The following is a 113,731-nucleotide window of genomic DNA, read 5'->3' as shown; positions in this document are numbered from 1 at the left end:
GACTGGCGGGTGATGTCGTGACCCTCGCCCGCGGTCAGCGTCCGCGACCGCGCAGCCAGGCGCTGATGGTCTGGCGCGGTGCCTCCCAGTAACGCGGTACCTCCCAGTAACTTCGCGGGAAACTCGCGTGGCGCGTTGGCGCGATCCACGGCACACTGGATACATGCCTGAAACAGATTTCGCCGACGCCGCTGAAAACCTCTTCGAAGGAATCCTCCAGCTTCTCCTGCTCGGCGGAGCTGTTCTCGGTATCCTTGCAATCGCCGCAGCTACCGGCACCTGGCTCCTCGTCAGGCGCGTCCGCCGCTCGGGAATCCTCCGCCGCCGCATGCAGAGCACCTCCAGCCGTGTGCGCTCCTTCTCCGTGGACGCCTCGTCGCGTGAACTCGCGAGGATGCGCCTGCAGCTGGAACGCTCAACGGATGCTACCCGCCGCTCGGTTCACGCAGCCCTCGCGCAGGGTTGCCCGGCAGGCGAGCTCGCGGCCACTGCCGAGGATCTAACCCGCGCGGAATCCGTGCTCGGAGAGAGGATTGCCCTCGCTGAGCGGGAGCCGAACAAGGTCCTCCGCGAAGAGCTTGCCCGCAGCATCGATGAGCAGGTTCAGTCCCTCTGCAACCTCTCCGCTGACCTCCGCCGGACCCTGCTCGAAGTGCACAACGCCTCCGGCACCGCCCATCTCAGCCGTGCGACGTCGCGCCTCACCATGGAGATCGGCGCCCTTCGCACGTGGAGCACAGCCTACGGTTCCGGCACCCGGCGGGCGTAAAACCAGTGTCCGTCCGACGCCGTATCACCCGGATCATCGCCGCCCGCCGCAACGCGCCTGAGCCGGTTGACCCGATCGCCGCGCTCGACAGTTCCCAGCGCCAGCAGGAGGAACAGCTCGACCGCGCCCGTCGGAGCGTTGCAGACCTCGCCGCCGTCCGCCACCGAGTGGACACCCTCGCGCGCCAGGCCGCTGCGGAACTAAACGAAACGAACCGGCAGGCGGAGCAGGCGGTACAAAATAACGACGACGACGCCGCGCGGCACGCGCTCAAACGCGGCATCGAAGTGCGCAAGAGGCTCGATTCACTCACCCACCAGCGCGACGACGTCGACCGCCAGGTGCGCTCGCTGGAAGCCGACCTGTACCGGCTCGAAACCGCACTGCAGGAGAACACGGTCCGCTACCAGTCATTGAAGGCGCAGCACGGTGCAACGCAGGCCGCGCAGACCATGCATGGTGCGGTATCGGCATCGGCTGGAAGCAGCATCGAAGCCGCCCGGGCAGCCCGGGAAGCAGAGGAGGAAGCCCGCCGTCTTCGCCATCGCCAGGCGGCGCAGGAGGAACTCGAGTGGTCGGACCCCAATTCCGCGAAACTCGACCGCGCATTCGAGGAGCTCGAGTCCCGGGCGGAAGCGGAGCGGGAGCTGCGCGAGCTGAAGGATCGGGCTAGAGACTCTCGTCCCGGGCAGCGTTGAGCGTGGCCAGCAGGGCGTCGTCGACGTCGTTCTCGCTCTTGAGCCGCACCCGGTAGCGGAACGGGTCATCGGCGCGCGGCGTGAGGGCCTCGAGTCGTGGTTCGGAGGCAATGGCGGTCCGGAAGAACAGGTCAACCGTTGTCTTGTTGGTTGGGGTGAGCTGCGCGAACTTGCGCCGGGGCGTCTGCAGCGATGCGTAGGTCTTGCGCAGCTGGATCTCGACGTTCTCAGCCGCCACCGCCCAGGCAAGCACCCTGTCCGCGGTGGGCCGCAGCGCAGGCCGGTCCGCGTACTGCCCGGCCAGCAGCTCCTCGGCTGAGCGCAGGAATGTCTCCGGGTAGCCGAGAAGCTCCCACTCCACCGCAATCGCGCTGTAGCCGGTGATGTCCTGTGAGGCCAGCCAGGCGAGGAGCGCTTCCCGGGAGTCGACGCCGGCAACGCGTGCACGCTCAACCCAGGTGCCGACGTCGTGGCCGGTGGTGCGCAGCAGCAGGGCCTTGTTTGACTCGACCATGGACTGCCAGCTCTTCATTTCCGCCATGTTTCCCAGCCTAAGCGCTACCGGAAACGGCGGCCCTGGTCGCGCCGGTTTGCCCACAGCGCCAGCACGCCGAGCAGCAGGGTCCATGCGGTGATGCAGAGGATCGTCGTCGCATGCAGCCCGTCACCGCTGAGCGTAAACACGGCAAGGTCACGTGCCGCCCGCGAGGGCAGGAACAGGGACAGCGTGTTCAACCAGTCGGGGAACAGGAACGGTGGGAGCATCATTCCACCTGCAAATGCCAGGGGGAAGAACACCACCTGCGTCACAGCGATAGCCACCTTCGACGTGCACATGTACCCAATAAACAGGCCGAGCATCAGGAACGGAAGCCCGCACAGCAGCCACACAACCACCGACACCGGAACCTGCCACCAGGGCAGGTCGCCGCTCGTGAAGGCCTCGGGGGCGGCAGTCAACAGCCAGCCGAGGATCAGTACGGGAATCAGCGACAGCAGCGCGAACAGCATCGCCGTCATTGCCCGTGCAAGTGTGCCCGGCAGAGGCCCCACAGGCAGCGTTCGCACATAGGAGCTCCACGGGTTCTGCCGTTCCTCGGCCACACCGATCCCGTAGTTGAACAGGAACGAGCTCATCACCCCGAACAGGGCAAGTTGGGCGACCGCCTGGAGAGACGCTGCTGGGTCCTCCACGACGCCCTGTTGAGGGACCACGAAGAACAACAGTGCGAGCGCGGGGAAAATGACCGAGGAGATCACCGCCACCGGGATCCGGAGCTGCTCAAGGATCTGCGCCGTCGCATGGGTCTTGATCAGCGATAGTCGGGTGGGTGCTGCTGCGGTGGTCATGATCGCTCCTTGGCGGTGAGTGCGAGGAAGGCCTCTTCGAGGCTCGCGCCCCGGACTTCGAGTTGGCTGAACGGCATTGCGCGTTGGACGAGCTCACGGACGGTTGCGTCGGCGTCGTGCGTGACGATGGTGACGCGGCCGCCGTCGTCGGCTGTGCAATCGGTCGAGTGGGGGAGAGCCGCGAACGACGACGGCGGCAGGTCCGTCCGGAACGACACCTTGCTCACTGCCACCCGGCTGCGGATCTCATCCACTGTGCCGTCGGCTATGACACTGCCGTGATCCATGACGACCACCCGGCCCGACAGCGCCTGGATTTCCTCCAGGTAGTGGCTGGTGATGAGGAGCGTTCCGCCGGTGCGCCGGTATTCCTTCAGGCTGCGCCAGAGGGTTTCCCGGGCGTCAACGTCAAGGCCGGTGGTCGGTTCGTCGAGGATGACGAGCTCCGGCCTGCCGACCATGGCCAACGCGACAAGGAGCCGGCGCTGCTGTCCGCCGGATAGACCGCCGCACTGCTGGCGGGCAGTCGATTCGAGACCGAAGTCCGCCAGTAACTCGTCGGTGGGGATGGGGTCCGCATAATGCGCGGCTACGAAGTTGACCGCTTCGCTCACCCGCAGCGTCTGCGGAACTGCTGTGGCCTGCGGCGTGATGCCGAGTTTGTGCCGGGACTGGGGTGCGGAAGGTGTCCCGCCGAACAGTGTGACGCTGCCGGAATCGGGCCGGCGCAGGCCGCAGAAGAGGCTGATCAGCGTCGACTTGCCGGCGCCGTTCGGGCCGAGGAGTCCCACTGATTCACCCGGGCGGATGTCGAGGGAGACCGAGTCGAGCGCGGTGACGCCGCCGAAAGCCTTGGAGACGGAGTCTGCGGAGGCGAGCGCCGTCGTCGTACTGGTGGTGGTGCCGGTCAGGGAAGGTGAGGTCATGATTTCTCCGTGAGTTGGGCTGAGAGGAGTTCGTGGAGCGCTGCGCGGTAGGCGGCGTAGGCCGCTGTGCCGGCGGGGGTGATGGCAACATAGGTGGCCGGTGTGCGGCCCTCGATGGTCTTGGAGACGGTCACATAACCGGCGTCCTCCAGTTTTCGGAGGTGGGTGGAGAGATTGCCGGCAGTCATCTCCAGGAGCTTCTGCAGTTTGGTGAAGGCGATCCGGTTGCGCTCGCCGACCTCGTTCAAGGTGGTGATGGCGCGAAGGCGGGATTCGGCGTGGATGACGGGGTCGAGGTCAGGCATGGCTGCTGCTCCGACGCTGCCGAAGGGTCACGATGGCGGCGCCCACGAGGAAGCCGCCTGAGCCGAAGACGAAGAAGACCGTCAGGAAGCGCTCGGGGCCGGTGATGATCGCGATGAAGTCGATGATCAGGAACCAGGCGCCCATGAAGATCTGGGTGCGGTCGTTGAACATGGCGCCGCCGGTGATGTACATCAGGCCGACCACCAGGACCGCAATGCTGTTGATCAGCATTCCCCGGACCCAGAAATCGTCCACGGCGACGCCGATAGTGCCACTGAGCACCGCCACTACAGCGAAGCCGAGCATCCATGCGATGCCGTAGACGGTACCGATGAAAGTCGAGTGCCCGCGGACGCCGCTGCTGTGCTTGGCCACCAGCAGGATAGTCGCAATGACGCCGACGGCCATGACAGCCGCGGCGAAGCTGAGCGCGACAACATACTCCAGCGGCAGCCAGTCGAAGCGGGAACCGTGCAAGGCGCCGAATCCGAGCAGCCACACGACTCCCCAGACCAGGTAGATCAGGGCGTCGTTTCCGTGCAGTTGTTTGCGAGCCTTGGTTTCCGCGTCGGAGACCAAGGCGAGCGCCCGCTGGAGGTCGAGGGGCTGCTCGCTGTCGGTGTCTACGTTCCTTGGCTGGTTCATACAAACTAGTTTTCAGTACAAAGTGGTTTGTGGCAAGACTCGGTTGGATTCTTTCGCCGCGCGGTACGCTTCGTGAATGCCGATTGAACCCGATTCGAAGGACTGGACCTGGGTGCTGGAGCGCCCCTGTGAGGGCTGCGGTTTGGACGCGGGAGCGTTTCCTCCCGCCGACATTCCGGACCGCATCCGAGCCGACCTGCCGCACTGGCGCACGGTACTCGAGCGATCCGACGTTGCGAACAGGCCCGACGCCGGCACCTGGTCGCCGCTGGAGTACGCAGCCCACGTGCGGGACGTCTTCGCACTGTTCATCGAGCGCACCGACCTGATGCTCCGCGAGGAGGACCCGTTGTTCGCGAACTGGGACCAGGACCGCACGGCGGCGGAGAAGAATTACGCGGCGGAAGATCCGGCGGCGGTGCAGGGTGAGCTGACCGCTGCAGGTGAGGCATACGCCGCACGGTTGGAAGGGATCAGCGACTGGGAGCGGGTGGGCCGGCGCAGCAACGGCTCACGGTTCACCATCGCGACGCTCGCGCAATACGGGCTGCACGACGTCGTCCATCACCTTTCGGATGTCCGCGGCTGACTCGGTAGGCGTTCTTGCGCGCCCGATTCCGTGCAGGTTTGCGCCCTCGAGGAGCGTGTCTCACCACGGCACGCCGCGTTTCGGGGACGCCGTTGGCTCAGACCTGCACGGAATCGTCAGCGAGAGCTGGAGCGCCGTAGCTAAAAACAGGACGACGACGGCGGTCAGCGCCGCCGGTACGCCAGGTCGAGGATCATCCGGCCGGCGTCGTGAGCTTTGTTCTCGAAGCTCGTGAGGATCCGGCCGTCGAAGCGCGGCGCCCAGCCACCCACCGCGTCCTCGCCTTCCTGCACTGATGCAGTGCCGACTTTGTCCTTGCCCTCACGGCGAGGGGCGCCACCCACAACGTGCTCAACGCCACTGGCCCACACCTGGGTGAGGGGGCTGTCGGAACCGGTGCGTTCGCCGTCGTGCAGGTTCTCGAACTCAGGCGAGGCGTTGGCAACCTCGCGCATCTGGAAGGCGTAATCGGACCAGTCGGTGGCCATACGCAGGACGCCGGCGGGCTCGAGCACCCGCGCGGACAGCTCAAGGAATGAGTCCTTCACCAGCCGCCGTTTATGGTGGCGGGTCTTGTGCCAGGGGTCCGGGAAGAATACCCATAGCTCAGCGACGGACGCGGGCCGAAGCATGGTGGCAAGCGCTTCGGCGGCGTTGACCTGGGCAACCCGGACGTTTGTCAGCCCCCGCTGGTCGATCCGCAGCAGCGTCTGTGCGAGTCCCGGCCGGTACACCTCGAGGGCGAGGAAGTTGCGCTCGGGCTGCTCGGCCGCTGCGTGCGCCACAGCCTCACCCAACCCCGACCCGATCTCCACCACCAGGGGCGCCTCGCGGCCGAAGGAGGTAGCGGCGTCGTACTCCCACGCCGGATCCACCGACGTGTCCGCCGCGGTGTGGCGTGGAACGTCCACCACGAGACCCTCGGACAGTTCGGCCCAGGCATCACGACGCCGGCCCTGCAGGCGGGAGCCGCGCCGCACGAAGGAGACGGGCTGGGCAGGGTGGGGCTGGGATTCGGGGTGAGTGCTCATCGGTACAAGAGTAACCAGCGCTAGAGGGCGAGGTCCTTCGAAGTGCTCCTAGGAGGCCGCGAGTTCCGCGATGCGTGCCACGGCCAGCTGGGTGTAGAGGGCGGTGCCGTCAGCCAGGATGTTGTCGTCGAACGTCGCGTAGGGCGAGTGGTTGAAGGCGGCCTGGGTGGGATCGGCGTCGGGTGCAACCGCGGAGAGGAACACAAAGCTTCCGGGCACGGCCGCCAGCACGCGGGAGAAGTCCTCGGAGCCGCTGAGGGGCTGGGCCATGCGGTGGTAGCGGTCTTCTCCGAACAGCTCTGCGATGTGCTTTTCCGCGTTGGCCGTCTCTGCATGATCGGTCACGGTCAGCGGGTACTCGGTCTGGTAGTCCACGGTTGCGGTCAGCCCGTGTGCCCCGGCGATCCCGTTGAGCAGCCGGGGAACGGCGGATTGCATCCGGGTGCGGTTCTCCGCCGAGAAGGATCGGATGGTCGCCTCGATCCGCGCCGATTCCGGGATGATGTTTCGCTTGGTGCCTGCGTGAAGCACACCGACGGTGAGAACCACTGGATCAAACATGTTGAACTGCCGCGTGATCATCGTCTGCAGCGCGGTGACCATCTCCGCCGCGACCGTCACTGGGTCCTGCGCCGTGTGCGGAGACGAACCGTGGCCGCCGGCACCGTGCACAGTGACATACAGGCTGTCCGAGGCGGACATCAGCGTGTCCGCCTTGCTCGCGAATGTGCCGCCCGGCAGCAGGGAGGACATGACGTGCAGCCCGTAGGCGGCGTCGGGGCGACGCCCGGCAGCTTCGAGGACACCTTCGCGGATCATCACTCCCGCACCGTCGAAACCTTCTTCGCCGGGCTGGAACATGAGTACGACGTCGCCCGCCAGTTGGTCGCGGCGCTCGGCAAGGAGCGTGGCGGCTCCGGCGAGCATGGAGGTGTGGAGGTCGTGGCCACAGGCGTGCATTGCGCCGTCGATGGTCGAGGAATACGGAACACCGGTCTGCTCCTGTACCGGAAGGGCGTCCATGTCTCCGCGCAGCAGAACCACGGGCTTGTGCGCGGAGGAATGCCGGGCGCCGCCGCGAAGCACGGCCGTGACCGACGTCGTGTCCGTACCCAGGGTGATTTCAAACGGCAGGCCGTCGAGGGCTTCCAGCACCTTTTCCTGGGTACGCGGAAGGTAAAGGCCAATCTCCGGTTCCTGGTGAAGCCGGTGCCGAAGGTGGGCAATGTCGTCCTTCATGTGGCGTGCGTCTGCGAGTATGCCGGCTGTGGTGGTCACAGTTGTCCTCCTGGGGTCTGATGGTTTCTTCCAGTGTGGGTGAGGAGGCTCACAAATCGCCAGACCCGCCGTGATTCCGAGCAGGTTTCGCTGACAAACCCGTCGGGAGACGGCGTGTCGGCACGGGACACGCCCCTCGTGGCCGCGAACCTGCACGGAATCGACGGATGGGGCGCTGGCCCGCGCCTGCTAGACTGGGTGTACTTGTTTGCGGCACGAGCATCCCTCGGCAGCTGCAACCTGCGTCGATGAACGCATTCTTTTGTCCCGCGCTATCTCCCAAGAACGTGAGAGCGGTTGACACTGTCTGACTTTCCTTCGGCGGACCCTGAGCGCCATCCGGTGCACAGGGAAGATGAGAAGAAAGTTCGTGTACCTTACATGACTACCTTTGCTGCGCTTGGCGTGCCCACAGCGCTGGTCCGTTCCCTTACGTCCCAGGGAATCACCGATCCGTTCCCCATTCAGGTCAAGACCCTCCCGGACACCCTTGCAGGCAGGGACGTACTTGGCCGCGGCCGCACCGGCTCCGGCAAGACCCTCGCCTTCGCGCTTCCGATGGTCGCCCGCCTCGCCGAACGCGAAGCTGCGTACCGCCGGAAGCCCGGGCGTCCCCTGGGCCTGGTGCTCGCGCCGACCCGTGAACTGGCAACCCAGATCAATGCGACGGTGGAGCCGCTCGCCCACGAGCTGGGGCTCAACACCACCGTCATCTACGGCGGCGTATCCCAGGCCCGTCAGGAGAAGGCGCTGCGCGCCGGCGTCGACATCATCATCGCCTGCCCCGGCCGGCTCGAAGACCTGATGCGCCAGAAGCTTGTCACCCTTGAATCCGTCGAGATCACAGTGCTGGACGAGGCGGATCATATGGCGGACCTCGGGTTCCTGCCGGTCGTGAAGAAGCTCCTTGACACCACTCCGACCGAGGGCCAGCGGATGCTTTTCTCCGCCACCCTGGACAACGGCGTGGACAAGATCGTCCATCGCTACCTGTCCAACCCGCTGACCCATTCCGTGGATACGCCGCAGGCCTCCGTCACCACGATGGAGCACCATGTGCTCCTGATCGGTGACCAGACGCAGAAGAAGCAGCTGATCGTTCAGCTGGCATCCGGGCAGGGCAAGCGCGTGCTGTTCATGCGTACCAAGCATCAGGCGCGGAAGCTCGCGAAGACCCTGACCGACGCCGGGATCCCCGCCGTGGACCTGCACGGGAACCTGTCCCAGAACGCGCGGGACCGGAACCTTGCTGAGTTCTCAACCGGTGGAGTCCGGGTGCTGGTGGCCACAGACGTCGCGGCGCGCGGAGTGCACGTTGACGACGTCGAGCTCGTGGTCCACGTGGATCCGCCCACGGAGCACAAGGCCTACCTGCACCGTTCGGGACGTACTGCCCGTGCGGGTTCGGACGGCACCGTTGTCACCGTCACGCTGCCCGAGCAGAAGAGTGAAGTGCAGAAACTCATGAAGGCCGCTGGGGTCACCGTGGGGTTCGAGAACGTATCAGCGACCTCGCCGCTTGTCGCCAAGCTCATCGGTGACGTAGCAGAGAAGGTTGATCCGCGCACCCGTGCAGCACTCCTCGCCAACCGGGAAGGCGCAGGCCGCGGCGCCGGCACCTCGACCGGGGCGAATGCCGAGCGCAAGCGTGCCCGCCGCGCGGCACCTTCAGCTGGTGGTCGTGGAGGACGCGGTGGCCGCGGACGCGTTGCTGCGGAACCGCAGGGAAACCGCGCCGAACGGCGTAAGGATCAGCCTCAGGCGCCCCGGTTCGGTACCGACGGGGACCGCCGTCGTACCAGTGAAGGCGCAACTACCGCTGGGGGCAATCGCAACCGCCGTTCGCGGGGAGCCCGTTCCGGTGACGTAGCAGCGCAGGGGACGGGCTCGCACAGCAACGGTGCGCGCAGCGGCCAGTCGGCAGCTCAGGCCGGCTCAGGGCAGCGTAGCGGCGGACAGCGTTCGGCGGCGTCGTCGTCGGGCCGTCCTGCAGGCGCCCGCCGGTCCGGACCGCGCCGGGCAACCGCGCCGGCATCGAACGAGCGTCGCGGCCGCTAGTTCCTCACAGTGTTATCCGGGAGCAACCTGGGCTTTGGTGAGCGAATTCCGCTCTGAAAGTCCAGGTTGCTCGCGTTACGGTCCGGGTTGCTCACCGACGGTCGATTGCGGCACGGGAGCTTGCGTGTTAGGTTCAGCCGGAATCGGCAGGGCTTCTGCCATCCGGACAAGGAGTACCCATGGCAGAGAACACCGACTACGCGGGCGCCATCAACGCCGTCATCTGGCCCGGATTCCTCGGCACCACTGTGCCGGAGTGGCTCGAGGCAGAGCTGCGCAGAGGCCTCGCCGGTGTGGTCCTCTTCGCCAACAACATCGACCCGGGTGATCCCGAACAGTTACCCGCGTTGTGCCGGCGCATCAGAAAACTGAACCCCCACGCGATCATCGGCGTCGACGAGGAAGGCGGAACCGTAACCCGCCTCGAAGCGGCAACCGGCTCCTCCGTTCCGGGCGCCGCAGAACTTGGCAGGATCGACCGCCAGGACATTACGACGGACGTCGGCGCAACCCTTGGCAGACGGGCACAGCAGGCCGGCATCAACCTCCTGCTCGCTCCCGTGGCTGATGTGAATACCAATCCCCGCAACCCGGTCATCGGGATCCGGTCTTTCGGCTCGGAGCCGGATCTGGTGGCCAGGCACACGGCTGCGATGACGCGCGGCATCCAGAGCGCCGGAGTGGGGGCCTGCGCAAAACACTTTCCCGGGCATGGGGATACGGTCACGGATTCCCATGTCGATCTGCCGCGGGTGGACCTTGGGCTCGTTGAGTTGCAAGCAGCACACATACCGCCCTTCGCCGCTGCGATTGAAGCGGGGACAACGGCCATCATGACTGCACACATCGTCGTCCCCGAACTCGGAGACCTTCCCGCCACGCTCAACCCGAAAGCAATCGGGATGCTGCGGGAGCTGGGCTTCGAGGGTCTCGTGATCACGGATGCCCTGGATATGGGTGCCGTCCGGCACACCTACGGTTCCGGGGAAGGTGCCGTTCTGGCGATGCTCGCCGGGACGGACCTGCTCTGTGTCGGAAGCCCGGCTAACGACGGCGGAACCGCCGACCACGAGGACTATCTCGAGGTTTTCAAAGCCCTTGAGACTGCGCTGCTCAGCGGGCGCCTTCCGCTGGAGCGGTTGCTGGAAGCGGGCCGGCGGAAGGCCGCTTTCGCGTCGTGGACGCAGGAAGCGCACGACGACGGCGGTCCGGTGGGCCTGGACGCCATCCCTTCAGCGCTCCAAACCAACGGCGACGTGCGCCTGCCTGACGGCGAGGTAACCGTGATCGACCTGCGCGATCACATCAACATGGCCGCCGGTGTGATGCCGGACGTCTTCTCAGCCGCACTGGCTGAGTACCGCACTGTCCAATACCGGAAGGCAGTTGACGCTGGGACCGGGATCCCGCCGTCGTCGTCGGTTGTGGCAATCGTGGACCGGGCCGAAGAGGGTTCTGCGCAGCGCGCCGCCCTCGCCGCCCTGATACAGGAAAGGCCTGATGCGGTGTGCATCAACGCGGGACTGCCCGTGAATCTGGACCTGCCGGTAGTCAACTGCTTCGGGGCCTCCCGACCGGCCGCTGCAGCCGCTGCAAGCGAGTTGCTGGGCGGCACGGGGACCACCTGATTGGCGCGGTTCTTCAGTGCCTTCCCGAGTGCTGAGCTTGGCGGGTCTGGGTGTAAATCAGGGTCACCCCTCATAGCCGTCGAGGCCATCCATGGGAACAATAGACCCATGAATGCACTTCTGAACATCATCTGGCTCATTTTCGGCGGGATTTGGCTGGCGATCGGCTACTTCGTGGCGGGGATCGTGTGTTGCCTGCTGATCGTGACGATCCCTTTCGGCATTGCGTCCTTTCGGATCGGCGCCTATGCACTGTGGCCGTTTGGACGTTCGGTGGTGGACCGCGGTGGGCGAACCTACTTCTTCTCCACCGTCGGCAACGTCATCTGGGTCATTGTTGCGGGCATCTGGATTGCGATCGGCCACGTCCTGACGTCGATACCGATGTTCCTGAGCATCATCGGCATTCCGCTCGGCATAGCGAACATCAAACTGATCCCGGTCTCCCTCATGCCGCTCGGCAAAGAGATTGTGCCCTCATACGGCACCAGGCTGCCGCAGGTGCGCTAATCGCCCCAGTTCGGAGCGCGGGCTTACTATCCGGCGCCTCGCAGGAACTCCTCCATCAGCGGGCCGCCGGAGATCGATCCGCGTTCGCCTTCCTCGACGAACACCGCGACGGCGAGGTCTCCCTGAAGCGCGACGACCCACGCATGCGTCCGGGGTGGGTCTTCCGTACCGAACTCCGCAGTGCCGGTTTTGGCCAGGACCGGTTCGCCGGGGATGTCCGCAAGCAGTTGTGCTCCACCGACCGTAACGACGGCGCCCATCATCTCGCGAAGTGCCCCAGCTTCCTCGGGGGTCAGGTTGCTCGGTGAGGGTTCCGACGAGGACTCTTCGGTTGCCTCGCTGCTCGGTGCAGGCGCATCTGTGGGTTCCGCCTCCCCAGCCAAGGTATCCGCCAACAGCGTGGGAGCCACCCGCTCACCCGCGGCGACCGACGCCGTCATAATGGCGAGCGATAGGGGAGAGACCAGCACCTGTCCCTGTCCGATCATTGAGGCCGCATGAGCGGTTCCGTCTGCTTCTGTGGGCACGGAGCCGAAATAGGCAGGCGTACCGATGGCCGTGTTGATGCCGATGCCCAGATCTGCTGCCGCCGTTGCGAGCGATTCCTGGGAAACGACATCGCGCTGGGAAATGAAGCCGGTGTTGCAGGACTGCGCCAAAGCCTGCAGGAGCGGAATTTCGCCGGTGAACTGGGCAGGGTAGCCGGGGACGTTGTTGAAGGTCCGGCCTTCGACCACCAGCTCCTCGGGGCAGCTCGTAGGCGTTTCAGGGGTGAACCCGTTGCGAAGCAGGGCGAGTGAGGTAGCTACCTTGAACGTAGATCCGGGCGGGTACTGTCCAAGTAAAGCGGTCTGCATCCCCTCGCTGCCGGGGCCGTTGGCAGCGGTGAGGATCTCACCGGTCGATGGCCGGATGGCAACGATCGAGGAAGCAGAGGGCTCTTCGGCGAGCACCTCTTCGGCCAACGTCTGCAGCTGGGCGTTGAGTGTGAGCTCCAGCGGCTCGCCGGGTACCGCCGGTTTTTCGAACAAGGGCTCGCGCGTCTGGGTTTCGCCTTCTCCGGACACGGCCTCGATGACCAGGCCGGGTGTACCGGCCAGTTGCTCGTCATACTGCAGCTGCAGTCCGGACAATCCGGCAATGTCTCCTGCAACCAGGCGGCCTTCGGACTGCTCGGTCAGCTCGGCTGTGGCCGGTCCGACGCTGCCGAGCAGCGCGCGGGCAAATTCGCGGGTGGGGGCGAGCGACATCGTGTCCGGGATGCCGACCGCTCCGGGGATGGCCTCGATCTCCTCATCAGTGACGGGGCGGTCCTGATCATCCCGGTACACGATCGCTTCGACGAACGCCTGTTCGCCGGCGTTCACCACCTGCTCGGTATAAGCGGCCGGGTCAAGACCGATGAGTTCCGCCAACGCGGCTGCGGAATCCTCCACTGCCGCTGCCTCGATCCGCGTCTTGTCGATCCCTACCCGAATAACCGGACGGTCCGTGACCAACACTTCGCCGCCGGCCCCAAGAATCCCCGCGCGCTCTGCAGGAGTTCTCGACACTGCAAGCGTGGCGCCTTCATCCAGGCCCTCCACCGCGACCGCTGGGTTCCAGCTGACCTGCCAGGCGTCCTCCACCAGAGTGAGTTCCGCCGTGGTTGTGTAGGTCCAGTCAGAATCGCTCTCGTCCAGATCCCAGACGTGGTTCAGCTGCGCAGTGGCGGTATCCTCGCCGGTACTTTCGACGCCGGCGACGGTGACCGTAGGGGCCAGGGGGTCAAGCGCGGCGGTGAGCTCGTCCAGCTGTGTGGTGACGTCCGCAGCTTCGACGGATGCGAAGCTGACACCGTTCAGGTCGCCGCTGGTGAGGCCTTCGGCGAGGTTGCTGGCGGCGTCCTCGGCGGTGGGCCCATCCTCGGTGCACGCCGTCAGCGAGAGCGCAAGGGCAGCAACGGTCAGGGCGGTAGTGAAGGTGTTTTTCCCCATGGCGTCCATTATTACCTACCTGTCCGACACTTCCGGACGCGCATACCATCGAGGTATGAGCCTTCCACGTATTGAACTTGCACATGGTTTCACGGTCAGCCGGCAGGGCTTCGGCGGCATGGCGCTTACTGAGGTGTACGGCGGGACCGACCCGGAGGATGCGCTGCGGACGCTGCACCATGCGGTCGACGCCGGTGTCAGTTTCCTGGACACTGCGGACGTTTACGGAGCAGGCAGCAATGAAGAACTGATTGGTCGCCTTCTTACTGACCGCCGCGGTGAGGTTGAGATCGCCACGAAGTTCGGGATTGAGGGCAGTCCTGCCGCCGGTTACACCGGTGTCCGCGGCGATGCTGCCTATGTCCGAAGCGCCCTGGAGGCAAGCCTGCAGCGGCTGGGGACCGACGTCGTCGACCTCTACTACATGCATCGGCGGGACACCACTGTGCCTATCGAGGAGACGGTCGGAGCGATGGCCGAGCTGGTCGCTCAAGGAAAGGTCCGGCATCTCGGTCTGTCCGAAGTTACGGCGGACGAGCTAGCAGCAGCCCACGCCGTGCATCCTATTGCCGCGGTGCAGAGCGAATGGTCGATCTGGAGCCGTGACGTTGAACGTCGGGTGGTGCCGGCGGCGGCCAAGCTCGGTGTCGGCTTCGTTCCGTATTCGCCTCTGGGACGGGGTTTCCTTACCGGGACAGTCCAGGCTCAGTCGCTTTCGGACGGGGATTTCCGGCATCGGGTGCCGCGGTTCAGCGGGGAGGCAATGGCGGCGAACGCGTCGATCGTCGAGGCTGTGCAGTCTGTGGCGGTGAATACGGGCGCGACGCCGGCGCAGGTCGCACTCGCGTGGCTTGCGGCGCAGGGTCAGCGCTTCGGGCTGGCTGTGGTGCCGATCCCCGGTACCCGGAAGCCGCAGCGGATCGACGAGAATCTCGGCGCCGTTGACGTCGAGCTCTCCGAAGCGGATCTGGACGCGCTCGACGCCGCTGCCGACCTCGTTGTGGGCGAGCGCAGTGCGGATGCCACCTGGGTTTCGAAGGGCCGTGAGAGCTGACTAAGGGTCGACGACGGCGACGTGGCCAACGAGCGGGCAGGAGCTTTCTACGAGCGGGAAGGCTTCACCGTGCAGCGTGTCGAACCAAGTCCCACGGAAGACCCCGCCCTCGGGGTGGTGTGGCGCTCCCGCAGCCTGGATTCATTCGACCGGACTGCGTGATATTCGGCAGCATATGTGCTCGCCACTGCCCTGTTCGCTTTAGCGCTGACTAGTGGATTTTCACGCGGTGCCCGGAGCTTTTTCATCCGCGACGTCAACGAGACCAGCGTGCGCAGCGGCATAACGCTTCACGCGACGTGACTGGCGAATGCTGAATGGCAGAAGGACCGCGAGCAGGACCGGGATCCCCACCGCCATTCCGATTGTGAAGGGAAGATACTCATCGGCGGGTCCGCTGCTCAGGTTCCAGACCTGCTGAAGCCAAAGCGCCGTGAAGAGCAGGGCGATCTGTGCGGTTTGGAATGGGAAGTACACGGACATGATGGCTGCCCACACCGCTGCCCTCCGCCGACCGTCGTCGGACAGTTCGTCCTTCTTGTTGCGCAGAACCACCCGCCCGATCGCCTTCTGAGCGGCGTAGTCCTTGCCGAGGGCGTGACGAAGATTCTTCATAAGCGGCCACACCACAACAATGCAGGCGACCGACGCCGCCAGAAATCCGAGCGAAAGACCAAAGACAGCAAAGCTCAAGGGCGAGGTGGTCTCGTCGCCGAACGCGAACCCAAGCCCAACAAACGCCCCGATCCCGATCACACTGGCGATCAGGAAAACGACGAGGACGCGCACGGCTTTATTTCTAACGACGGACGGCGACCATGGAGACCATGCCCCCTGCACCTCTGATTCGGCGACGATCCTACGTTGAAGGCGCGTCCCGAACCGAATGCTGCCCAGAAGAAACACGATCGAGAGAACAACAGCGCCTATGGGGAAAGCGATGCTCTCCGGGACGGCGACTGCGACGAACACCAGCCCGACTATGCCGAGCAGTTGGAATCCAACGACCACGGAGATGAATGGCCGCAGGATTCGCTGCCCATCTGAGCTCTCAAGGTCGAACGTAAGGTTCGTAATCATGATGCCGGCCACTGCTGGAACGAAGATGAGCAACATGGCACAGAGCCCCGCCAGGATTGGAATCCACGGGTTGCGGTCCTGGAACAGCGCAGCAGCTCCGAAACCTATTGCTCCGGCGACGAGGCAGAACCCCAGACCGATCAGAAAGACCCAGCGGAGTTTCATCAATAGCGCCCCCAGATCGATAAATAACAGTGCGAGGTCAGGCGAAATTACCTGAGCCGCCGCGTTGACTCTTAACCCAGCGTACCCACTCCGGTCCGGTCTCATAGCGGAACCGGAAGCACTCCTCTAGGGTTGCCGGATGACCAGCCGCCGATTCTTCCTCTACACCTCCACCGATGACTTGGCCGCATCACGCCGGTTCTACAAGGACCTCGTGCGGCTTGAACAGATCTGGGACGAGCCCGACGGCGTTGCTTACGGAATCGACGACGCCGTGCAGTTCTCCATCGATTACAACCCTGACGCGGAGCGGGCGACCGGGTGGTCCTTCCAACCCGGTTGGGTCTACGGGCTGGGAATCGAGCCGCGACCGACTTCCGCGCACAACTCCTGGAGCATTCCACTGGCTCCACGGCAGTTCAAGGAGGCCGTAGCCAGACTGCAGGCGGCGTGCACCGAGGCGCTGCGGCCGGAACCTTTCTGGGTTGGGTACTGGAGTTACGTGGTCAAGGACCCGATGGGGCGCACCGTCGAACTCTCGGATCCCGTAAGCAAAGCACCCGCCGATTGGCGGGTCTGAACGGGGTTTCGCCTGAGGTGAAAACTTACACAAGGGGTGTCAGATCAAAACTTGAGCGTAGTACACTCAACTTAGGTTTTATTGTGTTACTGCTCAGGAGGCCGCATGGACACCAAGTTCACCACCAAGAGTCAGGAGGCGCTGTCCGCCTCCGCGATGAATGCCTCCACCGCGGGCAACCCGCAGGTGGAGCCGGCGCACTTGCTCAAGGCGCTGATGGACCAGCGCGACGGCGTCGCTGTCGCGCTGCTCACCGCCGCCGGTGTGGGCGCTGACAGCGTCAGTGTGAAGGCGAGTTCGGCAATCAAGTCGCTGCCGGCGTCGTCGGGCTCGTCTGTGGCGCAAGCACAGTTCTCCCGCCCTATGCTGCAGGTCGTTACTGCGGCGCAACAGGAAGCGGAGTCGCTGGGGGACTCCTACGTATCCACCGAACACCTCCTGCTGGGCATAGCGGCCGACGCCGGTGCAGCCGGACGCATCCTCCGCGAGGAGGGTGCCTCCAAGGATGCGCTCGTCGCTGCCCTGCCGGGCGTACGGGGAGACCGGCGGGTTACCACCGCGGATCCCGAAAACACTTTCCAGGCGCTGGAGAAGTTCGGTGTGGACCTGACGGAGATCGCCCGCTCCGGCAAGCTGGACCCGGTCATCGGCCGGGACACCGAAATCCGCCGTGTGGTGCAGGTGCTGTCCAGGCGAACCAAGAACAACCCCGTGCTGATCGGTGAGCCAGGCGTCGGCAAGACCGCCGTCGTCGAAGGTCTTGCCCAGCGCATGGTCGCTGGTGATGTGCCGGAATCCCTTCGCGGCAAGACGCTGATCAGCCTGGACCTCGGGTCGATGATCGCCGGGGCCAAGTACCGCGGCGAGTTCGAGGAACGGCTCAAGGCTGTCCTCGAGGAGATCAGGGCCTCCAACGGGCAGATCGTGACCTTCATAGATGAGCTGCACACCGTCGTCGGCGCGGGCGCGTCCGAGGGCTCCATGGACGCAGGGAACATGCTCAAGCCCATGCTGGCCCGCGGGGAACTGCGGCTCATCGGCGCCACCACTCTGGATGAGTACCGCGAGAACATCGAGAAGGATGCTGCCTTGGAACGCCGCTTCCAGCAGGTCTACGTGGGAGAGCCGAGCGTCCAGGACACCATCGGCATCCTGCGCGGACTCAAGGAACGCTACGAAGCCCACCACAAGGTGTCCATCGCGGACTCAGCGCTGGTCGCTGCCGCGACGCTGTCCAACCGGTACATCACCGGACGTCAACTGCCGGACAAGGCGATCGATCTCGTGGATGAATCGGCTTCCAGGCTGCGCATGGAGATCGACTCCGCACCCGAGGAGATCGACCAGCTGCGTCGCGCCGTCGACCGCCTGACCATGGAGGAACTCGCACTGGAGGGTGAAACCGATGAGGCATCGGTGGAGCGGCTGGAGGCACTGCGCGCCGATATGGCGGACCGCAAGGAGAAGCTCGCGGCGTTGAACGCACGCTGGGAGGCGGAGAAGGCCGGGCTCAACCGGGTGGGTGACCTCAAGGCATCCCTGGATGACCTGCGCTCGCAGGCGGACCGCGCACAGCGTGAAGGTGATCTTGAGAAGGCGTCGCGCCTGCTGTACGGCGAGATCCCGCAGGTTCAGCGTGAACTGGACGCCGCCCAGGCCGAGGAAGAGCGTTCCGGAGATTCGCCGGAGCTCATGGTGGCCGAGGAGGTTACGGCTGCGGATATCGCTGAGGTCATCTCGGCCTGGACCGGTATTCCGGCGGGACGGATGCTTCAGGGCGAAAGCCAGAAGCTCCTGCACATGGAGGAGAACCTCGGCGAGCGGCTGATCGGCCAGAAGAAGGCCGTCGCCTCGGTATCGGACGCGGTTCGCCGCGCGCGTGCCGGTATTTCGGACCCGGACCGGCCCACGGGATCCTTCCTGTTCCTCGGTCCCACCGGCGTGGGCAAGACCGAGCTCGCCAAGGCGCTGGCCGACTTCCTGTTCGACGACGAACGCGCCATGGTGCGCATCGACATGTCCGAATACTCGGAGAAGCACGCCGTCGCCCGTCTCGTGGGCGCTCCTCCCGGATACGTCGGTTATGAGGAGGGCGGCCAGCTGACCGAGGCCGTCCGCCGTCGTCCGTACAGCGTTGTGCTGCTGGACGAGGTGGAGAAGGCGCACCCCGAGGTCTTTGACATTCTTCTGCAGGTGTTCGACGACGGACGCCTCACCGACGGTCAGGGCCGCACGGTGGATTTCCGCAACGTCATTCTCGTCATGACGTCGAACCTGGGATCGCAGTTCCTGGTTGATCCGATGCTCGACGACGCGGCGCGCCACGAGGCAGTCATGTCGGTGGTGAATGCCAGCTTCAAGCCTGAGTTCCTCAACCGGCTGGATGACATCATCATGTTCGATGCCCTCAGCCTGGATGAGCTTTCGCGGATCGTGGACCTGCAGGTTCAGGCGCTTGCTGCACGCCTCCAGGAACGCCGGCTCACGCTCGATGTGACCGACGCAGCCCAGGAATGGCTCGCCCTCACGGGCTTCGATCCCGCGTACGGTGCGCGGCCGCTACGCCGGCTGGTGCAGCGCGAGATCGGGGACCGGCTGGCCCGCGGTTTGCTGGCCGGAACCATCAGCGACGGCGACAAGGTGCGGGTGGACCGGCCAAACGACGACGCCAACGGCCTCACCGTCGCGAGCGTGCCTGACTGATCCGCGGCTACTGGGCTGACCCTGTTACTGGGCCAGGAGGTCGTCCGTAATGATGTTGCCTTCGTTGGAGACAACGAAGCAGTCAACCCGGCGGTCGCCCTCCGCCCAGGTTCCCGACGTCGGCGTGACCTGAATCAGCGTCAGGTCCGGGTACTCCGTGGCGGCCCTCTCATCGACCTCCGCTGAGTTGCACAACTCATCGCCGCGGACTGCGAGGGCCTCATCGCCGGGAAACTCCGTGTCTTCCGGGTAGGTGTCCGTGGCGAGCAGTTGAGCGTTGTGCGGGGTTGTGCACGTGACCGTGGTGACGTTCTCGCTCAGGTTCGATTCGTCGAAATCCAGGATGCACGCGCCCGCGCCCAGTTCCAGCGGGGAGATACTCTCGGCGATGATCCCGTCGGCTCCGGGTGACGCATCGACCGATGGAGCGGCATCGGGTCCGCCGCCGCTGACGGCGTCGACAATGCGGATGATCGCGAAAATCAGCAGGCCGAGTATAACCAGGCCCGCCACGGCAACGATGATGAGCGTCCTGCGGTTGGTGCCGGACTTGCCCGTGCGATCCCGGGAACTGTCCTGCGCTGTGGTGCCCTGCTCGGCTCCTGCCGGCGGCAATCCGTAGGCGCCGCCGAGCGGAGCATGTGGACTTCCCGGTGCCTGCGGATGCGGGCCCGCGAAAGGCTGCTTCCATGGAGACTCCGGGACCTGCTCGGCCGGTGTGCCCTGGGCCGAGGGTGTCTGGATGTCCTGCGCGGCGGGCGCCTCATGGCCGTCCTGCGACGAGGGCGTCTCCGTGCTGCCCTGCGCCGCGGGGGTCTCGTCGTTGCCAGTGGCGCCTGCCGGCGGCGCTGGAGTATCCCCGTTTCCCGGGGCTCCTTCCGGTGGCGCGGGGATGCCCGGTGGGAGGGTGATGTCTGCGCCTTGCTGCTCGGCAGCCCCGGCGACGTTCTCGCTGACCGCGGCGTTCCCAGCGGTGGTGCCCGGCGCGGCTGCCGCTTCCGCCTCGCCCAGCTCGAACAGCGCATCCCATCGGGACCCATCCTCGGTAGAACCTGTCCACCCGGGATCTTCACCCGACGCCGCCAGGTTGGCGAGTGCGAACTGCGGATCAGTGGATGCCCGAGGCTCCGACTTTGGCTCCGGGTGTGCGTCCGGTGCCGCGGGATCGGCCTGCGCGGGTGTAGCCTCATCGGGCTGGTGGGCAACCGCGCCGATCGGGTCGTCGTCCGATGCGGAGATGTCGACGTCCTGGTTCTGCGCTCCGTCGTCGTGCTGATCACCGGAGTGCCCGCCGTCGTCGTGCCGGTTCTCCCCGGTATCGCCCGCTGTCCCGCCTGCCGGGGCAGTGCCTGCGGGAGCGGCGGCTTCCGCGGGATCCTCTGGGGGCCGTGGGCCACCGACCAGCGTGCCCACTTCCTCAGCCTCCTGCTCCACAGCCTTCGCCTCGGCGGCAGCGTCCTTGAGCGAGGCAGCCTCGGCGGATTCCTGACTGATCTCGGCCGCACCGAGCGACGGCTCGCTCAACTGCACGTCTTCGGCGGAGGTTTCGAGTTCAGGCTCGAGGGCTTCCCTGGAGACCTCTGATTCGGACAATTGGACCTCATCGGGGTTTACCAATTGTGGTTCTGCTACGGCGGCGTCAGCAGGCTCGGGTCCCTCCTGGGCAGCATCTTCTGCCGTGGCACCCTCTTCCGGCTTGTCAGATTGATCGCTCATAGTGAACTGCCCCCTCCTGTGTCCGGCCGTGGTCGCGGGCTGGCTTTGCTCTGATTACCCCTGACTCTAGCCAACGAACAGCACCCGATGCATGGCCGTGGAGGCATACACCTCCATTTTCCCACGCGCTTGCGTGCTGTTGCTGGCACGCCGGATTCTGAAACCATGTAATCTATAGCTACGACACATTGACCGGATACTCCGGGGCCTCGCTGCCGCCTTGCATGCTAATTAAGTACAGGTGCCAAGCGACCACCTCCGGATCGACGCAAAAAGGGGGTCACGCCATGGGGCGCGGCCGTCAGAAGGCGAAAGCCACCAAGCAGGCACGGGACATGAAGTACTTCAGCCCGTCCACTGATTACTCGGCGCTGCAGCGAGAGCTCACGGGCCCGGGTAGCCGTGCCTCCCGCCAGAGTGATCCGGTAGAACCGGATTACGCGGAGTATGAGGACAAGTATGCGGATCAGTTCGATGAAGAAGAGGACGACGGCGGCACCCGCCGTATCGGCTAAGCGCTCCCTTCGCTCTCGCTGAGATACATACACCACAAACGCGCACAGAACCAGCGGCCAGGACTTGATTGTCGAGCCGCTGGTTCTTGCTGTCTCCACATCTACAACGCGAATCGACTCTCCCCAAATTGGCCTTTAGCAGGCGTTAAAGCCGTCCATAAGGCCCATTTGGGGAGAGTCGATGCAGGGAAACTAGGCGTAGGAGCCAACCAGTCGAACCGAACCGCCGTCGACGCCCTTCGCGCCCTGCACGTAGTCAGGTCCGTCGGTGTTCTCGCCCGACGCCGCGTCCACACGGCCCATAACCCACGCGGGAACGCCTCGCTCCGTCAAACGCGCGACGGCGGCGTCAGTACCGGCTTCGGCAACAACGGCAACCATTCCGACGCCAAGGTTCAGTGTCCGCTCCAGGTCCGGCAGCGGCACGCTTCCCAGCTCGGAGACGAGGCTGAACACCGGTGGTAGCGCCCACGTCGACCGGTCCACGGTGGCTTCGAGCCCGCGCGGGAGAACCCGCGCCAGGTTGGCCGCCAAGCCACCGCCGGTGACGTGGCTGAAGCCGTGCACGGCGCCGTCGTAATCGAGCGGGAGATGGCGGGCGAGGTCGAGACAGTCGGCCGCGTACACCCGCGTAGGCTCAAGGAGCTCTTCGCCGAGGGTGCGGCCCAGCTCCGAGACCTGCCGGTCCAGCGCCCATCCGGCCTGGTTGATGACCCGGCGAACCAGCGAGTACCCGTTCGAGTGCAATCCGGAGGAAGCCATGCCGATGACAAAGTCACCCTCACGCACCCGGTCCGGCCCGAGCAGCGCATCGGCTTCCACTACGCCGGTAGCCGCGCCGGCGACGTCGTACTCGTGCTCACCCAGGAGGCCCGGGTGCTCAGCGGTCTCGCCGCCCACCAGGGCGGTTCCGGCAACCGAGCAGGCCGAGGCGATGCCGCGGACGATGGCGGCGATGCGCTCGGGCACAACCTTTCCGCAGGCGATGTAGTCGGTCATGTACAGCGGTTCCGCGCCGACCACCACGATGTCATCCACAACCATGCCCACGAGGTCGAACCCGATGGTGTCGTGGATGTCCATGGCCTGCGCAATGGCAACCTTGGTGCCCACGCCGTCCGTGGAGGTGGCAAGGAGCGGCTTCCGGTAGGTCAGCAGCTTCGAGACGTCATACAGCCCGGCGAAACCGCCGACGCCGCCCACCACGTTGGCGGTGTGGGTAGCCTTGACCGCTTCCTTCATGAGCTCCACCGCCCGGTCGCCGGCTTCGACGTCCACTCCGGCGCTTGCATAGGTGATGGGGTTCGAAGAGGTCATACCCGCTCTTTCTTGTCTGCTTCGGTCAGGAGGGTTTCGAGTTCGCTGCCCGGGCCCGGATCGCATCCGGTGGCGCCAGGCTTCTCGGCGGGGTCGGCGCGCTCAAGCAGGAGCTTGCCGCGGCGGTCTTCCTCGGGAAGCTCGATGGGGTACGTCCCAGTGAAGCAGGCCGTGCACAACCGTTCGCGGGGCTGCATAGTGGCCGCGATCATGCCGTCCTCGGAAATGTAGGCGAGGCTGTCGGCGCCGATGGAGTTGCTGATTTCCTCAACAGCCGCCCCGTTGGCGATCAGTTCGGCGCGCGATGCGAAGTCGATGCCGTAGAAGCATGGCCAGCGCACCGGTGGCGAGGAGATCTTGACGTGTACCTCAGCGGCGCCGGCCTCGCGCAGCATCCGCACCACGGCGCGCTGTGTATTGCCGCGCACAATCGAATCATCGACCACGACAATGCGCTTGCCGCGGATAACCGACTCCAGCGCGTTCAACTTGAGCCGGATGCCGAGCTGCCGCAGTGTCTCGCTCGGCTGGATGAAGGTCCGGCCCACATAGGCGTTCTTCACGAAACCGTGCGCGAAGGGAATACCGGATTCCTCAGCGAACCCGACAGCAGCAGGCGTACCCGACTCCGGGACAGGGATAACGACGTCCGCATCCATCCGGTTCTCCCGGGCGAGCTGGCGGCCCATCTCGACGCGTGAATCGTAGACCGAGCGTCCGGCGATCGCGGCGTCCGGGCGCGCGAGGTAGACGTACTCGAAGACGCAACCAGCCGCCGTCGTCGGGGCAAACCGGCGCGAGCGGACGCCGCTCTCGTCGATGGCAATGAACTCGCCCGGCTCGATCTCGCGGATGAAGCTTGCGCCGACGGTGGCCAGCGCGGCCTGCTCAGACGCCACAACCCACCCGCGCTGAAGCCGGCCGAGTACCAGCGGGCGGACGCCATAGGCATCCCGGGCGGCGTACAGGGTGCCCTCGTCCATGAACACGAAGCAGAACGCGCCCTCGATGGAAGGCAACAGGTCAAGTGCCGTGTCTTCGAGGGAGCGGCCGTCATCCCCGGCCAACAGCGTGGTCACAAGTGCGGTGTCCGAGGTGTTGCCCTGCGCCATCTCGCCGCTGCGGGGCTTGCCGTGGCGGTTCAGGACCATCTGGTACAGGTCAGCGGAGTTGGTGAGGTTGCCGTTGTGGGCGAGGGCAACGGTTCCAACGGCGGTGGCACCGAGCGTGGGCTGCGCATTGGCCCAGTTGGAGGAACCGGTGGTGGAGTAGCGGCAGTGGCCCACCGCGATGTGCCCGGTGAGGGTGTTCAAGGTTGCTTCGTCGAATACCTGGGAGACCAGTCCCATGTCCTTGTACACGTTGATGCGCGTGCCGTCACTGGTGGCGATACCGGCCGACTCCTGGCCGCGGTGCTGCAGGGCGTAGAGCCCGTAATACGTGAGTTTGGCTACTTCCTCGCCGGGAGCCCAGACGCCGAATACGCCACAGGCATCCTGGGGGCCTTTTTCGCCGGGAAGAAGATCATGGGAAAGCTGTCCGTCACCGCGCACCATTGCTACATTCTCTCACGAGACTCGGTTGCGGAAGTTTCGTGAGATCAGTCGTCGTCGTGGGTGCGCTCTGCCGTTGCCTGCTTGCTGCGGCGGACGCTGATCCAGTCCAGTAGCAGGGCGACCAGCGCACCCAGCAGCAGCCCGGGGAGGGCCAGCACAACCGTAAAGAACCCCAGGACGGATTCGCGGGTGAGGGTGGGATCAGGATCACCCGTGTACGCAATGATCAGCGCCGCCACGAAGCCGATCACCGCCCCCAACCCCATGAAGGAAGCGAACTTGGGCGCCCGGCGGACCGTGACCTGGCGACGCTCGGGATACTGGGGCGAACTCATGAATCAAGGCTACCGGGATCAGGAGTTCCGCTTGACCAGCTGATAACCGGCTTCATTGAACACGAGCGTATAGTTCTCGCCCGGCCAGGTCTCCTCGGCGTGCTGCTCCGCGCTCGTGGGCCGTGCGGCGCCCCAACTCCAGTCTTCGGCGTCGAGCACGAGGTACTCGGGCGCGGGATTCTCGTTGCCGATCCAGTACACCTCGGTCTCCGGCACCAGGTACGGCATCAGCACGACACCGGTCTCCACCGTTGCACCGGCGGGAACCTGGTCCATCATCCGGTGGGCAGCGTCCCAGCGCGGTGATTGCTGGTAGGTCTCCGGTTTCGCGAGGTCCGCGAGCGGCTGCCCCGGAAGCAGCATCAGCGATACCACGCTTACTACGGGTACGACGGCGGCGCTATAGGAGCGCAGCCAGCTCCGCCTGCTGCGGCGGGCGGCAAGGACAGCATCCACGAGTGCGGCGAAGAGAATCGGCATCAGAACCGCGTTGTAATGCCAGTCCGGGCCCCAGTAGGACTCGTTCCCGGCGGCGAACCGCCACAGCAGCGTGGGAAGCATCACGAAGGCCAGCGGTGACCGCAGGAACAGGAAGCCGCCGGCGAGCAGGAGCAGCCACAGCGTTTCGTACTTCTCCCCGGCGGTGAGCATGGTCAGCACGGTGTCCACGGGGTTTGCCAGTAGCGCGCCGACATCGATGCGGTCCGCGTAGTCATACGTGCCGCCGGTGTTAAGTGCCGGAAGGATCACGGCCACCGAGAGGACAACCCAGGCCAGCCCCCACGCAGCGAGCCACAGTCCTGCCCTCGACGCGCGGCTCTGCCGGAACCGCCAGGCCAGCACCAGGCCGAAGGCAAACACGGTCAGCCCCATGTCCTCCTTCACGAACACCAGCAGGGCACTGGCGACGACGGCGGTGCGTAGCCGCCCTTCGATGTAAGCCTCCAGCGCGAGGGCCAGCAGCGGCAGCGCCAGCGCGATCTCGTGGAACTGCACGGCGACGGACGCCTGAATGCCCCAGGAAAGCCCGTATGCCAGACCGAGGAACAGGCCGCTGGTGCGCCCGAGATGGCGGGCGGCCAGGCGTGTAAGGATGAACACCGACCAGCCGACCAGCAGGTTCTGCAGGATCAGCAAGGTCAGTCCGGAGGGGAAGAAAGCGTAGGCGGGACCCAGCAGGATCAGGAGGGGGTGGAAGTGGTCTCCGAGGAGGTTGAACTCGTGACCCTTGACGGGGACGATCGGCGCTTCAAACCCCGCATAGGCCTTCGCTAGCTGCGTAAAGATACCGAGGTCCCAGGAGGGTGTTTCCAGTCGGTACCACTGCGCCACGGAGAAGACGCAGTAAAGCGCAGTGACAATAAGGGCCACCGCCCAGGCCTCGGGCGGCTGGCGGCGCAGGGCCGCCCCGGCGTCGTGCAGTCCCCGGACCAGCGGATGTGACCCGGCAGCGCGTTCCCGCTCCAGCGTCACGGGGTGCCCACTTCCGGGAAGAGCGGCAGGAGGGTGGACAGATCGGCCCGTTGCCCGGAGGCGGAGACACGGCCGGTGGACACTGCATCGGACCAGGCGAGGGTGCCTGTAACCAGTGCGAGCCAGGTCTCGGCGTCGGTCTCGATGACGTTCGGCGGGGTGCCGCGGGTGTGGCGCGGACCCTCGACGCACTGGGTCACGCCGAGCGGCGGCACCCTGACTTCCACGCTGTTCCCTGGCGCGCGTGCGGCGAGTTCCTCCAGGGAGAAGCGTGCCGCCGTCGTGCGCTCGGTTGTGTCGGTGCTGCCGGTCGCCACAGCGCGGATGGCGGCGTTGCCGGTGGCTGCTGGAATCCGCCGTCGGGCCATGATCAGTCCAGGAGAGCCATCACGGGTGCGGCAAGGCGAAGCTTGCCCACTGGGACGCCGCCACCGAGCACCGGCTGGACTATTTTCTCCAGCACCGGAGCCACCGATTCGGCGTCGATTGCCCCGGAGGCTGCGAGCAGGGTCAGGCCTACGAGGGAGGTGGCGCGGATGTTCCCGTCGAGGACCTTCAACGCCATGGACACTCCGGTGGGGGTTGCCATCACGAGGACGCCCTCGGCGCCGTTCTTGGACAGAATTCCGAGATCCTCCATAACCACGGAATTCTCCCGGCCGCGGCCATGAACGGCCCACGGGTAGTCGAGCATCGCCGTGGCCACGGTTGCTGCCCGGGCATCGGCGTTCTTGTCACCCGGCGCCTTTGCGATCCTGCCGATTCCGCGCGCAAGTCCCGTGAGTGAAACTGCGCCAAGCGGTGCGCCGCAGCCGTCAACGGCCCAGTGCTGCACGGTTTCCTCTGTGTACTCCTCGATCACCGAAGCGATCCGCTGCTGCAGCGGGTGGTCACGGTCAAGGTAGGTGTTGTGGTCCCAGGAGTTCTCGGTGCAGGCCCACAGAAATGCAGCGTGCTTCCCGGAGCAATTGAAGGCGATGCGCTGGCGTCCCTTCTCGGTGCGGATCAGCCAGTTGCGGGCTTCCTCGTCCTGGGGCCAGTCCGCGGGGCACTGCAGTTGATCCTCGGTGACACCGGCCGCGCTCAGCATGGACTTCACCACATCCATGTGCTCGTGGCTGCCCACGTGGCTCGCAGCGGCGAGGGCCACCTGCGCACCGCGCAACGGTACGCCGGCCTGCATGGCCGTTAATGCCTGGAACGGCTTGAGGGTGGAGCGCGGGAAGATCGGCGTTTCGACATCGCCCAGGGCGGTCACCGTTGAGCCGTCGGCCGCCAGTACGACGGCGGATCCGACGTGACGGGACTCGATGAAACCGTTGCGCTCCAGGACCGCGAGGTCCACAGCGCTAGATGAGGTGAAGGTGGAGGGCATGTTTCCAGTATTGCGCATTACTTCAACGCCATCGACCGGGCGCTGGGAACGCGTTTTCGGGGCGGAACCGGTAGCAGGCGCCCGATGGCTGAGTTGGTGTGTAGCTTGTGCCCACCGGAGAGAACGGCCATCCGGCGGGCACAAGTTTTGGGCAGTTATTCCGCCGAGAACTGGACGCTGTGCCAACCGGAAGCGCCGTTCGGTACGGTGTCGGTGCGCTCCTCGACCTGCACGCCGTCCGGGTCATAGGCCCGCGACCGGATGCGGTGCGAGCCGGGCTCGAGCTGCACTTCGTGCGTCCACTGCCGCCACGTATCGACGGTGTACTCGATCGCGAGCGTGGCTTCCTCCCACGGTCCGTCGTCAATCTGGACTTCGACCTTGTCGATGCCACGGTTCTGCGCCCACGCCGTTCCGCCCGCGCGGTAGGTTCCGGCGGCGACCTTGGCGAACGGCTTGGGGACCTCGACGCGGGACTGGGTCTTGATCGGGCCCTTCTCGGACCAGCCGCGATCCGTCCAGTAGGCGGTGGCGTCGGCGAAACGGGTCACCTCAAGGTCAACCACCCACTTGGTCGCCGAGACGTAGCCGTAGAGACCGGGCACCACCATGCGTACCGGGTAGCCGTGTTCAAGGGGAAGCGGTTCGTCGTTCATTGCGATTGCAAAGATGGCGTCCCGTTCATCCTGCAGGACCGGCAGGGGAGTGGAGGCGCTGAAGCCGTCAGTACTGGTAGATAGAACCATGTCGGCGCCCTCGGTGGGCCGTGCCCGTTCCAGCAGTTTGCGGATCGGGTACCCGAGCCACTTCGCGTTGCCGACAAGATCTCCGCCGATGGGATTGGACACGCACGTCAGTGTGATGTGCCGTTCGATCAGTTCGGAGTCCAGCAGGTCCTGGAAATTCATCCGGATCTCTTCCTCGACCATCCCGTGGATCCGCAGTTCCCACGTATCGACGTCGATGGTCGGCACCTGCAGCGCCGTATCGATCCGATAGAAGTCCGGGTTGGGAGTCAGCCAGGGATCCACGCCCTCCAGCGCCACGTCCACGCCCTCCGGCACCGGCTTGGCAGTATCCACCGGGTCCGGGAAGCTGAGCTGCCGGCGGGCGGCGTTGACGGTACTGCGGGCAGCGCTGATCACGGCCCCTCCGGCGGCGGTCGCACCGGCGACGACGGCGGTCACGCCGGCTGCAGCGAAGAACGCGCGCCTGCTGGCGCCGGTCTTGGCCCGCTCAGGCGACGGTTCGTCGGCGCTGTAGACGCCGTCGTCGTCCGCTTGGGCTGCCGCGGGCACGGCAGCGTGGAGCTTGACGATCATCCAGCGGAGTGCGGCCAGACCGGCGAGCGTGCCGATCACCGAGGGCACGGCGTCGAGCGCTGACGCTCCGGCACGGGACACGACGGCGGCAACCATCACCGCGCCCATGAACAGGACGCCCGCGACGCCGAGGATCCAACGGCGCCACGCCAGATAGCCCAGAATGGCGGCGAGGATCACGATGGTGACTGCCATGCCGATGAAGAGCGCGAGCTTGTCGTTGGTGCCGAACGTGTCGATCGCGAAGTCCTTCAGCCAGGACGGCGTGAAGTCGATAAAGGTTGAGCCCAGGGCAATCAGCGGGGCCGAGCGCGTGGAGAAGAAGGACCCGGCAAGTTCCGCGACGCCGAGCACCAGGCCTGCGGCGAGGACACCGGCGAGCATGGCGAAACTGGATGCCCTGCGGGTGGACTTTCGAACGGCTTTCATACTCTTGATTCGGAGAGAGGCGCGGCGGGTATTGGTGAGTGCTACTTCACAGTAGCCCCGTGCAGTAGTTCGCGCAGTACCGAGCCAGTACCCTGAAGTACTGTGAAGGTTCTTGTGATTGGCCCCGGAGGCCGCGAACACGCCATTGTCCGAGCACTCCTGACCGATCCCTTCGTTCGCGAAGTGCATGCCGCGCCGGGTAACGCGGGTATCGCCCAGATCGTCCCCACGCATCAGATCGACGCCAATAATCCCGCCGCGGTGACCGAGCTGGCTTCCCGGCTCGGCGCCGACCTGGTGGTTGTAGGTCCTGAGGCACCGCTGGCCGCCGGAGTTGCGGACGCGCTGATCGACGCCGGAGTTCCGGTCTTCGGGCCCACCCGCGCGGCTGCCCAACTGGAGGCATCCAAGGCCTTCGCCAAGCAGGTCATGGCTGCGGCTGGAGTCCCGACGGCGATGGCAAAGGTCGCGTTGACCCATGAGGAGGCCGCCGAGGCGCTGGACTCGTTCGGCGCACCGTACGTCGTGAAGGACGATGGGCTCGCTGCAGGCAAGGGCGTGGTGGTCACTTCCGACCGGAACGCGGCGCTCGAGCACGCGCAGGCGTGTTTCGACGCCGGCGGGTCTGTGGTGATCGAGGAGTTCCTTGACGGACCGGAAGTCTCCCTGTTTGTCCTCTCTGACGGTTCCACGGTGGTGCCGCTGGCCCCAGCTCAGGATTTCAAGCGTATTTTCGACAACGACGAGGGCCCCAATACCGGCGGCATGGGTGCGTATTCGCCGCTTGAGTGGGTGCCCGCGGGTCTGGTCGATGAGGTCATCGAGCGCGTGGCGCAGCCGACCATCGACGAAATGGCCCACCGCGGCACACCGTTCACAGGTGTGCTCTACTGCGGGTTGGCGCTGACATCGCGTGGCCTGCGCGTTATCGAATTCAACGCCCGATTCGGCGACCCCGAGACCCAGGCGGTCCTCGCCCGGCTGAAGACCCCACTCGGGGGAGTGCTCCTCGCAGCGGCCAAGGGCGAACTGGGGACAGTCGATAATCTGCACTGGTCGTCCCAGACCGCTGTCGCCGTCGTACTGGCCTCCGCGAACTATCCCGATTCTCCACGCACCGGTGATCCGATCAGCGGACTGGACGAGGTGGACGAGCTTGAGGGCGTGCACGTGCTGCACGCCGGGACTGCGCTCGCCGGGGACGGCACGGTGGTCTCGGCAGGCGGGCGGGTGCTCGCCGTCGTCGGGCTTGGTAGTGACCTGGCCCAGGCGCGGAAGAAAGCGTACGACGGCGTCCGCCGCCTCAAGCTCGAAGGTGGCCAGTACCGCACAGACATTGCGGCCAAGGCTGCACGCGGTGATGTTGTTGTTGCGGGAGGTCTCTGATGGCGGCGCAGGAAATAGCAGGGTGGCGGCACATTTACTCGGGCAAGGTCCGGGACCTCTATGAGCCGGAATCGGGTGCGGATGACCGCGTGCTGGTGGTGGCGAGCGACCGCATCAGCGCCTATGACCATGTGCTTTCCTCCGAGATTCCGGACAAGGGGCGGGTGCTGACGCAGCTGAGCCTCTGGTGGTTCGAGCAGTTGTCCGGCGTGCCGAATCATGTCCTTTCAACAGATGTCCCGTCGGAGGTTGCCGGGCGGGCGATGATCTGCCGTCGGCTCGAGATGTATCCGGTGGAGTGCATTGCGCGCGGCTACCTGACCGGCTCCGGGCTGGCGGAGTACCGGGACTCTCAAACCGTGTGCTCTCTGCCGCTGGCTCCCGGGCTGGTTGATGGTTCCCGGCTGGAGAAGCCGATCTTCACGCCGTCCGCGAAGGCCGAGGTGGGGGAGCACGACGAGAACATCACCTACGACGCCGTCGTCATGATGGTGGGCGATGACCTTGCGGCGAAGCTGCGGTCTCTGACGCTGGACATCTACTCGCGGGCGGAGACCATTGCCCGTGACCGGGGAATCATCCTCGCGGACACCAAGGTGGAGTTCGGCATGTCCTCCACGGGTGAGGTCACGCTGGGGGATGAGGTCCTGACGCCGGATTCCTCCCGTTTCTGGGACGCTGCCCTGTATTCGCCGGGGCAGGCGCAGGCGTCCTTCGACAAGCAGTTTGTGCGGGATTGGCTGACGTCCGACGACGCCGGGTGGGACCGGGTGTCTTCGCCCCCCGCGCTGCCGGCCGAGGTTGTGGAGAAGACCCGGGCGCGGTACATCGAGGCGTTCGAGCGCCTCACGGGTAAGGCCTTTTCGTAACCAATTTGCACCCTTGATTTCGGCGCCCGTTTCGCGCGCCGGGAGTAAAATGTGAGTGCTGGGGAACCGTGACTGGAACACCTGCCGCGGTACTTTTACCTGGCAGGTGGTTCACATGATGTCCCGATCAGCACGGCGCTTTGTGGTGGCGCTGTTCACGTCTCTGGCGCTGGTTCTTGGATTGGCGCCCTCCAACGCCCCGCCCGCCCAGGCGGCGCCACTGTTCGGCCACGATGTGTCCTGGCCGCAGTGCCCGTCCTCGCAGGGTGGGTTTGGGCTGCCGATGCCGCCGCCGTCGTCGCAGTTCATCATTATCGGCCTGACCAAGGGGCTGGCGTTCACGGAGAACCCGTGTCTTGCCAGCCAGGTGACCTGGGCGCGAACCAACGGCAAGCCATCCCACGGTTATGCGATGGCGACCTTCCCCACGGCGGCGCAGCTCTCCACCTACCGGTCCCAGGGGCCGTGGTCCTCCAGCACCCGCGCTGGGCAGTTGTCCAACGTGGGCTATTCCGAGGCGCGATTTGCCGTTGCCAGCATGAATCGGATCGGATTCCGGCCGCCGGTGGTCTGGATCGACGTGGAGCCGAGGCCCGCACAGCCCTGGCCAACCGGTACCGCCCAGCGCGAGCGCGAGAACCGCTGGGTGATTGAGGGGCTTATGAGGGGCCTCCGGGACGCCGGCTTTTCCTATGGCTTCTACTCCTACACCTCGGGGTGGCAGGAGATCACGGGCTCCTGGCGGGTCCCCGGGGTGCCGGTGTGGGCCACCGCGGGACGCCTGGACTACCCGAACGAGGCGCTGGACCGCTGCACCCAGGCAAGCTTTTCGGGCGGACGCGTGTACATCTCGCAGTGGTATGACGACACGCGGGACTACAACAGGACCTGCGACCCGTACGCGTTCACGCCTCTGGCCATCCCGGCGTCGACCCTGTCAGGGCCGTCAATGGACTTCAACGGCGACTGGAACCACGACATCCTTGCCCGCGCGCGCGCCAGCGGAGATCTGCGCAACTATGCCGGAACAGGCAGGGGATCCTTGCTGCAGGGCGCCTTCGTAGGGCGTGGTTGGGGGATCTACAACACGCTTCACACTCCCGGCGATCTCACCAGCGACGGAGCCGGCGACATCCTGGTACGCGACGCCATAGGTAACGGAAACTTGTGGCTCTACCGCGGCACAGGCAAGGGCGGGCATTCCGCGCGCGCCTGGGTGGGCGGCGGTTGGGACCCGTACACCATCGTCGCCCCCGGTGATTTCAACGGCGACCAGCGGGCGGACCTCCTTGCCCGCGAGAGAGCCAACGGTGTCCTCTGGCTCTACCCGGGCAACGGCGCCGGCGGTTGGTTTCCACGAGTCAGGGTGGGTGGGGGCTGGAACCCCTACACCATGATTGGCCCAGGCGATTTCAACGGCGACGGAACGGCCGACATCCTTGCGCGTGAGGACGCCACGGGGTCCATGTGGCTCTACCCCGGCAACGGGCGCGGCGGCTGGTTGCCTCGCTCCCTAGTGGGCGGCGGCTGGAAGCCGTACTCCATTGCGGCACCGGGGGACTTCAACGGCGACCGCACGGCCGATGTGGTTGCGCGGGACAGTGGGGGGAGCCTGTGGCTGTATCCGGGGAACGGTCGCGGCGGTTTGCTCCCACGCTTGTACCTCGGGGGCGGGTGGTGGACCATCGACGCGATCTTCTGATCTGCTCCAATTTTCGTGCACCTCACGCGACCTCCAGCCCCGGGAAGTCACGCGAGGTGCACGAAAGTTCGCAGGCGGGGACGAAAAAGGTGCCCACATTCCGTGGACACCTTTTCAATGGTCGGGGTGACAGGATTTGAACCTGCGACCTCGTCGTCCCGAACGACGCGCGCTACCAAGCTGCGCCACACCCCGCTCACGCCTGTCGAAACGACCGCGAAAGCAACCTCTCAAGGATAACGGAGAATCCTGTCCCTGACGAACTAGACCAGGGAGCCCTGCCAAGCCGCGTGGAGTGTGGCGAAACGGCCGCTGCCGCTGATGAGCTCGGCAGGTGTCCCGTCCTCCACAACGGTGCCGTCGTGCACCACGAGGACGCGGTCCGCGATCTCCACCGTTGACAACCGGTGCGCGATGATGAGTGCCGTCCGGTTGCCCAGCAGCTTCTGCAGTCCCTGCTGGACCAGCCGCTCGCTGGGAATGTCGAGGGACGACGTCGCTTCGTCGAGAATCAGCACCGCAGGGTCGGCAAGGAACGCCCGGGCGAAGCTGATGAGCTGCCGCTGCCCGGAGGAAACCCTGCCGCCACGCTTGTTCACATCGGTGCTATACCCGTCGGGAAGGGCTTCGATGAACTCATGCGCGCCAACTGCCTGGGCGGCTGCCACAATTTCCTCGCGGCTCGCCTCCGGCTTGCCCAGCGCGATGTTGTCCGCAACGCTCCCGCTGAAGAGGAACGCCTCCTGCGTGACCATGACGACGGCGCGGCGCAGGTCGCGGGGCGCCACCTCCCGAAGATCTATGCCATCCAGGGTGACGCTGCCTTCGGATACGTCGTAGAAGCGCGCAATCACCTTCGCGAGCGTCGATTTACCGGCGCCCGTCTGCCCAACCAGAGCAACCGTCTGCCCAGCCGGAATGGCCAGGTCCATGCGCGGAAGAATGACCGGCCCGTCGCCGTAACGGAACTCGACGCCGTCGAACTCTATTCGGCCCTTGGCATCCTGCAGCGGTACCGGGTTCTTCGGCGGACGGACCGTTGGAACCTCCTCCAGCAAACCGGACACCTTCTCCAGGGCAGCGGACGCCGATTGGAAGGAGTTGTAGAACATGGCCATCTGGTCCACCGGCTGGAAGAAGCGCTTGCTGTAGAGGAGAAGTGCCAGGAGCGCCCCGACTTCCAGCGATCCCCCAAGAACCCGGAATCCGCCGACCAGGAGGACCAGCGCTACTGTCGTGTTACCGATCAGCACGAGCCCCGGCTGGAAGACACCGTTGAGGTTGATGGAACGAACCGTGACACGGCGATAATCCTCTGCCAGCTCCTCATAGCGTTCGGCGTTGACCTTCTCCCGGCGGAATGCCTTCACGGCGCGGATGCCGGTCATCGTCTCGATGAAGTGGACGATCAGCCGGGCCGAAACCACCCGCGAGGAGCGGTATGCAACCTGCGAGTGCTTCTGGTACCAGCGGGCCAGGAACGTCATGGGAATCGCCGCAACCAGGATGAGCAGGCCGGTGGGCCAGTCCAGCACAAAGATGGTGACCGCCACGAACGCCATGTACATGACACCGGAGGCGAGTGAACTGACTCCGGAATCGAGCAGTTCGCGCAGCGCCTCAAGATCCGAGGTCTGCCGCGAAATGATCCTTCCCGAGGTGTACTTCTCATGGAACTCGAGGCTTAGCCGCTGGGTGTGGCGGAAAACCCGCAGCCGCAGGTTCAGCAGCATTTCCTGGCTGAGCTTCGCTGCTGCCCGCACGTAACCCGCTGTGAGCGTTGCGGCCAGTATCGCCGCCACCAGATAGGTGATGCCCGTGATCCAGAGTTCTGTTGAGTCGCCCTCCAGCAGTGCAGGCAAGGCGTGGTCGATTCCGAAGGCGATGATAGCCGGCCCCGCCACACGGGCGATCTGCGAGGTGACTACCAGGATGGCCGTCCAGATGAACTGCCTGCGGTTGGGCCGGATCAGCGAGCCGAGCAGCTTCAGCGATCTTGAGCGCACGGACTTGTTCTGCGCCCGGTTCAGCATCACCTCGTCCTCGTTATGGACTCCGGAGGAGATACCGGACGACGACGGCGCCTGGCTTTTCTGTTTGTCGCGCTCGGGTGAAGTGCTCACGCGCGTGCCTCCTCGTCGTCGTGCTCGAGTTCTTCCAGCTCAGTGTCCAGGTCCACCGGCTCTTCGGTGAGGCTCGCGATCACGTAGCGGTAGTGCGTGTTGCGTGCCAGGAGCTCGGTGTGGGTGCCGACGTCGACAATCCGGCCGTTCTCCATGAGCGCCACACGGTCCGCCAGCGCCACGGTAGACGGGCGGTGGGCGACGATCAGCGTGGTGGTGTCCTGCAGGACTTCCCGGAGCCGTTCCTCGACCAGTTCCTCGGTGCGAACGTCGAGTGCAGACAGCGGGTCATCGAGCACAAGGACTCGGGGCTTCGCGGCAATTGCGCGGGCGAGTGCCACGCGCTGGCGCTGGCCGCCGGACAGGCTGAGTCCCTCTTCGCCGATCAGGGTGTCCACGCCCTCGGGAAGCGAGTAGACGAAGTGCGCCTGGGCGATGTCAAGGGCTTCCTTCAGGACCGCGTTGGCGTCGTCGTCGTTCTCTGGTTCCGCGCCCATCAGAACGTTGTCCCGTACGGAGTTGGAGAAGAGAATGGTGTCCTCGAAGGCCACTGACACGTGGCTGCGGAGTTCTTCCAACGTGAAATCGCGGAGGTCGACGCCGTCAATGCGGATTGCGCCGCCGGTGACCTCGTAGATTCGAGGCACAAGGTTCAGTAGGGTGCTCTTGCCGCAGCCGGTCACGCCGACCAGGGCCATGGTTTCCCCGGCCTGCAGGGTGAGGTCGATGCCGTTCAGCACGTCCGCTGCAGGCTCCTCGGCGTCCGGGTAGCGGAAGTGGACGTCTTCGAAGGTGACGACGCCGTGCGGTTGGCGCAGGGTACGTGGCTCTGCGGGGTCGGTGATGGTGTTCTCCGAGTCCATCACCTCGTAGTGCCGGTCGATCGCGGTCTTGGCGGTGAAGGTCATTGCGAGGAGAGGACCGATGAATTCGACCCTCGCCGTGACAACGCCCGCGGTGGCGAAGAAGGCCACCAGACCGCCGATGGTCACATCCCCGTTCACGGCCAGGAGGATTCCGGTAACCAGGGATGCACCGAGCGCGAGTTCGGGCAGCAGCGTGACCACGAGCGAGAACCGGGCGAGGCTGTGGGCCTTGTGGATCTCGGTCTGGCGGAGTTCCTCGGCCTGGTCGTTGAAGGAATCCAGCGCCTCGCGGCTCCGGCCGAACGCCTTCAACACCCGAATTCCGTGCACTGATTCTTCGACAGTGGTGGCGAGATCGCCGGCCTGGTCCTGGCTCTTGCGGGAAACCCGGCTGTAGGTGGTGCGGAAACGGAATCCGTAGATCATCACGGGGACGGCAGCTGCCAGGAAGATGAGCGCGAGCGGCCAGCTCATGAAGAACATGATGGACACACCGATCGTAATGGTGAGCCCGTCCACCACCAGCATGATTGCGCCGAACGCCATCCACCTGCGCATGAGATTGAGGTCCGTCATTGCGCGCGAGAGAAGCTGACCGCTTCCCCAGCGATCGTGGAACGCCACGGCCAGGTTCTGGAGGTGGCGGTAGAACGAGGTGCGCAGCGTCGTCTCGACGGTGGTCGCGGGAGCGATGACAAGGAAGCGGCGCAGAGCAACGAAGGTTGCCTCGAGGATGCCCAGGAGGAGTACGACGCCGGACGCGATCCAGACCGTCGATGTCGCCTGCCCAACGGCCAAGGCGTCATTGACCAGGACGCGGAATACCTGCGGGATGGCGAGGGCCATGAGGCTTGCTCCGAGGGCGGCGAACAACCCGAGGATCAGCCGCAGCAGGATCGGTTTCAGATGCGGATAGAGGCGGCTGAGGGATTCCCACAGCGTTGTTTGCGTCGGCATGCTCTTCTCTTGGCAGTCAAAGGTATGGGGTAGCCGAAGTTTTCGTGTCCCCCAGCAACTATCTTATGCCAGCAGGAGTGTGACGCGTGCAACGCTGCACGTGATGACGTGTGCTGTCAGCGTGTGGTGAGGGTGAGAAGTACTGCTTCCGGCGGGCAGGCGAAACGGACCGGAGCGAACCTGGATGTTCCGATTCCGGCGGAGACGTTCAGCGGAACGCTTCCACCGTTGTGCTCCCAGTGGGTCAGTCCTCGCGCACGCCAGGTGGGGAGGTCGCAGTTGCTGATCAACGCTCCGTAACCCGGGACACAGACCTGGCCGCCATGGGTGTGGCCGGCCAGCAACAGATCGGCGCCGCCGTCGGTGAACGTGTCCAGGACCCGCTGGTAGGGGGCATGCGCGACGCCGACCCGAAGATGCGGTGCCTCGCTCGCCGTGCTGCTGCCCGAGGGGAACCCGGCGAACCTGTCCCGGTTCAGATGTGGATCGTCAACGCCGCTGAAGTCGAGGCGAAGGCCTTTCAGGGCGATGGACTGTGACCGGTTGGTGAGGTCGATCCACCCTGCTGATCCGAAGCGGGCGAACATCTGCTTCCAGGGAAGTTCCCTGGGCGGTTTGGTGCCTTTGTGCAGGGACGGTCCGCCGAAGTACTTGAACGGGTTCTGTAGCCGGGGCGCATAGTAGTCGTTGGAGCCTGGGACGAAGACGCCCGGAAAATCGAGGAGTGGTGCCAGCGCGTCGAGCAGGGGCGCAACTGCCTTTGGGTGGCTGAGGTTGTCGCCGGTGTTGACAACCAGATCAGGTTCCAGTTCGGCCAGTCCTTGCAGCCACTTGGTCTTCGCGGCTTGCCGGGGCACCATGTGAATGTCCGACAGGTGCAGGATCCGCAGTGTCCGGCTCCCTGGCGGGAGGATCGCCAGGGATTCACGCCGCAGTCCGAACAGGTTGCGCTCAACGAAGGCTGCGTAACCGAAGGTGGCAACGCCGGCGGCCGCGGTGAGGCCGAGTGTTATCGCGGCGCCGGCGCGGGCGTCTTCCCTGAAGACTCCCACGATTATTCGTCGTCCCCGTTGCCGCCACCGTTATCGCTGCCGCCGTTACCGTTTCCGTTGTTGTTCGGGGGAGTGACTGGGCGGGTATCTTCGCCGCCGCCGTCTTCGCCGCCGCCGTCGTTGTTTCCGCCACCATTGTTCACCGGGCGGTCGAACTGGACCGGACGAGGGGGATTGATCATATTCGACGGCGGATCCGCAAACGGTTCAGCCTCGACGAATCCTTCAATCTGCTGCATGTAACGCGCCCAGGACGGCCCGGCAATCAGCGAGCCATCAACTTCCTGGTACGTTTGACCACCAATCTGGCGTCCGGTCATTGTTGGACTGTAGAGCTTCCAGTCGCCGAGCCAGGTGGCAGTGGACAAAGCAGAGTTGTATGCCATGAACCAGGTCTGTGAACGGGTTTCATTGGTACCCGATTTACCAGCCATTGGTATGTCGCCGTACTGGAGTGCCGAACCGGATCCACGTTCCATCACAGCCTGCGTCGCGTAGTTGACTCCGCGCGCCAATTCGGCTGGGATAACCCGCTCGCACTGCTCAGGAGGAACTGGGTAGGACGTTCCGTCGACGGCCGTGACCTCCACGAGCGCGCGGGGCTGACACTTGATGCCCTCCGCCGCGAGCGTGGCATATGCAGTGGCCATGGACAGCGGCGACACAAGGACGCCGCCACCGATGAGCCCTGAGGGCCGTACGGGGAGCGGCTCCAGTTCGCCTTCTGCGCTCTGTCCGAGGTGCACGCCCATGTCATACGCCAACTCGAATGGTCGGCAGAGGTCTACCTGATTAGCAGTCTCCATTGTGATGGTGTTGTAGGACTGTGCGAGACCTTCAAGAACGGTGTAGTTGCCGTAGTTGATGTCCCCATAGTTTTGAACGTCGTAGGGCTCTGCCGCCTGATTGATCCAGGCTCCGCCTTCAAGGCAACTTGCTTCCCACCGATCGCCGACCGGATAGCTCTTCTTACTGCCGTTCACAACTTCCAGAAGCGCCCTGTCGTCCTCCAACCAGGCGGCAACAGTGAACGGTTTCATCGTCGAACCTGGCTCGAAACCACCAATACCGCCGATGGGCTTATTCGGATCTCCGCCCGCATACTGATCGACGTTGAAGTTGAGCACCGAGTCGCCCGCAGCTTCACCTGGCATGAACCGGGTGTTCTGGGCCATAACCAGAACGTCGCCTACACCGGGTTTGACAGTCACGATGGAGTGCCCAATAGCCGGATCGGTTGTTTCTCTGTTCGCGGTCTCATTGATGGCCGTCTGGGCGGCGTTCTGCATCCTTGGATCCAGGGTTGTCTTGATGGTGAGACCACCGCGGTACAAGAGGTTTTCCCGATCATCGCGGGTTTCCCCGAAGGCCGGGTCGTTGAGAATCAGGTGCGTGACGTAGTCGCAGAAGTATGGTGCCTGCTCGGCACCGACACAACCGTTGAGCACCGGCGTGATTGTCAGACCGAGGTCTGTAGCGATTGCGGCGTCGTGCTCTTCTTTGGTGATCCTCCCGGTTTCAAGCATCCGGGAAATAACAAGGTTACGGCGTTGGAGAGCGAGCTCCGGGTTGGTTTCCGGGCTGTACAGGGTTGGGCCGTTGACCACTGCGGCAAGAAGCGCGGACTGCTGAATGTTCAGGTCCTTGGCTTCGACGTTGAAGAAGTACTTAGAGGCAGCCTGCACACCGAATGTGTTGCCGGTGAACGGCACAATGTTCAGGTAGCCGGCGAGGATCTCATCCTTGCTCAGTTCCTTCTCCACGGCGATGGCCAGCTTGGCCTCGCGCAGCTTGTCTCCCATGGTCTTCTGGAGGCGCAGGTCAACGTCGCCGCCGTCGATCAGTACGTTGTTGACGTACTGCTGCGTGATGGTGGAAGCGCCGCGGGTGGTGTCACTGCTGAGGTTGCTCAGCGCGGCGCTGATGATGCCCTGCAGATCGACGCCCCCGTGCTTGTAGAACTCGTCATCTTCGATGGCAAGCAGCGCATCGGTCATGTTCTCGGACACCTGATCCAGCGTGATCGGCTGGCGGTTCTCCTCATACAGAGTGGCTATCTTGGAGCCGTCCGAAGCAACGATTGTGGAGGGCTGGGCGAGCGCACCGCGCTCAAGCTCAGCGGGAAGATCTTCGAAAAACTGGATGGAAGCGGAGGCGCCGGTGCCTGCTGCTGCCGCAACGGGCACCAGAAGTCCGGCAGCAAGCACCCCACTCAGTCCACTGATTCCAAGAAATGCAATGATCTTCCCCAGGGTGGTTGCCGTGTCAAAGAAAGGTGATTTACGAGCAGCCATGTACTCCAGTTTACAAGCACGCGCTAACCTGTGAACCATGACCAAATGGGAGTACTCCACAATTCCGCTCATCATCCATGCGACCAAGCAGATCCTCGATCAGTGGGGTGAAGACGGCTGGGAGCTCGTCCAGGTGGTGCCGGGGCCGGATGGCAACGGATTGGTGGCTTACCTGAAGCGGGAGAAAAACGCGTCGTGACCAGTACGGATGAAGCGGTATCGGCCGTCGAGAGTAGGCTCCAGGAACTCGGAATCACCCTCCCCGAGGTGGCGGTTCCGGTGGCGGCTTATGTGCCGGCAGTGGTGTCGGGGAACTACGTCTACACCTCCGGTCAACTGCCTTTTATTAATGGTGAACTCCCAGCTACGGGCAAGGTCGGCAGTGATATAGAGCCTGCGGCCGCTGCTGAGTATGCAGCGACCTGCGCCGTCAACGCGCTCGCCGCCGTAAAGTCCCAGATCGGCGATCTTGACCGCATCACCAAAATCGTCAAGGTAGTCGGTTTCGTCGCTTCGGATCCGTCCTTCAAGGGCCAGCCCGGCGTGATCAATGGAGCCTCGGAGCTGCTCGGCAAGGTCCTCGGCGAGGCGGGCGCGCACGCCCGTTCCGCCGTCGGCGTCGCTGTACTACCATTGGATGCGCCCGTCGAAGTCGAGATCATCGTTGAGTTTGTTTAGGTTTGTCTAGTTACGTGAACCGTTCAAGCACCAGGCTCTTCCCCGTACCGGAAGACCAACAGGGCGCCGCGCGCAGTTGGATAGACCACGGCGAGCGCACCCCCATGAAGCCGCGGCCGGCGTCGTCGGTCGTGCTCATCCGTGACGCTCCGGTCGGTACTGAGGTCTATCTCGCCTACCGGCGGGGCGAGTCCCCGCTGGGCGTGGTCGCCTTTCCCGGCGGCAGCGTGGAACCGAACGACGACGACGCCTTCCTCTGGTTCGGGCCCTCACCCGCGCAGTGGGCTGCTGCGCTGGCAACCGAAGACCACGAGGGTGCCCGGCGCTTCGTCGTTGCGGCGATCCGCGAACTCTTCGAGGAAACCGGCGTACTGCTGGCAGGTCCGGATCCGTCCAGCCTCATCGAGGGAACCCGGCATCCGGACTGGATGAAAGCCCGCGAAGCGATCGCTGCCGGGGAGAAGACCTTCGCGGAAATCCTGAACAAACGTGGACTCGGACTCCGGACCGACCTCATCAAGCCGCTCTCCGCCTGGCTGAGCCCTGACTTTGCGCACCGGCGGTTCGATACGCGGTACTTCGCTGCGGCTCAACCCGTGAACCAGGAGCCGACGCTGCTTCAAAGCAAGGGGGTATGGGGTGCATGGCGGTGGTCTGCGGAGGAGATTACGCGGCGTGGGACCACGACCCTCGGCGACGAGGTGGGGCAACCGAACACTGCGAGCCGTACGCTCGATGAGATCACGGTTCCCGCAGTCGAACTCATCCTCGAGAAAATCGGTTCCTCGCGCGGCTGCATCGCCTACCTTTCGCACAAGCGCCCGATGAAGGTTTTCTCACCGCGGCTGGTCGAATCCGAGGGGGAGCCGCGCATTCAGGTCGAATGCTCAACCGCCACCGAAGGTTCGGAGCAGCGCGGGCGCTGAGCGTCGTCGTACCTCCCGGGAACTTTCGTGCAGCTATGGCGACTTCCGAAGAGCTGAACCCGCTACAGCTGCACGAAAGTTCTTTGCTGTGGATAACTGAGAAGGCGTCCGCTGCAGATGGTGTGAGATGGACCATGCCCAGACACACACCGTTGCCCGAAGAACTGGCTGGCCGCTCGTTCACCTTGCAAGCGGCGCTCGAGTTAGAGGTTTCCCGGAGCCGCACCCGCGCGAGGGATCTGGCCACGCCAAGCAGGGAAATACGCGTTCCTCGGGACACCATCCAACCTATGTTGTTCCGGTGTCGGCCGTATACGGAGCTTCTCCCAGGAAGCTTTGTCTCGCACACAACAGCGGCTCGGATTCACGGGATCAACCTGCCGTCATGGATCGACGACGAAATGATTCACCTTTCCCGGAAAAGAACAGACGCCGTACCGCGAAGACGCGGGGTCATCGGCCACCCTTTGGATATTGCCGAGGCTGACGTGGTCGATGTAAACGGAGTACCGGTAACCTCGATTGCGCGAACCTGGCTGGACCTTGCGGCCATGCTTCCGATCGAGGATCTCATCGTCGCAGGGGACCAGATTGTGAGCGAGTACATCCGATCTTTCGGGGTACCGAAAATCGCGATGTTTTCGAAGGCAGACCTGGAACGGTTCATTGCCTCGCACGGTCGATGTTGGGGTATCCAGAAGGCCCGACTTGCGATCGGTCGTCTTCGTGTCGGCGTCGATTCGCCGCCTGAAACGCGAGTTCGGTTGCTCTTGGAAGATGCAGGAACGCCCGAGTTCACTGTGAATCACGGGGTGCGGGACTTCACCGGCGCGGTTGCTTTCTGGACGGATTTGGCCTGCGAGGCTTACCGGACGTGTATCGAGTACGACGGCGAACATCATCTGACGCCTGAACAGCAGGCGAAGGATATGGATCGTGACGCGAAAGCGGCTGAGCTGGGCTGGGCACAGGTGAAACTTAACCGTTTGGATTTGCGCGATGGGGGTTCGAGAGCCATTGCAAAGGTGCGGAAGGCGCTCATCCGCCAAGGTTGGCGTCCTGGTTCACAGGAACTTTCGTACAACTCCGGCGATTTCCGCGGAGCAGAATCCGCCTGATCTGCACGAAACTTTCCTGAGAGAACGACGACGGCGGGTTGCCACCGAAGTGACCCCCCGCCGTCGTCGTGCCTCCGAAGTTCTGTGCACCTGTGGCGACTTCCACACGGCGAAGATCACCATACGTGCACGAAAGTTCCGGACAACTAGCGGCTCCGCTGGCGCAGGCGCTGGATGTCCAGAATGACGACGGCGCGCGCCTCCAGGCGCAGCCAGCCACGCTGAACGAACTCCGCCAGCGCCTTGTTCACCGTCTCGCGGGAAGCGCCGACGAGCTGCGCCAGTTCCTCCTGCGTCAGTTCGTGGGCAACCAGGATGCCGTCGGTTGCCGGGCGTCCAAAGCGGTCCGCGAGGTCGAGCAAGGCTTTGGCGACACGGCCTGGCACGTCGGAGAAGACCAGGTCCGCCAGCGACTCGTTGGTGCGGCGAAGCCTGCGCGCGAGCGCCTGCAACAGCTGCGCTGACACCTCGGGGCGGGTCTCCAGCAGCGCGCGGAGATTCTCGTTCTTCAGCCCCGCCAGGCGGGTTTCGGAAACGGCGGTAGCGGTAGCGGTTCGGGGGCTCGGGTCGAATAGGGCCATCTCGCCGAACAGTTCACCTGGGCCGAGGATCGCGAGCAGGTTCTCCCTGCCGTCCTGCGCAGTCCGGCCGAGCTTGATTTTACCGGAAACGATGAAGTAGAGCTGATCGCCCTGATCGCCTTCCCGGAAAACCGATGCGCCGCGCGAAAGGTCCACCTCCGTCAGCTCATCGGTCAGGGCGGAGAAAACCTCGTCACCCAGCGATGCGAAAAGGGGCGCCCTGCGCAGTACCTCGATATCCATGAAAGCTCCTATTACGTGATGCAAACCCAAACGGGTTCCCATGTGGTCCCATTTCTTCCCATCTTGCCGTACGAGACGGACTTGTGACACCAGATACACGCATGTTCGCCAAGGGGATATGCAAAATCGCGTATAAACTCCGCTCTCCGCGGATTGTCAGCATAGGAACGTAGAATCTTTGAAAACGGCAGGGGAAGTGCGGGGCTTCTTCAGAAGGTGAGGAACGTGTTCGGCTTTACCCTCCTGGACATCATCCTGGTCCTGGTGCTGATTGGTTACCTTGTTGCAGGCCTGCGCAACGGATTCCTGGTCACACTCGGCGGGATCATCGGTTTCGGCGCCGGTGCAGTCGCAGCTTTCTTCGCCATACCGCTGGTCAGTACCTGGGTGCCCGACGACGCCTGGCGGCTCGCCGCTGTCATCGCCACGGCGCTGCTGCTGGTCGTCATTGGCCAGGCCCTCGGTTCGGGGCTGGGCAGGGCACTCAGCAGCCGTAACGGGTCCGGGCCAGTCCGCGTGATTGACCGCCTGCTTGGTGGAGCCACCAACGTTGTGGTGGCAGCGCTTGTGACTGCCATGCTGGCGTTCAGCATCAGCACCATGGGCGTGCCGTTCCTCTCGCAGTCGATCGCCTCGTCCCGGGTGATCAGCGGCATCGACAATCTGACGCCGTCACCCGTGCGGGCGTGGATGGCGCAGATCCGTTCCATCGCGATCGCGGACGGCATACCCACGCTGCTGGAGGGAGTTGCCCCGGCAACGCCGGCGCCGGTCCCTGACGCATCCGTTGATACCCCGGAGCTTGCCGCGGCGTCGCAATCGGTACTGCGCATCGCGGGTACCGCCTTTCAGTGTGGTCAGAACCAGACCGGGTCCGGCTTCGTCGTCGCGCCGGGGCGGGTGGTAACCAACGCGCACGTTGTTGCAGGCGTGAACCAACCGGTCGTGGAAGCGCCGGGCGGTAGCGCCACGCCAGGCCGCGTTGTGTACTTCGATCCGGTTCGGGACATTGCCGTCATCGCAGTTGATGGACTCGACCGCGCGCCGTTGCCGCTGGGTGAGGGGCTTGAGATCGGGGACACCGCAGCGTTTGCCGGGTACCCCGCCGGCGGACCATTCCAGATCCAGCCCGCAAGCATCCAGAACCGGTCCGATGTCCTGGTGGAGAACATCTACGGCGCGGACCCAACCGCCGTCAACGTCTACACGCTCGCCGCTAACGTGCAGCAGGGAAACTCCGGCGGTCCGTTGCTTGATATGCAGGGGCAAGTTGCGGGCGTCGTCTTCGCCAAATCCACGGCCGACATCCCGGTGGGCTACGCCCTCAGCCTTGAGGAACTCCGACCGGTCGCTGAGAGTGCGCCGACCCTGAATGAAACCGTTTCCGCCGGGCAGTGCACCAACCGTTAGGGACCGGTCGGCCTGCGTAACCAAATCGTGATGGCAAGCTGTCAGGAAATACTGCACGGAGGGGTCTGGAGAGTTAGGCTCGTCACACAAGGTCACACGGCTTGCTGTGGGTCTTGTGGGCACAGTGACGTGTCCTTTCGAGTAACAGATCATCAGGAGCCCTAATGTTCACAAGCAAATCTGCGCGCGCGGCGCATCCCAAAAGGACTCGCGCCGCCGCCATCACTGCTGGTGCCGCGATCAGCGCGCTGCTGCTCAGTGGCTGTGTCCAGAGTCAGCGCGAGGAAGACGGCGGAGCCGGAGCGAACGGCGACGTGGATTCCACGTTCGTCTTCGCGGCGTCCTCGGACCCGGCATCGCTTGACCCGGCATTCGCCAGTGACGGCGAGTCCTTCCGTGTGAGCCGCCAGATCTTCGAAGGCCTTGTGGGCGTTGAGCCCGGCACCGCGGACCCGGCCCCGCTCCTCGCGGAGTCCTGGGAAACGTCGGAGGACGGCCTGTCCTACACCTTCGCTCTGAAGGAAGGCGTGACGTTCCACGACGGCACGGACTTCAACGCTGAAGCTGTCTGCTTCAACTTCGACCGCTGGTACAACTTCACCGGCCTCGCGCAGGCGCCGTCGGTCTCCTACTACTACAACAACCTCTTCCGTGGCTTTGCTGACTCGCCCGATGCAGCTGTCTATGAGTCCTGCGAGGTGAACGGCGACCTGGAAGCCACCGTCACGCTGGCCAAGCCGTTCGCAGGATTCATCCCCGCGCTGTCCCTGCCCGCCTTCGCGATGCAGAGCCCTACTGCGCTGCAGGAGTTCAACGCTGACGAGATCGGCGGTTCCTCCGAAGCACCGCAGCTCAGCGAGTACGCGCAGGGCCACCCGGTAGGCACCGGTCCGTTCAAGTTCGACTCCTGGAACGTGGGCGAGGACCTGACGGTTTCCGCGTACGAGGAGTACTGGGGCGAGCAGGGCGATGTCCAGCAGGTCATCTTCCGCATCATCAGCGACCCGCAGGCACGCACCCAGGCGCTGCAGGCCGGCACCATCGACGGCTTCGACCTCGTTTCCCCGGCAGACATTCCGACGCTCGAGGAGGAAGGGTTCATGATCGTTCCACGCGATCCGTTCACGATCCTCTACCTCGGCATCAACCACAAGGTTGAGGAACTGAGCGACCCGTTGGTGCGCGAGGCCATCCACCACGCCATCGACAAGCAGGCACTGATCGACCAGACCCTGCCTGCCGGAACACAGCTCGCAACCCAGTTCATCCCGGAGGTAGTGGACGGCTACAACGAAGACGTCACCACCTACGAATATGATCCGGATCGTGCACGTGAGCTCCTCGCTGAGGCAGGCTACCCGGACGGCTTCGAGCTTCAGTTCAACTACCCGACTGACGTCTCCCGCCCCTACATGCCCACCCCGGAGCAGGTCTTCACCAACATCAGCGCACAGCTGGGTGAAGTCGGCATCACTGTTACCCCGGCACCCGATGTATGGACCCCGGATTACCTGGACCGTATCCAGGGCACCGAGAACCACGGAATCCACCTCCTGGGCTGGACCGGCGACTACAACGACACCGATAACTTCATCGGCGTCTTCTTCGGACAGGAGAAGCCGGAATTCGGCTTCGACAACCCCGAGCTGTTCGGTGCGCTCAGCGAAGCACGCGGCATGACCGACCGCGAGGAGCAGACTGCCCTCTACGAGGACATCAACGAGCAGATCGCCCAGTTCAACCCGGCGATTCCTCTGGCGCACCCCGCGCCGTCGTTGGCTTTCGTGGAACGGGTCGAGTCCTACCCCGCGAGTCCGGTCAATGACGAAGTCTTCAACCTGATCGAACTCAGCGAGTAATAACACTGGCGGAGGGACCATGCCACTTGGGTCCCTCCGCTTTTGTTTGCCTTGCAACGGATCATTGAGAGGACACTGTGCTTCGCGTTATCGGTAAACGTCTTGCCCTGCTGATACCCACCCTTTTCGGCCTGTCCGTCCTGCTGTTCCTGTGGGTGCGGAGCCTGCCCGGCGGGCCGGCCACAGCCCTGCTGGGCGAGCGCGCCACCCCTGAGGCGGTGGCGCGCGTCAACGAACTGTACGGCTTCGACGAGCCGATTCTGCTGCAGTACTTCACCTACATGGGAAAGCTGCTGCAGGGCGACTTCGGGACCTCGATCATCACGGGCAGGCCGGTCCTGGAGGAGTTCGCCACCCGGTTCCCGGCCACCATCGAACTGAGCATCGTGGCGCTGATCTTCGCGATCGGCGTCGGCATCCCGCTGGGGTACATGGCTGCCCGCCACTATGGGCGCTTCGTGGATCACGGCTCGGTTGTGCTGAGCCTGATTGGCATCACCATCCCGGTGTTCTTCCTGGCCTTCATTCTGAAGTACCTGTTCGCCATCCAGTGGCCCATTCTCCCGCCGGACGGCAGGCAGAACCCACGGATCGACGCCACCCACGTCACGGACTTCTATGTGCTGGACGGCATTCTCACGGGAGAGTACGACGCCGCGTGGGACGCCTTCCTGCACCTGATCCTGCCTGGACTGGCGTTGGGAACCATCCCGCTGGCCATCATCGTTCGCATCACCCGCGCCTCGGTCCTGGAAGTCCAGAACGCGGACTACGTCCGCACTGCACGGGCCAAGGGCCTGATGGAGAAGACCATTCGCGGACGGTTCATCCTGCGCAACGCCATGCTGCCCGTGGTCACGACCATCGGCCTGCAGACGGGCCTGCTGATCTCGGGTGCCGTCCTGACGGAGACGGTGTTCGCGTTCAACGGCATCGGCAGCTTCCTCCGCGATGCGATCTTCGAACTGGATTACCCGGTCCTGCAGGGCTTCATCATATTCATCGCGATCCTGTACGCACTGATCAACCTCATCGTTGACGTCTCGTACACGATCATCGACCCGAGGGTGCGTGTGCAATGAGTACCGTTTTGCCTCCCGCCGCGGGCGGGCCCGATTCACCGACCACCGAACCGACCCTCGCCGAAGGCGGCGGGACCGGCCTCTGGAAGGACGCGTTCCGCAGGCTCCGCAGGAACCCGCAGGCGATTGCCGGCGTCGTCATCATTGGCCTGTTCCTGCTGGTGGCGGCTCTGGCACCAATCCTGGCGCCTTACGGCGGCGAGGAACTGCCGGGCCGCACCGAAATCACGCCGACCAACATCCCGGGGCCGGGCGAGCTGCCCGAGTACCCGCTGGGCCTCGACCGCTTCGGTGGGGACGTGCTCAGCAAGCTGATCTGGGGTGCGCAGGCATCACTCATGATCGGCGTGATCTCGACCGCGATCGGCCTGGTGGGCGGTATGCTCCTGGGGCTGCTGGCCGGCGGACTCGGTGGCTGGGTGGACAGCGTGATCATGCGGTTCGTGGACATCCTGCTCTCGGTTCCCAACCTGCTGCTCGCGGTGAGCATCGCGGCGATTCTCGGCCAGGGACCATACGCGGTGATGATCGCTATCGGTGCCTCACAGCTACCGATCTTCGCGCGGCTGCTCCGTTCCTCGATGCTGTCCCAGCGCGGGTCGGACTATATCCTCGCTGCGCAGACGCTGGGGTTGAGCCGGCGCACCATCACGATGAGCCACCTGCTGCCCAACAGTGTGGGGCCGGTCATTGTGCAGGCAACGCTGTCGTTGGCAACCGCTGTCATCGACGCCGCGGCGCTGTCCTTCCTCGGGCTCGGCGGCGGGCTGCCGCAGACCGCCGAGTGGGGCCGCATGCTCACCTACGCGCAGCGCGAGCTGGCATCGGATCCGTACCTGGCGTTCCTGCCCGGCGCGTGCATCGCCATCACGGCCCTCGGATTCACCCTGCTGGGCGAATCCCTCCGCGAGGCGCTGGACCCGAAGACCCGGCGAAAGTAGCGCTGAGAGTACGACGACGGCCGGTCACCTTCCCAGTGGAGGCGGCCGGCCGTCGTCGTCGCACTTTCGGGAGGATTCGTGCAGCTGAGGCGACTTACGACGCCGGGAAGCCGCCACAGGTGCACGAAAGTTCCGGAGGAATCAGGCGATGTTGAGTTCGTTCCCCGGAATCGACGCGAGGAGCTTGCGCGTGTAGGGGTGGCGCGCGTTCTGGAAGACTTCCTCGGAGCTCGCGGCCTCGACCAGCTCGCCGTCCTTCATCACACAGACGTAGTCGGAGATGAGGCGGACGACCGCTAGGTCGTGGGAGATGAAGAGGTAGCTCAGGCCCAGTTCGGACTGGAGGTCGCCGAGGAGCCGCAGGATCTGCGCCTGGACCAAAACATCGAGCGCGGAGACCGGCTCATCGCAGATGATCAGCTCTGGTTTCAGCGCGAGCGCACGGGCAATGGCGACGCGCTGGCGCTGCCCGCCGGAGAGCTCCGAGGGGTACCTGCGCAGCGCGTTGTGGGGGAGCGCGACCTGGTCCATGAGCTCCCGTACCCGTGCCGCGCGTTCCTTCTTGGAGCCGCGCTTATAGGCATTCAGCGGCTCCTCCACGATGCGCTCGATGGTAAACATCGGATTCAGCGACGAGTACGGGTCCTGGAAGACGGGCTGCACCCGCTGCCGGAAGTCGTCAAGCTGCGCCTTGTCGAGGTTGGCAACGTCCATGCCATCGAACGTCATGGTGCCCGACGTCGGTTCGATGAGCTTCAGGAGCATCCGCGCCGTGGTCGTCTTGCCAGAACCGGATTCACCCACGATCGCAACAGTCTGCCCGCGCGGGATGTCCAGCGTGACGTTCTTCGCCGCGTAGAAGTCCTCGGAGCTGCCGCGCCGCTTGTAGATCTTGGTGAGGTCGCGGATCTCCACGATGTTGTCGGTCGGGGCTGCCTCGGTTGCCGAGTCCGGCTCGGCCTGGTGCTCCTCGAAGGCGGCCTGCGCGACCGAGGCGCGCTTGGCGGCGTCGTCGTGATAGGCACCCGGACGCAGACGGACGGCGGCGACACTGGGGGCCGCGCGGACGAGGGACTGCGTGTACGGATGCTTGGGATCGTTCAGGAGCTGGGCGGCGGGGCCCGTTTCCACCACACGGCCGCGGTGCATCACCACCAGTTCCGAAGCGCGCTCGGCCGCGAGCCCGAGGTCGTGGGTGATGAGCAGCACGGAGGTGCCGAGCTGTTCGGTCATCGTGTCGATCTGGTCCAGGATGGTGCGCTGGACGGTGACGTCGAGGGCACTGGTGGGCTCGTCCGCGATCAGCAGCCGCGGGCGGCACGCGAGGCCGATCGCGATCAGTGCGCGCTGGCGCATGCCGCCGGAGAACTCGTGCGGGTACTGCTTGGCGCGGTCACCGGCATCCGGCAGGCCGGCAGCGGAGAGCACCTCAATGACGCGTTCCTTGACGTTCTTCTTGTCCGCGAGGCCGTGGACAAGAAGCGTCTCGGCTACCTGGGTGCCGATCTTGGCCACCGGGTTCAGGTTGGACATGGGATCTTGGGGCACCAGTCCGATAGCGCGGCCGCGGATCTTGCGCATCGCGTGTTCCGGGAGGGGAACCAGATCGCGTCCCTCGAACATGATGCTGCCGCTGGTGACCCGCCCGTTGCCGGGAAGAAGGCCGATGCACGCCATTGCCGTGGTCGACTTACCCGAACCTGATTCGCCCACGATCGCGAGGGTCTTCCCGCGGTGGAGGGTGAAGGTGGCGTCCTCGACGGCGGAAACCTCGCCGTACGTGGTGCGGAAGCTGACCGCGAGGTTCTTCACTTCGAGCATGGGTGCGCTGTTCGCTTCATCGACTGCGTTGTCGATAGAGGTGATTTCCGTCATAGACCTATCGTCCCTCATAACCGCCGTGCAGCTTGTCATCCCGGGTGAGTTTCCGCACGAGATGGTCGACTGCCAGCCGGTAGCCATCCACCCCGGCGCCCACGATCACCGCGTCAACAACCGCAGACAGATAGGAGTGGTGCCGAAACTCCTCCCGCTGGTGCACGTTGCTGATGTGGACCTCAACGGCGGGCAGCCCCACGCCGGCAATGGCATCCCGCAGCGCGATCGACGTATGCGTGTACGCACCCGCATTGATCACAATGCCGTCTGCCGTCTCCGCTGCGGCATGGATGGCGTCCACCAGCTCGCCCTCATGGTTGGACTGGCTGCACGCAACCCCCCAGCCATGCGCCCCGGCGGCGGAGGCGCAGAGCTGCTCAATGTCGTCGAGCGTGTGCGAGCCGTAGACGCCCGGCTCGCGGGTGCCGAGCAGATTCAGGTTGGGGCCGTTGAGGATCAGCAGGTTGGTGGTTGCCATGGCTTAACTATGCCGTACCGCCACCCGTCGCCGGACGGCCGAAGCGGGCTGCCGCCGTCGCGCCCGCAACGGTAATCAGGCTCATGATCGCCAGTACAACGCCGGGGTGCCACCACGCGCCCATCGTCGCGGCGCCGAACGCCTGGGTGATCGACGGTGCGAAGCCCGCGACGATGGCGGCGAGGCTGTAGGCGAAGGACAGCGCGGTGAAGCTGGTGCTCGGTTCGAAGAGGTCCGCCATGAGTCCGCCGAGCGCCGCCCACGCCGCCGTCGGAAGGATTCCGCCCAGCAGGATTGCCGTAACGTACAGTGGCGCGTCCGCGATGCTGATGACCCAGTAAAGCGGGAACGCGATAATCGCGGTACCTATCGCACCGCCCAGGACCACCCTCGCCGATCCGATGCGGGTGGCGAGCCAGCCGAAGGCGGGGATGGTGACGAGCTGCAGCAATGAACCGACCAGTGCGGCGTTCAGTACCGTCGCTTCCGACAGTCCGAGCCGCTCCGTACCGTAGGCCTGGGTGTAGGACACCATGAGGAAGTAGGAGCCAATGCCGAGAACGGCCGAAGCAGTCGCGACGACGACGGCGGCCGGCTGGGACCGCAGCACGCTCACCAGTGGGATGCGCACCTTTTCGGTGCTACGGAAGACCGGCGTCTCGTCGATCGCAAGCCGCAGGTAGAGGGCGACCGCGAGGAACGGGAACGCGAGCAGGAAAGGAATGCGCCAGCCCCAGGTGGTCATGATGTCGCCGGGGACCAACTGCGTGAGGGCAAGGAACACCGCCGAGATGAGCAGTGTCCCGACTGGGGAGCCGAGTTGCGGGACGGCCGCGTACAGTGCACGGCGGCGAGGGCTGGCGTGCTCGGTGGCGATGAGGATTGATCCGCCCCATTCGCCGCCGAGTGAGAGGCCCTGCAGGAGGCGCAGGAGCGTGAGGATAATCGGAGCCCACACGCCGATCACGGAGTAGTCCGGCAGCAGGCCAACGGCGCCCGTTGCCAGGCCCATGAGCAGGATGGTCCAGATGAGGGTCTTCTTGCGGCCGATCCGGTCGCCGAGGTGGCCGAAGAGGATGGCGCCGAGCGGGCGCGCGACGAATCCCATCGCGAACACCAGGAACGCGGACAGTGTGCCCGCCAACGGGTCCTGCGAGGTGAAGAACACCTGGTTGAAGACCAGGGCGGCCGCGGTGCCGAAGACGTAGAAGTCGTACGATTCCAGCGCTGTGCCTACAAACGAGGCGGCCGCAGTCTTCCGCGCCATTGACGGGCGCGTGGCGGGCGATGATGGGGGAGCGGTTGAGGTGGACACGGTTCAGAATTGTCCTCGCCGCGCGTTCACCGGCGCCACACTTCCCGATCAACGTCACAGGGCAGGTAGACCCAGCTCACACGCGTGCCGTACGGTTGCCGCCGCGGGGCGGCAACCGTACGGGAACGTTACTTACGGAGCGAGGCCGCGATCTGCTGCATGATCGTCGGATCGGACAGTGTCGTCGCGTCGCCGACCTCGCGCCCCTCGGCGACGTCCTTCAGGAGTCGGCGCATGATCTTGCCGGAGCGGGTCTTCGGCAATTCCGGGACCACCAGGATGTTGCGCGGTTTGGCGATCGGGCCGATCTCCTTGCCGACGTGGTTGCGCAGGGTGGTGACGACGTCGTCGTCCTGGGCTGCAGACCCGCGCAGGATCACGAACGCAACCACCGCTTCGCCCGTGGTCTCATCCGTAGCGCCGACGACGGCGGCCTCCGCCACGGACGGATGGCTCACCAGGGCGGACTCGATCTCTGTGGTGGACAGGCGGTGCCCGGAGACGTTCATGACGTCGTCCACCCGGCCGAGCAGCCAGATGTCGCCGTCCTCGTCGCGCTTGGCGCCGTCGCCGGCGAAGTACATGTTCTCGAACCGGGACCAGTAGGTCTCCTTGAACCGCTCCGGATCACCCCAGATGCCGCGGAGCATGGACGGCCAGGGTTCGCGGACCACGAGGTAGCCGCCGGATCCGTTGGGAACGGACTTGCCCATCTCGTCAACCACGTCGACGGCGATACCCGGCATCGCGACTTGGGCCGAGCCGGGCTTGCATGCGGTCACGCCGGGCAGCGGCGAAATCATGTGCGCGCCGGTCTCGGTCTGCCACCAGGTGTCGACGATCGGAGCGTTGTTGCCGCCGATAACTTCCCGGTACCACATCCAGGCCTCGGGATTGATGGGTTCTCCCACCGATCCGAGGACGCGGATGGAGGAGAGGTCGAACTTCTTCGGGATGTCGCGGCCCCACTTCATGAAGGTCCGGATTGCCGTGGGTGCGGTGTACAGGATGGAGACCTTGTACTTCTCCACCAGTTCCCACCAGCGGCCCTGGTGCGGGGTGTCCGGCGTGCCCTCGTACATCAGCTGCGTGGCGCCGTTAACCAGGGGCGAATAGGCAACGTAGCTGTGGCCCGTGACCCAGCCGATGTCCGCGGTACACCAGAAGACATCGCTTTCGGGGTGCAGGTCGAAGGTGTATTTCTGGGTGAACGCGGTCTGGGTCAGGAAACCGCCGGTTGTGTGCAGAATGCCCTTCGGCTTACCGGTGGTTCCAGAGGTGTAGAGGATGAACAGCGGGTGTTCGGAGTCGTGGCCCTCCGCCGTATGTTCTTCGCTGGCCGGCCCGACGACGTCGTCCCACCAGACGTCCAGGCCCTCGGTCCATTCAACCGGCTCGCCGTTGCGCTTGACCACCACAACGTTCTCAACGGTGTGACCCGGGCGCTCAAGGGCGCCGTCGACCGCTGGCTTGAGGGAGCTCGGCTTGCCGCGACGGTAGGTACCGTCCGAGGTGACAACGAGCTTCGCCTCGGCGTCGTCAATACGGCTGCGCAGGGCGTCCGCCGAGAAGCCGCCGAATACCACGGAGTGCACGGCGCCGATCCGGGCGCACGCGAGCATGGTGATGACGGCTTCCGGAATCATCGGGAGGTACACGGCCACGCGGTCCCCCTTGGAGACACCGAGGGACTCGAAGGCGTTGGCCGCCTTCTTGACCGCGGTGGTCAGCTCCGCGTAGGTGTAGCTCCGTGTGTCACCGGGCTCGCCCTCGAAGTGGATGGCAACGCGGTCACCGCGCCCTTCCTCGACATGCCGGTCCAGCGCGTTGTAGGCGGCGTTGACCTTGCCGCCGACGAACCACTTCGCAAAGGGCGCCTCGGACCAGTCCAGTGCTTGTGTGAAGTCCTCGTGCCATGTGAGAAGGTCCCGTGCCTGCATGGCCCAGAATTCGGGGCCGTCCTTGCCTGCTTCGTACAGGTCAGCTTTTCCTATCGCCTGCGCGCCAAAAGTCTCGCTCGGCGGGAACCTGCGCTCCTCGTGGAGCAGATTTTCAAACGCGTCACCCGCATGGGTCTGAGTGTTTTCAGGCATTGTGAACCCCTTCGGCCAGTGAAATGCATGAACGAAGTCGAACAGACGGATCGACCCGCATGCTTGTGCTGCATCCCACACTAATGCGGCACCGGCCCCAAGTGTGTGCCTCCCGTCACAAGGCAGATGCGAAAGGCAATGTTTCTGCGATAAGCGGCATGGACGGGCGTTCGCGTGCAGCATCATTGGTAGTGAACGAAGTTGGCGTTGACTAGGGTGGTCAGAGAATCTGCCTCAGGCTCAACGCCTTCGGCACCCTACGCTGCGGCTTTGCGCCGCAGCAGGCGAAGCTGCTTTGAAATGGAGTCCCGACATGACCGAACCACGCCAGTACGACGGCGGCGCAGGCACCGCGCAGAACGCGCCAAAGCCGCACTACGGCCAGTCCTCAAACCCATCCGCTGCATCGTCCGCTTCTTCGGCACACACGGGCAGTGAAGCCGTGGCCGGCCCGTTCACCCTGAGGGAGACGGTAATCGGTGTTTCGGTGCTGGTGATGTTCATCGGCACCATCCTTCCGTTTGTGGAGGGCGTCAATCTGTGGATGACGTTCTCGCTGTTCTTCCTGGGTATCGGAATCCTCCTGCCCATTGCGGCGCTCGGTCTGCTTGTAGGACGCCGGATGGGTTCGAAGAACCTGCGGGTGGGTTCGCTGTCGGTGGACCAGTTCGCTTCGGTTGCGGCTGCCTTTGCCTCGGCCTTCTTCTTCCTGCAGACGGTTACCACCTTCGGCATCGGCCAGTTCATTGCGCTGTTAGGCTCTGTAGCGTTCCTCCTGGCCACGGTCGGCGGACCACACCTGGGTATTTTCAAGACCGATTTCACTGGCCGCCCTTCATCGTCGGCGCATCTCATTGCCCGCGAGGCGTTGCCTGTACGACCAAGAGCACCAAAGCCCGTTCCCGCGGAACAGGTTGGCCAGTGGCAGGGACCTTCCACCGGATCGGCGGGCGTACCTACCCCTGGGGCCGGCGCGTCCGGTGGACCCAGCAGCGCCGGGTATTCAGCCGGCTACGCCGTGGCCGGTTACGCCGCCGGCCAGCACCAGAACGGACCGCAGCCCGCTCCGGGTGCACAGCAGCAGCAGAATCCGCAGCAGCCGGCATTCGGGGAGCCCGCTGAAGCAGCGCAATCCGGTCCGGCGTCGTCCGTTTCCGCGGCCGAATCACGCCCCGTCGAAGCTGGACCTGATCAGCAGCCCGCACCGGATAGCATCCCGGAACGCCAGGATGAGACGGCAGCTCCTTCCGAAGTCTCCTCTTCCGATGACGGATCGTCTGACAGGAGTGAGCAGGAGCCGAACGCTTCAGAGGAGGGCCCTGCATCGCCTCCCGGGGAACCGGCCGCGCCGGCGCCCACCATGGCCCACCCGAAGATCGAGAGCGCGCACACAACGAGCGGTGCGACGCAGCAAGGCTCGGGCCAGGGGAACGGCCCGGCGGATTCCCAGTCGCATCCCCGCACCGAATCGATCTCGGCAACGCGCGAGGCCGACGATGATGAGCCCATGGTCGAAGCGTTCTGGTTCGCAGTAGGTACGCCGCGGTCGGTGGTCGATGAGCAGTCAGGAGCACAGTTGTTCGTGCTTCAGCCGGGTGACTGGGAAGTGGGCATCGAAGACCGCGGCCATGAGTTCCTCGTGCAGGACAAGCGCACAGGACGCATCGGAGTCATGCGCGATCTCCGCAACATCGAACGGGCGCCGCGCGAAGCGTAGGCAGTCGTTGACGGAATCGCCCTAGCAGCGGTGGGAGCAAACAGGAGGCGCAGGATATGGCCCAGATGCAAGGGTCACCAATAGCTCTGAAGCGCCGTGCCCGACGCATTCATCGTGAGCTTGCTGAGCTGTATCCCTACGCGGTTGCGGAACTGGATTTTCGCAACCCGTTCGAATTGCTTGTCGCAACGGTGCTTTCCGCGCAGACAACCGATGTGCGGGTGAACCTGACAACGCCTGCACTGTTTGCGCGCTATCCCGATGCACGTTCCCTGGCTGAGGCCCAGGAAGATGAGCTTCAGGAAATGATTCGGCCCACCGGATTCTTCCGAGCCAAGGCGAGAAGCCTGCTTGCACTGTCTACGCGGATAGTCGACGACTTCGACGGCGAGGTGCCCGGCCACCTCAAGGATCTGGTGACGCTGCCCGGTGTCGGCCGCAAGACGGCCAACGTGGTGCTCGGGAACGCATTCGGGATACCCGGCATCACGGTGGATACCCACTTCGGCCGTCTTTCGAGGCGCTTCGGTTGGACCACCGAAGAAGACCCGGTCAAAGTGGAGTCCGATGTCGCGGATCTTTTCGAACGCAAGGACTGGACCATGTTGTGCCACCGTGTGATTTTTCATGGTCGGCGGGTGTGCCATGCAAAGAAGCCGGCGTGCGGCGCCTGCCCCCTGGTGGCCATCTGTCCGTCGTACGGCGAAGGCGAAGTGGATCCGGACAAGGCAGCGAAGCTCCTCAAGTATGAACTGGCACCTGGCCGGGAAGAGTTACGCTCACGCATGCTCGAGGGCGCCTCCAGGACGGAGCTTCAGGCCGCCGGATACAGCTTGAGCGCATGAGCGCTTACGGCGAACTTCGCGGTTTCGCGAAGCGTTCCGAGGCGATCGGGCCGGGGGCACACTTCCGTGAGTCCTGGCAATGGCGGGGCATTGACCTGGCCGTGGCCCGGCCTGCTGCCGTGCTGATTCTGTTCGGGCAGCTGGATGACAAGCCCTCCAAGGTGCACTCCGAGGTCGTTCCGGATGAGCTCGACCTGCTATTCGTTACCCGGGCGGGTACGCTCCGAAACCATCCGGGCCAGGTTGCCTTTCCTGGCGGAAAGATCGACGCAGACGACGCCGGGCCCTGCGCTGCGGCGCTTCGCGAAGCGGAGGAAGAAACGGGCCTTGACCCGTCGGGTGTGGAGATCCTGGGGGAGCTCCCCGAAGTGGGATTGCCCGTCAGCAATTTCCTGGTCACTCCCGTGCTGGCCTGGTGGAGGTCCCCTACGCCCATACGGGTAGTGGATCAGGCGGAGTCTGCCCATGTTTTTCGCGCGCCGGTTGCAGATCTTCTTTCCGCCGAGGCGCGTTTCACCGCGGTCGTCCGGCGCGGGAACCGCTCGCACCGCACTCCGGCCTTCGACGTGGACGGCGTTACGATCTGGGGCTTCACTGGGCTGCTGCTTGCCCGGCTCTTTGACGGCTTGGGGTGGTCTGGACCGTGGGATGAGTCGAGGGAGCGCGATGCACCTCTGTGAGGCGCGGCGGCCACCGGACGGCCTGTTGTTGGGGCTGCGCGAGCCGACCGGGCGATCGGACCAGGCTGGAAGGATTGGAGAGCCTGTCCACTACACCGTTCGCCGTGTCGATGCGTTCCTGCGCCGCCCTGGACCAGGTCACCACCTTGAAGAAGCCACTTTGTGATCCTTGGCCGTGTATGTCCCTGACCGTTGCGGTGACTTTCTGCAACGCGGGGATGGTGCGGGTGTTCGCGGACAGAGCCCCCAGAACCATACTGCCGCCTTTCTCGCGGATAAAACTGCTTCCCTTCCCAAGGAGGTAGGCACGCGGGCCTCCGCTCACCATGGTTGCGGTTTCGTCCAGCGCGGTCCCGGCCAAACGGAATCCCGGCCGCTTGAGGACGGTGGCGGCCGGAGAGAGAAAAACGGATCCTCGCCTGATAGCACCAAGGATTGCCGTGTCAGCCATACGCGCGGCAGTTGTGGCGTCGTTCAGGGTGCGCGTAGCCGCGAGGCGGAACTGGCCGGAAGCGCTCAGCCTGGATGTCAGCCGGGAGATGGGCGTGATGAGGTGCTGGAGCGGTTTGGCTCCCAGAGCCCGCAGGCCGAGGTTGGACAAAATGCCGGTTACCCGCAGGACCATAAAGTTGGTGCGTATCGCACCCAGAGCGGCTCCAACCGCGGATGCGCCACCGAGTGTGACCAGACTGGCTACGGCACTCAGACCGAACGCAAGGGCACAGTCGCGGGCGAACGCTGTGCATTCGGTCATCAATTCCTCATGGGCGCTCTCGACGCTGGTGGCATAGTCCCGGCAGGCCCGTGCCAGTTCCCGCGCTGCCTCGCCTGCCTCGCCGGCTGCCCCTTCGGTAACAGCGGAACGTTCCGACAATAGATCCAGATCGGCTGAGACGAGCCCTGCGACCGAGGCACGCACCTGTCCCAGAGCCGTAATCCTCGTCAAGTCGATCTGATCCGCCAGGACGGACCAGGCGTCAGCCGCCGCACGCAGAGTTGCAGGATCGCCGTTTGGCCAGACGACCCCCGCGATTCCGGCGACGATGTCCCAGCCCTCGGGAAGGAAGCCCGGATTGCCTCCAGTCGCCGCAGGCAGGCTCAGCGACAGACACTGATCCGGGATGTCCGCCGGCGGCGGGGTGATCAGTGGGCTGGTCCCAAGTGATGCGACGTGCTCGGCGCTGCTATAACCCTCGGCTGCCAGTATCAGGGCCAAGGAGGTATCGGAACAGGCAGTGGAGAGCCCGTGCAGCGCCGTCAGACTCTCGCGTGCGGCAGGCTCATAGGCGGAGGCCCAACCAACCCCGGAGGTGTCCCACCCCGCCATGCCGACCGAGGCGCCGAGATTGCCCGCAGCCGCTGCGCCCGCCTCGTAGAGTTGGCGGGCGGACGAAGCTGCGCACCGCGCCGCGGCCGCGTACTGGTCAGTGTGTATGGTCAGGATCGTCACGGTGTCCCCTCGTAGCAGGCCTTCCCTGCGACGATACGGGGGCAGGACGCTGGCCCACCACGGCCGGCATTGAAATGTGGATAAACCCGCTCGACTACTCCTGCACAGGCGCTATTTCGCTTGAGCGTAGCTATCCACCGTGACAATGTTCACCGGAAACTCAACGGGAATCTCCCCGAACATCAACTTCGCCGCGGCGCGTGCGGCGTCGGCTACGACCGCCCCGACACCGGCCGCGAGCTCTTCGGGAGCGTGCAGCATGACCTCGTCGTGGAGAAAGAACACAACCTCCGCCCGGGTGAGACCGAGCGTATCCGCACGCAACCGGCGTCGTAATTCAGCAAGCCAGCACAGTGCCCACTCAGCCGCCGTCGCCTGGACCACGAAGTTGCGCGTGAACCGGCCGCGGGAGCGGGCGAGTGAGTCCGCGCGCTGTTGTTCGGCCGCAGTGTTGGTCCGCTGGGAGGAAATCCAGCGTTCCGAAGGCGGCGGACAGCCGCGTCCCAGAAAACTCGCGACGACGCCGCCCGCCTCACCCGTGCGTGCCGCCGCCTCGACAACCGAGATCGCCTGCGGATACGTGCGTGTGAGCTGGGGCATGAGCCGGCCCGACTCGCCCGTGGTGGCTCCATACATGGCACCGAGCATCGCGATCTTGGCTTTGGATCGGTCACCGCCAAACCCCTGGTCCGCGATGCCCTGATACAGGTCCAGTCCCCGCCCGGCGGCGGCGAGGGCTGTGTCCCGGCCCAGCGCCGCGAGGACCCGTGGTTCGAGCTGGGCGGCATCGGCGACAATGAGCACGTACCCTGGATCCGGACGGACCGCATCACGCACCTGGTGCGGGACCTGCAGGGCGCCCCCGCCACGCGACGCCCACCGTCCCGACATGCTGCCGCCCACAACGTATTCGGGACGAAAACGGCCATCCCTAATCCAGGTATCCAGCCACGTCCAGCCGTTCGCCGTCAGGAGCCTGCTGAGCTTCTTGTACCGCAGAAGGGGCGCAATCGCCGGATGCTTCTGGCGTTCGAGTTCCCATGACCTCGTCGAAGTAACTTCAATTCCAGCTCGATGCAGGGCACGCAACAGTTCCTGCGGGGAGTCTGGGTTGAACTTCGGATTGCCGAGGGTCGCTCGTAGTTCGTTGGCGAGGTTTTCAAGCTCCGCCGGACGGTGCCCCTCCCGTGGACGTGGTCCCAGCTGGGCCTCAAGCAGCGCGTCATGGAGGTCGGCGCGCCACGGGATCCCGTGGAATTCCATTTCGGCCGCGATGAGAGCGCCGGCTGATTCGGCGGCGAGCAGAAGCCCCAGCCGGCCCGGATGAGTGGACTTGGCGAGCGAGTCCTGCTGGTCCCCGAACTCGCGGGCGACGTCGTCGACGCTCGGACCGATGTTGGCTGATTCAGTCTCGAACAGGCTGCCCTGCAGCGGCGACGGCGCCGCAGCGGGGATCGCTCGCGGGAGGGCGGCGTCCTCGGTTTCGGCGGGGCGGGACTGTAATCCGCGACCGTATTCAGTATCAGCACAGAACGGGGAATGGCGCATGATCTCCCGGCTGAGCGCTACGTCTTGACACCGCTCAACCGACACCCCGGACCTCAGCAACGATGGATACCACGACCGCGTGCTGTCCCACACCCAGCGCGTGCCGGGCTTTTCCATCCGCCGCACCGTGCTGCTGAGCTCATCCGCGCCAACGACGACGACGTCGCCCGCCTGGGTGCCGGAAGAATCCACCGGGAGGAAGGCAACCTGCGCACCGTCCCTGCCGTTGATGCGTTGCGCGCTCGATGGCGGCGCAAGGACGATGTACACGTTTCCATTCTTGCGTACGCGCCGAGTCCGACTACTCCTGCACTTTCACTGAAGTTATCCACATAGGCACGATTTACCAATTCTCGCGGGTCTTTGTGGCGCAGGCTGGCTGCATGTCTTCGTGGATACCTTCCCCCGAGGCCGGCGCCGTGGTGCTGGTCGCCTCCTCCCAGCAGATCCGGGATGAGGTCACGCGCGTAGCAGTCGCAGCCGGTCTGGACCTGGCGCTCGCCGGAACGGTAACGGAGGCGCTGGGGCTGCGCCCCGCCGTCGTGCTCCTGGATGCAGGCAATGCACACCATGCGGTGACCGGGAGCGACATGGTGGTGGTGGGGTTGGAAGGGGAGGAATCACAGGCGTGGGCGGCGGCAACGCGCTGCGGTGCGGACAGGGTGGCGGTTCTGCCGCAGGCTTCGGGTTGGTTGGCCGAACACCTTGGCAAACTGCAGCGTGCGCGGGACCACGGAACGGTTCTCGGTGTGCTGGGCGCGGTCGGTGGAGCAGGTGCAAGTTCTGTGAGCTGCTGGCTTGCGGCCGGCGCGGCTGCGAGCGGTATGCGCACTCTCCTGGTTGACGGGGACCCGCTGGGCGGCGGCCTGGAGGTGACGCTGGGAAGTGAACTTCTGCCCGGGGTGCGCTGGCCCGATCTCGGGGAGGTACGCGGAACACTGAATCCCGACCAGCTCATTGATGCCTTACCGTCCCTGGATGGACTCGCGCTGTTGTCGATGGGCACCGAGCCTCCCAACCCGGGCATCCTCGGAACACCGGCAGTGGCCCCGGTGATGCAAGCTGCGAGGGCAGCATTCGATCTCGCCGTGGTCGACGCCGCACGCGGCTGGTCCGCAGACGGCTCACTGCTTCCATACTGCGACAGCGTTCTACTGGTGGTGCCAGGCCGCGTCCGGGCAGTCTCCGCGGCGCGGGCCACTGTGGCTCAGCTGCAACCCCTCGCGGTGAGAGTCGTGGTGCGGGGACCGCTGGGACCGGATCTCGATCCGCGCCGCGTGGCCGATGCGGTGGGAGTGCCCAGCGCCGGCTACCTTCCGCACCTACGGGGGGCAAGTGCGGCGGAGAACCAGGGCCGCATCCTTGAGCTGGCGCGTCACCGATCTGTTCGTTCCTTCGGCAAGTCAGTACTCAGCACTGTGCTGCCCGGGACTTCACCGGCGGTGGCATGAGTTCCCAGTTTCGGCCCCGCCGGATCGCGCAGTCCCTGCCCGACGACGCCTCGATGGTTGCGCAGGTGCGCGAGGCTGTCATCGGTGATGCCGCGCCGGTTACCGGAGCAAGTCTTGCTGCAGCGGTGCAGTCCACCGGACGCCTGCTCGGCTCTGAGGGAACATTCCGCACACTTGACCGGGTACGGGCCGAATTGCAGGGGCTGGGTCCGCTGCAGCGCTACGCCGAGGATCCGGCCGTGACGGACATCCTGGTCAATGGCCCGGGTGCGGTCTGGGTCGACGACGGCGGCGGGCTGCGGCGCACGGACCAGATTTTCGTGAACGAGTCCGAAGTGCGAAGCCTTGCTGCACGCTTGGTCGCCGCCGGTGGACGCCGCCTGGATGACGGGAATCCCTGTGTCGACGTGCGTCTGGACCGTTTCCGGGTCCACGCCGTACTGCCGCCGCTGTCCACCTCGGGAACACTACTCTCGATCCGCATTCAGCGGCAGTGCAACTTCTCGCTCGCCGATCTCGAGTCAGCAGGAACGGTGGACTCGGAGATGTCAGCCGCGTTGCGCTGCATTGTCGACCGGCGCCTGAACTTCCTGATCAGCGGGGCAACCGGAACCGGCAAGACCACCCTGCTCTCGGCACTGCTTTCCCTGAGTAGCCCGGACGAGCGGTTGGTGACGGTGGAGGACTCCGCTGAGCTCAGTCCCGCCCATCCACACGTGATCGGTTTGGAAAGCCGCCACGGAAATCTGGAAGGCAGCGGCGCAGTGAATCTGGCGGAACTCGTCCGCCAGGCACTTCGCATGCGTCCTGATCGGCTGATCGTCGGTGAGTGCCGCGGCGCAGAGGTGAGGGAACTCCTCGCGGCCATGAACACAGGACACGACGGCGCGGGCGGAACCATCCACGCGAACTCGGCGTCGAGTGTCCCTGCGCGACTGTCTGCCCTGGGGGCTTTGGCCGGGATGGAAGCGGGCGCTCTTGCCCTGCAGGCGGCGAATGCGCTCGACGTCGTCATCCATGTTGTGCGTACCGGAGGTGGGCGGGTGGTTTCGGAGATCGGGGTGATCGACATGACCGCAGCCGGAGAGCTGATCGTGCGTCCGGCGCTGACATGGAACGGTCCGAACTCGGTGCAGGGGCCCGCCTGGGAGGGATTGGTTGAGTTGTTCGAACACCGGATGCTGAAGTGACCGGCGGACTGATAGCCGCACTGTTGTTCGCGGTGTGCTGGGTGATCGGGTTGCCGCGGCGTCCGGCGGCGGTCCGGCCGAAGCAGACACTCGTCTTCAAGGCATTCCTGCCCGTCAAACGACAAGTGTTGGATCCGCATGAGGTGCCGCTGTTCGTTCACCAACTGGCGGGCCTACTTCAGGCAGGGCGGTCACCCCTTCAACTGTGGAATGACGCACAAGAGGCGCACGGAAATATCCCGGACCCAGTCTTCTCCACCCTCGCACGTCCCGTTCTCCGGTCAGCGCATCAAGCCGCTGTCCTGGGGATGAGCGTGCCTGAGGTCCTGAGGGAGAACGCGTCCCGTACCAGGCATCCTGGACTCCGTGTGCTGTGGCAGGACCTGGCGGCATGCCTTGAGGTCTCCGAGCGCAGCGGGGCGCCGCTGACAGTGGTGCTGACACGCTACGCGGTGCAGTGCGAATCTCAACTCGATTCCGATGCCGCGCGGCAAACAGCGCTCGCCGGTCCAAAGGCCACCGTCCGGTTGCTCTCCTGGTTGCCGATCTTCGGGATGGGGCTGGCATACCTGATCGGTGTGGACCCGCTCTCGGTACTCCTGGGGTCCACCGCGGGGGTCGCCGCGCTGTTCGCAGGCCTCGTGCTCATGGCTGCCGGGAGAATCTGGTCCGGCAAGCTCGTTCGAACGGCGGCGGAGGAGCATTCATGACCGGCATACTTGTCGCAGTCCTGCTGTGGCTGAGCTGCTGGCTCCTGCACAAGTCACCACCGCGTAATGGCGCGGGGACAGACTGGGGACGGCGAGAGATCGCGTCTGCGTCTGTGATGGGACGCACGCCCCGTGCTGGAACCGCTCGGACGGCCCGTTCACCGTCTCGGTCCGACGCGGCAAGTGATGCGCCCACACTGCAAGGAGAGGGCATTGAGGACGCCGCACTCATGATGGACCTGATGGCGTCGATGCTTGCAGCAGGAGCGTCGATTGACCGTGGACTCACTATTCTGGCTCGTTCTGCTTCACCGCCCGTTGCACAAGCACTCACGGCGGTTGTTACGGCGCTCGATCTCGGGGCGCCGTGGGAGGTGGCGTGGGCAGGGGCGTCCCGGGCAGGGCCGGGGGGATCAGAGGCACCTTCCAATGAACCTGTTGCCGAGCTGGGGCGTGCCCTGCGTTTCGCCGGAACCACGGGAGCTCCCTCTGCCGCGATTATGAATGCTCACGCTGCACAGTACAGGCGCCGCCGCAACCGTGAAGCTGAGCGACGGGCAGCGGCACTCGGCGTGAAACTGGTGATTCCGCTGGGGCTGTGTTCATTGCCGGCGTTCGTGTGCCTCGGGGTCATCCCAATACTGGTGGGGCTGTTTCCCGCCTTCAATTGACCGGGCAGGTCCGCACTACCTCTCCACACTTCGCGGAAGTTACTGAACTTATCCACTTAGTAGCGATGTTCCGTTCGGAGCTGCACTGATCGCGAAACACTCGAATTGTCGCTGAAACGGCTCAGCCGTTGTTCAGGGACTCATCACAGAATGCAGATCGAAACAGATTCAAAAGGAGCAATCATGGCAATTCCCACCCCTACAACGAACGTCGATCACGGCGGCCCTGAGAAGCGGCTCGGCAACCAGGAGAAGCTTGCGTCGGTAACGCCGCTTCGACCCGGCGTAACCGTACCCAGCAAGGACAGGCGGCGCTTTGCCCTCATGCGATCAGAGGATGGCTTGGCAACCGCCGAGTACGCCATCGCGACATTGGCTGCGGTAGGTTTCGCTGCCCTTCTGGTGGCCGTGCTCTCAAGCGGTGAGATCAGAGGCATGCTGATGTCACTGATTACCTCCGCTCTCAGCTTCGGCTAGGGAGAGATGGTTCGGAGCGGCTTCGGCGGCAGGCGTGTACCGCGAACCGGCGATGCCGGAGCGGTTACGGCGGAAGTAGCGGTGGCGCTGCCTGCGGTGGTTGCACTGATAGCTGTCGTGCTGGCAGCTGCGTCGGTGGGACTGACTCAGCTCCGGATCGAGGAGGCTGCGAGGGCCGGCGCACGCGAGATCATGCGCGGAGAGTCTCCAGAAGTGGTGGACGCTACTATCCGACGCATTGCGGGGGACGGCACCCAACTGGCAGTCGAGTCAAGCGGCTCTTTCTCGTCGGTTGTGGTGTCAACCACGGTGGATGCCCCTGTCCTGAACCTCTTCGAGCTGGACCTCTCGGCCCGCGCCTATGCCACTCCGGAGGCCCCGTGAAAGACACCAGGTCTTTTCAGCATCGGCCAACAGGTAAGGGTACGGCGGAAATTGCGGGCAGGTACAGGACAACCGGCACATCGGTGGCAACCGGGAAGGGAGCGGCACTGGGTAGGAGGACCAGAACCCTCGAGGCAGAGGCAGAGGCAGAAGCAGAAGCAGAGGCAGAATCAGAGGCGGGCGCGGGCACCGTACTCATGGCCGCTGTGGGAATGAGCGCGCTGCTGCTCCTCGCAATCGTGATCCTGTTTGCGCAGGCATCCGTGGCCGCATCCCGGGCTGCCACCGCGGCGGACCTGTCCGCGCTTGCCGCCGCTGACACCGCAAGAGGCCTCCGGAGCGGGGTCCCCTGCGAGGTTGCTGCGGAGGTTGCAGGCCGACACGGTGCGCGGCTCACTGCCTGCGTACTTCAGGGTGAAGCTGAACACATAGTTGAGGTCGCCACAGCGGTGGAGTCAGCTCCGATACTGCCTTCAGCGGAAGGCCGGGCGAGAGCCGGCCCGCCACCGGAACCGACCAGCCGCTGACAGTAGCCGGTGAATCGCAGCCGGAGATTCCGGTCGGCTGCAGGAAACAAATCAACCGAAAGGAGCTATCACGTACGCGCATCGGTGCTGGTTGGCGCAGGTTCACCGTTCGGAGCCTGCGCCAGCAACACCTGCAGTAGGGTCAAGGCGCCACTCTTGCTCAGCGGGTTGTTCCGGTTGCCGCACTTCGGTGACTGCACGCAGGACGGGCAGCCGGCAGGGCATTCGCAGGACCGGATCGCATCGGCAGTCGCGCTCAGCCAGGTCTTCGCCGCCTCGAAGCCCCGTTCGGCGAAGCCGGCACCACCCGGATGTCCGTCGTACACAAAGATCGTGGGCAGACCAGTATCAGCATGTAAAGCGGTCGAAACGCCGCCAATATCCCAGCGGTCACTCGAAGCCACCAGGGGAAGGAGCCCGATGGCCGCATGTTCGGCAGCGTGCAGGGCACCAGGAAGATCTGTCGTTGTCAGTCCCGCGCGTTCAAGCAGTTGGTTGTCGCACTCGAACCAGACGCTCTTGGTGAACAGGTCCCGGGCCCCGAGATCCAGCGGTTCCTCGCCGAGGATCTCGTTGGATACGAAAGCCTTCCGCTGGAACGAAACCACCTGGGTGGTGACTTTCACTTCCCCGAAGCAGACACCGATCGGCCCCCAGGGCTCGTTCCGGTGCTCTGCGATTACCTCAATCTGGGTAACGTCACGAGCCTGCGTGTAGTAGTCCGGATTGGACCGCGTCACCATGGCGCAGTGGTCCTGCTCGTTCAGTTCGTCCACCACATAGCTTTGTCCCTGGTGAACGTACACCGCGCCCGTGTGGGCTTGATAGTGGCTCTGCGGCGAATCCATGGTGCCAAGGACGGTGCCGGTTTCGCTTTCGATGATGTTGATCGGACCGCCGCCGTCCGCCCGCAGGTTCACCATGCCCGCCGCACTCTGCGGGTGGGTCCAGAACCATCCGGCGGGCCTGTTTCGCAGCAGACCCTGGTCAACAAGCTGGTCGCACAGCTCCCTCGCGGTTTCGCCGAACATGGGTAGATCGTCGACCGTCAACGGTAGTTCGGCCGCCGCTGCGCACAGATGCGGACCGAGCACGTAGGGGTTGGAAGGATCGAACACCGTCGCCTCCACACCGACGTCGAACACCGCCTCCGGATGGTGCACCAGGTAGGTGTCAAGCGGGTCATCGCTGGCAACGAAAGCAGCAAGCGCGTCCTGCCCGGACCGCCCGGCACGCCCGATCTGCTGAAGCAACGACGCACGGGTCCCAGGCCACCCTGCCACGAGCACTGCGTCGAGTCCGGAGATGTCAATACCGAGTTCCAGTGCGGAGGTGCTTGCGACACCCAGCAGCCGGCCCGAGCGCAACGCCGATTCAAGCTCACGGCGCTCCTCAGGCAGATAGCCCGAGCGGTAGGCCGCAACACGCGAAGGCAGGCCCGGATCAACCTCGCTCAGCAGACGCTTGGTGTTCGCGGCGATACTTTCCGCTCCACGACGCGACTTGATGAATGCGATCGTCCGGACCTGTGCGGACACGAGGTTGGTCAGCAGATCCGAGGTTTCGGCGATGACGGTCCGCCGCTGCCGGGCACCGTTCTCGCCTCGCAGGTCCGTGAGCTGCGGTTCCCAGAAAGCCACCGTGGTGGATCCATGCGGCGAAGTGTCCTCGGTGAAAGCGGTGACCGGTGCCCCAATCAGCTTCCCAAACGATTGTGCGGGCGCTGCTGAGGTTGCTGACGCGCCGATGAACACCGGATCCGCGCCGTAGGATGCGCACACGCGGCGCAGCCTCCGCAACAGGTTGGCAACGTGGGATCCGAAGACGCCGCGGTAGCTGTGTGCCTCGTCCACGATCACATAGGCCAGCCGCCGGAAGAACCGGGCCCACCAGGCGTGGTTGGGGAGGATGCCGTAGTGCAGCATGTCAGGGTTGGCGAGCACCAGATTGGCGTGGTCCCGGATCCAGCGCCGGGCACCGGAGTCGGTGTCGCCGTCGTACGTGTCGGCACGGACCGTAGGCAGACCCAGGGCATTGATGGCCGAAAGCTGGTCGGCCGCGAGCGCCTTAGTGGGGGAAAGATACAGTGCGACGGCGCCGGTCGGCTCAAGCGAAACCTGCCCCGAAAGGCCCGCGCGATGAATCTCGTCGAGCACCGGAAGCTGATAACTGAGCGACTTACCGGATGCCGTCCCGGTCGCCACCACCACATTTGAGCCGCTGTGCGCGGCATCGGCCGCTTCAACCTGGTGCTTCCACGGTTCGGCGATTCCCAACCCCTGGTATGCCGCTACAACGTCCGGGTGTACCCAGTCCGGCCACGGACTGTGAACAGCATCCCGCGCAGGCAGCTCGCGCACATGGACCAACTGCTCAGGATCCACGCCGCCGAGCAGCGGAATCAGGGAATCATGGGCAGGCACCTAGCCATCTTGTCACTTGCCCCCAAATCGGCCGGGTGAAAGCCCGTCAGCGACGGATCACGAAGACGTCGGCAAGATGGGTCCAGCCGAGGTATTGGTAGAGGTGCCGGCCGTCGGAGGATGCCATGAGGAGTCCGGTGTCGACGTCGTCCTCCAGGATCGCAGCTGTAAGCGCGCGCATCACGAAACTCCCGAGCCCGCGGCGCCGGAACCGCTCCGCCGTGACGATCCGGTCATAGACGGCGAACTCGCCGTGCTTGGCAACGGAACCGCGGGCTGCCTCTTCGCCATCGACCAGCACACGCACTCGCCGGCAGGTTTCCTCTCGGAGGTGCTCAAGCTTGAACTCTTCGTCCGGAGGCAGCGGATCCTCGACGTCCTGGCCCTCCATGTCGACGCACATCAGCGCCTGTTCGCGGTCGGAGACCCGCATTCCAAGGGGCGCTGCGGCGTCTATCAGGTCCTGCATCCGGTTGGTCACTACGGTCAGCACCCGGTAGTGGTCTGTCCGGGTTTCCTGGGCCAGCGCCAGAAACTCTCCGATGGTGGGTTCGTAGATGATGTCTTCGAGATGGTTCTGCTGGTCAGCGAGCAGTACGGACATCCAACGGCCGTGGTCAACAGGGGTGTACCCGCGGCATGCAGCCCATCCCGCAATCCAGGTGCGGACGAGGTCTTCGGAGAGAGATGCAACCATGACTGAACGATAGTGGCGGGACGTCCGCTTGAACATAGCCCGGGAGCGAGGTTGCAGTATTGAGACCTGGCGCCGGTACCCCGGTACCCTTGAATGCGTGTCAATGAACCGCATCGTGCTCTATTACGCGTTCACTCCGTTACCTGATCCCGAAGCGATCCGGCTGTGGCAGCGTGCCCTGTGCGAGAAGCTTGGACTGCGCGGCCGCATCCTCATCTCGAAGGACGGCATCAACGGCACCGTGGGCGGTGAGCTCAATGCCGTAAAGCAGTACGTGAAGACCACCCGCGAGTATCCGGCGTTCAGGAAGCTGGATGTGAAGTGGTCTGGGGGCGGCGCAGAGGACTTCCCAAGGCTCAGCATCAAGGTTCGCGAGGAGATCGTGTCCTTCGGTGCGCCCGGTGAGCTGAAGGTGGATGAGAATGGCGTAGTCGGGGGTGGTAAGCACCTCCGGCCCGAGCAACTTCATGACCTGGTCGGCGAACGCGGCGACGACGTCGTCTTCTTCGACGGACGCAACGCCCTCGAAGCGCAGATCGGCCGGTTCCGGAATGCCATTGTGCCGGATGTGAGCACCACCCACGATTTCGTGAGTGAGCTCGACTCCGGCAAGTATGACCACCTCAAGGACAAGCCCGTGGTCACCTACTGCACCGGGGGAATCCGGTGTGAAGTCCTTTCAAGCCTCATGGTCAACCGCGGTTTCAACGAGGTTTACCAGCTGCAGGGCGGGATAGTCCGTTACGGCGAAACCTACGGCGATGCCGGGCTGTGGGAGGGATCGCTGTACGTCTTCGACAAGCGCATGCACGTGGAATTCAGCAAGGACGCCAGGACGATCGGTAAATGCGTCCGCTGTAAGGCGCCCACCAACAAGTTCGAGAACTGCTCGAACCAGAGCTGCCGTAACCTCACCCTTTACTGCGCGGAGTGTGCCGCCGACCCGTCCACCCTGCGCTGTCCGCAGGGGTGCGAAGCGGACGAGTCGGACGCCAGTTCCGTGGGAGCGGTGTGACAGCCACGGCATAACTCGCCTGCGCGTCAACCGGTCAGCTCCAGCACCGGACCCTCGTGCAACGCCACGTAGACGTGGTCCCTCAGCGCATTCGCCTCGGCATCGGTGAGCGTACGGTCCAGCGCCTGCAGGGTCAGGCGCACCAGCAGGTTCTCCTGCCCCTGCTGGGCCTGCAGGCGTAGATAAGCGGCCGACGGCAGTTGCTCGACCGGCGTGCGGGTGCGGATCACCAGGGACTCCAGCACCTCGGCGTCGCCTCCCAGCGCTTCCCGGGCCACGTCCCCGAGCGTCTCCTCGTCCGCGTCGGGGCCACACAGGATGGACAGGTCGCGGCGCACGGCGGGCATCAAGGAGACAGGACGCCAGGGCTCGAGGTCGAGCATCTGGGAGGCAATACGTGGATCCGGCGAGCGCAGCAACCGGATGTCGTCGATTCCCTTGCGCAGCATGAGCGCCCGGTCAAGGCCCATTCCGAGCGCGAGGCCGCTCCAGCGCCGGGCGTCCAGCCCCGATCCGCGCAGAATCCTGGCTCCCACCAGCCCGCATTCGGCGAGCTCCAACCACCCGGCAGGAGTTTCGACGTCGATCTGCATCCCGTGCGAGGTATAGGAGTGGTTCGCTGGAACCGCCCGCCAGCGGGCGCCGGGAAGCACAGCCTCGACGACGGCGCCGGCCAGGTTATGCAGGTCGCCATCAGTCAGCAGCCCGCGGGCTTTGATCCGCCACAGATCCACCTGGTGCGGAGCACCCACATGGGTTCGATCCACTGCGTCCCGCCGGTACACCAGCCCGGGCAGGACATGGAGCTGGTCATAAGCGTCCTGCACAGAGGCGAGCGAGTCCAGCACTGCGGGTATGCCGGCGGAGGTGTGGCTCCGCAGCATCACGGTGGGGCTCGCGTGGCGGGAGTAGCGCGCGTCGCGGGTGACGTCGTCGGGCGCGTAGCCGAGTCGGTCGTAGTTGTCGGCCGTTGCCACGAGCGGAGTGGTCCGGTGGACGGTCGCAGGTATGGTCCACGTTCCCGTCAGAGCATTGACGACGTCTGTAAGCAGGGTCTGCATCGCATGTTCGCCTTGGGCGGGGTCGCTCAGGTCACGAAGGGAGAGGGCAGAGGTGAGTTGGGGAATGCTGAGGTACATGGCTGGTCCTTGGCTGGTGTCCGGAGGGTTTCGAAGAAAACCCCCGGCCGCGAACACCGTGTGGACTTAGCTGGAATCAGGTGCGCAGCGTGAGGCCCTCACGGCCGACAAGCGGCCGGGGGCTGATAAATCGCTGAGCAACAAGCATGACCCGATGATACATGGACGTATGGGCCGGGCAACAGGTTCGCTACCCGCTTGCCTCCGGAGGCACGCTGGGAGGCGGTCCGGGTGTAAGTTGCACTGCCCAGAGCATCTGCTCGCCCGAGTTGGTTACTTCCAGGTCGACCCGGTTGGCCGGTTCCAGAAGCTCGATATAGGCCGTGACGCTGAAGCTGTTGCAGTCGGTGGAGCCGTTTCCGACGGGCTCGCCGTCCGCTTCGATGTGCAGGGTCATGCCGTTGCCGCCGACACACACCATTTCAACGGCGTACCAACCGGCTGCGGCGTCGTAGAACGATCCGCCGCTCTGGCCGGGGCCCTCGTGTCTGCTCGAAAGCGACATGCCGTCGCGTTCACCCAGGACCGAATCCGTCCAGGAGATAAGGTCCGTTGCGTCCAGATCTACCGGTACGGGATCCGGTTCCGACGAAGTACACGCACTCACTCCGGCCACCGCACCAAGTCCCACAAATGCGGCCACCGTGCAACGCAATAATTTCCCCATCCCTCCAGTAAAGCGCACTGCGTAAGCAAAATAGACTTGCCACCGTGATGAATTTCGCTTCCGTGCCGGACGCGCCGCAGAGCACTGACCAGGACATGCTCAACCGGCTCGCCGCCGACCTTCGAGCCGCCAGCTACACGGTCGACGGCGTGGCAACGCTCATCGGCCCGGATGCGTACGCGGCGCTGGACCGCGATCAGGCGGTTCCCGCGCTACTCGCCGCCCGCGCCGCTCGGGAAGACGCCGCCGAGGAAGACGAGGCCACGGGGCAGCTCGCCGTCGTCGTACTCTTGTTCCTGCTCGGCGAGGCCCTACCCGGGCAAACCCTGGACACCGCCTTTCCGGGGACGGGCGCCGCGGGGTTGCGGGCGCTGGGACTGGTGGAAGAGCACGACGACGGCGGCACGCACCTCCGCGCGGCGGTGGATCTTCGCCCGTACTCATCCGACACCGGGGGAGACCTCTGGGTGGCCTCGGACCTGGGATCCCGCCTGCGTCCCGGCGTGCTGCGTGCGGATCACGTGCTGGGAATCGGGCAGGCTTCCCTGACGCTCGCCCGGTTCGCGGCGCGCACGCCTGTCGAGCGTGCCCTGGATCTCGGCACCGGCTGTGGGATCCAGACCTACCACCTCCTCGCCCACTCGGACCACGTAACCGCCACGGACCTCTCCGCGCGGGCGCTCGCGGTGACCCGCTTCAATCTGTTGCTCAACGCGAAGGCGCTTGATATTGATCCCGCGAACCTCGAGGAGCGGGTGTCGCTGCGGCAAGGCAGCCTCCTCGAACCGGTCGCGGGGGAGACGTTCGACCAGGTGGTGTCCAACCCGCCGTTCGTCATCACGCCGCGAATTCCCGGAGAGGCTGTGGAGGATCAGTTCACGTACCGCGACGGCGGGCTTCCCGGGGATGACATCGTCTCTACACTGATTCGCACGCTGCCGTCGGTGCTGGTTCCCGGCGGTACGGCTCAGCTCCTGGGGAACTGGGAGATTCCCGACGGCGCTGCGTGGCACGCCCGGATCGCAGGCTGGCTGCCGGAACATACCGATGCGTGGGTGGTCCAGCGGGAACAGCTCACACCCACCCACTACGCCGAAACCTGGTTGCGTGACGCAGCGGAGAACCGCGATCCCGCGCGCTTTGCGGACCGTTTCGGGGCATACCTGTCGGATTTCGAATCCCGGAACGCCGGGAGTATCGGTTTCGGGATGGTGTGGTTGCGGAACGCGGGCTCGCCCGCCGCGCTGAGGCGTTTAGAGGAGATCACTTACGAACTTGACCAGCCGATCGGGCCGCATGTGGGCGCAGCGGTTGCCCGCCATGACTGGCTCGGACAGATCGGCAACCTCGCTGACGAACATCTCCTGGTCGCTGAGGACGTCACGGAAGAGCGCCACCAGCGGCCGGGAGCAGAGCACCCCGGCGTAATTCTGCTCAGGCAGGGCGCAGGGTTCCGGCGGACCAACCTCCTCACTACGGAGCTGGCCGGCTTCGTATCAGCATGCGACGGCGACCTGACCGCCGGGCAGATCATCGGGGCTCTCGCGGCCCTGTTGGAGAGGAACGACGACGGCTTCCGAGCCGATCTGCTGGGCGACGTCCGCAACCTGGTAGAGGAAGGTTTCCTGGTTCCTGCTCTCATGTCCTGACCCATCCCGGCGTCGTCGTTTTACCCACAGTGCGCCGCTTGGTGGCGGCTGCTTCGCAGACAAGCCGTTACCCTAGTGCAGGTAGGCATGCCGCATACTGTGAAGGCAGGACGTCCGCCAATCGCGCATAAGTGCTCTTCAATGAGCGGTTGTCCTGCTATTTAAGAAGCACCCGTATCGAGGAGAGAAGTGCCAGCTAAGGCAACGGACAAGAAGCCCGGCAAGAAGCTCGTCATCGTCGAGTCTCCAGCCAAGAGCAAGACAATTGCGGGCTACCTCGGTGAAGGTTTTGAAGTCACCGCATCCATGGGGCACATCCGTGACTTGCCCCAGCCATCGGATCTGCCCGCGGAGCTGAAGAAGAGCTCGGTCGGCAAGTTCGCGGTGGACCTCGATAATGATTTTGAGCCGTACTACGTTGTATCGGCGGACAAGAAGAAGCGCGTCGCTGAGCTGAAGGCAGCGCTCAAGGATGCCACCGAACTGTACCTGGCCACTGACGGTGACAGGGAGGGCGAAGCGATCGCGTGGCACCTTCTCGAGGTGCTGAAGCCCAAGGTTCCGGTCTATCGCCTGACGTTCCCTGAAATCACGCGGGAGGCCATCCAGCGGGCAATGGAAGAGCTGCGCGACCTGGATATTCCCATGGTTGACGCACAGGAAACACGTCGCATCCTTGATCGCCTCTATGGCTACGAGATTTCTCCCGTCCTCTGGCGGAAGGTGGCGCGCGGCCTTTCCGCGGGCCGTGTGCAGTCCGTCGCCACCCGCCTGGTGGTTGAGCGTGAGCGTGAGCGCATGGCGTTCCGCTCGGCGTCGTACTGGGATCTGACGGGCGTTTTCTCACCCGAGGACACGTCCAAGGGGGAGGCGTTCAAGGCGAAGCTGGTCTCCGTTGACGGAACGCGCGTAGCAACCGGCAAGGACTTCACGGACCTCGGCGAGCTGAAGGCGCAAAACGTCACGCTGCTCGATGAATCGGCCGCCAACTCGCTGGCTGAGAACTTGTTGCAGGCCGCTTTTGAGGTGCGCTCCGTTGACACCAAGCCCTACACCCGCCGCCCTGCCGCCCCGTTCACCACTTCGACGCTCCAGCAGGAAGCCGCTCGCAAGCTGCGGTTTTCCTCGCGGGTGACAATGCAGGTTGCCCAGCGCCTGTACGAGAACGGTTACATCACCTATATGCGTACGGATTCGCCGTCGCTGAGCGATCAGGCGATCAACGCTGCCCGACGTCAGGCATCCGAACTCTACGGGGCCGAGTATGTGCCGGAAGCGCGCCGGGTCTACAAGGGCAAGTCGAAGAATGCGCAGGAAGCTCACGAAGCCATCCGTCCCGCGGGAGATTCCTTCCGCACGCCCGCGCAGGTCGCCAAGGAACTTCGCGGTGACGAGTTCCGTCTGTACGAGCTGATCTGGAAGCGGACCGTCGCATCCCAGATGGCTGATGCCAAAGGCTCTACGGCGTCAGTGCGGCTGGGCGCCGTCACCGCCGGTGGACAGGATGCCGAGTTCTCGGCGTCGGGCACGGTTATTACCTTTCGGGGCTTCCTGGCCGCATATGAGGAGGGCCGCGACGCCGCCCGACATTCAGATGATGCTGTGGAAGCAGCCGACGACGGCGGTCAGGGTGGCCGGTTGCCGAACCTTGCGCCCGGTGATGGGCTGGGTGCGGAATCGATCGAAGCGCTGGGCCACGAGACATCACCGCCGCCGCGCTATACGGAAGCCTCCCTGGTGAAGGTGCTTGAAGAACGCGGCATCGGCAGGCCGTCCACCTATGCGGCGACCATCTCGACCATCATGGACCGCGGTTATGTCCGGGTCCGTGGGCAGGCACTCGTTCCCAGCTGGATCGCATTCTCAGTGGTCCGGCTGCTTGAGGAGCACTTCCACGATTACGTTGATTATGATTTCACGGCGGAGCTCGAAGAGGATCTGGACCGCATTGCACGCGGCGAAGCAGGCCGTGTGGAGTGGCTCAACCACTTCTACTACGGCGACCGCAAGGAAACCGGCCTCAGTACGATCGTCAATGATCTCGGTGAGATTGATGCCCGGCGCATCAACTCGGTGGAGATTGCTGAAGGCATTGTGCTGCGGGTCGGCAAGTTCGGCCCGTACCTGGAGAAGCCCCTGGCCCCAGACGCGCCGGAGGGAACAGAACCGCAACGTGCCAATGTGCCCGAAGACCTCGCTCCGGATGAGCTGACGGCAGAGAAAGCCGTTGAGCTCATGAACAACCCGGCCTCGGAGGAACGTGTGCTTGGCACCGACCCCGAATCTGGCCGGACCATCGTTGCGCGGGACGGCCGGTACGGACCGTATGTCATTGAACTGATTCCTGAGCCGACCGCTGAGGACCTGGCGAGCCAGCCGGTGGAGTACTACAAGAACGGCAAGCCCAAACCTCCGAAGAAGCCGGTGAAGGTCAAACCGCGCACGGGTTCACTGTTCAAGTCCATGTCTATTGACACGGTCACGCTCGAGGATGCGCTCAAGCTCATGAATCTCCCGCGGGTGCTGGGCGAGGACGCCGAGGGCAAGGAGATCACGGTCCAGAACGGCCGCTTCGGGCCGTATCTCAAGAAGGGGACCGATTCGCGCTCCATTGGACCCGAAGAAGAAATCTTCACGATCACTCTGGAACAGGCATTGGAGATCTACTCCCAGCCCAAGCAGCGTGGCGGCCGGACTGCCGCGCCGCCGCTGGCGGAGTTCGGTGATGACCCGGTGTCGGAGAAGCCGATCGTCGTTAAGGATGGGCGTTTCGGTCCATACATTACCGACGGCGTTACGAACATCACTGTTCCACGATCCACAGCGATCGAGGAACTGACCAGGGAGACAGCGGTGGCCCTGCTTGCCGAGAAGCGCGCCAAGGGACCGGCACCACGCAAATCCGGCGGACGTGCGCCGGCAAAGCGCAAGACGGCGGCGCGGAAGTAGTCCCGTTCCTTCGTCGCGGGCAATGAGAGGCATCGAAGTGAAGCGCGAGATAATGGGACCATGCGGCTAGGCGTCCTCGACATCGGTTCAAATACCGTGCACCTGCTGCTGGTGGACGCGCACCCGGGCGCCCGTCCGGTGCCTTACGCTTCCCACAAGCGGCCGCTCCAACTGGTCGCGTACCTGGACGCTGAAGGCCGCATCACCGATGAAGGTCAACGTGAATTGATCGGCTTTATCCTGCAGGCCAAGGACTTCGCGTCGGAGCACAGGGCGGAAGATTTCCTCGCATTCTGTACATCGGCGATCCGGGAGGCAGGTAACGGCGAAGATGTCCTGCGTCGGGTGGAGGCGGAGACATCGGTGGTGCTTCAGGAGCTCACGGGTGACCAGGAAGCCGCGATGACCTTCCAAGCGGTCCGGCGCTGGTACGGATGGGGAGCCGGTTCGATTCTCAATCTCGACATTGGCGGTGGTTCCTTCGAAATGGCGATGGGCCATGACGAGTTGCCGGAGGTTGCGCTGTCCGTCCCACTGGGCGCCGGCCGACTGACCCGGAACTGGCTACCCGGCGACCCGCCCTCGCCGAAGGACGTGAAGGACCTCCGCCGCTACATCCGAAAGACCTTGAAAGACACAGTCGGCGACTTTGAGCGCCTTGGCGAGCCCCACCTTGTGGCAGGAACGTCGAAGACCTTCCGGTCCCTGGCACGGATGGCCGGTGCTGCGCCGTCGGGAGCGGGCCCGTTTGTCCGCCGCACACTGCGTCTTGAAGATCTCCGGTTGTGGGCGAAGCGGCTTGAGGCCATGTCGCTGACCGATCGTGTGAGCCTTGACGGAGTATCCGAACTTCGGGCGCCGCAGGTCCTGGCCGGTGCGCTGGTGGCGGAAGCCGCGCTTGAGATTTTCGACGTCCACGAGATGGAGATCTGTCCCTGGGCGCTGCGTGAAGGATTGATCCTGCGACGCTTCGACACCCTGATGTTCGAGGCCAGCGAGCCCATGCCTTCGGTTGGTGTGGGACACGTGCAGTTCCGGACGCCCGGGGCGGCGCAACGCAGTGTGGACTCATCGCCGCTTGCCGCTAGATCCTAAGGGCGACGGGCCCAGATACTAAGGGCGCTGGGCGAGCAGCTGATACTTCTGTTGTGCAACGGAACGCGAAAGGTGCCGGCGAGCATGGGGAGTGTTTGGGGGAAACACTCGCATTCGCTCACCGGCACCTTGGCCAGGCTAGGGAGGACCTGGCCGATCATCACTCGCACCTCTAGGAGGTGAGTTCCACACTACGAGCCGTGTGTGAGCGTTCCCCTAAGAGAAGCTGAGCGTTCCGTGTGTATTGCGAGCGGGTCCGAGAAATAAGGCGGGTAGCTGCTCATGCCTCGCTCCAAGCCCGGCGAAGACGCCAAATGGCGGCAAAAAGGAAAGTGCCGGTGAGCACATCGGAGTGGTTGGGGGAAACACATCCGCGGCTCACCGGCACCGGCCGGGTCAGGGAAAACCCGGCCCATCACTCGCACCTTTTATGAGGTAATAACGAGTGTACTGGTATTTCTTGGGTCTGCGCCTTGAGCGGGCTGTGAGGATGCTGGGAAAGCACGACCATGACACCATGTCCTGATGGGTAACAACATTTCACAGCACATAGCATTCCTCGGTTGCGGGTCCATGAACGGCGCAATCCTTACCGGGTTACTGGCGGCCGGAGTTCCCTCTGGTCAGGTCACAGCAACAGTCCGCGATCCGGAGAAAGCCGCAAACCTGGCGAAGCGGCACGGAGTTCAGGTCCTGTCCTCAACCGAGGAGACAGAGGCAAACCGTCAGGCTGCTGGAGGGGCCGACGTCGTACTGCTGGGTGTGAAGCCGGTTGGCATCCTCGACCTGGCCCGCCAGATTTCTCCCGCGCTGAAGCCGGGCACCGTGGTGATCAGCGTTGCTGCTGCGATCTCGATCGACATGCTGGAGGCAGCGCTGCCTCAAGGCCAGCCCGTTATCCGCAGTATGCCCAACACCCCGTCGAGCCTCGGCCGCGGCGTACTGTCCATCTCGGCGGGTACCCACGCGACTGCCGAGTTGATGGAGCAGGCCCGGACTATCCTGTCTGCCGCCGGAACCGTCGTTGAAATCCCCGAGGATCAAGTTGACGCTCTTTCCGCTGTGAGCGGATCCGGTCCGGCCTATGCGTTCTACCTTGCTGAAGCGATGGCGGCTGCCGGTGTGAAACTGGGGCTCGAAGAGGATCTGGCCAAACTGCTGGCAACGCAGACTGTCGCCGGCGCTGGTTACATGCTGGCCGAGGAGGGCGCTGACGCCACCGCGCTCCGGAAGGCAGTCACCAGTCCTAACGGGACCACGGAACGGGCCATAGCGACCTTTGACGAGCAGGGACTCCCGGACATCATCGCTGCCGGCGCCCAGGCCGCTGCCGAGCGGGCGGGCGCCATCACCAAGGAGTTGGACGGCCGCTAGCGGGTGATCAGGGACGCGCGGCGAAGCGTTCCAGCAAGTCCACGTGGCCCGAGACGATCAGCATGTCCCGGCTGGTGACCTTCGTTTCCGGCCGTGCGTAAGTGAAGTCCTCGCCCGGGGATTTCACGCCGACAACGGTAACACCGTACTTCGACCGCACCGCCGACTCGCCGAGGGTGAAGCCCTGGGTTTCCTTCGGTGGGTACATCTTGACGATTGCGAAGCCGTCGTCGAACTCGATAAAGTCCAGCATGCGGCCGCCTACCAGGTGCGCTGCGCGCTGACCGGCATCAGCCTCAGGGTAGATGACGTGGTTGGCGCCGATACGCTTCAGGATCTTGCCGTGGGACGGCGTAATGGCCTTGACCCACAGGTTGTCGATGTTCAGGTCCACGAGGTTCGCAGTGATGAGCACGCTGGATTCAATCGAGGTACCAACACCGACGACGGCGGCAGTGAACTCCTGCGCCCCGAGTTGGCGAAGCGCGTCGATGTTGGTTGCGTCGGCCTCGACCACGTGGGTCAGTGTCCCGGACCATTTCTGGACCAACTGCTGGTCCTTCTCGATGGCCAGGACTTCGCGTCCCTGCTTCACCAGTTGCTCGGCCGTTGCGGACCCGAATCGGCCAAGCCCGATCACGAGCATTGGTGCGTTGTGTGCTGGTCTTTCAGCCAATGATGGGCCTCTCTTCGGGGTAGTGGTAGAGGGTGCTGCGCTGCCGCAGTGCAAGCGCAGAAGCAAGGGTAATCGTTCCCAGACGTCCGGCAAACATGAGTGCGGAGAGCACGTACTTCCCCTCGGGATCCAATTCAGCGCTGAGGTTGGTGCTCAGTCCGCAGGTGGCGAAGGCCGAGATCACCTCGAAGAGGACACGGTTGAGTTCTTCGCCGGAGATCCAGAGAATAAGTCCAGTCCCGACGAGCACCAGTGTCGCGCCCATGAAGATCACTGAGATGGCGACGCGCATTGCGCCCTGGGGGATGGTTCGTCCGTACACACGAACGTCGGAATCGCCGCGCGCCTCGGCGAGGATGGCCAGGAACATGATCGCAAGCGTCGTGACCTTGATTCCGCCAGCTGTAGACGCAGATCCGCCCCCGGCGAACATCAGGGCATCCGTCAGGAGCATCGTGGTCGGCTCCATTTGCCCCTGATCAATCAGATTGAAGCCGCCGGACCGGGTCATCACGGATGCGAAAACTGCGTGAATCACCTTGTCGCCGAAGCTCAAGCCACCGATCGTGCTGCTGTTACTCCACTCCATGGCGCCCCAAAGGAGAGTTCCCACGACCAAAAGAATCAGCGAGACGTTCACAGTTAGTTTGGTGTGCAGGCTCCATCGGCTGATGTGGTGCTTGAACTGCAGGATTATCAGGATTGCAGGGAAGCCAAGACTTCCGACAAACACGCCGATCATCAGTGGGACCAGGATCCATAGGTCGGTCTCGTACGGAACCAGTCCGTCCGTGTGCGGTGTGAAACCCGCGTTGTTGAAGGCGGATATTGAATAGAAGATGCCGTGCCAGACGGCCTGCCAGAACGGTTCGCCGAGGATTATGAACCGTGGGATGAGGGCTACGGCGAGGGCCACCTCAACGACCACCGATGTGGTGATGACGATCCGCAGCAGGGTGCCGACTTCACCCAGGCGGCTTGCATTGTTCAGTGCTGACTGGGCTAGTAGCTTGCCTCTGACTCCAAGGCGTTTGCTAACCATCAGCGCCAGTACCGATGCCAGCGTAAGGGTCCCCAGGCCACCTACGAAAATCCCGATGAGGATGATGAGTTGGCCGAAGAACGACCAGTAAGCCGCTGTCGACACTACAGTTAGTCCCACCACGCAGACGGCGGAAACTGCAGTGAACAGGGCGTCGTGTAGCGGCGTGAACTCTCCGGACGCGGAGGCGAGCGGCAGGCTCAGCAGCGCGGTGAAGACGATTACCACAAGGAAGAAGACCAGTAGCGCGACCCGCGCTGGAGAGCTGTTGACTACGCCGTCGATGAAGTCGCGAATCCTCGCGAGCGGGCGTAAACGAGCCTGGTCAGTACCTCCCAACCAGGACGGTTGTTCTCTTGCCATCCTTGTCGATCAGCTCCGATTCACTCGAGTTGCCCGCTAGAGTCCTTCGAGTAGTAAACCACTTCCGGCCAACACCTGTGGGCAGGAGCGGCAGCGATCGCGTAGCCTGCTGGGGTGTCCAGTGCGCCGGTTCCCGTGTTCAGCACCCGAGTGGTGTGGGACGACTCCATGCTTGCGTACAATTTCGGCGCTAACCACCCCATGGATCCGCGTCGGCTGGACCTGACCGCGAGGCTGGTACGCGCCGTCGGACTGTTTGACTTACCGCAGGTAAGCATCGAGGTTCCCGAGGTGGCCGCCGACAGTGAGTTATGCACGGTCCATGCTGCTGATTATGTGGCAGCGGTGAAAGCGGCGGACGCGGATCCGGATGGCGCGTACGGCACCGCCGGTTTGGGCACGGAGGACACTCCTGCTTTCAGTGGCATGCATTCGGCGAGCGCACGGCTGGTCGGTGGTTCGCTTGCTGCGGCCGATGCGGTGCTGTCCGGCAGTGTGCAGCATGGGGTCAACTTCGGCGGCGGGTTGCACCACGCGGGCCGTGCCCGTGCAAGCGGGTTCTGTATCTACAACGATGCCGCTGCAGCTGTCCAGCGACTCCTGGACGGGGGAGTGCAGCGGGTTTTGTACGTTGACGTCGATGCGCACCATGGCGATGGAACCCAGGAGATCTTCTGGGACGACAAACGGGTCATGACCATCTCGCTTCATGAGACCGGGGTGAGCCTGTTTCCCGGAACCGGGTTCTCCGACGAGATCGGTGGGCCGCACGCGCATGGCTATGCCGTGAACGTTGCATTGCCGACCACCACGGGTGATTCAGCCTGGCTGCGGGCGTTCCATGCGGTAGTTCCCCAGTTGGCGGAGGCGTTTCAGCCGGAGGTGATTGTGAGTCAGCATGGCTGTGACAGCCATGTGGATGATCCGCTGACTAACCTGAGGATCTCGGTCGACGCCCAACATGCTGCAGCCCTAAGCATCCGAGACCTTGCTTCACGGTATTGCGAGAGCCGTTGGATTGCCACTGGCGGAGGCGGATACAACATCACGTCGGTTGTGCCGAGATCGTGGACACTTCTCACCGCGGTAGCGGTTGGTGCGGACATTACGACGACGACGCCGGTGCCCGCCGAGTGGCGATCTTACGTCACTGAACGCTATGGACGTGCAGTCCCCGCACTGCTGGGTGACGGAGCTGACCTGTGGTGGCAATCGTGGGAGGCGGGCTTCGACCCGAACGAAAGCGTGGACCGGTCCATCATGGCCACGCGCAAGGCAGTCTTCCCGCTGCACGGATTGGACCCCTGGTTCGACTGAGCACCGGATAGTGCCCGCGTGATGCCCTGAGGGATATATGCGGTTATGGTAATGGGATGGTCATGGATGATGTATTCGCCGTCATCGCTGAAGCCACCCGCCGACAGATCCTTGCATCGTTGCGGGACGGGGACAAAGCCGTAGGCGAATTGGTGGAAGAACTGGCGGTCAGTCAGCCCACAGTTTCCAAACACTTGAAGGTGTTGCGGGAAGCCGGGCTGGTTTCCATGCGTGCACAGGGGCAGAAACGGTTCTACACGCTGAACATCGAGCCTCTGCACGCTGTTGCAGCCTGGTTATCCGAGTTCGATTTGCCGGCCCAGCAGCCACCCCAGGTCCTGGCGCCTGCTGTGACGGAGCCGGAACCGGGTGAACTCGTTCCAAGTGTGCCCGGTCTGCAGAATGGCGACGGGGTCCAGCCATTCGGTAGGACTGTCGGTCGGGCTGCCGAGCGGGCGGCGGATCTGCTCTCGCAGTTTCCGAAGCTGCGTCGCCGCAAGGAGTAGTTGCGGGGCGGGACGCTGTCCGGGCCCTATGTCGGCTTTCGTCGTGCGACCAAGCATCATGTGAGGGGAAATATGAACCAGAAGAGTAATCGCCGATTTCTGACCGTTCTGGTCGCAATGGCGTTTACAGCGGCCGCTCTTATCTTGTCGGTCCCGCCGCTATTTGAGGCGCATGAGCCCTACCAGTTAGGGCTTACGCTGACGCTTGCCGCCCTGGCGAGTGCGCTCGGAGCAGCCGTACTTGTGATGCGGGCGCGAAACAGGGCCTAGCGAGATGCCAGCGCCTGTGTTTATGGCGTCTTTAGCGATCCATCACGTTTGGTTTCAGCAGAGGGTCCAGTAGTGGTTGCGTCGGGGGTGTTGTTGGGGGTCGAGTTGTTGGGGTGGGATGAACCAGGGGAGTCGGTCGTGTACTTGGATGGTCCACTCGCCTTGGTGGATCAGGTGATGATGGTGGCTACAGAGCAGTACGCCGTTGTCGGTGGTGGTGGTTCCGCCTTCTGACCAGGGGGTGATGTGGTGTGCTTCGGTCCAGTGGCTTGGCATGTGGCAGCCGGGGAAGGCGCAGCCCTTGTCACGGGCGTGAAGTGCTTTGCGTTGTTTGGGTGTGAAGAGTCGTTGGGTGCGGCCCAGGTCGAGGATCTCGTTGGTCCCGCCGAGCACGATGGGGATGATGTCGGCGTCACAGGCGAGTTTCCGGACGGTTCGGGCGTTGATGGGTCCGGTGAACGCGAAGGACGCCCCATCGGTGATCGCGTTCGGTCGATTGTCTGTGTCGTGGGCATGGTGACGGCTGTTTAGCCCGTTGGTGGGGTCGGGGGTGGCACCGTTTTCGGCTACTTCCCGCAGGAGGGTCTGGTAGTCGATGGTGACCAGGAGTTGTGGTCGGTGCCCTCCGGTTGCCGGCAGCTGGTCGGTGGCCAGTGCTATCTGGCAGGCGCCGATGAGCCCGTCGAGGAGTAGTTGGGCTCGGGTCCGGGTTTCGAAGGTTTCCTCACGCTCGCGGACCGGTGCGGAGGAGACGCCAGCGGCGCCATCATTACCGCCGGGTTGTGTGCGGGGGTTGGTGGTGGTGTTCATGACGGTGGTGAGGTATTCGTATTGTTCGTCGGTGGCTGCGATGTCCAACAGGTGTAGTCCGCGTTTCTCGCCGCGCAGGAACACGCCTTGGCGTGCGGTGAGTTCCTTGTCGGTGGGTTCTGGTCCGTCGGGGTCCAGGTGTGCTTCCCAGCGGCGGATCAGCCGGGTAAGGAAGTCCGGGTCATAGGTGGTGGCGCTAGCGGTGAGTTGAGCTTCCATGGTCTCCAGTACCGCGGGTTCAGCAACGAAGCGGGCCCGGTCCAGTGCGGTGGCGATCAGGGTTGCTGACCGGCCGGAGACCTTGCTGCCAGAGACGTCCCCGGCAGAGATGTTACTTCCGGAGATGTTACTTCCGGAGATGTTACTGGGGGAGGTCTTATTGGGGGATACGGCTGCTGCGAGGTGTTCCAGGGGTGCCGGGAGGGTGTCGCCGGTGAGGGTGATGCGGGGTAGGAGTTTGGCGCCGAGGCGGAGTCTGCGGGTGGCTTCGCTGCGGCTGATCCGTAGCCGGTCCTGCAGGTACTCCGCGGTGCACCGATACACCGAGCGCCTACCCTGAGCGGTGTTGAAGCCGGGAGTGTTGAAGCCGGGTGTGTTGACGTCCGGAGTGTTCACGTGGGAGGTGTTGAAGACGAATCCGGCACCACCGGTGGAGGGGTTTCCTTCGGCGGGCCGTCCTCCTGCGGCGGCGTTGCTGCGATCCACCGCAGTAGCGGCGACGACCTGGAGGTACTCCACGGTCCGGGATAGTTCCTCAATGCTGGCAAGATGCTCCGCCAGGTCGGGCTGCCCCAGACCTGGGTAGCTCTGGGTGAACCCGGCTGCGAACGAGGCGACCAGCCGGTTCAACTCGGCAGGAGAGCGCCCGGAATCGGCAGGCCGGCCACCGATTTCAGAGACAGAGCCGGTGCGCTCATCACCGACGTCGGGGGTGTCGATGACCGCGGCTAAGCTCATACCTAATTGTATTCGAAAACATATACGAATGGGAGAGCTTGTGGGAAACGCCTGCACGCTATCCCATGAGCCGCATGCGAAGCTCGGTCACTGCAATTAGAAGCTCGGTCACTGCAATTAACGGTAGGTGAATCGCCCCGGCGAATCCTCGCCCGCCGGCTTCGAAAACTCGTCACACTCAGGCACACACTTGGCCGAATCGGGCAGGTGCCGCTACGCTTCATGTCATGACAATCCGTTGGTATGCGTATTTTTCGTTGGCTCTGGAGGAGCCCGCGGCCTAAAACGCTGACCAACACCTTCAGAGCCAATAGGGCAGGACACGCTTCCTGCCCTTCGTCGTTTCCACGGCGGGTTCTGGAGAACAGTCCCCGCTGAGGAACACCACCCTCGAAAGCCGGGACCATGAATACACTCACCACTGCAGGTTCATCCAACGTCCGTGTACGAAGAATCGAACCACTGCCCTCGCCGTCAGCGCTTGTAGCTGAACTTCCCTGCAACGCATCCCTGACGGAGCACATCCAGCGCTCCCGCGAGGAAGTACGCGCTGTACTCAACGGTCTTGACGACCGGCTCCTCGTCGTCGTCGGGCCCTGCTCTATCCACGACACGGAAGCGGGCCTTGAGTACGCGAACCTGTTGGCTGGAGCAGCGTCGCAGCACCGTGAGGACCTTCTCATTGTGATGCGCGCCTACTTCGAGAAGCCGCGGACCACCATCGGTTGGAAGGGTCTCATCAACGATCCACATTTGGATGGTACCCATGACATCGGCGCCGGTCTCCGCGCCGCACGGGGTTTCCTCCACAACGTGGGAGAACTCGGCCTCCCGGTTGGCACCGAGTTCCTTGAACCGATAAGCCCCCAGTACGTAGCGGACCTCGTGAGTTGGGGCGCTATCGGCGCCCGCACCACTGAAAGCCAGATTCACCGTCAGCTGGCGTCGGGTCTTTCAATGCCGGTCGGCTTCAAGAACGGTACCGACGGCGGCCTCAGTGTCGCGTTGGACGCGTGTTCGGCGGCCGGGTCGCCGCAGGCTTTCCTGGGGGTCGACGACGACGGCAGCGCCGCCCTCGTCTCCACCTCCGGCAACCCCGACACCCACCTCATCCTGCGCGGCGGTTCGGATGGTCCTAACTACAGCGAGACGCACGTTGCCGCCGCTTCTGCCCGGCTTGCGGCCTCGGGCCTGAATGAGCGTCTCATCGTCGACGCGAGCCACGCCAACAGCGGCAAGGATCACCGGCGGCAGGCCGAAGTCGCACGCGAGTTGGCAACCACCGTCGAGCATTCTGATGCGATTGCTGGCGTCATGCTGGAAAGCTTCCTCGTGGAGGGAGCGCAGAAGCTGGACGTGGCTGCGAGCGGTGAACTGGTTTACGGGCAAAGTGTCACGGATGCCTGCATGGGATGGGGGGTCACCGCGTCGGTTCTGGGCGATCTGGCGCGAGGTTCGCGGCGTCGTCGTGGTGTTGTCGATCGTGACCGAAGCGAGCTTTCACTTTAGTCACTTCAACCACTAGAGTATCTCCCTAGACGGATAATCCTCAGGTCTCAAGGCGACACGCCGTCCGGCGCTCCACCTAAGTGGGTGGACGCCTATCTCAGGGTTAGGTTCCAGAGAAAAGGACAGTGGTGAGATGACTAGCGGGAGCAACTTCGCCGATGTGCGCTTCCTGACGGTCGCGGAGGTCGCAGATGTCATGCGGGTTTCCAAAATGACCGTGTACCGGCTGGTTCACTCCGGTGAGATGCCTGCCGTGCAGTTTGGTCGGTCATATCGCGTGCCGGAGTCGGCTGTGGAACAGTATCTTCGCTCAGCGTCAGTGGACGGTGAGGCGGGCACTGGCTAGCGCTGGACTGCCTCCCGGTCGGGAGACCTGCGCGGAGCGGGTATCCTGTTAAGAAGCGTTTTGCGTAGGCGGTCGGTTGACGGCCGCACAATGTACGTCACTGTCAGATCCGTTCGCCCCTGCCTGGGTAGCGCGTTCGGAACCGGAATGAATAGTTTGTGAGGACTCTATGGGTTCAGTAATCAAGAAGCGCCGCAAGCGGATGGCGAAGAAGAAGCACCGCAAACTGCTTCGCAAAACCCGCCACCAGCGTCGCAACAAGAAGTAGCATCGCATCCGGTCCGCCATTGAGGCGGGCCGGTTTTGCTTTAACCCCTCATGCGGGCGAAGCCGCGCCACAGCCCGTAAACCACGCCGGCGCCGGTCGCTGCCTTCAACCCTAAAGTGGCAGCACGCCGTCCACTCCGGAAGTCGTAGATCGGCCAGTTGTGGTCGCGTGCATGTTTCCGGAGCCGATGGTCCGGATTGATTGCAACCGGGTGACCAACAATGCTGAGCAGCGGAATATCGTTGTAGGAATCGCTGTAGCCCCAGCATCGGGAGAGATGCAGGCCTTCCTTCTCTGCGAGGTCACGGACCGCGACGGCTTTGGCCGGTCCATGCAGGAACTCGCCAACCAGCTTGCCGGTGTAGAAACCATCGGCAACTTCTCCCACTGTTCCCAGTGCGCCCGTCAGACCCAGCCGGTTGGCGATCACGCTCGCCACCTCAACGGGCGTGCCCGTCACCAGCCACACCCGGCGGCCGTTACGCAGATGCTGCTCGGCCAACGCCCGGGCGCCCGGCCAGATCTTCGACGCGATCATCTCGTCGTAGACCTCCTCGCCAAGGGCCAGAACATCCTCATGGGCGATGCCGATCGCGAACGCCAGCGCGGCATCCCTGACGGCGTGGATATCGGTCATGTTTTCGCCCCGCATGACGAACCGGAGCTGCTTCCAGGCCAATCCGGCAGCGAAGCGGAGCGTGAAGGCGCGTCGCTGGTACATCTTCCGCGCAACGTGGAAGAGACTTGCACCGCGCATCATGGTGTTGTCGACGTCGAAGAAGGCAGCTTCTCCTGCTGGACCGCCGATCGGCGCTTCTTCTTCGGACGCTGAAACCGTTGAAGACCCGGGGTTGATGGCGGGTCGGAGGTTCGCAGCGGACATAGAACGAGTCTAATCACTGCAAGGGCCCCGGCGCCGCAATCCCCGGCCTGAGGGCAACGACGGCGGTTCACAAGGACGACGACGGCGGGCCGTCGACAGGGCCCCGGCGCCGCAATCCCCGGCTGGCGTCCCGCGCCGAACCCGCGCACACTACGCTTGGCACCATGAGCGAACACAACGCGTCGACCGGAGAGCCGGGAAAGTCTGAAAAGCCGGAAGAGCCCTGGTCCACAGGCCTCGTGCTGGTCACCCGCCCGGACTGCCACCTGTGTGCAGAGGCGCGGAACGTCGTCGTACGAGTAACTGACGAACTCGGGACCAGCTGGAGCGAAGTGTCGATCTCTGACCACGCTGAGCTACTGGAGCGCTTTGCGGAGGAAGTACCGGTTCTCCTGATTGACGGCGTTCAACGTGACTTTTGGACGATCGATGAGGGCCGCCTGCGTCGGCTGTTGGCGTAGCGTACCGAAGCCAACTTTGAGCACCCACAACGGCGACCTAAAGTGGACATACCCCCGCCGTCATCCTCCGGTGGGCGGGCGGAGCTGCCGGGTGCAGCCTTTGCATAGTGATGGAGCGATGAACCAGTGACAATGTCGGAGATACCCGGGCTGCGGAGCGCAGCCGGAGAGCAGCAGGGCAGGCAGATCCCGCCGGCATCGCTGGCGCGGCTCACCATTTACCTGCGCGCCCTGAACTCGTTGCTCGCGGAAGGTATTGAGCGGGTTTCCTCCGACGAGCTCGCGGAGGCCGCCGGCGTGAATTCGCCGATGTTGCGCAAGGACCTGTCCTATCTCGGTTCCTACGGAACCCGCGGCGTGGGCTATGACGTCCAGTACCTCAACAGCCAGATCTCCACCGCGCTTGGCCTGTCGCAGGATTGGCGCGTTGCGATTGTCGGTGCAGGAAACCTCGGCCGGGCGCTGGCGGGATATTCGGGATTCCAGTCGCGCGGCTTCGAAGTGGTTGCCCTCTTCGATGCGGATCAGTTGATTGTCGGAACGGAAGTCGGGTGGCTTCGCGTCAGTCCCGTACAGGACCTCGCAACCGTACTTGGCCGCACCCGCGCCAACATGGCTGTCCTTGCTGTGCCTGCGGGAGTTGCGCAATCCCTGTGCGATGAACTGGTGGATGCCGGCATCACGAGCATCCTGAGTTTCGCCCCTGTTGTGCTGCAGATCCCCGACCACGTGCAGTTGCGCAAGGTGGACATGGCCACCGAACTGCAGATCCTGGCCTACCACGCACAACGGGCGCAGGACCCGGATCTGGAATCCGGCCCCCGCGCCCGCGCGGCTCAGTAAGGGTTTAGCCGCAGCTCAGTATTGGGGCTGCTTCGGCTTGAAGTAGGGGTTGGACTGCTTGAGGTAGCACAGTACGACGCCGACGACGCCAAGTAGGATCGAGACAATTCCCAGGATGCTACCTGTGAATAGTCCAACCAGGGACAGGGCAGCGAGGACGGTTGCCGTGATTCTCGCCCAGTTATGTCCCTTGCGAATAAAGACGGCCAGAAGCACGTATATGGCGAGCGCCACTATTCCGCCTCCGATGGCGAATCCGGCGATTGTGGATTGAAGTTCGCTGGGTACTTGAGAGGAATCAATCGGGATGAATGCGGAGATCAAGCTCACAACGCCGGCAGCGATAATCAGCCAGAATGCCCAGTTCACTTCCTTGGGCATAGGCGGGCGCTGCGCCTGGGGCATGCTCGCGGAACCCGGGTAGGCATAGCCGGAGGGCTGGGCTGCCTGGTAGCCGTACGGCGATCCGCTCTGCTGCTGGTGATCGTCCGTAGCAGGCTTCTGCGGTTCGGGGGAGAGGCCGGCAGCTGAATTCTGTGCCGGACCCGGTTCGGCCGGGTTGAGGGGGTCAGTGCCGGAGAGCTTGTCCGGGTCGCGTTCGGGGGGCTGGGGGTCGTGGGATGGCGTGCTCATGCGCCCAGCGTACCGCCGGGAAGCCCTCAGGCGGGGGACTTTCGGGCGAAACTGCTGACAAACCATCGTGGGGTGCCCGGTCGGAGTCCGGGCACCCCACGCATCAGTTCTGGCTAGTTGGCCGAAGGCGCAACGAACGCGGCGTCGACGTTGATCGTCACCTTGTCGCCCACCAGCACTCCGCCAGCTTCAAGTGCAGCATTCCAGGTCAGTCCGAACTCCTTGCGCGAGATGACGGTCTGGCCGGAGAATCCGGCGCGGGTAGCGCCGAAGGGGTCAACTGCCACGCCGTTGAACTCGGTGTCGATGACAACCTCCTTGGTCACGCCGCGGATGGTCAGGTCGCCGACGAGCTGGTAGGTCTCGCCGGCGCCTTCCACGCGCTTGGACTCGAAGGTCATTTCCGGAAACTGTTCGACGGCGAAGAAGTCGTCACCGCGGACGTGGGCGTCGCGGTTGGCGTCGTTCGAGTTGAAGGAGGCAGTCTTGATGGTCGCGGTGATCTTCGAATCCTGAAGCGAGGAACCGACCTGCAGGGTTGCGTCGACGGTGTCGAAGTTGCCGCGCACCTTGCTGATGCCTGCGTGACGCACAGTGAAGCCGACCTCGCTGTGCGCGCCGTCGAAGTTCCAGGTGCCCTGGGTGAGTCCGGTGGGGATGGCCATGATTGTTCTCCTGATGTCTGTCGGTATGTGCTGCCCAGCCGAGCCGGCGGAACAACGGGTGTACCTGTAATAAACATGCGTTTGCATCTTTTATTCCGGAAATTACTTCAATCTTCAAATATTTTCAGAATGGCCTCGCAGAAGGCACTCTGCTTCGCGATTTAGCTGCCCGAACCGAGAGGTGCGAAACTTGGGGTATGCCTACAGCCACCGTCCATCTTGTGCGCCACGGCGAGGTCCACAACCCAGATGGCATCCTCTACGGCCGGCTGCCCGAGTTCCACCTGTCCGAGCTGGGGCAGGAGATGGCAGAGCGGGTAGCTGCGCACTTCGCCAAACGAAGGAACGACGGCGCCGAGATAGTCCATCTTGTTGCCTCGCCGTTGACGCGCGCACAGGAAACGGCGGCACCCACGGCGCGCGCACTCGGCCTGACGGTGGTGACCGACGAGCGCATCATCGAAGCCGAGAACCGCTTCGAAGGCATGGCACAGGTGGCCAGGCAATTGCGCCACCCACGGCACTGGAAGTCGCTGCATAACCCTTTCAAGCCTTCGTGGGGTGAGCCGTACCAGGTACAGGTGACCCGGGTGATGGAAGCCGTCCACGAGGCACGGCAGAAAGCTCTGGAAGCCGCGGGCGGTAAAGACGCTGAAGCGATCATGGTCAGCCACCAGCTGCCCATCTGGGTTGCACGGCTGGCTGCGGAGAGAAAGCGGCTGTGGCATGATCCGCGGCAGCGACGTTGCACCCTGACTTCGGTGACCTCGCTCTACTTCGATGACGACGTACTCACCGGCGTCCGGTATGAAGAGCCGTGCGCTGACCTGCTTCCCGGTGCGGCGAACATCCCGGGAGCGTAATAGTATTACTACACGTTGTAGAAGTTGTGGAAGACGATGTGACTCATTCTGATGCTGCCCCCCGCCGCCGAACCATCGGCAGGCTCATGCGATTAGCCGCCGCTGTGCTGGCCGCCGCCGTCGTGCTCTCGGGCTGTGCTGCCCAGGATCCGCTGGCCCAGCAGGCGGCCGAGGGGAACAACAAGAACTACATCGCCGGAGACGGTTCTGTCACCGAGTACGCACCCGCTGAACGCGGTGAACCGGTGGACATCGAAGGGGAGCTGTATAGCGGCCAGAGCGTGAACTCCACTGACTGGCAAGGCCAGGTGACCGTCCTGAACTTCTGGTACGCGGCCTGCGCACCGTGCCGGGAAGAAGCTCCTGACCTAGTGGCACTGCACGAGGAATTCGAGCCGCAGGGCGTCCAGTTCTACGGAGTGAACATCCGGGACAGCAAGCAAAACGCCGAGGCCTTCGAGCGCACCTTCGGCATTCCGTACCCCAGCTTCAACGACTCCGACGGCGGCGTCCTCCTCTCGATGACCAGCTACGTTCCTCCGCAGGCCGTGCCGACCACGATCGTGCTCGACCAGCAGGGCCGCGTCGCCGCGCGCATTCTCGGGCTGGCGGACAAGGGAACGCTCAGCGCCCTGATCGAAACCGCGCTGGCCGAGTAGTAATCAAGTATCAGCCGTGACTCCTATTCCCCAGCTGAACGCCGTGGTCGCACTGGCGCCCGCAGGCAACGCCTTCGCAGATGCCGTGCTGAACGGCTCGATGCTGCTGGCGCTGCCAGTGGCGCTGCTCGCAGGGCTGGTCTCCTTCGTATCCCCTTGCGTTCTGCCACTGGTGCCCGGATACCTTGGCTACGTCAGCGGCCTGACCGGTGTGGATCTCGAACAGCAGAAGCGCGGCAGGATGCTCGCTGGAATCGGGTTGTTCGTTGTTGGTTTCTCGGTTGTGTTTATGGCCTACGGTGCGCTGTTTGGGCAGTTGGGTGCGTGGCTGGCGGGCTCCCAGGACTGGCTGATCAGGGTCTTCGGTCTCGTGGTGATTGTGCTCGGCATCGTGTTTATGGGCGGATTCTCCTGGTTCCAGCAGGAGAAGAAGCTGCACGCGAGGGTGCCGAGCGGGCTGTGGGGAGCACCCCTGCTCGGGTTGACCTTCGGTCTTGGCTGGGCGCCCTGCATCGGCCCCACACTCTCCGCCGTGCAGTTGCTGGCATTCTCGAACGACGGCGCCAGCGCGGCCAAGGGAGCGTTGCTCACCTTTGTGTACTGCCTCGGCCTCGGACTGCCCTTCCTGCTGATCGCCCTCGGACTCCGCCGCGGCATGGGCGCCATGAAATTCTTCCGCCGCCACCGGTTGCTGCTCCAGAGGATCGGTGGCGGGATGCTCATCCTCGTCGGCCTACTCATGGCCACCGGGGTCTGGAACCTGTGGATCAACGAACTTCAGCAATGGATAGGCGGGGTGACCCTTCCCATCTGATGACCAAACCAAAGGAAAGTTCCATGGCACAAAAGGATCGCGAGCAGGACGTCGCGCTCCCGGCTCTCGGGTTCCTCGGGACCCTCCGCTGGGCATGGACCCAGCTCACGAGCATGCGCACGGCACTGTTCCTCCTGCTGCTCCTCGCAGTCGCAGCGGTCCCAGGGTCACTGTTTCCGCAGCGTCCGGCCAACCCCGCAGTTGTCACCCAGTACATCCAGGACAATCCCGAGACTGGGCCGATCCTCGACTGGTTCCAGCTCTTCGATGTCTACTCCTCGATCTGGTTCTCCGCGATCTACCTGCTCCTGTTCATCTCGCTGATCGGCTGCGTGATCCCGCGCGCCATCGCGCACGGACGGGCCTGGCGCTCGAAGCCGCCACGCACTCCCAAGCGGCTGTCCCGCCTACCGGTGTACGGCGCCTTCGCCATTCCGGCTGGGTCTGTACCTGATGGGGCCGGACCCGCAACCGGAGCCGCCGGGACGCCTGCCGAGGCCGGTGGGCAAGCAGGTGAGCGGCCGTCGTCGGCGCGTGCCGCCGTCGTCGACGCCGCCGCTCTCCTGAAGAAGCGCGGCTACCGTGTGGATGTCCGCGATGAGGACGCCGCCCAGCCTTCCGCCGGAGCGGAACGCGGGTTCGCGAAGGAACTCGGCAACCTGGTGTTCCACATCTCCCTGATCGGGGTTCTCATCTCGGTGGCGGTGGGCGGGCTATTCGGCTATCGCGGACAGAAAATCCTTGTGGAGGGGGAGACGTTCGTCAACACCCTCGTGGGTTATGACTCCTTCACTCCCGGCACCAACTTCTCCGAGAACAATCTCGACCCGTACGCGATCACCCTTGAGGACTTCGAGGTCCAGTTCGACCGTCAGCTCACGCACTATGGACAGCCGATCGACTTCACCGCCACCATGACCACCAAGGCGGGGCCGGACGCCGAACCGCAGGAGCAGATCCTGAAGGTCAACGAGCCGCTGACCATCGGCGGCACGAGCGTGTATCTGGTGGGCAACGGATACGCCCCGGTGGTGACCGTGCGCGACGGCGAGGGGAATATCGCGCATCAGGGGCCCGTAGTCTCCATTCCGCAGGATGGGCTGTTCACCTCGCTCATGGTGCTGAAGGTGCCGGACGCCCAGCCGGACCAGCTCGGGTTCGTCGGCTTCTTCCTGCCCACGGCGGCGATCGATGAGAACGGCGTCTCCTTCTCGCGGGACCCGGACCCGTTCCTGCCCCAGCTCAATCTCAACTCCTACTATGGAGATCTGGGGCTCGACAACGGCGAACCACAGAACGTGTACGTGCTCGAAACCGACACCCTCACCGAGCTCAACAGCCGGAACAGCGACGCCAGTGGCCTTGTGCTCGATGCGGGCGAAACCGTGGAACTGCCCGAGGACAAGGGCTCAATCACCTTCGACGGCCTTCGGCGTTACGTTGCCCTGGACATCACCCATGACCCCGCGGAACTCGGCGCATTGGTTTTCTCCTCGTTGGCGCTCGCCGGGCTGAGCGCGTCCCTCTTCATCGGCAGGCGACGGGTGTGGATCCGCGCCGGGACCCACACCGATGGGCGGGTAATGGTCGAGTACGGCCTTCTGGCGCGCGGCGAGGACCACCGGCTGGCCGGCGAAGGAGCCGCAATCGAGAAGCTTCTGCGGGAACGCTGGCTGGCGAATACCAACGACGACGACGAGAATGAAACAGCGCACGTGGGGGCATCGGCGCGGATGAGCGGTAAGGACAACTGATGCAGAACATAAACCAGACTCTGGGGCAGTACAGCGAGCTGTTCATGCTGCTGGCCGCGCTCGCCTACACGGCCGCGTTCCTCGCGTTCACGTGGGACCTCGTGAAGAGCAGCCGTAAGATCCGGGAAATCGAAGCAGGTCTGGCCGGATCCGCTCAGTCAGCCGAAGAGCGGGAGCTGGTGCTTGCCGGAGCCGTGGCCGGTGGCAAGCGCGGCCGTCCCAAAGCCGCGGAAGCAATTCCCGCAGGCAGCACAGCCGATGATGCGATGAACTACCAGGGTGAGCGGCGCTCCGCGGCGCGCATCGCCGTCGCGCTCACCATCCTCGCCGCAGCGGTCCATACGGTTGCGGTGCTCTCGCGGGGGATCGCCGCGGGCCGCGTTCCCTGGGGCAACATGTACGAGTTCTGCACCACCGGCGGCCTGGTGGTAGCACTGGTCTTCCTGGTGGTGCTGACGCGCAAGGATCTCAGGTTCCTCGGAACGTTCGTGATCGGCCTCGTGGTTGTCATGCTCTGTGCGGCGACCATCGGATTCCCGACACCGGTCGCCAACCTGGTTCCCGCGCTGCAGAGCTACTGGCTCATCATTCACGTTTCGGTGGCCGTCGCGGCGTCGGCCCTGTTCACCCTCACCTTCGCGATGTCGGTGCTGCAACAGCTCCAGTCCGACCGCGTGGCACGTCTGGCCGCCGGGCGGCAGGACCGCCTGCCGTTCATGCGGCTGGTTCCCTCAGCCCTCAGCCTCGAGAACCTCTCCTACCGAATCAACGCCATCGCCTTTGTGCTCTGGACGTTCACCCTCATGGCCGGGGCGATCTGGGCCGAAAAGGCGTGGGGCCGCTACTGGGGCTGGGACACCAAGGAAGTGTGGACCTTCGTCATCTGGGTGGTTTTCGCCGGTTACCTGCATGCCCGCGCAACGCGCGGCTGGACCGGAACACGGGCCGCCTGGCTGTCGATCGTGGGCTACCTGTGCATCGTATTCAACTTCACGATCGTGAACATCTACTTCTCGGGTCTGCACAGCTACGGCGGCGTGATGCCGTAGCCAGCTGCCTCTTAAGCAACATCGACTCTCCTCAAATGGGTCTTCTGAGCGCGTTTTCCGCGTTGTGTGATGTCAGGACTTATTCCACTTAACTGTCTCAGGACATCGTGGACGGTGTGTCTCAGGACTTCGTGGACACTTCGGTGGCTGGGCTGGTCTTATGGGAAAGACACAGCCAAGTCCGGAAGTCCGTGCTGCCGTTGTTAATTGGGATGATTCGGCCCCGCGGGGCGCGGTAGTCAAGTTCTGCCGGGAGAACGGGGTATCGACGTCCTGGTTCCATAAGATCCGTAAGCGGGCACGTGAGAAAGGCTCGTTGGAAGCACTAACGAAGGAAAGCACCCGACCCCGCTCCACGCCCACGATGGTCAGCGAACCGGTACGTTCGACCGCGATCGAGATCAGGGCGAGGTTGAAGAAGAACGGGTGGGATTACGGGCCGAAAAGTGTTGCGGCGAAGATGCGCCGGATGGGCATTAAAGCTCCCGCACCGGCGACGCTGCACCGGATCTTCACCCAGGCCGGGTTGGTAACCCCGCAGCCACGCAAACGCCCACGTTCTTCCTACCGGCGGTTCGTTCATCCGAACCCGAACTCGTGTTGGCAGATCGATGCAACCGGATGGCAGCTGCAGGACCGCACAGCAGTGATTTTCGAGATCATCGATGATCACTCCCGGCTGGAACTAGTGTCCATGTCCGCCCGGTCGAAGAACAGCGAAGACGCGGTGCGGGCGGTGAGCCTGGCGATCGAACGCTACGGAGTTCCGCAGAAAGTCCTCTCCGATAACGGCACCGCGCTGAACCCTTCACGGCGAGGCTGGGAAGGCGCCCTAGTGAAAATGCTCAAAGCCCTGGGCGTGAAACCAATCACCGGTAAACCCTCATCTCCCACCACGCAAGGAAAGAACGAACGTATCCACTCCACCCTGCAGCGTTTCCTGACCCAACAACCACCAGTTGCCACGCTGAACCAGCTTCAGGACCAGCTCGATCTGTTCCGCCCGTACTACAACACCGAACGCGAGCACCAAGCGCTCAACGGTAAAACCCCGCAGGAAGCTTGGGACGCCATGCCCAAGGCGAGCCCACCGCAACCCCCACCGGTCCCGGAGGCCCAACCCGAAGAGACCACCCGACGGGCCTGCCCCAAAGGCAGCGTGAAAGTCCGATCCACCATGGTCATGCTCGGACACCACCATGCTCGCCAAACCATCACGATCATCATCACACCAGCGGCGATCATGTTCTTCGATGCCGCGGGCACAGAAATTCGCAGCATCACCCCACCGGAACCAGGTACTACCTACATCGGCAACAACCAGCCCCGCGGCTTCATGGCGAACCAACAGTCCACGAAGTCCTGACACACCAACAGTCCACGAAGTCCCGAGACATAAACTGTCCACGAAGTCTTGAGACATGACAGCGCGTTTTCCGCGTTCAAAAGGCCCATTTAGGGAGAGTCGATTCATTCTTCGGGGAGCGGTCAGGCGGTCTTGCCGTCGGTGGCCGTGCCGCCGTCGTCGTTCTTCTTCTTCTTGTCTTCCTTCGCGCGGAGCTCAGCTTCCTTACGGCGCAACTCCGCCTCCCGTGCTTCCTGGCGGCGCTTCACTTCGAGGTTGCGCAGGAACTGTGCATCGTCATCCGGGGCTGAAGGACGGCGGGGTGTGTTCCGGCGCTTCACGGAGTTCCCGTCCTGACGGGGACGACCGAACAGGAACCAGAGCCCGGCGCCCAGCAGCGGTACGAGCAGGATGGTCAGAATCCAGGCGGGTTTGGAGATGCTGCGCACTGCGTTCCCCCGGCTCATAATGCAGTCGAACAGCGCGTAAATGATGACGGCGATCCCCAGGATCACGATTAACAGCAGAAAGCGGGGCATGCATCAATTGTAGGCGCGGTAAACTTGTTGCGTGGCTTTCCTCAAATTCACCGCTCTTCGCCTGGGCCTCGTCGCGGTGTTCGCGCTCATCTGCTACTGGTTGGGCCTCGGAGCAATCTTCTCGGTCATCGCCGGCGCCATCATGGCCTGGTGCGTTACCTACCTGTTCTTCCGCGGCTTGCGCAATGAAGCCGCATCCTCACTGCAGCGTCGGTTCCGCGACGGCGCGCCGCCCGCACGGACCGTCCGCGAACTGCGCGACGCCGACGCTGAAGACACCCTTGACCCCAATACGCCGGTCAACGCGGACCGCCGCAAGCTGTAATGCCGGGCCCGCGCCCGAACGCTACGCCAGGACGCCCGAGAGCACCACACCCGCCGCGAACAGCACACTGAACCCCAGGTTGATGATGCTGGTCTGCTTGAGCACCGGGATGAGGCTGCGGCGCTTCTTCCCGTTCAGCATCAGCCAGCTCGGCATCAGGCACAGCGGGATGAGCAGCAGCACCAGCAGAACCCACGGGTAGTCGTACACGAGGAACAGCGGCAGCAGCAACGCAACAGTCAGCATCATCACGTAACTGATGCGGGCTGCGGTATCACCCAGGCGCACCGCCAGTGTCAGTTTCCCGGCCTCACGGTCAGTCGGAATGTCCCGCACGTTGTTCGCCATCAGCAGTGCCATGGCAATGATTCCAGTGCTGATCGCCCCAACCCACGCAGGTCCGCTCAACTGGTTCGCCTGCGTATACGTGGTCCCGAGCGTAGCCACCAGGCCGAAGAACACGAACACGAAGACGTCGCCGAGCCCCATGTACCCGTACGGATTCCGACCGCCCGTATAGCCCCACGCTGCAGCCACGCAGCCCACGCCCACCAGGAGCAGGAACCACGTCTGCGACAGGACGATCAGCGCTATGCCCGCAGCCATTGCAAGGGCGAAGCACCCGAATGCGGCCCATTTGACCTGCCAGGGTTTGGCCGCTCCTGACCCGGTCAGCCTCAGCGGACCAACGCGGTCGTTGTCGGTGCCGCGGATGCCGTCGGAGTAATCGTTGGCGAAGTTCACGCCGATCTGCAGCAGGATCGCCACAATCGCGGCTAACATCGCGTTTACCGGCTTGAATGCGAACAGGTCCCAGGCAGCAGCGCACCCGATGATGACGGGCGCGACCGCCATGGGTAGCGTACGGGGGCGGGCCCCCTCAATCCATTGCGCAGCTGTTGCCACGGTGTTCCTTTCGATCTTGTGCGGAGGCCGTCACGTTTTTAAGGGATGGCGCGCTAGTGCGCCGACTGCTCGAACAGCGCCCGTATCGCGAGCCTGTCCGGTTTCCCGTTGGGCAGCATCGGCAAGGCATCGAGCGTCAAAACGATTTTCGGAGCCGCGTGCGGGCCGAGTTCCTGCTGGGCATGCCTCCGCACGGCGTCGGGATTGACGGAGCCGACGACGGCGGCAGCCACCTGGGTGCCCCACTCCGGGTGGGCGATGCCCAGGACCAGCGCCTCACGGACCTCGTCCATGCCCTCGATGACGCTCGCGACCGCAACAGCGGAAACCTTCAGGCCGCCGGTGATGATGACGTCGTCCACCCGCCCCCGAATGGTGAGGATGCCGTCTTCCACTGTGCCGTCGTCGTCGGTCCTGAACCAGCGCCGGCCGGAGTTGAAGGGGAACTTCTCTTCGGTGAGTTCGGGCTGGCCGAGGTAACCGTCAGCCAGCACGGGGCCGCTGATCCAGAGCCGGCCCTCATCGTTGGTGAGTTCAACGCCTTCGAGGGGGACGCCGTCGTACACGCAGCCGCCGCACGTCTCGCTCATCCCGTAGGTGCGCACGATCTTCAGGCCGTGCTTGCGGGCTTCGTTGCGGAGCGTGTCCGTCACCGCTGCACCGCCGAGGAGGATGGCGTTGAACCGCTGAAGGGCCTTGATGGTCCCAGGCGCCGGGTCCTGCAGCAGCCGATGCAGCTGCGTGGGGACCAGCGAGGTGAAGCGGACCTTGTCGGTCAGTTCACCGGCCGCCTCGGTGAAGGTCTCCGGACTGAATTTCTGCGACAGGTCCATGGCCCACGGGCGGGTCCCTGCGTAGAGCGAGCGGACCAGGACCTGGAATCCGGCAACGTAATGGACCGGCAAGGTCAGCAACCACTGGCCCTCGGCCTGAAGCGCGTACGCGGTGCCCATGGCTGAAGCCGCAAGGGCGTCGACACTGAGCATCGTCTGTTTCGGCGTCCCGGTGGAGCCGGAGGTGCTGAGTACCGCGGCAATCTCGTCGTTCGGCAGTTCGCCGTCGAACCTCTGCTGCCCGTCCGAGTGCGGTGCAACGGCGGGACCTTCACCTGCGAGTGCGTCCGCTAGGGGTTTCAGCAGCGCGTGTGGATCGGACCCGGGCGGGGTGTGAAAAGGAAGAAGTTCCATCGGAGCCTAGAAGTAGTAGGGGAAGCTGGACCAGTCGGGGCTGCGTTTTTCGAGGAACGCTTCCTTGCCCTCCACCGCTTCATCGGTCATGTACGCCATGCGGGTGGCTTCGCCGGCGAAGACCTGCTGCCCGGCCAACCCGTCATCGGCGAGGTTGAAGGCGAACTTGAGCATGCGGATGGCCTGCGGGCTCTGCCGGGCGATATCCGCCGCGTACTCAAGCGCTACCTCCTCAAGCCGCTCATGATCGACGGCTTCATTGACAGCACCCATCGCCACCATCTCATCCGCGGAGTACTCGCGGGCGAGGAAGAAGATTTCGCGCGCCCGCTTCTGCCCGATCTGCCGCGCCAGCAGCGCCGAACCGTATCCGGCGTCGAAACTTCCGACCGTTGCATCAGTCTGCTTGAACATCCCGTGCTGACGCGAGGCGATCGTCAGGTCCGAGACCACGTGCAGGCTGTGCCCGCCCCCGGCGGCCCAGCCATTGACGACACTGATGACCACCTTCGGCATGGTCCGCATCAGCCGCTGCACCTCCAGAATGTGGAGGCGGCCTGCACGGGCAGGGTCGATGGTTTCCTTCGTTTCGCCCTCCGCATAGCGGTAGCCGTCCCTGCCCCGGATACGTTGATCGCCGCCGGAGCAGAAGGAGTGTCCACCGTCCTTCGGCGAAGGCCCATTGCCGGTTAGCAGAACAGTTGCAACGTCCGGAGTCATGCGGGCGTGATCCATGGCCCGGTACAGCTCATCCACCGTGCCGGGGCGGAATGCGTTGCGTACTTCAGGCCGGTTGAACGCGATCCGGACCGTCGGCAGGTCCTTCGCGGATTCGCTTTCGGCACGCTCTGCCTGGCTCCGTTCCACCTGCCGGTGGTACGTGATGTCCTGAAGGTTCTCGAACCCCTCCACAAGCCGCCAACGGACGGGGTCAAAGATGTCAGATACCTGGGCTGGAAGGTCTGTGGTCACCAATCGAGTCTAGCTTCGCGAATGGGGCAGACATCAAAGCGAACGGTGCGTAGGCTGCAGGAATGCGGATACTGCACCTTGCCTATGCCTCCGACTGGAACTTCGCCGCGCAGGCGGACGAGCCCTACGCCGTTTCCACGAGGGGTGCGACGCTCGACGACGCCGGTTTCATCCACTGCGCGGAGCCCGATCAGCTCGCTGCGGTGGCTGAATCCGCCTACCGGGACGAGGCTGATCCCAGTGAGCTGCTGGTTCTGGTGATGGACAGCGAGCAGATCGAATCCGACGGCGTCGACGTCCGTTGGGAAGACGGCGGTGCGGGCGTCAGCTATCCCCACGTGTACGGCCCGATCAAGCCCGAGTATGTCCAGGACGTGCTGCACGCCGACTTCGATGAGGACGGGCGCTTCCGCATCCTCGACCAGTAGGATCGCTCAACCGATGCAGAACTCGTTCCCCTCCGGGTCCGCCATGGTATACCAGACGTGTGGTCCCTGGTTTGCCTGGTAGAGGAACCTCGCGCCGCGGCTTTCCAGGGTTGACCGGAGCGCGTCCTTGTCATCGCCGTCAAGGTTGATGTCGAGGTGGATGCGGTCCTTCACCGTCTTCGGCTCCGGCACCGGCTGGAACAGCAGCCGTTGCCGTCCCTTCGCCCCAACCTCATCCGGCCGACAGATCGCTGCTCCGTCCTTCCAGACCCGCACGCCGTTGTGCTCGATCACGTCGCTCTCCTTCGCGAACCCCTTGGCGAGCATTTCGTCGATGAAGTCCTGGTTGGTCGGCTCAACCACCCAGCCGAGGGTCTCTGCCCACCAGTCAGCCTGGGCGTGAGCGTTTGAGCAGTCGATTGCAACCTGAATGCTGTATGTCATACCGACGAGCGTAGAAGCGGGTTGCCGCGCCCACCAGCCCATTGAGGACATCGGGTGTCCGGAATATCAGGGTGCAGGCCGCCGTCGTCGTCGTTGGGTGGAAAGGAACTCTAGACCCGGGCGGGGGAGAGGACTAGCGTGGCACCCAACCGCCGCCGCAGCGGACGCGATCGGCGAATCCGTCTTCAAGGAGGAAGCATGGCCCATCACACATACAGCATTTCCGAGGTTGTCGGAACATCGCCTGACGGCGTAGATGCGGCGGTGACCAACGCCGTCACGCAGGCCGCCAAGACGCTCCGGAATCTCGACTGGTTCGAAGTAAAGGAAATCCGCGGGCACCTGGTGGACGGCGCGGTCGCGGACTGGCAGGTAACGGTCAAGCTCGGCTTCCGGCTCGAGGGCTGACAATGCCTCCGAGGCGCATGACCGTTGACGAATCGGGCTTCTAGGGGCAGGCTGTTCCCTATGTGGATGTAACCCGCAGTGTGCAGAATAATCTGTGCCGATTCTTCTCGCCGGCGTTGAGCTGGCCCCGATGCGCAAATTCCGGGGCGGCTCCGCCGGCGCCTTTTCGACTCCTGCGAGGTACCCCTTTGACCGAACACCTTTTCCTGTCCGGCGTTTCCCACGGCTATGGCGACAAGCTGCTGCTCAATAACGTCGATCTCCTCATCTCCTCCGGCGAACGTGTTGCGTTGGTCGGTGAGAACGGCGCCGGCAAATCGACCATCCTGCGCCTGGCGTCAGGCCGCGAAAGTCCGGACGCCGGCGTCGTGAAGATCAACGGCAGCGTTGGTTACCTGGCGCAGACACTGGACCACCCGCCGTCGGACACCGTTGGCCACGTGATCGACGCAGCGCTGTCCTTCATTCGCGGAATAGAGGGGGAGCTGCGTGCGCTGGAGGCTGGCCTGGACACCGCCGACGACGCCGGCCTCACCCGGTACGGGGACCTCCAGACACAGTTCGCCCTGCACGGAGGCTACGAGGTGGATGCCCGGGTGGGCTCGGCGATGCAGCACCTCGGACTGGGCGGCATCGACCGGGGGCGTACGCTTTCCTCGCTCTCCGGCGGTGAACAGGAGCGACTGGCGCTCGCCTGCCTGCTGGCTGATCCGGCCGCGATCCTCCTGCTCGATGAGCCCACCAACCACCTCGACGACGACGCCGTCAGCTGGCTTGAACGGCAACTCGCCTCCCACCGGGGTGCTGTACTTGCCGTGTCCCACGACCGCGCATTCCTGCGGACTTTCGCGACCTCCATTGTGGAACTGGATGCCGACCGCTTGGAGCTCCGGCGATACGGCAACGGTTACGAGGGTTATCTGGCGGCGAAGGAATCCGAGCGGCGTCGGTGGGAACAGGAGTATCAGCAGTGGCTCGACGCGCAGGAGACCGAGCGGCTCAAAGCGGTTACCGTCGAGCAGCGCATGGGCTACGGACGAAAGCGCGACGGCGACAAGATGGCCTTCGACTTCAAGCAGGGCACCGTGCAGGAGGCCTTGAGCAGTCAGAAACGCAACGCGCTCGAGCGGTTACGGCGGTTGCAGGAGAACCCGGTTGACCGGCCGCCTCAACCCCTGGCATTGTCCGCTCGGTTCGGCGGGCGCTCGCTGCACGGGGACGTCGTCACGGTGTCCGGACTGGTGGTTTCGGATCGGCTGGCAGTGTCCTCGCTGCGGGTAGCCGCGGGGGAGAAGCTGCTGGTGACCGGGCCCAACGGCGCCGGCAAGACGACGCTGCTCAATGCCATCGCCGGAACCTCGGATCACGCCGGTACCGCTCGGCACCGGGGGAGGCTTGGCTACCTGCCGCAGGAACTCGCGCCACCGGAGAAGCCGTCGCAACGGCTACTGCCGGCGTTCGCCGAAGGGCTTCGCGGCGACATCGATGAACACGCGGACCGGCTGCTGAACCTCGGGCTGTTCCGGTCGCGGGACTTTACGGTGCCGGTTGGTGGACTCTCCGCCGGCCAGTACCGCCGGCTGGCGCTTGCCCGGTTGCTTGTGAGCTCCTACGACGTGCTGCTGTTCGACGAACCGACCAACCACCTATCACCCGTGCTGGTCGGGGAACTGGAGGAGGCGCTCGAGCGGTTCGCCGGAACGCTTCTGGTGGTCAGCCACGACCGGGAACTGCGCCGCTGGTTTGCAGGCCTTGACGGTTCGGAGCTGCGGTTGGACGCGGGCCGGGTGGTGGAGCGGCGGGCTGCGTAAGCGGCGTCCTTCGAACGATTCCGTGCAGGTCTGGCGGGCGCCGTCGTCGTAATCTCGGCGTGTCGCGGTCCGACACGCGCCGGGCCGCCGCAAACCTGCACGGAATGAAGGACCCGGTTGACCCCTCCCGCACCCCGTGCGATTCTTTATAGAACGAACGGTCGGTAATTATGCCGTCCTCGAACACGATCGCTGACGATGACGGAGGCTGGCATGGCCGAGGCTTTTCTGGTGGGCGGGGTACGCACCCCGGTGGGACGGTACGGCGGAGCCCTTTCGGCAGTCCGCCCCGATGACCTGGCGGCCCTCACAATCCGCGAGGCGGTCGCACGGACCGGCCTGGACCCAGAGGCGATTGACGAGGTGATCCTTGGAAACGCCAACGGTGCCGGCGAGGAAAACCGCAACGTCGCCCGCATGGCTACCCTCCTCGCCGGCTTGCCGAACACCATTCCCGGCATCACCGTGAACCGGCTCTGTGCCTCGGGGCTCTCCGCGATCATCATGGCCTCCCACATGATCAAGGCCGGAGCTGCGGACATTGTGATCGCCGGCGGCGTCGAGTCCATGAGCCGCGCCCCCTGGGTGATGGAGAAGCCGACGACGGCGTTCGCCAAGCCGGGTGCCTCCTTCGACACCTCCATCGGTTGGCGATTCACCAACCCCACCTTCGCGGCACAGGACAAGACCACGTTCTCGATGCCGGAGACCGCTGAGGAAGTCGCGCGCGTTGACGGGATCAGCCGCCACGACGCCGACGCCTTCGCGCTGCGCTCCCACCAGCGTGCCCTGAAGGCGATCGGGGCCGGGCATTTCAAGGACGAGATTGTCCCGGTGAACACGACGAACCGCAGGAAGAACGTCACGGTGGACACCGACGAAGGTCCACGCGCCGACACGACGCTTGAGGTCCTCGCGGGGCTCAAGCCGGTAGTCGCCAAGGACGGCGTGGTTACCGCCGGGAACTCAAGCTCGCTCAATGACGGGGCGTCCGCCGTCGTCGTCGCCTCTGAAGCCGCGCTCACAAGGCTTGGCCTGACGCCGCGTGCACGCATCGTCACCGGCGCCTCAGCGGGAGTGCCGCCGGAAATTATGGGGATCGGACCGGTTCCGGCAACGCAGAAGGTCCTGGAACTCGCCGGGCGCAGCATTGGTGACCTCGACGCCGTCGAACTCAATGAAGCCTTCGCCACGCAGTCGCTCGCGTGTATCCGCCGGCTGGGACTTGATGAGGAGATCGTCAACCGCGACGGCGGAGCGATTGCGCTTGGCCACCCGCTCGGCTCGTCCGGCTCCCGCATCGCCATCACGCTGATGGGCCGGATGGAGCGCGAGAATGGGCGTCTGGGCCTGGCGACCATGTGCGTCGGAGTCGGCCAGGGCACGGCGATGCTGCTGGAGCGTGTGTAGTGGAAACCCTCAAGATCGACGACGGCGGCGACCGCCTCAGCGTCCAACTGCACCGTCCCGAGGTGCGCAATGCCATAGACCAGCAGATGGTCGATGAGCTTCACCTGGTGTGCACGGACCTCGAACGGGATCCGCGGATACTGATTCTCTCCGGAACCGGCGGCGTCTTCGCTTCCGGGGCAGACATAGCCCAGCTGAAGGAACGACGCCGGGACGACGCCCTCGCAGGAATCAACTCCAGGCTCTTCTCCCGCATTGCTCAGCTCCCGCTGCCCGTGATCGCGGCTCTCGACGGCTACGCCCTGGGTGGTGGCGCCGAGTTGGCCTTCGCTGCGGACTTCCGGCTTGGCACACCGGAACTGAAGATCGGCAACCCCGAAACGGGACTCGGTATCCTCCCGGCGGCAGGGGCAACGTGGCGGCTCCGCGAGCTGGTGGGCGAACCGCTGGCCAAGGAGATCCTGCTGACGGGCCGCGTACTGAACGCGGAGGAAGCACTCGCAGCCCGGCTCATCACCGAGATCCACCCCGCGGACGCGCTCCTGCAAGCGGCGCACAAGCTCGCGGACCGCATTGCCCGGCAGGATCCCCTTGCCACACGGATCACCAAGAGCGTGTTCCGTGCACCGCGCGAGGCTCACCCGATGATCGACCAGCTCGCGCAGGGGATCCTGTTCGAGTCCGACGCGAAGTTCGAACGCATGCAGGCTTTCCTGACAAGGAAAGACACAGACCGGAAGAAGAAAAAGTGAATGCGCCTTCCGAAGTGAAGATTCCTGGAACCGTCGGAGTTCTCGGCGGCGGACGCATGGGGGCCGGCATTGCGCACGCGTTCTGTGTGGCGGGTTCCGCCGTCGTCGTCGTCGAACGGGACGACGACGCCGCTGAAGCCGCGCGCGGGCGCGTCACCGCGGCGCTGGATAAGAGCGTTGCCAAAGGGACGACGACGGAAAGCCAGGACGCGCTCGCAGGCCGCCTGAGCGTCGCGACGGATTATTCGGCGTTCGCGTCCTGTGAGCTAGTGGTGGAAGCCGTGCCGGAAGATTTCGCACTGAAGTCGGCCGCGCTCGCGTCGGTGGAGGAACAGCTCGACGACGACGCCTGGCTCGCAACTAACACCTCCTCCCTTTCGGTGAGCGAACTGGCGGGCGTGCTGAAGCGGCCGGAGCGGTTCTGCGGGCTGCACTTCTTCAATCCCGTGCCGGCGTCGATGCTGATCGAGGTGGTGCTGGCGCCGTCGACCTCCGCAGAGCTCGAAGCCCAGGCGCGCGGGTGGACCGAGGCACTCGGCAAAACGCCAGTGGTCGTGAAGGATGCACCCGGATTCGCGAGTTCACGGCTCGGTGTGGCCATAGCCCTGGAAGCCATGCGGATGGTCGAGGAGGGCGTTGCGTCCCCGGAGGATATCGACACTGCAATGGTGCTGGGCTACAAGCATCCGGTCGGCCCCCTGCGGACCACGGATATTGTGGGTCTGGACGTGCGCCTCGGGATTGCCGAGTATCTGGAGTCCACGCTGGGGGAGCGCTTCGCGCCGCCGCAGATTCTCCGGGACAAGGTTTCGCATGGCGACCTGGGCCGGAAGTCCGGCCAGGGCTTCTTCACCTGGGACGAGTAACCGATCGGGCACCGAACACTCCGAGGCAAAGAGCAGTACAGCCAGCGACCGGATAAGGGCTAGTGTTTTCTCCATGAGCGAGCGGACCCTTGCGGACAAGCCGTTAGTCGGACCTGTCGAAGCGCCTGAACTGCACATCATGACCTACAACATCCGACGCCGGGTTGCCCACGTGAATCCATGGAGCCACGATCACTGGGGAAGGCGGGAGCCCCTTGTCCGTCGCCTGCTTGCTGCCGAGCAGCCCACCATCCTGGGCGTGCAGGAGGCCCTGCCGGACCAGCTTCCCGCCATCCTTGAGGGCCTGGGGGAGAAGTACAGCAGCATCGGCCGCGGGCGCAATGCCGACGGCGGCGGTGAGCAGTGCCCGCTGGTTTATGACTCGGCGCGGCTCGAGTTGTTGGACTGGGACCAGGACGCACTCTCCAACACCCCGGATGAACCCGGGTCCAACGGGTGGGGCAACCTGATCCCCCGCATCATCGTGACCGGGCGGTTCCGGGACCGGGAGACGGGCAAGGAACTTACGATTATCAATACGCATCTGGACCATATGTCCCGAAAGTCCCGTCAGCAGTCCGTCATGGCAATCCGGTCATTGGTCGCGAGGACCCAGGGCGCCGTCGTCGTGCTCGGCGACTTCAACACCGGCGCCGCGTCGCAGCCGTACGAGGCGCTGACCAGCGATGACGTGCTCACGGACGCGTGGGACGTGGCCGAGGAACGGCTCACCGAGCTCTGGGGCACGTTCCCGCATTACCGCGCGCCGAAGCAGGGGCGGAAGCGGATTGACTGGGTGATGGTGAACTCGGGTGTGACGGTCGTGGAGACGGGCATCAACACCACGCGCTACGACGGCGCGTGGCCTTCCGACCACACGCCGGTGCAGGCGATCATTACGGTGGACTAGCTAGTCTTTGATCACGTCCTTTATCTCGTGGAGATAGCCGTCTTCGTAGCCCTCCGCGTTAGGGTGCAGCCCGTCCGGGGCAGTCCCGGCCGTGAACCAGGGCTTTGGTGAGCCTAATCCGTGACCGTCGAACCGCTTGGTGAGGTCAACGTACTTGACGCCGGCCGCTTTGGCTGCCTTCCGGATGACCTTGTTCAGCGCGTCCGTGCCGTCGTTGAACTCCTGTTGGGCCTCGGACGTAAGCACTCCCTGGAACGTTCCGAACGCCACGGGTACTGCGTTTCCGAACTCCGGCGAGAACAGGTGCGGGTAGCCGGTCACGATGATCTGGGCCTTACCGGCGTTCGCCTTGATGCCCGCGTACACACTCGGGAGGTTCGCAGCAAGGCTCGTCTGCGCGTAGGACGTCGCTGCCGCGACCGCGTTTTCACAATCCGCCGGCGCGGGGCTCGCGCAGGCGCCGATGACCGTCAAGAACCCTACGTCGTTGCCCCCGGCGGAGATGGTGACCAGATCGGTTTTCCTGTTTAGCACACCTGATTGAACTGCTGCCCCTATTTGCAGCGGGACATCGCCCAGCGCGGTGGCGCCGCTACAGGCCAGGTTGGCATCCAGTTCGATCCGTCTCCGCTCATCGAGGAGGCCGGGATATCCGAGCGCGGATTGGCCGCACGCGTCGATGTAGGAACCCGCCCCGAATCCTGCCGCGTAAGAGTCGCCGAAAGCGACGTAGTCGATTGTGTCCCGCTCGCCCGCTGATGCGGGCGCGACCGCTGAACCAGCAACCAGGCCGGACGCGAGAAGCGCGCCGGCCGCTATCCGAAAGAGTTTCATTGGCTCAAGATACTCCTGATCGGACGCCGCGAACATAGGGCTGTGGCCACGTCTTGCCAACCGTGGGCGGCGGGTCCATCCTTGCTCCAAGGGCACGCGATCCGGGAGGAAGAATGGCTTCAGAAGAGGATGCCGACGCCGTGGCAGAGCGGGTTTTCACAGCGGCTCTCGGCAGCATGGACATCCTCGCTATCCACCTTGGCGACCGGCTCGGCTGGTACCGGAGCCTGGCGAACGACGGGCCGGCGTCATCGTCGGAACTGGCGCAGCGTACCGACACTTCCGAGCGATACGCCCGGGAGTGGCTTGAGCAGCAGGCAATCACCGGCCTCCTGAAAGTGAACCGCGACGGCGGCACTCCCCGCTTCGTCCTGCCTCCCGGCGCCGCCGAGGTGCTGACGGACACGAACAGCCTCAATTACCTCGCTCCGCTGGCACGCATGATCGCCGTGGCGGCCGTGCAGCTCCCGTCCTTGGACCGTGCCTATCGCGCGGGCGCCGGGGTGAGTTGGCAGGAGTTCGGTGATGACGCCCGTGAATCCCAGGCGGACATGAACCGCCCGTGGTTCGAGCGGGAACTCGCGGAAGCGCTGAACCAAGCGCAGGATCTGACGTCTTGGCTGCAGGCGCCGGGAGCGTCAATCGCCGACGTCGGCTGTGGTGCCGGTTGGTCAACTATCGCCCTCGCCCGTGCTTTCCCCGCTGCGCGGGTGACAGGATTCGATATTGACGAACCGTCGATCGACCTCGCACGCTCCAACGCGTCCTCTGCCGGAAGCTCCGCCGGTTTCCAGCAGATCGACGCGAGCGGCCTGCCGCCAAACGAGTTCGACGTGGTCTTTGCGTTCGAATGCATCCATGACATGCCTTACCCGGTGGAGGTTCTCTCAGCGGTGCGCCGGTCGCTTCGGCCAGGTGGCGTCGTCGTCGTCATGGACGAGGCAGTGGCCGATTCGTTCGCCCCGCCAGGTGATGACACTGAACGGCTCATGTACGGCTTCAGCCTGCTGATCTGCCTACCAGATGGCATGTCGCACCCGAACAGTGCCGGAACGGGCACTGTAATGCGCCCGGAGATCCTACGCCGGTACGCATCCTCAGCCGGGTTCAGCGAGGTGCGCATACTTCCGATTGAAGGCTTCGGGTTCTTCCGCTTCTACCTTCTCGTGCCCTGAACCGCTTGTAGCCTTGGAAACATGGTCTTCTTTGACACTGACACTTCGCAGCGGAACGTCACCTGGGAGGGCGCGGTCAATGCACGCGATCTTGGCGGGGTCAGCGCTGCGGTGAAGCCTGGCCGGCTCTACCGGATGGGCCGCCACGAGTGGCTGACGGAGGCTGGCTGGCAGCAGGCGTACGACGACGGCGTCCGCACCGTTATTGACCTGCGGAACCCTGGGGAACGCGGCCGGCGGGAGACGGACCCCGTCCTTAACAGCGCGGTATTGGACCGCTTCCGGGTGGTGAACTGCCTCACCGAAGACCAGTCGGACAAGGAATTCATGGCGCTCGCCGGCCCCTACCTGAATTCACCGGAGTACTACGGCGAGAACCTTCGGCGCTGGCCGGAGAAGATCGCGGCGGTGGTGCGCGCCGTCGCTGAGGCGGAGGGCGCCGTCGTCGTGCATTGTGCTGCCGGACGGGACCGGACGGGCATGGTGAGTGCCGTGCTGCTCGCGCTGGCAGGCGTGCCGCACGAGGACATCGCGAATGACTACGCGTTGGCTGTCCACGGGATCAACGAGCACCACCTCGCGCAGGAGGAGCCACGGGAAATGCCGAAGTCGCCGGAAGAACTTCGGGAGTGGATCAGTCACACGCGGGAGCATCTCCTGAAACTGTTGAACGGGTTCGACGCCGAGGCTTATCTGCTCGACGCCGGCCTTTCCCAGCAGGAGATTGGCGCTGTGCGGGAGAGGCTGACGGCTTGAGTGCGATCGGGCCTGTGACGCTGCGGGGACGGGCGGTGACGCTGGAACCGTTGTCCATGGAACACCACGACGGCCTCGTTGACGCGGTGCGTGACGGTGAGCTTTGGAACCTCTGGTACACCCGGATTCCCCGGCCTGAGGGCATGGCCGGAGAAATTGAGGGACGTCTCGACAAGCAGCGTGCCGGCTCGATGCTGCCGTTCACTGCGCGGCGCTCGGACACGGGTGAGGTCCTTGGGATGACGACGTACTGCAACATCAACGCTGACACGCCGAAGGTTGAGATCGGGTACACCTGGAATCGTTTATCGGCGCAGCGCACCGGCGCCAACGCCGAAAGCAAGCTGCTCCTGCTGACGCACGCATTCGAGACGCTGGGCTGCACTGCCGTCGAATTCCGGACCCATTGGATGAATCACCAGTCCCGTGAGGCGATTTCCCGGCTCGGCGCGAAACAGGACGGCGTGCTGCGCGGGGATGTGCGGATGCCGGACGGGACGGTCCGGGACACGGTTGTGTTTTCGGTGATCGCTTCGGAGTGGCCGATGGTGCGTTCGCACCTCGAGTATCGGCTGGCCAAACCGTGCGCGTAGGCGCTACTTCTTTTTCTCGAGCAGCAGGTTGGTGATGCGGAGGGTGCAGAGGCGCTCGCCGTCGTCGTTGGTTATCAGCACTTCATGCGTGGTGAGGGTGCGGCCCAGGTGAATGGGAGTGGCCGTGATAGTGATGACGCCGCTACGCGCGGACTTGTGGTGGGTAGCTGAAACATCCACGCCGACGGCGATTTTCCCCAGCGTGCTGGCATGGATGACGGCGGCCCAGGAGCCCACAGCTTCGCCGACCGCAAGGGATGCACCGCCGTGCAGGAGCCCGAACGATTGCCGGTTCCCCTCCACTGGCATCGTGGCCACAACCCGCTCCACGGACTGCTCGGTGATGGTCACGCCCATCTTCTCGTCGAGTTCGCCGAGGGTGATCTGCCAGGGTTCGCCGGTCATTCGGGCTCCTATTGGGTATGGCGCTTAATGTACTCTGGACATATTACCGAACGTCCGTTCAGTAATTTCCAGCATCCTCATCGAGCCCCGAAAGCGAAAGGTCAACGATGACTTCGACCGCCCTCAGCGTGGACATCGTCCCCAGCTTCATCCGCGACGCCTGGTGGACACCGGACCAGCACACTCTCTCCGAGGACAACTCGACGGAAGTCCGGGACGCGAGCACCGGCGAACTGCTCGCCCTGGTGAGCACCAGCGGGCTCGACGTCGCCGACGCCGTCCAGTACGCCCGCACCACCGGCCAGGCGGAGCTGGGCCAGTTCACCTTCCATCAGCGCGCGCTGAAGCTCAAGGCTCTTGCGCAGTTCCTGAACGGGCAGCGGGACCACCTGTACGAACTTTCCGCCCGAACCGGCGCCACCAAGGTGGACTCGATGGTGGATATCGACGGCGGGATCGGTGTGCTGTTCACCTTCGGTTCAAAGGGGCGGCGTGAGCTGCCGAACTCGCAGGTAGTCATCGACGGGCCTGCGGAAGTGCTGTCCAAGGACGGCTCCTTCGTCGGTGAGCACATCTACACACGCATTCCAGGTGCGGCCGTGCAGATCAACGCATTCAACTTCCCCGTGTGGGGCATGCTCGAGAAGCTCGCGCCGTCGTTCCTCGCAGGTGTGCCGACCATCGTGAAGCCGGCCACGCCGACAGGCTACCTGACCGCCGCCGTCGTGAAGCTGATCATCGAGTCGAACATCCTGCCGGCTGGTTCGCTGCAGCTGATTTCCGGGCCTGCCCGCGACCTGCTGGACCACCTGGACTACCGCGACCTGGTGTCCTTCACCGGCTCGGCCACAACGGCGAACAAGCTGAAGTCCCACGAAAACGTTGCAACCGGCGGTGTCCGGTTCACCTCCGAGACTGACTCCCTGAACGCGGCGATCCTCGGTGAGGACGCAGTACCGGGCACCCCTGAATTCGATGCCTTCATCAAGTCACTCGTCACCGAGATGACTGTCAAGGCCGGCCAGAAGTGCACCAGCATCCGCCGGACGCTGGTGCCCAAAACGCTGGTGAACGACGTCGTTGC

108 protein-coding genes and 1 tRNA gene (2 of these 109 cut by a window edge) are annotated in these 113,731 nt (G+C 64.3%); 63 read left to right on the top strand and 46 right to left on the bottom strand.

Annotation, left to right across the window (positions count from 1 at the left end):
- The 3 genes from BJ994_RS12825 to BJ994_RS12815 form a co-directional block, all read left to right on the top strand.
- Positions 1–92, top strand: partial view of a heat shock protein transcriptional repressor HspR gene (locus BJ994_RS12825; protein ID WP_167994656.1) — the 3' portion only. It extends 328 nt beyond the left edge of the window; 92 of the gene's 420 nt are visible here — the last part of the coding sequence; its start codon lies off the left edge, out of view; it ends in the stop codon at positions 90–92.
- Between the two features lie 71 nt (positions 93–163).
- Complete coding sequence (locus BJ994_RS12820) at positions 164–769, top strand: hypothetical protein (protein ID WP_167994655.1); 606 nt, start codon at positions 164–166, stop codon at positions 767–769.
- 5 nt (positions 770–774) lie between these two features.
- Positions 775–1,467 (top strand): PspA/IM30 family protein, encoded by a 693-nt coding sequence (locus tag BJ994_RS12815; protein WP_167994654.1) that lies wholly within the window; start codon positions 775–777, stop codon positions 1,465–1,467.
- Here the strand turns inward: BJ994_RS12815 and BJ994_RS12810 are convergent.
- The 5 genes from BJ994_RS12810 to BJ994_RS12790 are packed head-to-tail and all read right to left on the bottom strand — an operon-like array spanning position 1,439 to position 4,694.
- Entirely contained in the window at positions 1,439–2,008 is a 570-nt protein-coding gene (locus BJ994_RS12810; protein ID WP_245192291.1) for a hypothetical protein, read from the bottom strand. The genes BJ994_RS12815 and BJ994_RS12810 overlap by 29 nt on opposite strands.
- Before the next feature lie 17 nt (positions 2,009–2,025).
- A complete protein-coding gene (locus tag BJ994_RS12805; protein ID WP_167994653.1) occupies positions 2,026–2,817 on the bottom strand; it encodes an ABC transporter permease in 792 nt (263 codons plus the stop codon).
- A complete protein-coding gene (locus tag BJ994_RS12800) occupies positions 2,814–3,743 on the bottom strand; it encodes an ABC transporter ATP-binding protein (RefSeq protein WP_167994652.1) in 930 nt (309 codons plus the stop codon). The genes BJ994_RS12805 and BJ994_RS12800 overlap by 4 nt, the downstream gene beginning before the upstream one ends.
- Positions 3,740–4,048 carry a transcriptional regulator gene (locus tag BJ994_RS12795; RefSeq protein ID WP_167994651.1) on the bottom strand — a complete coding sequence of 103 codons (309 nt, stop codon included), beginning with the start codon at positions 4,046–4,048 and terminating at the stop codon, positions 3,740–3,742. The genes BJ994_RS12800 and BJ994_RS12795 overlap by 4 nt, the downstream gene beginning before the upstream one ends.
- A complete protein-coding gene (locus BJ994_RS12790) occupies positions 4,041–4,694 on the bottom strand; it encodes a hypothetical protein (RefSeq protein ID WP_167994650.1) in 654 nt (217 codons plus the stop codon). The genes BJ994_RS12795 and BJ994_RS12790 overlap by 8 nt, the downstream gene beginning before the upstream one ends.
- Positions 4,695–4,770: 76 nt before the next feature.
- Here BJ994_RS12790 and BJ994_RS12785 point away from each other — a divergent pair, with 76 nt between their 5' ends.
- The gene (locus tag BJ994_RS12785) at positions 4,771–5,283 is read left to right on the top strand and encodes a DinB family protein (protein ID WP_167994649.1); all 513 of its coding nucleotides are present in this window, start codon (positions 4,771–4,773) and stop codon (positions 5,281–5,283) included.
- A 164-nt stretch (positions 5,284–5,447) separates the two neighbouring features.
- Here BJ994_RS12785 and trmB read toward each other — a convergent pair whose 3' ends face one another.
- Positions 5,448–6,314 (bottom strand): tRNA (guanosine(46)-N7)-methyltransferase TrmB, encoded by an 867-nt coding sequence (trmB, locus tag BJ994_RS12780; protein ID WP_167994648.1) that lies wholly within the window; start codon positions 6,312–6,314, stop codon positions 5,448–5,450.
- A 48-nt stretch (positions 6,315–6,362) separates the two neighbouring features.
- Positions 6,363–7,553 (bottom strand): M20 metallopeptidase family protein, encoded by a 1,191-nt coding sequence (locus BJ994_RS12775; RefSeq protein ID WP_167996012.1) that lies wholly within the window; start codon positions 7,551–7,553, stop codon positions 6,363–6,365.
- A 420-nt stretch (positions 7,554–7,973) separates the two neighbouring features.
- Here BJ994_RS12775 and BJ994_RS12770 point away from each other — a divergent pair, with 420 nt between their 5' ends.
- The 3 genes from BJ994_RS12770 (at position 7,974) to BJ994_RS12760 (ending at position 11,788) form a co-directional block, all read left to right on the top strand.
- The gene (locus tag BJ994_RS12770; protein WP_167994647.1) at positions 7,974–9,650 is read left to right on the top strand and encodes a DEAD/DEAH box helicase; all 1,677 of its coding nucleotides are present in this window, start codon (positions 7,974–7,976) and stop codon (positions 9,648–9,650) included.
- 179 nt (positions 9,651–9,829) lie between these two features.
- Entirely contained in the window at positions 9,830–11,278 is a 1,449-nt protein-coding gene (locus BJ994_RS12765; RefSeq protein WP_167994646.1) for a glycoside hydrolase family 3 protein, read from the top strand.
- Between the two features lie 108 nt (positions 11,279–11,386).
- Positions 11,387–11,788 (top strand): YccF domain-containing protein, encoded by a 402-nt coding sequence (locus tag BJ994_RS12760; RefSeq protein WP_167994645.1) that lies wholly within the window; start codon positions 11,387–11,389, stop codon positions 11,786–11,788.
- Positions 11,789–11,814: 26 nt separating this feature from the next.
- On the opposite strand, the gene BJ994_RS12755 is transcribed toward BJ994_RS12760, so the two are convergent.
- Positions 11,815–13,764, bottom strand: a complete 1,950-nt coding sequence (locus BJ994_RS12755; RefSeq protein ID WP_167994644.1) for a penicillin-binding transpeptidase domain-containing protein — start codon at positions 13,762–13,764, stop codon at positions 11,815–11,817.
- Positions 13,765–13,819: 55 nt separating this feature from the next.
- Between BJ994_RS12755 and BJ994_RS12750 the strand changes: the two genes are divergently transcribed.
- Together BJ994_RS12750 and BJ994_RS12745 are read left to right on the top strand one after the other, a co-directional pair.
- A complete protein-coding gene (locus BJ994_RS12750; protein WP_167994643.1) occupies positions 13,820–14,818 on the top strand; it encodes an aldo/keto reductase in 999 nt (332 codons plus the stop codon).
- A gap of 21 nt (positions 14,819–14,839) precedes the next feature.
- Positions 14,840–14,980 carry an N-acetyltransferase gene (locus BJ994_RS12745; RefSeq protein ID WP_167990074.1) on the top strand — a complete coding sequence of 47 codons (141 nt, stop codon included), beginning with the start codon at positions 14,840–14,842 and terminating at the stop codon, positions 14,978–14,980.
- Positions 14,981–15,040: 60 nt separating this feature from the next.
- Here BJ994_RS12745 and BJ994_RS12740 read toward each other — a convergent pair whose 3' ends face one another.
- The gene (locus tag BJ994_RS12740; protein WP_167994642.1) at positions 15,041–16,063 is read right to left on the bottom strand and encodes a hypothetical protein; all 1,023 of its coding nucleotides are present in this window, start codon (positions 16,061–16,063) and stop codon (positions 15,041–15,043) included.
- 139 nt (positions 16,064–16,202) lie between these two features.
- Between BJ994_RS12740 and BJ994_RS12735 the strand changes: the two genes are divergently transcribed.
- The gene (locus BJ994_RS12735) at positions 16,203–16,643 is read left to right on the top strand and encodes a VOC family protein (RefSeq protein ID WP_167994640.1); all 441 of its coding nucleotides are present in this window, start codon (positions 16,203–16,205) and stop codon (positions 16,641–16,643) included.
- Positions 16,644–16,748: 105 nt separating this feature from the next.
- Positions 16,749–19,346: an ATP-dependent chaperone ClpB gene (gene clpB / locus BJ994_RS12730; RefSeq protein WP_167994639.1), complete on the top strand. Its 2,598-nt coding sequence runs from the start codon at positions 16,749–16,751 to the stop codon at positions 19,344–19,346.
- Between the two features lie 24 nt (positions 19,347–19,370).
- On the opposite strand, the gene BJ994_RS12725 is transcribed toward clpB, so the two are convergent.
- Positions 19,371–21,062, bottom strand: coding sequence for a septum formation family protein (locus BJ994_RS12725; RefSeq protein ID WP_167994638.1), 1,692 nt, complete (start codon positions 21,060–21,062; stop codon positions 19,371–19,373).
- Positions 21,063–21,349: 287 nt separating this feature from the next.
- Here BJ994_RS12725 and BJ994_RS12720 point away from each other — a divergent pair, with 287 nt between their 5' ends.
- Positions 21,350–21,577 (top strand): DUF3073 domain-containing protein, encoded by a 228-nt coding sequence (locus tag BJ994_RS12720; RefSeq protein WP_167994637.1) that lies wholly within the window; start codon positions 21,350–21,352, stop codon positions 21,575–21,577.
- Between the two features lie 192 nt (positions 21,578–21,769).
- On the opposite strand, the gene purM is transcribed toward BJ994_RS12720, so the two are convergent.
- The 7 genes from purM to BJ994_RS12685 all read right to left on the bottom strand — a co-directional run bounded on the left by purM (position 21,770) and on the right by BJ994_RS12685 (position 29,384).
- A complete protein-coding gene (gene purM / locus BJ994_RS12715) occupies positions 21,770–22,894 on the bottom strand; it encodes a phosphoribosylformylglycinamidine cyclo-ligase (protein WP_167994636.1) in 1,125 nt (374 codons plus the stop codon).
- On the bottom strand, positions 22,891–24,450 hold the full coding sequence (gene purF, locus BJ994_RS12710; protein ID WP_167994635.1) for an amidophosphoribosyltransferase: 1,560 nt from the start codon (positions 24,448–24,450) through the stop codon (positions 22,891–22,893). Before purF ends, purM begins: the two co-directional genes overlap by 4 nt.
- A 44-nt stretch (positions 24,451–24,494) precedes the next feature.
- Positions 24,495–24,785, bottom strand: coding sequence for a hypothetical protein (locus BJ994_RS12705; protein ID WP_167994634.1), 291 nt, complete (start codon positions 24,783–24,785; stop codon positions 24,495–24,497).
- Between the two features lie 18 nt (positions 24,786–24,803).
- Positions 24,804–26,258, bottom strand: coding sequence for a DUF2079 domain-containing protein (locus BJ994_RS12700; RefSeq protein ID WP_167994633.1), 1,455 nt, complete (start codon positions 26,256–26,258; stop codon positions 24,804–24,806).
- Entirely contained in the window at positions 26,255–26,626 is a 372-nt protein-coding gene (locus tag BJ994_RS12695; RefSeq protein WP_167994632.1) for a sterol carrier family protein, read from the bottom strand. The genes BJ994_RS12700 and BJ994_RS12695 overlap by 4 nt, the downstream gene beginning before the upstream one ends.
- A gap of 2 nt (positions 26,627–26,628) precedes the next feature.
- On the bottom strand, positions 26,629–27,633 hold the full coding sequence (locus tag BJ994_RS12690) for an asparaginase (protein WP_167994630.1): 1,005 nt from the start codon (positions 27,631–27,633) through the stop codon (positions 26,629–26,631).
- A 155-nt stretch (positions 27,634–27,788) separates the two neighbouring features.
- Entirely contained in the window at positions 27,789–29,384 is a 1,596-nt protein-coding gene (locus BJ994_RS12685) for a molybdopterin-dependent oxidoreductase (protein WP_167994628.1), read from the bottom strand.
- Positions 29,385–29,486: 102 nt separating this feature from the next.
- On the opposite strand from BJ994_RS12685, the gene purD reads away from it, so the two are divergent.
- The 3 genes from purD to BJ994_RS12670 all read left to right on the top strand — a co-directional run bounded on the left by purD (position 29,487) and on the right by BJ994_RS12670 (position 33,341).
- Positions 29,487–30,770, top strand: coding sequence for a phosphoribosylamine--glycine ligase (gene purD / locus BJ994_RS12680; RefSeq protein WP_167994626.1), 1,284 nt, complete (start codon positions 29,487–29,489; stop codon positions 30,768–30,770).
- A complete protein-coding gene (locus BJ994_RS12675; RefSeq protein WP_167994624.1) occupies positions 30,770–31,639 on the top strand; it encodes a phosphoribosylaminoimidazolesuccinocarboxamide synthase in 870 nt (289 codons plus the stop codon). The genes purD and BJ994_RS12675 overlap by 1 nt, the downstream gene beginning before the upstream one ends.
- Before the next feature lie 115 nt (positions 31,640–31,754).
- On the top strand, positions 31,755–33,341 hold the full coding sequence (locus BJ994_RS12670; protein WP_167994622.1) for an FG-GAP-like repeat-containing protein: 1,587 nt from the start codon (positions 31,755–31,757) through the stop codon (positions 33,339–33,341).
- Positions 33,342–33,459: 118 nt separating this feature from the next.
- Here the strand turns inward: BJ994_RS12670 and BJ994_RS12665 are convergent.
- From BJ994_RS12665 to BJ994_RS12645, 5 genes are all read right to left on the bottom strand, one after another.
- Positions 33,460–33,536, bottom strand: a tRNA-Pro gene (locus BJ994_RS12665).
- Positions 33,537–33,604: 68 nt separating this feature from the next.
- Positions 33,605–35,374 carry an ABC transporter ATP-binding protein gene (locus BJ994_RS12660; protein ID WP_167996011.1) on the bottom strand — a complete coding sequence of 590 codons (1,770 nt, stop codon included), beginning with the start codon at positions 35,372–35,374 and terminating at the stop codon, positions 33,605–33,607.
- Between the two features lie 86 nt (positions 35,375–35,460).
- Positions 35,461–37,287, bottom strand: a complete 1,827-nt coding sequence (locus BJ994_RS12655) for an ABC transporter ATP-binding protein (RefSeq protein WP_167994620.1) — start codon at positions 37,285–37,287, stop codon at positions 35,461–35,463.
- Between the two features lie 116 nt (positions 37,288–37,403).
- A complete protein-coding gene (locus BJ994_RS12650) occupies positions 37,404–38,339 on the bottom strand; it encodes a metallophosphoesterase (protein WP_342450374.1) in 936 nt (311 codons plus the stop codon).
- A 2-nt stretch (positions 38,340–38,341) separates the two neighbouring features.
- Positions 38,342–40,633 carry a transglycosylase domain-containing protein gene (locus BJ994_RS12645; protein ID WP_167994618.1) on the bottom strand — a complete coding sequence of 764 codons (2,292 nt, stop codon included), beginning with the start codon at positions 40,631–40,633 and terminating at the stop codon, positions 38,342–38,344.
- 37 nt (positions 40,634–40,670) lie between these two features.
- Between BJ994_RS12645 and sp36 the strand changes: the two genes are divergently transcribed.
- From sp36 to BJ994_RS12625, 4 genes are all read left to right on the top strand, one after another.
- Positions 40,671–40,832, top strand: a complete 162-nt coding sequence (gene sp36, locus BJ994_RS12640) for a Sp36 family protein (protein ID WP_157358939.1) — start codon at positions 40,671–40,673, stop codon at positions 40,830–40,832.
- On the top strand, positions 40,829–41,311 hold the full coding sequence (locus BJ994_RS12635; RefSeq protein WP_167994616.1) for an Atu1372/SO_1960 family protein: 483 nt from the start codon (positions 40,829–40,831) through the stop codon (positions 41,309–41,311). Before sp36 ends, BJ994_RS12635 begins: the two co-directional genes overlap by 4 nt.
- Positions 41,312–41,325: 14 nt before the next feature.
- On the top strand, positions 41,326–42,237 hold the full coding sequence (locus BJ994_RS12630; protein ID WP_167994614.1) for an NUDIX hydrolase: 912 nt from the start codon (positions 41,326–41,328) through the stop codon (positions 42,235–42,237).
- Between the two features lie 401 nt (positions 42,238–42,638).
- Positions 42,639–43,355, top strand: coding sequence for an endonuclease domain-containing protein (locus BJ994_RS12625; protein ID WP_209066831.1), 717 nt, complete (start codon positions 42,639–42,641; stop codon positions 43,353–43,355).
- 146 nt (positions 43,356–43,501) lie between these two features.
- On the opposite strand, the gene BJ994_RS12620 is transcribed toward BJ994_RS12625, so the two are convergent.
- Entirely contained in the window at positions 43,502–44,179 is a 678-nt protein-coding gene (locus BJ994_RS12620) for a Crp/Fnr family transcriptional regulator (protein ID WP_167994612.1), read from the bottom strand.
- 225 nt (positions 44,180–44,404) lie between these two features.
- On the opposite strand from BJ994_RS12620, the gene BJ994_RS12615 reads away from it, so the two are divergent.
- The 4 genes from BJ994_RS12615 (at position 44,405) to BJ994_RS12600 (ending at position 49,471) form a co-directional block, all read left to right on the top strand.
- The gene (locus BJ994_RS12615) at positions 44,405–45,589 is read left to right on the top strand and encodes a MarP family serine protease (protein WP_167994610.1); all 1,185 of its coding nucleotides are present in this window, start codon (positions 44,405–44,407) and stop codon (positions 45,587–45,589) included.
- A gap of 164 nt (positions 45,590–45,753) precedes the next feature.
- A complete protein-coding gene (locus BJ994_RS12610) occupies positions 45,754–47,448 on the top strand; it encodes an ABC transporter substrate-binding protein (protein ID WP_167994608.1) in 1,695 nt (564 codons plus the stop codon).
- Between the two features lie 77 nt (positions 47,449–47,525).
- Positions 47,526–48,530 (top strand): ABC transporter permease subunit, encoded by a 1,005-nt coding sequence (locus BJ994_RS12605; RefSeq protein ID WP_167994606.1) that lies wholly within the window; start codon positions 47,526–47,528, stop codon positions 48,528–48,530.
- The gene (locus BJ994_RS12600; RefSeq protein WP_167994604.1) at positions 48,527–49,471 is read left to right on the top strand and encodes an ABC transporter permease; all 945 of its coding nucleotides are present in this window, start codon (positions 48,527–48,529) and stop codon (positions 49,469–49,471) included. The genes BJ994_RS12605 and BJ994_RS12600 overlap by 4 nt, the downstream gene beginning before the upstream one ends.
- Before the next feature lie 141 nt (positions 49,472–49,612).
- Here the strand turns inward: BJ994_RS12600 and BJ994_RS12595 are convergent, their stop codons facing one another.
- From BJ994_RS12595 to acs, 4 genes are all read right to left on the bottom strand, one after another.
- A complete protein-coding gene (locus BJ994_RS12595) occupies positions 49,613–51,346 on the bottom strand; it encodes a dipeptide ABC transporter ATP-binding protein (protein WP_167994602.1) in 1,734 nt (577 codons plus the stop codon).
- A 4-nt stretch (positions 51,347–51,350) separates the two neighbouring features.
- The gene (gene aroQ / locus BJ994_RS12590) at positions 51,351–51,827 is read right to left on the bottom strand and encodes a type II 3-dehydroquinate dehydratase (protein WP_167994600.1); all 477 of its coding nucleotides are present in this window, start codon (positions 51,825–51,827) and stop codon (positions 51,351–51,353) included.
- A 7-nt stretch (positions 51,828–51,834) separates the two neighbouring features.
- A complete protein-coding gene (locus tag BJ994_RS12585) occupies positions 51,835–53,142 on the bottom strand; it encodes an MFS transporter (RefSeq protein WP_167994598.1) in 1,308 nt (435 codons plus the stop codon).
- Between the two features lie 128 nt (positions 53,143–53,270).
- Positions 53,271–55,235, bottom strand: coding sequence for an acetate--CoA ligase (gene acs, locus BJ994_RS12580; RefSeq protein ID WP_167994596.1), 1,965 nt, complete (start codon positions 55,233–55,235; stop codon positions 53,271–53,273).
- Positions 55,236–55,548: 313 nt separating this feature from the next.
- Between acs and BJ994_RS12575 the strand changes: the two genes are divergently transcribed.
- The 3 genes from BJ994_RS12575 to BJ994_RS12565 are packed head-to-tail and all read left to right on the top strand — an operon-like array spanning position 55,549 to position 58,477.
- On the top strand, positions 55,549–56,952 hold the full coding sequence (locus BJ994_RS12575) for a hypothetical protein (RefSeq protein WP_167994594.1): 1,404 nt from the start codon (positions 55,549–55,551) through the stop codon (positions 56,950–56,952).
- A gap of 56 nt (positions 56,953–57,008) precedes the next feature.
- Positions 57,009–57,797: an endonuclease III gene (gene nth / locus BJ994_RS12570; RefSeq protein ID WP_167994592.1), complete on the top strand. Its 789-nt coding sequence runs from the start codon at positions 57,009–57,011 to the stop codon at positions 57,795–57,797.
- A complete protein-coding gene (locus BJ994_RS12565) occupies positions 57,794–58,477 on the top strand; it encodes an NUDIX hydrolase (RefSeq protein WP_167994590.1) in 684 nt (227 codons plus the stop codon). The genes nth and BJ994_RS12565 overlap by 4 nt, the downstream gene beginning before the upstream one ends.
- Here the strand turns inward: BJ994_RS12565 and BJ994_RS12560 are convergent.
- Positions 58,389–59,927 carry a WXG100-like domain-containing protein gene (locus BJ994_RS12560; protein ID WP_167994588.1) on the bottom strand — a complete coding sequence of 513 codons (1,539 nt, stop codon included), beginning with the start codon at positions 59,925–59,927 and terminating at the stop codon, positions 58,389–58,391. The two genes, BJ994_RS12565 and BJ994_RS12560, sit on opposite strands and share 89 nt — an antisense overlap.
- A gap of 111 nt (positions 59,928–60,038) precedes the next feature.
- Positions 60,039–61,745, bottom strand: coding sequence for a bifunctional 3'-5' exonuclease/DNA polymerase (locus BJ994_RS12555; RefSeq protein WP_425339386.1), 1,707 nt, complete (start codon positions 61,743–61,745; stop codon positions 60,039–60,041).
- Positions 61,746–61,858: 113 nt separating this feature from the next.
- On the opposite strand from BJ994_RS12555, the gene ssd reads away from it, so the two are divergent.
- The 7 genes from ssd (at position 61,859) to BJ994_RS12520 (ending at position 66,885) form a co-directional block, all read left to right on the top strand.
- A complete protein-coding gene (gene ssd, locus BJ994_RS12550; protein ID WP_167994587.1) occupies positions 61,859–62,926 on the top strand; it encodes a septum site-determining protein Ssd in 1,068 nt (355 codons plus the stop codon).
- A complete protein-coding gene (locus BJ994_RS12545) occupies positions 62,923–64,116 on the top strand; it encodes a TadA family conjugal transfer-associated ATPase (protein ID WP_245192290.1) in 1,194 nt (397 codons plus the stop codon). The genes ssd and BJ994_RS12545 overlap by 4 nt, the downstream gene beginning before the upstream one ends.
- Positions 64,113–64,826, top strand: a complete 714-nt coding sequence (locus BJ994_RS12540) for a type II secretion system F family protein (RefSeq protein ID WP_342450373.1) — start codon at positions 64,113–64,115, stop codon at positions 64,824–64,826. The genes BJ994_RS12545 and BJ994_RS12540 overlap by 4 nt, the downstream gene beginning before the upstream one ends.
- Complete coding sequence (locus tag BJ994_RS12535; protein ID WP_167994586.1) at positions 64,823–65,497, top strand: type II secretion system F family protein; 675 nt, start codon at positions 64,823–64,825, stop codon at positions 65,495–65,497. Before BJ994_RS12540 ends, BJ994_RS12535 begins: the two co-directional genes overlap by 4 nt.
- Before the next feature lie 183 nt (positions 65,498–65,680).
- On the top strand, positions 65,681–65,974 hold the full coding sequence (locus BJ994_RS18190; protein WP_245192289.1) for a DUF4244 domain-containing protein: 294 nt from the start codon (positions 65,681–65,683) through the stop codon (positions 65,972–65,974).
- Positions 65,975–65,980: 6 nt separating this feature from the next.
- Complete coding sequence (locus BJ994_RS12525) at positions 65,981–66,358, top strand: TadE family type IV pilus minor pilin (protein WP_167994585.1); 378 nt, start codon at positions 65,981–65,983, stop codon at positions 66,356–66,358.
- 83 nt (positions 66,359–66,441) lie between these two features.
- Positions 66,442–66,885, top strand: a complete 444-nt coding sequence (locus tag BJ994_RS12520; protein ID WP_342450372.1) for an Rv3654c family TadE-like protein — start codon at positions 66,442–66,444, stop codon at positions 66,883–66,885.
- Positions 66,886–66,953: 68 nt separating this feature from the next.
- Here BJ994_RS12520 and BJ994_RS12515 read toward each other — a convergent pair whose 3' ends face one another.
- A complete protein-coding gene (locus BJ994_RS12515; protein ID WP_167994584.1) occupies positions 66,954–69,308 on the bottom strand; it encodes a DEAD/DEAH box helicase in 2,355 nt (784 codons plus the stop codon).
- A gap of 46 nt (positions 69,309–69,354) precedes the next feature.
- Entirely contained in the window at positions 69,355–70,005 is a 651-nt protein-coding gene (locus BJ994_RS12510) for a GNAT family N-acetyltransferase (RefSeq protein WP_167994583.1), read from the bottom strand.
- Positions 70,006–70,102: 97 nt separating this feature from the next.
- Here BJ994_RS12510 and trhO point away from each other — a divergent pair, with 97 nt between their 5' ends.
- A complete protein-coding gene (gene trhO / locus BJ994_RS12505) occupies positions 70,103–71,020 on the top strand; it encodes an oxygen-dependent tRNA uridine(34) hydroxylase TrhO (RefSeq protein WP_167994582.1) in 918 nt (305 codons plus the stop codon).
- A gap of 26 nt (positions 71,021–71,046) precedes the next feature.
- Here the strand turns inward: trhO and srmL are convergent, their stop codons facing one another.
- Both srmL and BJ994_RS12495 read right to left on the bottom strand, forming a co-directional pair.
- Positions 71,047–72,159 carry a PheS-related mystery ligase SrmL gene (gene srmL / locus BJ994_RS12500; RefSeq protein WP_167994581.1) on the bottom strand — a complete coding sequence of 371 codons (1,113 nt, stop codon included), beginning with the start codon at positions 72,157–72,159 and terminating at the stop codon, positions 71,047–71,049.
- 190 nt (positions 72,160–72,349) lie between these two features.
- A complete protein-coding gene (locus BJ994_RS12495) occupies positions 72,350–72,826 on the bottom strand; it encodes a hypothetical protein (RefSeq protein WP_167994579.1) in 477 nt (158 codons plus the stop codon).
- A gap of 47 nt (positions 72,827–72,873) precedes the next feature.
- Between BJ994_RS12495 and BJ994_RS12490 the strand changes: the two genes are divergently transcribed.
- The 4 genes from BJ994_RS12490 to proC all read left to right on the top strand — a co-directional run bounded on the left by BJ994_RS12490 (position 72,874) and on the right by proC (position 79,893).
- Positions 72,874–74,475 (top strand): DUF7059 domain-containing protein, encoded by a 1,602-nt coding sequence (locus tag BJ994_RS12490; RefSeq protein WP_167996004.1) that lies wholly within the window; start codon positions 72,874–72,876, stop codon positions 74,473–74,475.
- Between the two features lie 189 nt (positions 74,476–74,664).
- The gene (gene topA, locus BJ994_RS12485; protein ID WP_167994577.1) at positions 74,665–77,424 is read left to right on the top strand and encodes a type I DNA topoisomerase; all 2,760 of its coding nucleotides are present in this window, start codon (positions 74,665–74,667) and stop codon (positions 77,422–77,424) included.
- Between the two features lie 60 nt (positions 77,425–77,484).
- Positions 77,485–78,519 carry a Ppx/GppA phosphatase family protein gene (locus tag BJ994_RS12480; RefSeq protein WP_167994575.1) on the top strand — a complete coding sequence of 345 codons (1,035 nt, stop codon included), beginning with the start codon at positions 77,485–77,487 and terminating at the stop codon, positions 78,517–78,519.
- Positions 78,520–79,056: 537 nt separating this feature from the next.
- Positions 79,057–79,893, top strand: coding sequence for a pyrroline-5-carboxylate reductase (gene proC / locus BJ994_RS12475; protein WP_167996003.1), 837 nt, complete (start codon positions 79,057–79,059; stop codon positions 79,891–79,893).
- A 7-nt stretch (positions 79,894–79,900) separates the two neighbouring features.
- Here the strand turns inward: proC and BJ994_RS12470 are convergent, their stop codons facing one another.
- Both BJ994_RS12470 and BJ994_RS12465 read right to left on the bottom strand, forming a co-directional pair.
- Positions 79,901–80,539, bottom strand: coding sequence for a potassium channel family protein (locus BJ994_RS12470; RefSeq protein ID WP_167996002.1), 639 nt, complete (start codon positions 80,537–80,539; stop codon positions 79,901–79,903).
- Between the two features lie 22 nt (positions 80,540–80,561).
- Complete coding sequence (locus tag BJ994_RS12465; RefSeq protein WP_167994573.1) at positions 80,562–81,974, bottom strand: TrkH family potassium uptake protein; 1,413 nt, start codon at positions 81,972–81,974, stop codon at positions 80,562–80,564.
- Positions 81,975–82,142: 168 nt separating this feature from the next.
- Here BJ994_RS12465 and BJ994_RS12460 point away from each other — a divergent pair, with 168 nt between their 5' ends.
- Both BJ994_RS12460 and BJ994_RS12455 read left to right on the top strand, forming a co-directional pair.
- Positions 82,143–83,291: an acetoin utilization protein AcuC gene (locus BJ994_RS12460; protein WP_167996001.1), complete on the top strand. Its 1,149-nt coding sequence runs from the start codon at positions 82,143–82,145 to the stop codon at positions 83,289–83,291.
- Positions 83,292–83,347: 56 nt separating this feature from the next.
- Positions 83,348–83,797: an ArsR/SmtB family transcription factor gene (locus BJ994_RS12455; RefSeq protein ID WP_167994571.1), complete on the top strand. Its 450-nt coding sequence runs from the start codon at positions 83,348–83,350 to the stop codon at positions 83,795–83,797.
- A gap of 324 nt (positions 83,798–84,121) precedes the next feature.
- Here the strand turns inward: BJ994_RS12455 and BJ994_RS12450 are convergent, their stop codons facing one another.
- Positions 84,122–85,834: an HNH endonuclease signature motif containing protein gene (locus BJ994_RS12450; protein ID WP_167994569.1), complete on the bottom strand. Its 1,713-nt coding sequence runs from the start codon at positions 85,832–85,834 to the stop codon at positions 84,122–84,124.
- Positions 85,835–86,239: 405 nt separating this feature from the next.
- Here BJ994_RS12450 and BJ994_RS12445 point away from each other — a divergent pair, with 405 nt between their 5' ends.
- From BJ994_RS12445 to BJ994_RS12435, 3 genes are all read left to right on the top strand, one after another.
- On the top strand, positions 86,240–87,343 hold the full coding sequence (locus BJ994_RS12445; protein WP_167994567.1) for a 3-deoxy-7-phosphoheptulonate synthase: 1,104 nt from the start codon (positions 86,240–86,242) through the stop codon (positions 87,341–87,343).
- Positions 87,344–87,476: 133 nt separating this feature from the next.
- A complete protein-coding gene (locus BJ994_RS12440) occupies positions 87,477–87,689 on the top strand; it encodes a helix-turn-helix domain-containing protein (protein WP_167994565.1) in 213 nt (70 codons plus the stop codon).
- 169 nt (positions 87,690–87,858) lie between these two features.
- Positions 87,859–87,957, top strand: coding sequence for a 30S ribosomal protein bS22 (locus BJ994_RS12435; RefSeq protein ID WP_003792170.1), 99 nt, complete (start codon positions 87,859–87,861; stop codon positions 87,955–87,957).
- A gap of 40 nt (positions 87,958–87,997) precedes the next feature.
- Here BJ994_RS12435 and BJ994_RS12430 read toward each other — a convergent pair whose 3' ends face one another.
- Positions 87,998–88,840 carry an HAD family hydrolase gene (locus BJ994_RS12430; protein WP_245192288.1) on the bottom strand — a complete coding sequence of 281 codons (843 nt, stop codon included), beginning with the start codon at positions 88,838–88,840 and terminating at the stop codon, positions 87,998–88,000.
- A 164-nt stretch (positions 88,841–89,004) separates the two neighbouring features.
- On the opposite strand from BJ994_RS12430, the gene BJ994_RS12425 reads away from it, so the two are divergent.
- Together BJ994_RS12425 and BJ994_RS12420 are read left to right on the top strand one after the other, a co-directional pair.
- Positions 89,005–89,301: a glutaredoxin family protein gene (locus BJ994_RS12425; RefSeq protein WP_167994563.1), complete on the top strand. Its 297-nt coding sequence runs from the start codon at positions 89,005–89,007 to the stop codon at positions 89,299–89,301.
- A gap of 132 nt (positions 89,302–89,433) precedes the next feature.
- On the top strand, positions 89,434–90,144 hold the full coding sequence (locus BJ994_RS12420; protein ID WP_167994561.1) for a redox-sensing transcriptional repressor Rex: 711 nt from the start codon (positions 89,434–89,436) through the stop codon (positions 90,142–90,144).
- A 15-nt stretch (positions 90,145–90,159) separates the two neighbouring features.
- Here BJ994_RS12420 and BJ994_RS12415 read toward each other — a convergent pair whose 3' ends face one another.
- Both BJ994_RS12415 and BJ994_RS12410 read right to left on the bottom strand, forming a co-directional pair.
- Positions 90,160–90,777, bottom strand: a complete 618-nt coding sequence (locus BJ994_RS12415) for a cation diffusion facilitator family transporter (RefSeq protein WP_167994559.1) — start codon at positions 90,775–90,777, stop codon at positions 90,160–90,162.
- A gap of 113 nt (positions 90,778–90,890) precedes the next feature.
- On the bottom strand, positions 90,891–91,442 hold the full coding sequence (locus BJ994_RS12410) for a YceI family protein (protein WP_167994557.1): 552 nt from the start codon (positions 91,440–91,442) through the stop codon (positions 90,891–90,893).
- Between the two features lie 197 nt (positions 91,443–91,639).
- Between BJ994_RS12410 and BJ994_RS12405 the strand changes: the two genes are divergently transcribed.
- From BJ994_RS12405 to BJ994_RS12380, 6 genes are all read left to right on the top strand, one after another.
- Positions 91,640–92,305, top strand: a complete 666-nt coding sequence (locus tag BJ994_RS12405) for a histidine phosphatase family protein (RefSeq protein WP_167994555.1) — start codon at positions 91,640–91,642, stop codon at positions 92,303–92,305.
- A gap of 86 nt (positions 92,306–92,391) precedes the next feature.
- Entirely contained in the window at positions 92,392–92,964 is a 573-nt protein-coding gene (locus BJ994_RS12400; RefSeq protein WP_167995999.1) for a TlpA family protein disulfide reductase, read from the top strand.
- Positions 92,965–93,064: 100 nt separating this feature from the next.
- The gene (locus tag BJ994_RS12395; RefSeq protein ID WP_167995998.1) at positions 93,065–93,778 is read left to right on the top strand and encodes a cytochrome c biogenesis CcdA family protein; all 714 of its coding nucleotides are present in this window, start codon (positions 93,065–93,067) and stop codon (positions 93,776–93,778) included.
- Between the two features lie 23 nt (positions 93,779–93,801).
- The gene (resB, locus tag BJ994_RS12390; protein ID WP_167994553.1) at positions 93,802–95,532 is read left to right on the top strand and encodes a cytochrome c biogenesis protein ResB; all 1,731 of its coding nucleotides are present in this window, start codon (positions 93,802–93,804) and stop codon (positions 95,530–95,532) included.
- Positions 95,532–96,581 carry a c-type cytochrome biogenesis protein CcsB gene (gene ccsB / locus BJ994_RS12385; protein ID WP_167994551.1) on the top strand — a complete coding sequence of 350 codons (1,050 nt, stop codon included), beginning with the start codon at positions 95,532–95,534 and terminating at the stop codon, positions 96,579–96,581. The genes resB and ccsB overlap by 1 nt, the downstream gene beginning before the upstream one ends.
- A gap of 316 nt (positions 96,582–96,897) precedes the next feature.
- Complete coding sequence (locus BJ994_RS12380) at positions 96,898–97,947, top strand: integrase core domain-containing protein (RefSeq protein ID WP_209066827.1); 1,050 nt, start codon at positions 96,898–96,900, stop codon at positions 97,945–97,947.
- A 122-nt stretch (positions 97,948–98,069) separates the two neighbouring features.
- Here the strand turns inward: BJ994_RS12380 and BJ994_RS12375 are convergent, their stop codons facing one another.
- Complete coding sequence (locus tag BJ994_RS12375; RefSeq protein ID WP_167994547.1) at positions 98,070–98,465, bottom strand: PLD nuclease N-terminal domain-containing protein; 396 nt, start codon at positions 98,463–98,465, stop codon at positions 98,070–98,072.
- 31 nt (positions 98,466–98,496) lie between these two features.
- Here BJ994_RS12375 and BJ994_RS12370 point away from each other — a divergent pair, with 31 nt between their 5' ends.
- Positions 98,497–98,790, top strand: coding sequence for a DUF4229 domain-containing protein (locus BJ994_RS12370; protein ID WP_167994545.1), 294 nt, complete (start codon positions 98,497–98,499; stop codon positions 98,788–98,790).
- Between the two features lie 21 nt (positions 98,791–98,811).
- Here the strand turns inward: BJ994_RS12370 and BJ994_RS12365 are convergent, their stop codons facing one another.
- The 3 genes from BJ994_RS12365 to BJ994_RS12355 are packed head-to-tail and all read right to left on the bottom strand — an operon-like array spanning position 98,812 to position 101,855.
- Positions 98,812–99,696, bottom strand: coding sequence for a 1,4-dihydroxy-2-naphthoate polyprenyltransferase (locus BJ994_RS12365; protein WP_167994544.1), 885 nt, complete (start codon positions 99,694–99,696; stop codon positions 98,812–98,814).
- 53 nt (positions 99,697–99,749) lie between these two features.
- Positions 99,750–100,883 (bottom strand): AMP-binding protein, encoded by a 1,134-nt coding sequence (locus tag BJ994_RS12360; RefSeq protein ID WP_167994543.1) that lies wholly within the window; start codon positions 100,881–100,883, stop codon positions 99,750–99,752.
- A 6-nt stretch (positions 100,884–100,889) separates the two neighbouring features.
- Positions 100,890–101,855 (bottom strand): 1,4-dihydroxy-2-naphthoyl-CoA synthase, encoded by a 966-nt coding sequence (locus BJ994_RS12355; protein ID WP_167994542.1) that lies wholly within the window; start codon positions 101,853–101,855, stop codon positions 100,890–100,892.
- 62 nt (positions 101,856–101,917) lie between these two features.
- Here BJ994_RS12355 and BJ994_RS12350 point away from each other — a divergent pair, with 62 nt between their 5' ends.
- On the top strand, positions 101,918–102,283 hold the full coding sequence (locus tag BJ994_RS12350) for a DUF952 domain-containing protein (protein WP_167994541.1): 366 nt from the start codon (positions 101,918–101,920) through the stop codon (positions 102,281–102,283).
- A 6-nt stretch (positions 102,284–102,289) separates the two neighbouring features.
- Here the strand turns inward: BJ994_RS12350 and BJ994_RS12345 are convergent, their stop codons facing one another.
- Positions 102,290–102,727, bottom strand: a complete 438-nt coding sequence (locus BJ994_RS12345; RefSeq protein WP_167994540.1) for a VOC family protein — start codon at positions 102,725–102,727, stop codon at positions 102,290–102,292.
- A 198-nt stretch (positions 102,728–102,925) separates the two neighbouring features.
- On the opposite strand from BJ994_RS12345, the gene BJ994_RS12340 reads away from it, so the two are divergent.
- From BJ994_RS12340 to BJ994_RS12315, 6 genes are all read left to right on the top strand, one after another.
- Positions 102,926–103,135 (top strand): dodecin, encoded by a 210-nt coding sequence (locus BJ994_RS12340; RefSeq protein ID WP_167994539.1) that lies wholly within the window; start codon positions 102,926–102,928, stop codon positions 103,133–103,135.
- A gap of 188 nt (positions 103,136–103,323) precedes the next feature.
- Positions 103,324–104,946: an ABC-F family ATP-binding cassette domain-containing protein gene (locus BJ994_RS12335; RefSeq protein ID WP_167994537.1), complete on the top strand. Its 1,623-nt coding sequence runs from the start codon at positions 103,324–103,326 to the stop codon at positions 104,944–104,946.
- Positions 104,947–105,159: 213 nt separating this feature from the next.
- Positions 105,160–106,356, top strand: a complete 1,197-nt coding sequence (locus tag BJ994_RS12330; RefSeq protein WP_167994535.1) for a thiolase family protein — start codon at positions 105,160–105,162, stop codon at positions 106,354–106,356.
- Positions 106,356–107,108 carry an enoyl-CoA hydratase-related protein gene (locus tag BJ994_RS12325; RefSeq protein ID WP_167994533.1) on the top strand — a complete coding sequence of 251 codons (753 nt, stop codon included), beginning with the start codon at positions 106,356–106,358 and terminating at the stop codon, positions 107,106–107,108. The genes BJ994_RS12330 and BJ994_RS12325 overlap by 1 nt, the downstream gene beginning before the upstream one ends.
- Positions 107,105–107,974 (top strand): 3-hydroxyacyl-CoA dehydrogenase family protein, encoded by an 870-nt coding sequence (locus BJ994_RS12320; RefSeq protein WP_342450371.1) that lies wholly within the window; start codon positions 107,105–107,107, stop codon positions 107,972–107,974. Before BJ994_RS12325 ends, BJ994_RS12320 begins: the two co-directional genes overlap by 4 nt.
- Positions 107,975–108,047: 73 nt before the next feature.
- Entirely contained in the window at positions 108,048–108,884 is an 837-nt protein-coding gene (locus BJ994_RS12315) for an endonuclease/exonuclease/phosphatase family protein (RefSeq protein ID WP_167994531.1), read from the top strand.
- On the opposite strand, the gene BJ994_RS12310 is transcribed toward BJ994_RS12315, so the two are convergent.
- Positions 108,885–109,718, bottom strand: coding sequence for an SGNH/GDSL hydrolase family protein (locus BJ994_RS12310; protein WP_167994529.1), 834 nt, complete (start codon positions 109,716–109,718; stop codon positions 108,885–108,887).
- Between the two features lie 113 nt (positions 109,719–109,831).
- On the opposite strand from BJ994_RS12310, the gene BJ994_RS12305 reads away from it, so the two are divergent.
- The 3 genes from BJ994_RS12305 to BJ994_RS12295 are packed head-to-tail and all read left to right on the top strand — an operon-like array spanning position 109,832 to position 112,242.
- Entirely contained in the window at positions 109,832–110,893 is a 1,062-nt protein-coding gene (locus BJ994_RS12305) for a class I SAM-dependent methyltransferase (protein WP_167994526.1), read from the top strand.
- A gap of 21 nt (positions 110,894–110,914) precedes the next feature.
- On the top strand, positions 110,915–111,649 hold the full coding sequence (locus BJ994_RS12300; RefSeq protein ID WP_167994524.1) for a tyrosine-protein phosphatase: 735 nt from the start codon (positions 110,915–110,917) through the stop codon (positions 111,647–111,649).
- Positions 111,646–112,242 (top strand): GNAT family N-acetyltransferase, encoded by a 597-nt coding sequence (locus BJ994_RS12295; RefSeq protein WP_167994522.1) that lies wholly within the window; start codon positions 111,646–111,648, stop codon positions 112,240–112,242. The genes BJ994_RS12300 and BJ994_RS12295 overlap by 4 nt, the downstream gene beginning before the upstream one ends.
- A 3-nt stretch (positions 112,243–112,245) precedes the next feature.
- On the opposite strand, the gene BJ994_RS12290 is transcribed toward BJ994_RS12295, so the two are convergent.
- The gene (locus tag BJ994_RS12290; protein ID WP_167994520.1) at positions 112,246–112,647 is read right to left on the bottom strand and encodes a PaaI family thioesterase; all 402 of its coding nucleotides are present in this window, start codon (positions 112,645–112,647) and stop codon (positions 112,246–112,248) included.
- Between the two features lie 107 nt (positions 112,648–112,754).
- Here BJ994_RS12290 and paaZ point away from each other — a divergent pair, with 107 nt between their 5' ends.
- Positions 112,755–113,731, top strand: the beginning of a protein-coding gene (gene paaZ, locus BJ994_RS12285) for a phenylacetic acid degradation bifunctional protein PaaZ (RefSeq protein ID WP_167994518.1). It continues 1,108 nt past the right edge of the window; only the first 977 of its 2,085 coding nucleotides appear in the window; the start codon lies at positions 112,755–112,757; its stop codon lies off the right edge, out of view.

It is taken from the genome of Arthrobacter pigmenti (genome assembly GCF_011927905.1).
Lineage (GTDB): Bacteria > Actinomycetota > Actinomycetes > Actinomycetales > Micrococcaceae > Arthrobacter_D > Arthrobacter_D pigmenti.
This window is presented reverse-complemented; position numbering and strand designations above follow the sequence as displayed.

Coding starts and splice junctions, on each gene's coding strand:
- BJ994_RS12820 (WP_167994655.1), top strand. CDS start 164: ATGCCTGAAACAGATTTCGCCGACGCCGCTGAAAACCTCTTCGAAGGA.
- BJ994_RS12810 (WP_245192291.1), bottom strand. CDS start 2,008: ATGGCGGAAATGAAGAGCTGGCAGTCCATGGTCGAGTCAAACAAGGCC.
- BJ994_RS12805 (WP_167994653.1), bottom strand. CDS start 2,817: ATGACCACCGCAGCAGCACCCACCCGACTATCGCTGATCAAGACCCAT.
- BJ994_RS12800 (WP_167994652.1), bottom strand. CDS start 3,743: ATGACCTCACCTTCCCTGACCGGCACCACCACCAGTACGACGACGGCG.
- BJ994_RS12795 (WP_167994651.1), bottom strand. CDS start 4,048: ATGCCTGACCTCGACCCCGTCATCCACGCCGAATCCCGCCTTCGCGCC.
- BJ994_RS12790 (WP_167994650.1), bottom strand. CDS start 4,694: ATGAACCAGCCAAGGAACGTAGACACCGACAGCGAGCAGCCCCTCGAC.
- BJ994_RS12785 (WP_167994649.1), top strand. CDS start 4,771: ATGCCGATTGAACCCGATTCGAAGGACTGGACCTGGGTGCTGGAGCGC.
- trmB (WP_167994648.1), bottom strand. CDS start 6,314: ATGAGCACTCACCCCGAATCCCAGCCCCACCCTGCCCAGCCCGTCTCC.
- BJ994_RS12775 (WP_167996012.1), bottom strand. CDS start 7,553: ATGAAGGACGACATTGCCCACCTTCGGCACCGGCTTCACCAGGAACCG.
- BJ994_RS12770 (WP_167994647.1), top strand. CDS start 7,974: ATGACTACCTTTGCTGCGCTTGGCGTGCCCACAGCGCTGGTCCGTTCC.
- BJ994_RS12765 (WP_167994646.1), top strand. CDS start 9,830: ATGGCAGAGAACACCGACTACGCGGGCGCCATCAACGCCGTCATCTGG.
- BJ994_RS12760 (WP_167994645.1), top strand. CDS start 11,387: ATGAATGCACTTCTGAACATCATCTGGCTCATTTTCGGCGGGATTTGG.
- BJ994_RS12755 (WP_167994644.1), bottom strand. CDS start 13,764: ATGGGGAAAAACACCTTCACTACCGCCCTGACCGTTGCTGCCCTTGCG.
- BJ994_RS12750 (WP_167994643.1), top strand. CDS start 13,820: ATGAGCCTTCCACGTATTGAACTTGCACATGGTTTCACGGTCAGCCGG.
- BJ994_RS12740 (WP_167994642.1), bottom strand. CDS start 16,063: ATGAAACTCCGCTGGGTCTTTCTGATCGGTCTGGGGTTCTGCCTCGTC.
- BJ994_RS12735 (WP_167994640.1), top strand. CDS start 16,203: ATGACCAGCCGCCGATTCTTCCTCTACACCTCCACCGATGACTTGGCC.
- clpB (WP_167994639.1), top strand. CDS start 16,749: ATGGACACCAAGTTCACCACCAAGAGTCAGGAGGCGCTGTCCGCCTCC.
- BJ994_RS12725 (WP_167994638.1), bottom strand. CDS start 21,062: ATGAGCGATCAATCTGACAAGCCGGAAGAGGGTGCCACGGCAGAAGAT.
- BJ994_RS12720 (WP_167994637.1), top strand. CDS start 21,350: ATGGGGCGCGGCCGTCAGAAGGCGAAAGCCACCAAGCAGGCACGGGAC.
- purM (WP_167994636.1), bottom strand. CDS start 22,894: ATGACCTCTTCGAACCCCATCACCTATGCAAGCGCCGGAGTGGACGTC.
- purF (WP_167994635.1), bottom strand. CDS start 24,450: ATGGTGCGCGGTGACGGACAGCTTTCCCATGATCTTCTTCCCGGCGAA.
- BJ994_RS12705 (WP_167994634.1), bottom strand. CDS start 24,785: ATGAGTTCGCCCCAGTATCCCGAGCGTCGCCAGGTCACGGTCCGCCGG.
- BJ994_RS12695 (WP_167994632.1), bottom strand. CDS start 26,626: ATGGCCCGACGGCGGATTCCAGCAGCCACCGGCAACGCCGCCATCCGC.
- BJ994_RS12690 (WP_167994630.1), bottom strand. CDS start 27,633: ATGCCCTCCACCTTCACCTCATCTAGCGCTGTGGACCTCGCGGTCCTG.
- BJ994_RS12685 (WP_167994628.1), bottom strand. CDS start 29,384: ATGAAAGCCGTTCGAAAGTCCACCCGCAGGGCATCCAGTTTCGCCATG.
- BJ994_RS12675 (WP_167994624.1), top strand. CDS start 30,770: ATGGCGGCGCAGGAAATAGCAGGGTGGCGGCACATTTACTCGGGCAAG.
- BJ994_RS12670 (WP_167994622.1), top strand. CDS start 31,755: ATGATGTCCCGATCAGCACGGCGCTTTGTGGTGGCGCTGTTCACGTCT.
- BJ994_RS12660 (WP_167996011.1), bottom strand. CDS start 35,374: ATGCTGAACCGGGCGCAGAACAAGTCCGTGCGCTCAAGATCGCTGAAG.
- BJ994_RS12655 (WP_167994620.1), bottom strand. CDS start 37,287: ATGCCGACGCAAACAACGCTGTGGGAATCCCTCAGCCGCCTCTATCCG.
- BJ994_RS12645 (WP_167994618.1), bottom strand. CDS start 40,633: ATGGCTGCTCGTAAATCACCTTTCTTTGACACGGCAACCACCCTGGGG.
- sp36 (WP_157358939.1), top strand. CDS start 40,671: ATGACCAAATGGGAGTACTCCACAATTCCGCTCATCATCCATGCGACC.
- BJ994_RS12625 (WP_209066831.1), top strand. CDS start 42,639: ATGATTCACCTTTCCCGGAAAAGAACAGACGCCGTACCGCGAAGACGC.
- BJ994_RS12620 (WP_167994612.1), bottom strand. CDS start 44,179: ATGGATATCGAGGTACTGCGCAGGGCGCCCCTTTTCGCATCGCTGGGT.
- BJ994_RS12610 (WP_167994608.1), top strand. CDS start 45,754: ATGTTCACAAGCAAATCTGCGCGCGCGGCGCATCCCAAAAGGACTCGC.
- BJ994_RS12600 (WP_167994604.1), top strand. CDS start 48,527: ATGAGTACCGTTTTGCCTCCCGCCGCGGGCGGGCCCGATTCACCGACC.
- BJ994_RS12595 (WP_167994602.1), bottom strand. CDS start 51,346: ATGACGGAAATCACCTCTATCGACAACGCAGTCGATGAAGCGAACAGC.
- aroQ (WP_167994600.1), bottom strand. CDS start 51,827: ATGGCAACCACCAACCTGCTGATCCTCAACGGCCCCAACCTGAATCTG.
- acs (WP_167994596.1), bottom strand. CDS start 55,235: ATGCCTGAAAACACTCAGACCCATGCGGGTGACGCGTTTGAAAATCTG.
- BJ994_RS12575 (WP_167994594.1), top strand. CDS start 55,549: ATGACCGAACCACGCCAGTACGACGGCGGCGCAGGCACCGCGCAGAAC.
- nth (WP_167994592.1), top strand. CDS start 57,009: ATGGCCCAGATGCAAGGGTCACCAATAGCTCTGAAGCGCCGTGCCCGA.
- BJ994_RS12565 (WP_167994590.1), top strand. CDS start 57,794: ATGAGCGCTTACGGCGAACTTCGCGGTTTCGCGAAGCGTTCCGAGGCG.
- ssd (WP_167994587.1), top strand. CDS start 61,859: ATGTCTTCGTGGATACCTTCCCCCGAGGCCGGCGCCGTGGTGCTGGTC.
- BJ994_RS12545 (WP_245192290.1), top strand. CDS start 62,923: ATGAGTTCCCAGTTTCGGCCCCGCCGGATCGCGCAGTCCCTGCCCGAC.
- BJ994_RS12535 (WP_167994586.1), top strand. CDS start 64,823: ATGACCGGCATACTTGTCGCAGTCCTGCTGTGGCTGAGCTGCTGGCTC.
- BJ994_RS18190 (WP_245192289.1), top strand. CDS start 65,681: ATGGCAATTCCCACCCCTACAACGAACGTCGATCACGGCGGCCCTGAG.
- BJ994_RS12525 (WP_167994585.1), top strand. CDS start 65,981: ATGGTTCGGAGCGGCTTCGGCGGCAGGCGTGTACCGCGAACCGGCGAT.
- BJ994_RS12510 (WP_167994583.1), bottom strand. CDS start 70,005: ATGGTTGCATCTCTCTCCGAAGACCTCGTCCGCACCTGGATTGCGGGA.
- srmL (WP_167994581.1), bottom strand. CDS start 72,159: ATGTACCTCAGCATTCCCCAACTCACCTCTGCCCTCTCCCTTCGTGAC.
- BJ994_RS12495 (WP_167994579.1), bottom strand. CDS start 72,826: ATGGGGAAATTATTGCGTTGCACGGTGGCCGCATTTGTGGGACTTGGT.
- BJ994_RS12490 (WP_167996004.1), top strand. CDS start 72,874: ATGAATTTCGCTTCCGTGCCGGACGCGCCGCAGAGCACTGACCAGGAC.
- BJ994_RS12480 (WP_167994575.1), top strand. CDS start 77,485: ATGCGGCTAGGCGTCCTCGACATCGGTTCAAATACCGTGCACCTGCTG.
- BJ994_RS12470 (WP_167996002.1), bottom strand. CDS start 80,539: ATGCTCGTGATCGGGCTTGGCCGATTCGGGTCCGCAACGGCCGAGCAA.
- BJ994_RS12465 (WP_167994573.1), bottom strand. CDS start 81,974: ATGGCAAGAGAACAACCGTCCTGGTTGGGAGGTACTGACCAGGCTCGT.
- BJ994_RS12460 (WP_167996001.1), top strand. CDS start 82,143: ATGCTTGCGTACAATTTCGGCGCTAACCACCCCATGGATCCGCGTCGG.
- BJ994_RS12455 (WP_167994571.1), top strand. CDS start 83,348: ATGGTCATGGATGATGTATTCGCCGTCATCGCTGAAGCCACCCGCCGA.
- BJ994_RS12450 (WP_167994569.1), bottom strand. CDS start 85,834: ATGAGCTTAGCCGCGGTCATCGACACCCCCGACGTCGGTGATGAGCGC.
- BJ994_RS12445 (WP_167994567.1), top strand. CDS start 86,240: ATGAATACACTCACCACTGCAGGTTCATCCAACGTCCGTGTACGAAGA.
- BJ994_RS12440 (WP_167994565.1), top strand. CDS start 87,477: ATGACTAGCGGGAGCAACTTCGCCGATGTGCGCTTCCTGACGGTCGCG.
- BJ994_RS12435 (WP_003792170.1), top strand. CDS start 87,859: ATGGGTTCAGTAATCAAGAAGCGCCGCAAGCGGATGGCGAAGAAGAAG.
- BJ994_RS12430 (WP_245192288.1), bottom strand. CDS start 88,840: ATGTCCGCTGCGAACCTCCGACCCGCCATCAACCCCGGGTCTTCAACG.
- BJ994_RS12425 (WP_167994563.1), top strand. CDS start 89,005: ATGAGCGAACACAACGCGTCGACCGGAGAGCCGGGAAAGTCTGAAAAG.
- BJ994_RS12420 (WP_167994561.1), top strand. CDS start 89,434: ATGTCGGAGATACCCGGGCTGCGGAGCGCAGCCGGAGAGCAGCAGGGC.
- BJ994_RS12415 (WP_167994559.1), bottom strand. CDS start 90,777: ATGAGCACGCCATCCCACGACCCCCAGCCCCCCGAACGCGACCCGGAC.
- BJ994_RS12410 (WP_167994557.1), bottom strand. CDS start 91,442: ATGGCCATCCCCACCGGACTCACCCAGGGCACCTGGAACTTCGACGGC.
- BJ994_RS12405 (WP_167994555.1), top strand. CDS start 91,640: ATGCCTACAGCCACCGTCCATCTTGTGCGCCACGGCGAGGTCCACAAC.
- BJ994_RS12400 (WP_167995999.1), top strand. CDS start 92,392: ATGCGATTAGCCGCCGCTGTGCTGGCCGCCGCCGTCGTGCTCTCGGGC.
- BJ994_RS12395 (WP_167995998.1), top strand. CDS start 93,065: ATGCTGCTGGCGCTGCCAGTGGCGCTGCTCGCAGGGCTGGTCTCCTTC.
- resB (WP_167994553.1), top strand. CDS start 93,802: ATGGCACAAAAGGATCGCGAGCAGGACGTCGCGCTCCCGGCTCTCGGG.
- ccsB (WP_167994551.1), top strand. CDS start 95,532: ATGCAGAACATAAACCAGACTCTGGGGCAGTACAGCGAGCTGTTCATG.
- BJ994_RS12375 (WP_167994547.1), bottom strand. CDS start 98,465: ATGCCCCGCTTTCTGCTGTTAATCGTGATCCTGGGGATCGCCGTCATC.
- BJ994_RS12360 (WP_167994543.1), bottom strand. CDS start 100,883: ATGGAACTTCTTCCTTTTCACACCCCGCCCGGGTCCGATCCACACGCG.
- BJ994_RS12350 (WP_167994541.1), top strand. CDS start 101,918: ATGCGGATACTGCACCTTGCCTATGCCTCCGACTGGAACTTCGCCGCG.
- BJ994_RS12345 (WP_167994540.1), bottom strand. CDS start 102,727: ATGACATACAGCATTCAGGTTGCAATCGACTGCTCAAACGCTCACGCC.
- BJ994_RS12340 (WP_167994539.1), top strand. CDS start 102,926: ATGGCCCATCACACATACAGCATTTCCGAGGTTGTCGGAACATCGCCT.
- BJ994_RS12330 (WP_167994535.1), top strand. CDS start 105,160: ATGGCCGAGGCTTTTCTGGTGGGCGGGGTACGCACCCCGGTGGGACGG.
- BJ994_RS12315 (WP_167994531.1), top strand. CDS start 108,048: ATGAGCGAGCGGACCCTTGCGGACAAGCCGTTAGTCGGACCTGTCGAA.
- BJ994_RS12310 (WP_167994529.1), bottom strand. CDS start 109,718: ATGAAACTCTTTCGGATAGCGGCCGGCGCGCTTCTCGCGTCCGGCCTG.
- BJ994_RS12305 (WP_167994526.1), top strand. CDS start 109,832: ATGGCTTCAGAAGAGGATGCCGACGCCGTGGCAGAGCGGGTTTTCACA.
- BJ994_RS12300 (WP_167994524.1), top strand. CDS start 110,915: ATGGTCTTCTTTGACACTGACACTTCGCAGCGGAACGTCACCTGGGAG.
- BJ994_RS12290 (WP_167994520.1), bottom strand. CDS start 112,647: ATGACCGGCGAACCCTGGCAGATCACCCTCGGCGAACTCGACGAGAAG.